This is a genomic window from Hoylesella pleuritidis, assembly GCF_963541955.1.
In the GTDB taxonomy this organism is placed as follows: Bacteria; Bacteroidota; Bacteroidia; order Bacteroidales; family Bacteroidaceae; genus Prevotella; species Prevotella pleuritidis.
On the sequence record NZ_CAUTUT010000011.1, the window covers coordinates 1 to 106,273 of the forward strand.

Here is a 106,273-nt window from a genome sequence, read left to right on the forward strand (position 1 = left end):
CGAAAGACAGTCTTGCTCTTGGAAGAAGAGGAGGAATTGCAATCCGTTGTCTTCGGGCACAAAGATAGAGATTTAAAATCTAACAACAAAGAGAAATGAAAGGGAATATCAGAAGATTAACGTGATTTAATGAAACGATACTATCATTTATTATCCCAAACTTGATAAGACTTTATCATTCAATAGATTTTTCTAAGACGATTGTAATCGGTACATCATTCCAGTTTTTGTATCGTTTTGTTACCTTTTTATAACCATTCTTTATAAAAGAAACGGACATTCCGGGATAACCGAACCAACCTCCAACAGTTACTCCTGTTATGTTAAATTTACCAAGACTATCTGTATAGATGTATTGGTTCATTTTATTTCTAATGATTATCACAGAATCTATTGGTTGTTGGGTATCTTGATCAATAACAATACCCTCAATATGTTGTCCGCAGTCACAAGATGAAGTAATTAATCCAAATGCTAAAAGTCCAATAGTAATTTTTTTCATTCTCTTTATTATATCGTGATTATTGATAGTTGAAGTCTAATATTCTACTTCTACAAATATTTACATTCCTTTATTTTGTATTTAGAACACCAAAATAGGATAAATTAATTAGTCTCCTGTATAGATAATTGTTTGATCATTTTCGGCAAGGTCATCATAAGTAAAACAAAATCTCTTGTCTACAATCATCTTTTCTTTAAGTTCTTTTTCTGTATGAGTATTTAACGTACTGCTTTTAAGAATAATGATTTGAAATGTACTATTGTATGTTTTAAGTCCATCTAAATTACTTTGAACATAGGTAGTGTCTCCTGGTTCTGTCAGAAAGTATTCCATTGACAAATTCTTTAATGACAGGGAATCTCCTGCCTCTAATAGTTGGCTGGCACCTACAAATATAGTTTCATTTGACTTATTTACAATATACACTGTACCGATTGGATCAGTCCGGACAAGCTTGAAGTACCAGACACACAGTCATCAATAATATACTGTGAATAAACGTTTTAATTCCTCTTTTCATATTATTCAATATGTTATTACTATGTTTGACCATATTCTCATAAATCTATATTTATCTCATTTATAACGGCAAATACAACTTTTAATGCGCGAGTATCAGAGGAACATAACCGTACTGATCTTTTCGTTTGAATCTGATAACCGGAATCTCCACATGATCTCCATTCATTTTCAACGACTCTATACGGAGATCAAACCATTTGACTCTTGAAGACTTCTTATTTAAAGTCAACCGAAAGGTTACAGGCTCTGTTGTCTGAAAGTTTGGATTCATATATGTATCAAGACTATCTCGCCCCCAGATACCTCTGTTATATACCCGTTCTACCAATGCCTTTGTAATTTTCTTTCCTTTATGATCTACTATACTGACAGAATCGAAGTTAATGTTACAGAGTTGATTCGTATTGAGGAATAAATCAATCTTTATCCTCCTATCAGGTTTTTCCCATACCTGAATAGCTGTCGGAATGATTGGGAATAGCGGAGGACCGAAAAATATGGCGACGTCTCTTGACATATCAGTACCCCACGCCCATATCCCAATGCTGTCGGTATTGTTAGTGTACATATAATAATATGATGGCGGATCCCGTTTCCAACGATCGGACTCTGATACAAAGTCTATTGAACGGTAAATTACCGAACAAGAAGTCAATACCGAAATTATATCTACTAATAATATCAATACAATACTCTTTTTCATAATTAAAAATCTTGCTACCATTTATAATTCTTCTGTTATCTCTCTCTTTCCATTTAGTTAATTCTATGATTCTGTGAACACTACAAATCAAGATTACAGTATCAACAATATCCTTTTGTCTAATCTCCTCTACGGAATACAAATCCAAAGTACTCTCTTTATACACTTTTAATTTTAAACCATTATCTGCCACAACTTTTTGACTTATCTCAATCTTTGTAATTGATGAAGGTGGTATATTCCTCATTTGCTTTGGTGCATCAGGGATAGAGATATTGTCACAAGCTCGTTGTCGCCATAAATCTATTTTTTCCCTTAGACAGATTTTTAATATAACAGAAGATCTCACTGCCATCTCTTCCAGGTTTGTAATAATAGACAGACTACCCCTAAAACTCCTATTCGAAAATATTCTTTATACCCATAATTTATAGACCTGTTGGTTGAATTAACTCAATGAATACGGTGCAAAATACGACTGCTATTTAGAGTATATCTTTGTCTTCTCAAATGAAATATCCTTGACAATCATATCTTTGGTTCGCTCTTGAATGGCTTGCATCCAAGTGTCATCATCCGGGAGACTATTCCAAAATTTTCTATCGTCAATCCATACACCCAAGTCTATATATACAACAAAAACGTCCTCCTTTGCATCCATTTCTTCCGGGGTTTTGTTATATAGAATGACACCTGTCATATACTCTTTCCCGTCCGGTTGACTCCACGGTCCTACCGACATTGTAGACATATGCTTGATTTTGAAACAACTGTGTGCAAACCTATAATATAATTTTGACATTCGGTTTCCTATATAATACTGCCCCTCTCCTTTAATCTTGGAAAGATCTGTCAAGAACTCCTGAATACATTCCTCTTCAGTCTCTTTCATAGTACGAGTTGATTGCTTACTTGCTTGTGCGCAAATGGGTATTACATTTATAAGCAAGAATCCCCAAATAAATATGACTTTTTTCATCATTATGGATAGTATAATCTAGATTAAACAATGATTTTAATTATTTAATATAGTGTATACTTGGCTTTGTTAATTCAACAACATATTTAGTATTTTCATTCATAACGAGTGCCAATATTTAATTATTTAGAAAGATTATATCATTCGTGTGGGTTATTATTCATTATAATATAATGGTTATAGAGATTTTTGCGAACTTGTAAGCGAAAAAACTCCCAGTGAAAATTAGTCTCGTCTGCTATAGCTACACGCTAGTATGATACTGCTTATATACGGATAGATATTGGTGCAATCAATATAGACTCAATATTATTATCCTGCTGACATCCAATACAGAGTAGACGAACCACAAATCACGTTCTCATCCAACGGATATAAGGCGAATAAATGTAACATCGTTTTCATATAAAATTGTTTAAATTATTTTTTACAAATATAGATTTTATTTCTATAAGATGCAACTTTTACACAATTATTTTTGTCTAAAATGCAAAAAAATGAGATTTTCAAAACAGTTTTAGAGAAAATACAACTAAAAATGACAGGATATACAACCGAGATTATTCAAGAGCCATCTTGGCTCCAATTGTTTGTCGTTTAATTTTAGTGTTAATGAGTTAAAATATGTATCCGAAATGTTTCTGAGAGTATTTGGGTATGTGTGTCGTTAAGGAGGAGATAGTATGCAGTAAGAAAGTGTTTTCGATGGCTGTAAAGGTAAGATATGTACAGTGAAGTTTGTTCCTGATTTCCCGACAACGACTCATATTCAACAAGTCAGGTAGTCCATCCTGAGAAGTATACGACTTGTGGGGCAGTGCTATACGAGTGCTACCCCAGAGGTATACGACTTCTCAGAGTGGCGTATGCTACTGCTGGCTTTAATGATCGAATGGTGATTCCGGCTACCTCACTGTCAGCTCACAGGTGTCTGTGATCTTCTTGCCGTCGCCGATACCTGTGGCGGTGAGGATATTGTGCCCGGGATGCAGCGTGACGCGGAAGGTGCAGAGGCGGATGTCGTTGGGGGCGAGCGTCTGAATAGGGGTGCCGTTGAGGGAGAGACGCACTTGCCGGCAGTTGGAAAACACTTGGATCTCGGTCTCCCGACGACGGCGCTCGGTGCACCTCTTACCGGCGATGTAGACCATCGGCTGCGGATTCCAGTTGGCCTTGTAGAAGTAATAGGCATCCTTCTTCACCTTACGGTCGTGCGTCACCAAACCTTTATCGTTGATCCCGGGACGGTCGCCCTCGGTGCGATGCGCTGCGCCGAAGTCGAACATGTTCCACACGAACGTGCCCCATACATAAGGACGATGGGAAAGAATATCCCAATTACGGATGTGGTAATAGGTCTGCCAGTTTTCGGGATGCCACCAGCCTGTGGGTGTCGGCTGAGTCAATGAGTCCTGCTGCTGATAGACACTGGCACCGGCTCCGTATTCGCTGATACCGATACACAGATTGGGATGCTCGGCGTGGGTCTTATCGAGATAAGTGGCCAAAGAGTTGGGCGTTGACCCGTACCAACCGTCGTAACGGTTCCAGGCTATGACATCGGTGACGAAATTCATTTCGCCCTGCTGATTGCTGGCACAGGTGGTGGGGCGTGTGGGATCTTCTCGGTGGGCAAGGGCATTCAGCTCCTTGATATATTCCAAGGGGTTGTCGCCGTCGTATTTAAGTTCGTTGAAAAGGCCCCATACACAGATACTCGGATGATTATAGTTCTGTCGAATCAGCTCACGAAGTTGCTGCTTGCCGTTATCGCGGAAACGCTCTGTATCAACGAAACCTTTATCGGCATAACCGCCGGGGCCCACGAAAGGAATCTCCGCCCAAGTTACGATTCCCGTTCGATCCATCTGCTTGTGGGTATAATCTGAGTGCGGATAGTGTGCCAGTCGGACGGCATTCACACCCATTTCACGCATCAATCGGATATCTTCGTCGATGTGTGCATGCCGCAGGGCGTTGCCCACTTCTGCGCGTTCCTGATGGCGACAAACACCGTGCAGGGGTAGATGACGACCGTTGAGGAAGAATCCCTTGGCAGAATCGAAGTGATAATAGCGTAGTCCGAGAGGTTGCGTCACCTCATCTATGAGCGTTTGCCCGCGCCATATGGATACCTTAACCGTATACATAAATGGGTCTTCGGTTGCATTCCATAGATGAGGACGAGCGATGGAGAAAGGAATGTCAATAGTTTGAGCGGTTGTTCGGGGCCGAACTTTCACGCTTTTAGTCCGTTCCGTAATAACGGATGAGCCGTCAAGGACCTGCACACGGATATCAATAGTCTGTGTTGTCGCTGTGCTGTTAGATAACACAATGCCGGTTTCGACTGTAGCCGATCTATCGTTTACTTCTTTTTGACGCAGATAGATGCCGGGTGAAGCGTAGTCGAGTGGAGAGATGCACACATTGTCCGTAAGTAACAAAGCTACGTCTCGATAGATTCCGCCATAGAAATTGAAGTCGCCCACGAGAGGCATTACGTCTAATTGCTCGCCGTTGTTGACTCGTACTAACAAGATATTGTCTTTGCCGTAATCCACTTTATTTGTCAGTTCAAGTACGAAAGCCGTATAGCCGCCGCGGTGCTCGCCGATGTGACGACCATTGATGAAGACATCGGCAATGCTGTTGGCTCCCTCAAAACGAATGAAGAGCCGATGCTGACGCCAACTTTCGGGCACGAAGAATGTTTTGGTGTAGTTGCCGATGCCGCGTTTGTAGTCCTGTTTTCCGCTCTGCGCGTCGACGGCATTCCACGTGTGGGGCAAGTCTACCCGTTGCCCGCTACTTTTTTGCACCTGATGAGAGAATCGAAACCACCAGTTGTCATTAAACGTTATCGTGCGTCGCTGTGCTTGCAACGAAAGTACTATGGACAACAGTGCGAGGAGTATAGAGGTTCGCCTCCATATTTTCCCCTCTTTTGAAGAGACGGAGAGAGGTATATGAGCCCCTTTTCGTACTGCCAAATAGCCAATTTCTACATACATTGGATTTATAATAAAAAAATCCTATATTGGTACAAACTCGGTAATATCTTTCTCTACCATTTTATAGTCTTATCGATTCTGACACGCTTTCTGAAAGTATAATTCCTGGCGAGCCTTGCGTACCAATGCCTCTAAGTAATAATAGTCGGCATAGTTGAGCGGCTTGTCAATCTCATTGTTGTGCGGGATACTGCCCACGGAGTGCATCAGGATGAAGTTGCCGTTCTGTCCCGCCGGAGCTGTGTATTTTTCCGAAGCCAAGCTGCGCATTATCTTATCGGCATAGCTCTTGTATTCCTCTGCATTTTTGAGGTCGACGGTGCACAGCTCATACAGTGCAGAAGCGATGACAGCTGCGGAAGATGCGTCGCGCGGTTCGGCGGGAATCTTGGGGGCACTCATATCCCAGTAAGGAATGCCGTCGGCAGGTATTGCCGGGTGATTTTTCATCATTCGGAATGTTTTGATGGCCTGGTCGAGGTAACGCTGATAACCGGTGAATCGATAGCACATCGTATAGCCGTAGATGGCCCACGCCTGTCCGCGGCTCCAAATCGACTCGTCGGCATAGCCCTGGGCCGTTTGGCGATGACGCACGTGACCGTCGGCAAGACTGTAATCTACCACGTGATAGCAACTACCATCGGGACGGAACTGGTTTTGCAACGTGCGGTCTGCGTGGCTGACAGCAGCTTTGAAGAAAGTGGAATCGCCCGACAAACGTGTGGCGTTGAACATCATTTCAAGATTCATCATATTGTCTATGATCACGGGACACTCCCAGCCTCTCTGAGACTGCCATCCACGGTCGACATTCCACGACTGGATGATACCGGCAGAGGGACGGAAGCGGGTGAGCAACGACCGTGCCGCCGTAACGATTACGTCCTTATCAGCTTGGTTGCCAGTTAATCGTAGGCTATTGCCGAAACTGCTGTTGATGATAAAACCCACGTCGTGATGACTTGTGAGGTGCTGTGCCTGCTTGATGGATTGGGTGAAAGCATTTGCCTTGCCGGCCCAGAAGTCGTCGCCGGTCAGTTCGTACATATACCACAACGAGCCGGGAAAGAATCCGCTGCGCCAGTCTTCATAATTGCAATAGAAGACCTTGCCGTCTTTTGTCAGCGTGACAGGGTTCAGAATCTTTCCGCTGCGATCGATAACTTTCAATTCATTGCCGAGTTGTACCTTGGCATTAGCGATGATTCTTTTGATCAGGTTTATATCCGAGTCGCTGCCGAGTCGGGCCGAAGCTGCCGTCAGGAGCGACAGGAATAACAGGGTAAGAACAGATCTTCTCATTCTTTTACTTTGTCTTTTTAACGATTACATAATTATAAATTCCTTTCAGGGCGGTCGTGCGGGCCGTGAGCGTTATGCGGTAAATCTCACTGCCCCAGACCTTCGACAGACGAGGGTCTGTCAGGCTCACCTTCTCGATACTTGGTTCGAAGGTTGCTGCGTCATAGCTCAGCGCAGCGGTAATACCTTTGACATTGATTACCACGAGTCCCTTTTTACTGATATCCACGTTGCCCCACGTCAGGAAATTCACTTTGTTGGGTGCCTTGGCTTCTTTCAGGATGAAGTTGTCCGAGATGAGCAGGCGGTTTTTCTTAAGCTGGTAGGAACGCGTCCAATGCTCTACGGCAGCTTCGGTCGGGTAGGCCCCTGCAATGTCGGCGGAAAACGACAGACTCTTGGCATCGGCTTTCACGTTGCGGGCCTTGTATTGAGCGCCGAACTGCTCGGACACACCGTTGATCATCGGCAGATTGTGATAATCGCTCTGCATTGTCCAGATGGTGTAGCGCTCTTTACTGAAAGTCTTTCGGGTATAGGTTCCTACGCCGGCATCGATCATTACCGGCACATTGTCAAAAGCGAGAATGAAAGTTCCCACATCGTTGTGGTTATGACTCTCGTTATTGAATCCGCCCTTGGCGGCCAAAAATGCACCGCCGCTGCGCATATAGCAGAACTCTGTCTGCGGATACCACGTGAAGTCGGGATACTTGAACTCGCTCTTTTCCTTGTTCAGCAGAGGCCGAAAGCGGAGCGTTTCGAGGCCGATATATAAATCCATCCAACTGCTCGGCAGTTTCGAGGGATACAGCTTTTCGCGCATTGCGGCCATCGATTTCATCATCTTACTGTTCACAGCGACGCCGTAGCGGTAAATGAGCGAAGTGTTTACTTCGCCGGCACGGGCCGATGCATCTGCGAAATTGGCTACCCATTCGTCGCCGATATACGAGCGGGCAATGTATTCGCCCATCTTTCGAATCTGCTCGTTGCCGAACAGGTTGATCTTTCCACCCGTGATGAGCGATAACTCCGATAGGTAATCGTAGAGCTTGCCCGAGGCGTGCCCCCAGTAAGAAGGTCCTTCTTCGCAAGCTCCGTCGCTCTTGACGTAGTTGAGAAACTTGTCGACAGACTCCATCGATTTGTATACGGCCTTGGCCAGCGTGTCGGGATTGTCTTCCAACAGCATAAAGCAAAGCAGCGCATTGGCGTTACACCACGGTGTCCAGTTATTGAGCAGAGCACCCTCTTTGTAGTTGCGCCCCATCCACCAAAAGTCGTCGCGCTGCATAAACGGGTCGAGCTCGCGCTTCTGCAACTCGTGACGCAGGCGCAGGGCAATCATCGGATCGATCTTGTCGAAGCTGTCTTTCAGGAAATAATAAGTCCACGACAGCATTTGTGCCATACCACCCTGATGTAGTTCGAGAACGTCTTCCCGAAAGTCGGGCATCGCGCGGCGCGTCTTCTGGAAGACGGCCAGATGGGCCGATTCTGCCCACGACGTCATCTCGCTGAAAAACAGTACTCCGTTCATCAGGTCGTTGACGAATCGCCCCTTGCCCTCGGCCAGTTCTGCCATCAGCAGGATGCTGAACACACGAGCGTTCTGGTTGTTCGGGTTCTGCATCGTATTGCGGTTGCCCGACTTCTCATATTCTAAATAGTCAGTAGCCCTGACCACCGTCCAATGATAGTCTAAATACTGCTGTCCGGCCTTGATGATGTCTTCTTTGCTGTCGCCGATGAGCCGATCCCAGCCGGCTCTGTCGTCGTAAGCAGGATAGGGCACCCACTTGCGGTCTGTCACCAGATATTGCCGTACCTGTGCTTCGGTGGCGGCATTCTCTAACAGGTTCCGCTTCTCGTAGGCCTGCGCCGGTAGCCATACCACAGCGAGCAAGGCTGCTGCCGTGAAAAGTTTTTTTATCATCATTCTCATCTTATGTTGATTTCCTACAATGCCTCCGACATCCCCTCGGCAGATACCCTTAGGATTAGTCTCCGTTATTCCCCAAGGGGTTGTGGTTGTCTACCCCTGGGGAACATCGGGGTCTACTCCTGGGGAACACTGAGGTCTACCCCAGGGGAACGCGACAGTCTACCCCAGGGGGAGACGCTCGTCTACCCTAAGAGCGCCTTCTGAGGGTCCTTCAAGGTGTTTACCAATTGGGATTCTGCGTGAGCTTATCGTTTTTCTCGATTTCGTCGGCAGGAATAGGCCAGAGATAGTCGCGTGCGGTAACGACGCGAGTGTAACGGAACCTGCCCGTAATGTCTTTTTCTGTTCGCCCGTTGAGCGTTTCCAAGAGCTTCCAGCGCTTCATATCGCTGAAGCTGTGACCCTCGCCGGCCAATTCTACGGCACGCTCGTGGCGTATGCGCTCAAAGACTTCCGCTTTGGTCGTGGCTTTCAGATAATCAGGACCGCTGTTGATGCCCGGCATCTCCACGCTCTTGCGGGCGCGTACTTGGTTGATCAGCTTCACGGCACCCTCTTGGTCGCCCAATTCGTTCTGGCATTCGGCCAGCATCAACAGCACGTCGGCGTAACGGATGAGTGGGAAGTTGATGGGCGTATGGGCACGGTTGTTGAGTGCTCCGCCCATATTTCCTTCGGGTACGAATTTGCGCCACAGGTAGATCTCATAGTTGCCGTTGACACGCACATAGCCTTTTCCGCTGGTGATAGAGGGGGCGATGACGAATTCGCAGTCTTCCTGCGCGTTGGCATACCAGCCGATGTATTTGGTGTAAGGCAGCAGTACGGTGGCATTCATTCGCGGATCGCGCTGTGCATACATTTCCAGAAGTTTACCTTTGGCAGCGGGATAGGCCTTTACTTTTCCTTTTTCCATCGTTGCGCGGAATGTCTTCACCTTGATCTTGTCGTCTGTCTTGATGCCGGGGAACCAATCGTCCCAATCGAACGGGCGGCCATCTTTATACTCGTAGGTGTCTACGAAATGTGGAGAGACCATTACGTTGTTCCAGCAACTGCCGTAAGACTCGCGCGAGCCCATATAGAAACACATCGGCATGCCCAGATCGGTTCCGACACCGCCCATATTCTGAATGGCGAAAATCATCTCCGAACTCTCGTCGCCGCCCGGTTTGAAGAGATTGGCATAGTTGTCATACAAGGCATACAGGCCGCTGCCGATTACTTGTTTGAAGCAGTCGGTGGCTTTCTGGTAATCGCGGTTGTATAGATGCACCTTGCCTTTAAATGCAAGGGCGGCATACTTGGTAGCTCGTCCGTAATCGGCCTTACCCCATTTCTCAGGCAATCCGGCAACGGCTGCATCTAAGTCTTTCAGTATGAAGGTGCGTACCGAGTCGGCAGTACTGCGCGGGTTGGTCATCTTGTTGTAACTGTCGTTTACCACAAGCGTTTCGTCATAGAGAGGAACGCCTCCCCAGAAATCCATCAATGCGAAATAATACAGTGCGCGCATAAACTTGGCCTCGGCCTTGTACTGTGCTTTCAGCTGGTCGCTCATTTCGCATTTGTCTACATTCTGAAGCACGCCGTTAGCCCTGGCCACGCCTTCGTACAGGTGCTTCCACTTGCTCAGCACCTTATCGTTCTTCACATCGTAGGTTCCTCGCTGGAAAGTCTGGTACGAGGGGTTATCGTAACCCATTGCGATGCCGCCGAGCCCGTCCATCGAGAATTGAAGCCCGAACGTATCTTCATATTTCATTGCACTGTAAACCGCCATCATCGCTTCTTTGGCGTGCTCTTCATTCTTATAGAATTTGCTGGAACTCAGCTGGTCGGCAGGCACGCGATTGAGGTCGTAACAGCCGGAGAGCAATAGCGTTACCGCGGTTGTGGCTGCGATTAAATATTTCTTTTTCATCTTAGGATTCTGTTATTAAAATGATACATTAACGCCGATAACGGCCTGTTTCATCGAAGGATAATCTATACCGCTGACTTCGGGGTCGAAGCCTTTATAGCCCGTAAAAGTAAAGAAGTTTTCCAAGCTGCCATAGAGGCGGACACGCTCTACACCTGTCTTTACTATCAGAGACTTAGGAAGGGTGTAGCCTAATTGGATGTTGCGGATCTTTACGAAACTTTTATCCTGTAAATAGAAGTCGCTCAACTGGGTGTTGATTTTGTCCTGGTAGTCGAGCAGGCGGGGATAAGTGGCATCTGTTCGGCCTTCATACCAACGACCGTCGGCAATCTCTTTGTTGATCTGATAGCCGTGACGAACGGTTGGCGTGTTGTAAGCAGCGTGTTGCCAATATACTTTTGCTCCGAAAGCTCCTTGTATGAGCGCCGATATGTCGAATCCTTTCCACGCCGCATTCAGACTGATACCCATCAGGAACTTGGGGTTAGGACCGTCGCTCACGATCTCTTTATCGTTGTTGTCGATGATACCGTCGTTATTGACGTCTTTGTAAAGCAGGTCGCCTTTCTTCGGTGTACCGAATGCTGCAAACGGATTCACCTTCTTTCCGTCGGGTCCCACAGGTGCATTGTCAATCATCTTTTGTACTAACTTCATATCTTCATCGGTCTGCAACAGTCTTTCCACACGCAGCAGATACTGCGAATTGATGCTGTGCCCTTCCCATATCAGATTGGGGCCGTTAATGGCCATACCACCTTTATCTCTGCCTTTAAACTTGTTCACTTTGTTAGTCACGTACGTAAAATTGGCCGTTGCACCATAAGAGAAGTCTGCGGTTTTGTCTTGCCAGCCCACGGTGAATTCTACACCGCTATTGGTTACCGTTGCGCTGTTGACTTTCGGAATCGATGTGATGCCATGAACGCCGGGTGCAGGAAGGTTAATCAGAATATCGGTGGTGCGCTTGTTGAAGTAGTCGAAAGTTCCGGTCAGGCGGTTGTTGAAGAATCCGAAGTCGAATCCTAAATCGAAAACCTTGGTCGTTTCCCACGTCAGCAGCGGATTGGCGAGTGCAGCCTGTGCCATACCTGTCACCATAACATTGCTCAAAACGTAGTTGTATTTACCTTTGTTACTGGTGTACAGCGATTGTGAATCATAATTCCCGACAGAGTTGTTACCCAAAGAACCGTATGAAGCGCGCAGTTTTAGATTGCTCAATTGGTTGTTGAAGGCTCTTTCCATAAACTTCTCTTGGTTGATACGCCAAGCTGCCGATGCTGACGGGAAGTATCCCCAACGTTTGTTAGATTTAAATCTTGAAGAACCGTCGGCACGCAGATTGAACTCAAACAGATATTTGTCTTCCCAGTTCAGGTTAAGTCGGCTGAAATAGGAACGCATTACCCACTCGGTCTTGTTACCGTTGGCACTGGCTTGGCCGGTAGCTCCGTCGAGAGAGTTCATGCTCAGATCGATCAAGTCTTGTTTGGTTACGCCGAAACTCTTGAATCTGTACAGCTCCTGACTGGAACCTAACATCAGATTGAATGTAAGCTTGTTCTTGAGCAGTTTATTTTCATAGCGCAGTACGGCGTCGTTGAAATAACGTTCCGTCTTGCCGTCATAATTATAGAAAGTAGACTTCGTTTTCGTCGTATATGTAGCCTGTTCAGTCAGGAAATTCCATCCTTCGTGTAATACCGGTTTGCGAGTGATTTCCTGATCCAGCAGCTCATATGAGTAGCTTAACGTGAGTGAAAGTCCTTTCATCGGCTTCAACGTAGCTAAAAAACGTGGGTGGAAATTGTTTTTTCGATTCTCTCCGGTCCATTTGTAGGCGCGTAACAGCGGATTGTTGGCCGAACTCTGTGCAGCATCTTCTTCATTATTAACGGCACCGAAACGACCATCGGGTGCACGGAAAACCATTCCCGGTGTCGTGGCCGAAGCATAAGTGAAAACATTATCTATCTCGTGGTTTCCCGGTTGTATATCCGAGACATAACCGCTCATCTGCATTCCGATGTTCAACCACTTGGCAACGTCGACATCCATATTCAACCGACCATTATATTTCGTAAATCCGGCATTGTACATTACACCTGGATTGTTCAGGTAACCGAATGACCCGTAGAAACGGATTCGGTCTGAACCGCCTGAAACAGACACGACATGGTTCGTGGAAACAGAGTTCTTAAATGTCTCATCTATCCAATCGGTATTGGGATATTTCAAAGGATTCCGCCCAGCATCATTTCTCCAAGTGTCAATGGAATTCTGACTGAACAAAGGTTTTTTGCCGCTGTTGACATAACCTTCATTGATCAGCTCCATATATCTTGCATAATCGGACACGGGTGTCAATGTCTTTCGGATGGATTCAAACGAGATATAGCCGTTATAATCTACTTTGATCTTACCTTTCTTTCCGCTTTTCGTGGTAATCAGAATAACGCCATTGGCGGCGCGAGAACCGTAGATGGCCGACGAAGCTGCATCTTTCAGAACTGATACAGACTCAATATCCTGTGGATTTACGGTGTTAATGCCGCCTTCCGAACCGTCGATGATGACGAGCGGAGCCGAAGAGTTGAGTGTACCTTGCCCACGCACAAGAATGGAGGAATTGTCATTACCCGGTTGGTTATGATTGGATGTCACCGATACACCTGCGGCCATACCGGCCAAAGCTTGTGAGACATTGGTAATAGGCCGACTCTCAGACAACTTCGATACATTGATGGCCGATACGGAGCCTGTCATATTCACCTTTTTCTGTGTTCCGTAACCTACCACGACAACTTCATTCAGCGCCTGATTGTCTTCGCGCATCATTACAACAATGTTTTTTCGCGCGTTTACTTTCACTTCTTGCGTGGTATATCCGATGCTTGAGATAACCAGAACAGCATCAGGTGATGATACTTTAATCGTAAAATGACCGTTCAGATCAGATACGGTTCCGTTTGTAGTACCCTTTTCCATAATGCTTGCTCCAACCATCGGCCCCATTGCGTCAGCAATATTGCCGGTCACGGTAAAAGCATCTTGCACGGCAGCAACAGACGAAACTCTGTCCGCATTCATACCGGTGTTAGATGCATCTGCATACGCAGTCAGTGCAACCAAGGACATCGCTGTCCCGAGAAATAGTTTTCTCCAATGCACATTGCATTCGTTATTCTTCATAAGTTAAATATATAAGTTAATAAATTATCTGTTAATCGTACGTCTTTAGTTTTTTACGGCTATGATATTAATAAGGAATCATATTAGACAGGATGCGTTTTTTATACCACGGATCATCGATTTCTTTAAGCATCTGTCCCATTTGGGCATACAAGTGCTTCACAATGTCGGGATGATCTTCGGGTTTCAAGTTATGCATTTGATAAGGATCGTTCTTGTCATCGAAGAATAAGACCTCCTTTATTTGATGCTTTTTATTGATATAAATAGCTAAGGTGTAGTCGGCCGTCTTGATACCACGGGCCGACGGGAAATAAGACACGATTTTACCTTCTGCATTTTTGTCGCCATTAACGTTTTGAATATATAACGCACCGCCCGGTCTCTGCACTCGAGCATTCTTATCGAAGAACAGTGCTGAGTAGTCTTTGCCCTGCACTTCGGTAGGAATACGTTTGCCGAGTCCTACCATTCCAAGAATGGTAGGCATAATATCAGGCGACGATAACAGCAGGTTGTCTACACGAGGAGCCATCTTACCCGGATAACGCACGATGAAAGGTACGTTCATCGACTCAGCATAGGGCGAATTCTTAGGGTCTTCGGTATTCTGACTGCACATTGTTTCACCGTGATCCGATGAGAATATTACGATGGTATTCTTATCCAATCCGGCTTCTTTAAGGGCCGCTAAAATCTGTCCGAACGCCCGATCGACTCCTGAAACCGATGCAAAATAAAAGCGGGCTGATGCTGCCTTTTCCAATGTTTTGTCAACATTGGGCCGAATAAGCAGGCTATCGATAGGTTTGTCCCGGTAAAGCGCATAATCTTCTTCCATACAATCGCTCATCGACCGGTAAGGACTGTGAGGCGGATTCATTCCCACCATTAATAAGAAAGGTTTACGGGGATCGCGCACATTATCCTTATTACGAATATAGTCGATGGCCTTTTGGGCTTCGTGTAACGGAGACCACTCGTGTGGTTCGTGTTTCATACCGTTGGTATCCCAGTAATGCGGATTCTTGTGTACATCGAATGTCCCGTAAGAATACCAGTAATTAAATCCGTGACGACGCTCTTTGGGAGTATAGGCATCCCATGCAGGGATACGATTTTCTACGTAATGTCCCGGCCGTTGTGGGTCGTTGGGTGTAGGATAGTGTGCGTGCAGTTTGCCGATATACCCGCAATCATAGCCCGCTTTGCTCATAACGTCGCTGATACACTCGGCATCATCGCGTAGTGAACTGTTCGGGCGATTGGAATTGCAGTTCAGTGTGATACCACTTTTATTAGGATACATTCCCGTTAACAGCGATCCGCGATGCGGACTGCTTAACGGACAATTACTCATTGCCGATGAGAGCACCACAGCTTCACGGGCAAATCGGTCGAGATTGGGCGTAAGAACAGGATCTCCTGTCGTACGGAGTTGATCCCGGAAGCCCTCTTGGCGCCAGAATCCCATTGCAAAATTGCGAAACTGATCAGGAAAAACATAGATGACGTTAGGCCGTTGCAATGGTTGTGTCTTTACTTTTTTGGCCATTCCTATCTGCGGAATAATGGCCAAGCTACTTATAAGTAGATTGAACGTTTTCATCTCTGAGCTGTGCGTTTAAGGAGACTTATACTGTATTTGTAATAATACTTGATTAGCTTTGGTGCAAAATTATAAATGAAAAACAAAATCCGATAGCACATATTGTACAAAAAAAGTACAAAATTGTCCATTTCCTTGTTTTTATCTCTTTATTTATTGACTCTTGAATTGATCTCAATAATCGTACCGATGCACACGATTGCTATGTCAATGAACTATTCAGCAGTGTAGAATTCTATACTTTTCGCAGAATGTGGAAATCATATTATGCTCTCTGTTTTACAACGTTCGTTCGATTTTTATTCGTAACTTTGCACGCAAATAATGACAATGAAGAAACTATATATTGAGACTTATGGCTGTCAGATGAATGTGGCAGACAGCGAGGTTGTTGCTTCTGTGATGAAGATGGCAGGCTATGAGCTGTGCGAAAACGAGGCAGAGGCCGACGCAATATTTATGAATACGTGTAGCGTCAGGGAGAATGCGGAGAACAAGATATACAATCGGCTCGACACATTACACGCTGAACAGAAGAAAGGGCGACGCGTAATTTTGGGCGTATTGGGGTGTATGGCCGAACGAGTGAAAGATGATCTCATCGAGAATCACCACGCGCAGCTCGTTGCCGGTCCTGACTCGTATCTCAATCTGCCCGATATGATTGCGCAGGCAGAGACAGGTAATAAAGCTATTGACATCGATTTGTCGAAGACAGAAACTTACCGAGACATTGTTCCGCAACGTATCAGTTTAGCAAAGATAGGCGGTTTTGTGAGCATTATGCGTGGTTGTGACAACTTTTGTCATTATTGCATCGTGCCTTACACACGCGGTCGCGAGCGGTCTCGTGATGTTTCGAGTATTCTGAAAGAGGTAAAAGACCTGCAACAACAAGGTTATAAGGAGGTAACTTTGCTGGGACAGAATGTGAATAGCTATCAAGTCCGATCCGAGGGAGGTCTCTCTTTCCCTCAGCTTTTGCGTCTCGTGGCGGCCGAAGTGCCGCAAATGCGTGTACGATTCACCACTTCGCATCCTAAGGATATGAGTGATGAGACACTCAAAGTGATTGCAGAGATGCCCAATGTATGCAAACATATCCACCTGCCTGTGCAAAGCGGAAGTGATAAAATACTCAAACTGATGAATCGGAAATATACTGTTGAGTGGTATATGAATCGTGTTCGGGCCATCCGCAAGATGATTCCCGATTGCGGATTGTCCACTGACATCTTCGTGGGTTACCACGATGAAACCGAGGAAGATCATCGACTCTCGCTCGATTTGATGCGTACCGTGGGTTACGATAGTGCTTTTATGTTTAAGTATAGCGAGCGTCCCGGCACCTATGCGTCCAAGCATCTGCCCGATAATGTGCCCGAAGAGGTGAAGATTCGGCGGTTGAACGAACTTATCAAGTTACAGACCGAGATGTCGGCAGCAGCCAACAAACGTGATGAGGGCAGTGTTTTCGAAGTGTTGGTAGAGGGGCCCAGCAAGCGCAGTCGCGAGCAGTTATGCGGCCGGACAGAGCAAAACAAGATGGTAGTCTTCGATAAAGGCAAGCATCATATCGGCGAATTCGTCAAGGTCCGCATTACGGGCAGCACCTCAGCAACGCTTTTCGGTGAAGCGATAGGATAAAAGACAGGGCCTCTCCCCTGCCCCTTTAAGAAAAGGGAGATGATTATTAAAACAGGATAATAAAACAAAGGGTTATGAAAAGAATTATTTTGCGTTGTGCACTTGTATGTGCAGCGTGTATCACAAGCATTGAAATGCAAGCACAAGTTGATTTCAACAATGTGCTGAATCAGGTGAAAAATGCAGCCGCTTCGGTATCGTCAAGTGTGTCAGACGGTACGACTGCATCGGGATTAACGACTGTTTTCGCAGCTAATAAGGTGGCAACGAAAGACAAAGTCATCGGGAATTGGACGTATCAAGAGCCCGCTATTGTATTCAAAAGTCATAATTTCTTGAAGAATGCAGGCGGTAAAGTGGTATCGAATATCATTGAAAAGCGTTTGCAAAATAAGTTGGATGGCTACGGATTCAAGCGCGGCGAGGTGAAGATGACATTCGACAAGGACGGCAATTTTACACAATCGCTGAAAGGGAAAGCGCTCAAAGGCACTTATGCTATCAACGGCAGTAATCTCGTTTTGAAGTATGGTGGGCAGGTAAGTCAAGTTGTCGGCACTACGCAACTTGACGGAAAGAATCTTCTTATCGTGATGGATGCCAGTAAACTCCTCGCTTATATGAAAGTGGTCGGCGCTCTTTCCAATGATGCTACACTGAAAACCGCTTCTTCATTTATCGGCAGTATGGACGGAATGTTGTGTGGATTGCGACTCATCAAGTAGTAAAAAGATGAGCTTTTTTAGTTGATAAGTGAACGAGTGGACAAGTTAACAAGCTAATTTGTCCATTCGTTCTCTTAAAAAAATATCTTGTTTACTCGTCAATTTGTCTACTCGTCAATTTAAAAGACCAACTACTTATCTGTCAAATAATCATACCGAAAACACGCATTGATACTGCGCTATTTCCCATACGATGATGATTCGGTCGGAAATACACGATTTTTGATAGATTTATAATCGGTTGATTATTAGTCTTCTAAGATTTTTATAGGGTATCGGCAGCATTAAAATACCTTGTAAAAAGACCTTAATGAGCTACCGAAGAACTGTTTTTCGTGTGCTCACTAACAGCTTTTGGCCTTCCCAAAAGGTCTTAATCGCAACGATATCAGCCAAAAACAGATGAATGGAGAACATAAATCAGTATTCTCAGTCACATTTTCCGCGCCGGATGGCAACAGTGAATCGACACGCTTTTGTCCGTATTTTTCATAGAAAATCCATATCCCCGAACCAATTTTCACAGCCTAATGAAGATACCTGTCATTATTTTTCGTATCTTTACGGCGTATTATATGAAAGGAAATCAGAATGAAAATGCTCCACAGAATTTTGGCAGCAATGCTGTTGACGGTTGTTTACAGCAGCACGATGGCACAGTCGGCAGATCGTCGGGCGGGTGCTGCGATGAATGCATCCGACTGGTTTCGTCTGCGGAAAATATATCGGACAGAGAGCCACTTGATGTCGTCTTTCCTTAGGGATATGGCCAAGGCCCTGCTCGACGACGCTTTCAACCGTTCCGAGGAGGCCGCTATCTCGATTCGAAAGCTGCTGAAGGAGCATCGGAGCAAGATGGGATTATCTAACATCGAGTCGATGGTTTACCTGCTGGCAGCAAACGAGAGCAAGGCCGGTCATAACAAAAAGGCAGCCAACATACTACGCGATTTTCTGCAACAAGCGCAGAACAGGCTCGACAGTACATATGCTCGGATGTTTGTTTCACACGAAAGGCAGTTCCGTGAGATGGCTAAATATGCTGTCAATAAGGTTGAGGGAGATCTCAAAGCGTGTGACATTCCTTTCCGTATCGACTCGATCGGACCTGAGAAAAAGCGTAGTATACAGATGACAATACCCGCAGAGGTGAACGGAATAGGGTGTGATATCAACTTCGATACAGGTGCCGGTGTCAACATTATATCGCCGGAGCTGGCTCGAAAGTGCGGTATGCGGATGATCGATGCGCGTTCGTGGGTGGCCGGTGTGAATATGGTGATGGGAGGAGTGGCCCTTGCCGATCGAGTGAAATTGGGTAACTTAGTGTTGCGCAATGTGCCGTTCAATGTCATTAAAATCACGTCCGGTAATGCCGTTGCCGACCAATATCTGCGTCACATGGACTGTGTAATGGGTATTCCGCTGATGCGTGTGCTGCGAAAGGTGCAAATCGATTTTGCGGACAACCGTCTGCTTGTTTCCCGTGAAGTGCCCGCAAAGTCGGAACCGAATCTTTGTATGAACTCGTCTAACGGTTTGATGCAATTACAAATGGAGCACGACGGCGACACGCTGATTGTAAATCCCGATACAGGAGCAGGCCATTTGGCCACGCTCTACTATCGATATTTCAAACGCAATGCCGCCGCCGTTACTTATAAAGGTGCCCGAACGGTGAACAGTTCGGCCGGAGTAGGGGGCATCTCGGTTACCAAAGGCTATCTACTGAAAGACTTTTCGCTCGGTATCGGAGGCATAAGCTACCTACTTCCCGACGTTTTTATCAGTATGGAAGCGGAATCCGACCGCAATATTCCGGCATCATTCGATGGCAATGTAGGTCTTGAATACTTCCAGAAGTTCAAGTTCGTGACATTCGATTTGGATCATATGGCAGTTTCGCTGACGCCCTATTAAAGAGTTACTTTTCCCAATTTCGCTCTTGGGGCGGCAATGATTTTACCACGATATCGCGATGTTTGGTGCCCGTGAGTACCTTGGTTGCCACGGCTTTGACATCGTTTGGTGTTAGGAGACCGAATGGATTGTCTTCTTTCTCATTGTCGGCTACGGGCGGCACATTGCCTTTCTCGGCATAAAGATTGAGCATTCCCATCCACAAAAGTGCTTCGGGGCGCTGTGCGTCGTCGTTATCCGCTGTGTTTTCGTCCATTGCCAATGGTACCAAAGCATTCTTGAACTCATCTGTCGAGAAATTACCGCGGGCTATTTCTTCCAGCAATCGATAGGCCATCGACTTGGCTTCATCGGTTCGCGAACGCTCGGTGGTGAAATGAATGCCCAGTGTTTCGCTGACAGCAGGATGCTCCTGATAAGATGCGTTGACGGCAATGCTGTATGTAATATGTTCTTTTTCGCGCAACACGGTGAAGAAACGGTTTTCCAAAATACTGCGGAATACTTCCCAAGCAGCTTGTTCGCGTTCGGTAAGCGGTTTGTCGTTGCTGTACGATATTTCGATTTCGCCGACGTCGCCATCGATATCTGCTGTCAGTTCTCGATTGATTTCACGGGCCGGGGAAGCGTAATCCATCGGTCGGATCTGTACTTTCGGCGTACCGGGAACGCCCGGCAGCGAGGCGATATACCGCTCTATGAGTTGCCGAGCCTGCGTTTCGGGAATGCTGCCGACCAAACAGAACGTGAAGTTTGCAGCGTTTCCGAAATGGCGTTTGAACTCAGCCGCTACATCATCGAGCTTCATCCGATCGTAAAATGCCGTGTTAGCCTTGGGATTTTCAGCACTTGGCGGGAACAGAATATCGTGAATAGAATCCTGAACGGCTGCCATTCCCGTGCGGTTTCGTGTCTCATAGATATACTTGCTGCGCTGAACGTACTTATCGAAAATGTGTTGACGAAATGTTTGATGCGCCAAAACTAAGTGGAGATAAGCAAAAAAGTCGCCGGCATCATTGATAGATGAGTTACCGCCGATGGCATCCGAATAATCTTCCAATGACAACGTGAGTTCAAAATCCTTGTTTTTCACCCATTGATAAAGATCGTTACGGTTATACTTATATACGCCGCTCTGCATTGCAAGAGCTCTGATTGCTGCGTAAGCAGGCAAATTTGCAGGCTGAACAACAGATTTTCCGCCTGTCGCAGACCCCGCAAAGTAAAGTCGTTGCTTAGCTTCGGGCAGATATTTATACAGCACCCGTGCGCCGTTGCTTAGTTTCCACTCCTTCGCTCCGAGCTGTTCGATAGTCTGCTGGGCCGTAATCTTACCGGGCTTGATGTCGAAATCTACGATGCGTTCTATCTGCTGTGGCACTTTCTCTATTGAAACGGGCTGCGATTTCACGCTGTCTAACATCGCAACGAACTGCTCGAGTGAGACGTTCATTTCATCGGGTGTACGAGAATAGGTGATAAACGACAGATTGGTATCATCCATCCAAGAACGAATCCAGGTATTGAGATCGTCTGCTTCTAATTCTAACAAATGTTCCAACGACTCTCCGATGCGCTCCTTGAAAGGTGTGATCGGATCGCCGTAAAGGAAGTTTTGCTTGAACATATCCATTAGATTGTCGGGGGTTCCGAGTTCTTCTTTGCTCTCGACAACGGCTTTCATATCCTTATACATCGCTGCTTTGACCTCCTCGAACTCCTCTTTCGAGAAGCCGTTGCGGCGTATCGATTCACGCACTTCAAGCACCTGACGCAGTGCTTGGAGTGCATTGCCGCGATAAGGCACCACATCCCACGCATTCTGTACATAATTGCGCACAAGCGGACTGTAACTGACCGAAGCGGCAATAAAGTTCTCAGAGCCTTGGTTTCGCAGCATTGCGAAACGTCGGGGAGCCAATTTGTTGAACAGTTGGGTCAATAAATACGTGTCCGTTGCATCCTTTCGGGCAGTACTCTGAGATGCTTTCTTGCGCTGATACAAACCGAGTGATGCCGAAACGTTATCTTTATCGATAAACCGGAAATAAAGAGGTGCCGTGTTGTCGGGTATTATCCGTGCATCGCCGATTGTTGTGGGCTTGCCGGCAGATAACGAGCTGAATACCCGTTTCACCTCACTTTCGATCTTGGCAGGGTTTATGTCGCCGATAACGGCGATGCATTGCATCGACGGTCGATACCAAGTGTCATAGAATCGGCGTACGTCTGCTACTTTGAAAGACCGCAGAATCTCCTCTGTTCCGATAACGTTCCGAACGGCATATTTGGCTTTGTTGTAGATGGCCGGGGCAATGGCATCCGACAAACGATGATTGATATCGTTGCGTTGGCGCCATTCTTCGATGACGATTCCGCGCTCTTTATCCACGTCTTTGGGCAGAATCTTGATGCCGTGACACCAATCTCGGAGTAGCAACAGCATTTTCTCGTTGAGCTTTGGGTCGTTGACGGGTACATCGTGAACGGCATAACGTGTCTCATCCAAGCCTGTATGCGCTTCGAACGACTGCAAACCACTGCCTCGTAGGAATGTCATCACGCCGTCGGGGAAATGCTCTGTGGTGTTGAAAGCTAAATGTTCGAGCACGTGGGCAAGGCCTATCTGGCGCTCATCTTCTAAAATCGCTCCCACGTTTTGATACATATAATAGTGTACTTCACCCGGAGTGCCGGTGTTGCGGCAGATATAATAGGTGAGACCATTAGGCAGTTTGCCCTGTCGCAAACCGTCTGTTTGGGCGTGAACGCATAGTGTCGAAGCTGTGAAAAGCATCGCCACGGCTACGCGTTGCATACGTCTTGCAAGTCGATTGATGCCAAACATAATTGCGATTTTATTTTTCCAATAATTCCAAAGCAGAGAGTTTGCGCATCACAGCTACTTGAATCATCTGCTGAGCAGCTTCTTGTTTAGCCATTTGCAATGACTCTGCATAAGCCTGATTATAGTATTCGCGAGCCTTGGAGTAGTTTTTCAGCTCACGATAAGAGTCTCCGATCATCACAAGGAAGTTCACTCTGTCCATTACTGAGACCTCACTCTGCAAGGCTTTCTCGACCCATTGGATGGCCTGTCGGTGTTGATCGGCCGTCAACTTACTGCCGGCGGCATAGTAAAGATCCTGGGCTGCCTTGCCGAAATCAGTCGATGAAGCTTTGTCTCCTAATCGGTTGAACATCTCATTCATTGCTTTGATGTAGTTGCCGGCATCTTTGTGCTTATAAAGTTGATAGAGTGCGTCGCTGTAAAGCACTGTTTTATCATAGGGAGCAATGCCCGTTTGTGGAATCACGGCATATGCATCCTTATATTCTTTATTGATTTTGGCTACGCAATCTTTATATTTCAAGTCTCCGGCTTTGGCTAAGTCTTCTATCAAGGCATCGTTATGCTCAATGACGTAATAGGCTGCTGCATCGCCTACAACGGTTTTCCATTGGGGGAGATGGGCATTGATGAAGTCGGCCATAGCCGTCTTTTTGTCTTTATCTTCATTGCCGAGAGCTGATATAATGAGGTAATCCTGCTTGTTGATGAGCGCCGGACCCTTTTTGCCCTCAATATAAGTGTTATACAATTTGCGGATACGTGTAATCCATTTCTCGGCTTCCATCCCTTCTTGTGCACCCAAGAAGTTGGGGGCTTTCAACAATAACTGTTGTTGAATAGCCAAATCTGTGGGCGACTTTTTATACTGTTCGTATAGTTGTTCAAAGCCGATGGTCTCGCCGACAGCCATCCGTGCCGCTTCAAGCAGGGCTCCGGCGTCCATCGCACCGACGTTGACGGAAATGGCTTTACCGTCGTTTCCGATGAAGGCTAATGTGGGATAAGCATCCACTTTGTATTGTTTGGCGATGTCGACATTCTCTTTTTTCTCTGCATCTAACTGCAAACAAACGAACTTTTCATTGAAGAATGCACCCACAGAGTCTTGTGTAAATACTTCGCGAGCCATCCTTTTACACGGTCCGCACCACGTGGTGAAGAAGTCGACGAACACCGGTTTGTGTTGTTTTCGGGCTTCATCGAGTGCCTGACTGAATGTTCCGGTAAAGAATTTGATACCTTTCGCACTTCCCTGTGCATAGGAAGCAAGCGATGTAATCAGGCAGATCGATAATAGAAAATATTTGATAGGTTTCATCATTGATATGTTTTTTGTATTCGTTTTATGGAAAGATGAGAAGTGAGAAGTATTAAGGAACCAGGCCGGCGGCCTCTTTTCTCGGCGTTTGTAAAACTGTCTGAGAAGTAAACCGACGGCTTGATGCCTTAACTCCTCTGCTTCCTTAATCCCTGTTTAATTTGTGGGTGCATTGTCACTCACAACAAAAGTGAAGATGTCTTTCAATAATGCAGAATGATCTTCGTTGTAAACGCGGATGGTAAGTGTATATGTTCCGTTGGGAATCTCTTTGACTCCGGCTTGGAAAAGCTGAATAATCCCGCCTTGAATCAATACGTTTCCTTTTTTCACTTGCTCGTTGAAGCGTTGTGCATCACCTCCTTTGGCGGTTTTTACACTCACATATTCGTAGTTGATGGGTACCGTTCCGGCTACGCCTTGTATACGGACAGAAGTCCAGGGGGCGTTATTCTTAGCTCGTTCGCTTTTCGGATCGATATTGCGAAAAGCAAAAACGGTATCAGGATTGTATGACGCATTCGTCGTGTTGAGGTATCCCACCTTCATTCGGTCACACGATGAAAGTGCAAAAAGCACAGACAACAATACTAATATGCCTATGCTGCCGATTCGTTTATTCTTCATTCTAAAAGTCGTTAAGTGTGAAATTATAGTCTAATGAATGTACAACGCCTGTGAGAGTCTGTATATTGGACGACGCTACACGTGTAGACTTCTTACTGTCGGGCGATACCAAGAAGATATTCAACGGTCCGGCTTCGGGCACTCCGTTGTAAGATATCCGGAAAGAATATATCCACAGCTTCTTGCCCGACAACATTTCGTAAATCTTTCCGCCCGTACCGATAACGCGATCGGGGCTGCCCGAAGGACGACCCGGCGTAAACTCGTCGAGCATAATACGCTGATTGAGTACGCAATTGAGAATCATCCGCCTACAATCTTCTTTCGGAATGTCTTTGACTCTCTTGTAACTGTTTTGCAAAAGATAGCGCCGAATGCTGTGATTGGTGATTCCGAAGAACGTGATTTGTTTACCGTACTTACTCGTTCCGTCAAAAATCGGCTTCAATCCGGCATAGTCTGCCATTACTACTAACGAGTCCCAGTTATAGGAATCGCCCTTAAAATACTCCCACATTGTGGTTTGATGATTTCCATTTGCTTCGCCAGTGTCTACCAAATTGTAGTCGGTGCAACCGATACTGGCCATTGTCAGCAACACTACACCTATTATATATATAACCTTTTTCATATTCTTGTCTGTTTGATATTTTAAAATTCAAATTCTGATCACAGTCTATTTACATAAACGGTAACCAATAAGCTTTCTGTCGAATAACGGTATTGATCACCTTGCCGTCCTTTTCTTTCATTGCGCTTTGAGGCACAGGGAGTACCAATGCACCGTTGATGATATCCTGACGAGTGAGCATTCGGAATTTGCCTTGCAGTTCGGTGGAGATGTAGTTGTTACGAATAATATCGAAATATCTCGTATCTGTCTCTCCGATAAATTCCTTTTCACGTTCCCGGAAAATAACTTTCGCAAGATCATCGGTCTCTGTTGAGGCTCCGAATAATGGCGCCTGAGCGCGTGATCGGATGATATTCAGGTCTGCAATAGCTTGCGACTTGTTTCCTAATTTAGCGTTACACTCGGCGCGAAGAAGGTAAATATCGGCTAAGCGCCAGTATACATAGTCGGCATTTAAACTGCGAAAACTCTTACCGCTGGGTGCATATTGGTCGGCATCATACACGCTTTTACGGAACTTATAGAGTAAAGCGTAATCGTGATTATCCACAACGTGGAGGCTGTCTATCTTATAAAAGAACGCTTTTAGACGTAAGTCGTCAGACGAATACATTCCCTTTACAGTGCTCTTGTATATCCGAAAACCGGTTTCCGACACAATATCGCCGAGCAGAGAAGTCTCTTTCACAGGCCAACTGACAAATTGCGACGCAATGCGATTAGGCGTAACGGCATAAGTAGAACGGTTGATGTCATAGACGATTGTGAAGATTGCTTCAGGATTTACACGTGAAGGGTCGGACAGGTATGTACATAACTCCTCGGGATTGGCGCACAACTGATAGGGCCCTACTTGTCTGCTGATGATCATTGAGGCATATTCCACAGACTTACGATAAGCTTCTTGTGCATCACCTTTTAGTTTATAGAGGTCTATCACGCTGCCTTTCCACGCATAAAGATGGGCCAACAGCGCAGCACAAGCGCCTTTTGAAGCATATTGCTTATTAACAATGATATTACCGTTGATATCTTTCAACTGACCGTAAATGGGCAGAATGTCGAACGCTTTCTGTGCGTGCTCAATGGCAGTGTTGATGACTTGCATTTGGGGAGATGTTCCATAGGCTGCGATTGTTTTTGAATCGATGGGGATAGGCACGTCTCCATAACGCTGAACAAGTACTAAATAAGCCAATCCAAGGCCGAATTCGGCTTGTCCTACGTGAAAGTTGCGACGCTCCTGACTAAGTCCTGCTGTCCGATGGATATTATCAAGCAAGAGATTGCATTCAAATACCAAGTCGTAAAGGCCTTTCCAGTCTTGTACATCGATGACAGACTTCGGATTCCATTGTCTTACTTGTTCGCCTTCTTTAAGTTCGTCGGCTTTTACCCCGGCAGTAATAAAGACTTGATTTTCAGGTACTGCTGAGTTGATGAAGAACTGAATGGACGATGTTGTGGCGTTAAGTTCTGTCTCGGTATTGAACGAATTGGTGTAAGTCAGTCCGTTCTCGGGTTCTATATCGAGGTTGCACGATGTGCAAGCGATGCACAAGGCGCAGGCAATCAAATACTGTTTCATTTGTCTTAGAATTTAAAATTGACACCGAATGTTATCTTACGATTAAGCGGATACTGGTCGCCGAGGTCCTTTCCAGTATATGGATTGATGACCTCAGGGTCTACTCCGGAGTAGTTAGAGAGTAAAAACAGATTCTCACCAGACAAATATACGTTGATGTCTTTGATAAAGAAAGACTTCAGCCACTGCTTAGGCAAGGTATATCCGACGGTCAACTGTTTGAGGCGTAAGAAGCTGATGGTCTCGATATTACTGTCGATATCGCCGTCAAACTGCCCGATATAACCTTGATCTGCAAATTCCAAAGAAGGATAGTCAGCCTTATCGCCCGGACGAGTCCAGAACTTTTTCTTTCGATAATCATTCATCATAACACCGAATTCCTTTGTAAACGAGAAGGCAGAGTTCTTTACCATATTCATTACTTTGCGTTTCAAGGTGAATCCGAAGAGTGCATCTACTGTGAAACCGTTCCATTGTAATGAGCTGAAAATACCTCCGTAAGCCATCGGAAGCGTGCTTCCCGCATAGTATCTGTCCTCAGAATCGATCTTTCCATCCATATTTTGGTCCTTGATTCGGCGCCCGCCTACGCGTAATGGATAGTTCTCCGATCCGAAATAAAGCGGTGTCCGCTTGCCCTGCATATTATAATAATAAGGTATCTCGGACTCATTCTGCACGATGCCTTCATCTTTATAGGTATAGATTCCGTATATCGAACGCCCTAAAACCTTATCTGGCAGATCTTCATTACCGTAAGATTTGCGGAACATATTGCGGTTGTGGGAGATATTGAAGCCCAACGTCCACCTCAGTTTGTCGTTACGAATGATGTCGCCCTGCACCTCTAACTCGATACCTTCGTTGGAAAGAGCCGACGAATTATTCCAAACCTTATCAGTAAGGAAGAAGTTTCCGGGCAGCGGGGTCTGCATCAGAAGCGCGTAAGAGTATTTATAATAATAGTCAAGTTTTACTTTCAGCCGATAGTCTAATAGCTGAAGATCGAGTCCGATGTCGTATTGGTCACTCTTTTCCCATGTTAGTTTATTGTTCGCCATAAACGAAGGGATAAGTCCTAAACTGCCTAAGAAAGTGTTAGCTTCCGACATTACGCCTAAGGCTAAGTATGCTTCTTGAAACTTCTGACCAGATTTACCCCACGAAGCACGCAGCTTTCCAAAGCTCAACCACCATAGGTTCTTCATAAACGGTTCCTCACTGAATGCCCAACCGAGACCTACCGAGGGAAAGGTCCCCCATCGAACGTCGCTTCCGAAGACAGAAGAACCGTCTGAACGAACAGAGAACTCGCCCAGATAACGCTTCTTATAATTATATGCCAAACGGCCTAAATAACTCATCATAGCTTGCTCTTCCTTATTAGTCAGCAGCGATTGTAAGGCTTCTATCGTACCCGACGGATTTTTCCAAAGCTGCGGCCATCCTTCGCCTGCATAGCGGATGCGATTTGTAGGGCCACCTTTTGCAGATCCGGACATTGTTTGAAGCAGGTCGTGATTATAGGTAATACCGGTCATTGCTTCAAAGTTGTGCTGTCCGTTGATGTCGAATTTGTATGTAAGAAGATTCTCGGCTTGCAGCATTGTCATAGCAACATTAGAGGCATTAATCTCCGAGAGCCGATTCTGTGTGAGATAATTGGGCGTGAAAGTGTATGAACGCGTGAAATAATGATCCAATGCAACCGTGGAGGAAAACTTCAAACCTTTCAGAATCTGATAGTTCAGTCCGAGATTGATACGTATGTTATAATTGGAGTTCTCGCGATGAACGTCGCGCAGTCTTCTTAAAGCCTCTTGCTCGGCAATGGATCCTCGGCCCGGCAACAGCGTCGAAGTACTCTTCGGGTCGAATGTCAATCCTTGGATTTTACCTTGATCTGCCCCTGCATTTTTATTGGTATAGGCCATATTCAAACGCACGAACATATCGAGCGAAGGTGAGAGTCGCACGTCAAGATTAGATAAAAGACTGAGCCGACGGAAGCTGGAGCTGATCATAATACCCTTTTCATCGTACACACCTGCATTGACCAGATAACGCACATTGTCAGTTCCGCCCGACAGTTGGGCATCTGCTTTCGTGATGCGTCCTACTCGGAAAGCATACTTCCACCAGTTAGTGCGATTGTTATAAAAGGTATTCAGGGAGTCCTGCACAACGCCGGGAAGACCCGAATTGTTGTCAAGTACCTTACCGTTACGCCAAAAATAATCATAGGCTCCATCATAGTTAGAGTCCCATCCCCACGTATCATTGTGATTCCTGGGTATTACCAGTCGGTTAGTTGCCCAATCATAATGGCCTATTCGTTGGTGTTTAGCTAAGAGAGAAGCAAAGTCTCGCTCGCCCTTTCCTGATATTTGGAGAGGCGTAGCAGGCAACCACGACAGCGTTTGAGATACATCTATGCTTAACTTCGACTTACCATTGTGTCCCTTTTTGGTTGTAATCAGAATCACACCATTAGATGCCCGCGAGCCGTAAAGCGATGCCGAAGCGGCATCTTTAAGCACTTCCACCGACTCAATGGTCGACGGATCGAGACCTGCCAGCGTGTTGATACCGCCCGTTCGGGTAGAGGTGGTGGAGACGACAGGCACTCCGTCGACTACGAACAGCGGCGAACCGTCGTTTACTCCTTGCTGGTTGAGTGAGTTATAACCGCGAATGGTGATTTGCGAACCGCCTCCGCCCGGTGTTCCCGATAGGTTGGTAATCTCCACACCGGCCATTCGGCTTTGCAACAAAGTCTCGATGCTCGAGTTAGGCATCTTTTGCAGTTGGTCGGATTTTACCGAAGAGATAGCTCCGACAAGTTCTCTTGTATTACGTTTACCATAAGCAATCACTGAGACTTCACCCAAAGTATGGGCTGTTTCTGTCAAAACGATGTTCAAAGATTTATCCGCATTGAAAGCCACCGACTTCGTTGCGAAACCTATGCAAGATACCGTGAGCTCGCCGTTGCGTTTGTCCGTCTTCAACGTAAACCGCCCTTCGGCATCCGTCGTGATACCCGTCTTAGTGCCTTTAATCTGAATTGTGGCAAAAGGAATCGTCGTTCCGTTGCGTTCTTTCACGACACCGGTAATCTGATAGTTGCCCGACTGTCGGCTATCCAACTTGAAAACTTTGATTTCCTTACCGCTCACACTGTAAGTAAACGGCGTGTGCGAAAGCAACTGTTGGGTGGCTTGAATCACTGTAACATTGTCAAACGAGACTGTTAATGTCGTGGCATAGGTTTTCACTTCATCTGAACAGTTTACCGTATAACCGTCTTGGCGCGCAATAACATCCAAGATTTCGGTCACGGTTTTGTCCTTGAAAGAAAGCGATACGGTCTTGTTCGCCGTCTGCGCATTGACGTTGAGCGTGAACGCAAAGGTCAGGCAAAAGGCGAATTTCAAGATTTTGAGCGGCAACTCACGTGTAGTCGCAGCAGATCTCATTGATTTTCTCATATCTGTGTCATTAAGTTTTGTCCCATATTTCGTGGTATTGGGATGTGGCTCGGCATATTTTTTCTGCCCAATTACAACAAAATTATTTGGGATGTTATATTAAAGTCGGCGACAAAAATACAAATAAAATTTTAAAACGAGTACGTTTTGTATATATTTTGCGCATAAATTGTTCCTTATTTCTCCATAATTCGTCATCTCGTGACGAAAGGAAACTCTGAGGTTCACATAAACTGACCCTGCGTTTTGAATTAAAGAAAGGAAAATCTCTGTAAATAATAAAAATCATTAAGAAGCCGTTTGGTCTGTCGTTAAATACCTCTCACAGAACAGATTATTACCTCTTTGATACTACCGGTATCTCATTGAAAATCAATGGAAAACAACTCGTCTTATGGGGAGTATCGAATCGCTTGGCATTTAACCGTTAATCGTCGTGCGTTTAACTGTTAGTTAGCCGATGAAATGCCGTTAAACGCACGGCAATTAACAGTTAGTTACAACAGAAAGTGTAACGGTTTGTGAATCAGACCAATTCAAAAATATTCAGAAAATATTTTCTTTGTCTGAGCGTTTCGGTTGCAAATTGATATCCCTTAATAAAAGATTTACAAATTTTGAACGGTTAAATTTTAATCTTTTAGTCCTTGATGGAATCCGGAATTAAATTGTATCTTTGCTGAAAGAAAAACAAAACAATGATAAGAGGTAAAACGGCAAGAACCGGATCAGTATTCTTGGAAAGAGAGTTTGCAACTTTCTTCAAAGAAAACTACTCTCGTCTCTACTATTATGCACTTCATTTCATCCCCGATCCCGAGGTTTGCAAGGATATCGTCAGCGATTCTTTCCATTTTATGTGGGAACGAATCGCCGATTTCAAGAAAGAAACGGCATTGACTTATATGTATACTCATGTCTGTCATCTCTGTATCGACCATATAAGAAAAGCGAAAATCAGAAAGAATCATATTCATTCATATTTGTCTCTGATACAAGAACAGAACTCTGATGCGCATCAAGAGAGCGAAGAGCGAATAAAAATGATAATGGCTATTATCGATAAACTTCCTCCGCTCACACAGAAAGTAATGGAACTATGTTATATAGAGAAAAAGAGATATAGAGAAACCGCAGAGATTCTTGGGCTTTCTGAAAGCGGAGTCCGAAAACATATAATGAAAGGTTTAGATACGATTCGGAAACATTTTTCTGTCAGATACAAAAAAGGTGGGTATTAAAGTGGCAGTAAGTTCGTAGTAAATAAATAAAGATTGCTTTATGAACAAAGATTCAAATAAAAATAATCAACCAGTAGATTCGCACGTCGAACTTTTGCATTATGAGTGTGAGCAGGCCTTGTTGCGTCGTCGTTTTGAGGAGCCTTTGATAGAGGAAGAGTGGCGGAAATGGAAGAAGCAGAATTTGCAAAAGAAAAGAAAGAAGAGTCAAGTGGCTATGTTTGTCTTTCTTCTTTCTGCTGCAGCTGCTGCGATAGTATGTATTTTCTTGTTGTATCCGTTCTTGAAAATAAACGAATCGGTCGTGATGAAGACTATATATACAGCAAAAAAAGACATAAATACGATCTCAGTGGATGAATATACAGAAAACGGACACATTGACAAAAAGATAACTATTTATAAAGAGAAACAACAGACAAAATTAGAAAACGGTGCTATTTTATCATCACAGGTGGCAGATTATTCGAATCTACAAGTCGGAACAGCCAAAACAAATATAGTAACGATTCCGCGAGGACAGACTTATAAAATGTTATTGAATGACGGAACCGAAGTTTATATGAATGCAGATAGTCGTTTGGTATATCCGACTTATTTCTGTGGAAAAGAAAGAGTCGTGAGACTTCGAGGCGAGGCTTATTTTAAAGTCAGACCTGATAAAGATAGACCGTTTATTGTTTTTACGGATAAAACAAAGATTTCGGTATTGGGAACCGAATTTAATGTCAGATCTTATGAAGATTCAAGTGAACATATAACCTTAATTCGCGGATCAGTAAAAGTTCGGATCCCTGAAATAGAGAAAGAAATTCTGCTCACACCGGGTAAAGATATTGCTTATGCGGATAGAAAATATGAAATCAGAAATGTTGATACCGGCCTTTATACACAATGGAAAGATGGGTATTTTTATTTTGATGATGTTTATTTGGCCGATATTTTAAAAGAACTCGGTTATTGGTATAATGTGACGATTGAGATGGAAGAGGTGCCGTCTCTTCGGAAACTGAAACTGCATTTTGTGGCAGATAGAGGTGAAACAATCGGTCGGATTATTGATAATTTGAATGCTTTCAACAGTTTTATTATCTATTGGGATCGAGGAAAGAGAAAGTTAATTGTACGAAAAAAAAATAATAAATCATAGGGACTATATAGATACTGTCTTCGTAGTACAGACAATGATATCTAAAATTATACCTTATGGAGAACTTTTTAATGAAAAAGAGAAGAGTATTTCCCCAAATATTCCTATCTTTATTGATCTTCTTTGGAGGAGCGATTCCCGATGGCGTTTTTGCTCAAAATGCAAAAACTAAAATCAGTCTTTCGTGTGAGAATGAGCAAATGTCTTCTGTTTTGAAAAAAGTGGAGGATATCTCGAATTTCAAAATTTTGTTCATTTATAATGAGATACAAAATTTCAAAGTAACGATTAAGTTACAATCTAAGACGATTGAAGAAGTAATGCAGGCTATCGTCACCCCATTTCCGCTGGCCTTTACGATTAAAGGTAAGTATATTACCGTTTCACGTAAAAAAGAGCAAGGAACAAAAGCGATAACAGGAACAGTCTGTGATATATACGGTATTCCACTGTTGGGAGTCAACATTCAGACGAATGATAAAAGTATCAGCGGAATAACCGATAAAGATGGACATTTCAATATTCCTATTCCTGATGAAAAGCAAGTGACGGATGTTACTTTCTCGTATATAGGAATGAAGAAAGTTTCTGTGCACTTTACCGGAGAGCGGCTGTCGGTCACAATGAAAGACGATGCACAGAAAGTTGGCGAAGTGGTAATTACAGGTATCTTTGATCGGAAAGCGGAAAGTTTCACCGGAGCAGCCACGGTTATCAATCAAGAGGAACTGATGAAAAATGGCAGTCAAAATTTATTGCAGAATTTGAAAAACATCGATCCTGGTTTCAAAATTATTGAGAACATAAACTTTGGTTCAGATCCTAACCGTATGCCTGAAATACAATTACGTGGGCAGCAAGGGATTCCTGACATCAAGGGAACTTATGGTGATAATCCTAATCAGCCGTTATTTATTTTGGATGGTTTCGAAGCAGATATCACAACTGTATTTGATCTTGATATGAATCGTATTAAGACCGTCGTTTTACTAAAAGATGCCGCTGCAAAGGCCATTTATGGTGCCAGAGCAGCCAACGGTGTAGTGGTGATCGAAACGCATAAACCGCAAGAGGGAAAATTGAGATTTTCATATAAAGGTGACCTTAATATCAGTGCCCCGGACTTAACCGGTTATAATCTCTGTAATGCACGAGAGAAATATGAAGTGGAAAAAAATAATAGCACAGGACAGGGAAGTTATTTCAAAGAGAAATACCTCAATAGCGTGCTGGCTGATATTGAAAGAGGTGTAGATACATACTGGCTTTCTAAACCATTACATACAGGTGTGGGGCAAAGACACTCGCTGTATATGGAGGGGGGTGACCAACATATACGTTATGGTATTAATTTGCTGTACAATGATGTCAAAGGTGTGATGAGAAAATCGGGCCGTAAGACCTTTACGGGTGGATTTAATTTCTCTTATAGATACAAAAACTTGCTTTTCCGCAATCTGTTCAATGTCTCGCTGAACCGTGCCGACGATTCGCCCTACGGCTCTTTTTCTTTATATACTAGTTTGAATCCCTATTGGACTCCTTATGATGCAGATGGAAATTTGAAAAAGATAGCAGGTGTTATCGGGGGTGGTGGACTGATGGAAATCCCGATAGGGAATCCGTTATGGGATGCACAAATCGGTACTAAGAATTTTAGCAAATATACCGAATTGACAAATAACTTTTATATTGAGTGGAATATCTTGGAATATCTGAAATTAACTGGGCGTATTGGCATATCTCAACGGCAGAATCTTCGAGAAGATTTTTATCCGGCTTCGCACTCACGATTCGCCAGTTACAAGGAGGAACGTTTCTTTGAAAGGGGTACTTATGATAAAACTGACGGAAAAGCATCTTCTATTCGATCGGATTTGAACGCTAACTATTCATTCTCCTGGCATAAACATCAGTTTTTTCTGAATGCAGGTTTCAATCTACAACAAAATACGGCGGAAAGTGTAACACTTTCTGTTGTAGGCTTTCCCAATGAACTGATGAACCACATCACTGCGGGAAAAGAATACCGTCAAAATGCACGTCCTGGTGGTAGTGAAAGTATCAGTAGAGAACTCGGCTTTCTCACAGCAATGAACTATGCCTATGATGATCGATATTTAGCTGACCTTTCTTATCGTGCTACGGGTTCTTCGATGTTTGGGAAAAATAACCGATGGGGGCAATTTTGGTCGGCTGGAATAGGCTGGAATCTGCATAAAGAATCTTTTTTGGCTAAGGTAAAATGGCTGAAACTATTCAAATTACGATTGTCCAATGGTTATACAGGATCTCAAAGATTCAATCCTTATCAAGCATTGGCTACATTCGGCTACTATCAAACTCACGCGTATGATAATTGGGTGGGGTCTTATCTATTGGGATTACCTAATGATAATTTAAAATGGCAACGAACACAAGATTATAATATAGGATGTGATCTCAATCTGTTGGGGCATTTCAATTTACGTTGTGATTATTATATTCAAGAAACTAAAGATCAACTCTTAGATATGACTATACCTCCTTCGATGGGATTTGTTACTTATAAAGAGAATCTCGGAAGCACCCAAAATAAAGGTATGGAGATGAAAGTGAATACGCATATCTTGATGGATACGAAAAATAACCGCTATTTGAGTGCGTTTTTTTCAATTGCCCGAAACTCGAATAAAATCAAAAAAATATCGAAAGCTTTACAAAGTTATAACGATGCTAATGATAAGCAGCTTTCGGAAGGAAAATCTAATGAGGTAAAGCGACCACTTCCTCATTATATAGAGGGGCGGTCGATGACTGCTATCTGGGCTGTTCGTTCTTTGGGGATAGATCCGATCACAGGAGACGAGATCTTTCTAACAAGAGATGGAAAGACAACAACAGAATGGAATGTCTCTGACCAAGTTGTTTGCGGAGATGCAATGCCAAAATATACGGGAAATTTTGGCTTGAATATGGATTATGCGGGATGGTTTTTGAATTTATCGTTTCATTATCGATTAGGCGGACAGGTCTATAACCAAACTTTGGTAGACAGAGTAGAAAATGCCAACATCCTGTATAATGTAGATAAACGCATTAATAGTGCCATCTGGAAAAAGCCAGGTGATATAGTAAGCTATTCGTACAGCTTATATAAAATGACTAAACCAAGTTCGCGATTCATACAAGATGTGAACGAACTACAGCTCTCATCCTTGAACATTGGCTATGATTTCAAACATTGTACCTGGATTAAGAGAGTTGGTTTGAAGCGGCTAAAAGTGAGTTTTTATATGGATGATGTATTCCGGGCCTCAAGTGTGAAAGTCGAGCGGGGATTAGACTATCCCTTTGCACGTACTTATTCTTTTTCTTTACAAACAACTTTTTGAATAACTAAATTTTACTGACAAATGATATTATTACGAACGATAAGTAATTTTCTTGGTATTGTATTCTTTTTCCTGGTGGTAACAGCGTGTGAAGACTGGCTGTCAGTTAGTCCATCATCAGAAGTGAGATATGATGATCTTTTCAGTCATAAAAACGGATTTAAGGATCAACTGACAGGTATATATACTGCAATGTGTACAGAATCGCTTTACGGTGCTAATTTAACTTATGGAATGGTAGATGTTTTGGGACAACAATATGTTTGGACATTGGAAACGGGAAACTATTATCACTTAAATCGCTTCGAATATACTAATAAGACCAGTATATCTGTTATTGACAATACTTGGAATAAAATGTATAATGCGATTGTCAATACCAATATCCTGTTAAAAGGAATTCGCGAGTTTACGGGCGTTTTGTCTGCGGATGAGAGCCAGATTTATGAAGGTGAAGCTTTGGGATTGAGAGCTTTCCTCCATTTTGATATTCTACGTCTTTTTGGGAAAAGTTATACTACTGGACCCGATACTAAGGCAATCCCTTATGTGACAGAGGTTTCCAATAAAGTAATTCCATTGTCAACTGTCTCCGAAGTTCTGAATTCCATAGTTGCAGACTTGGAAAAAGCCAAAAGATTATTGAAAAACGATCCCGTTAAGGCAAGAGGTTTGGTAACTCCATTCCTTGGGAACCGCAATTTCCATTTCAACTATTATGCTGTTTGTGCCGCTTTGGCCCGCGTTTATCTGTACAAAAATGATAGAGAAAATGCTTTGACTAATGCGTTAGAAGTGATCAATGCGAATAAATATCCGTGGGTCAAGCAAGAAAATGTGACGACTCCAACAAGGGAGGCGCGTGACGGAATTTTTCTCACAGAAAGTATTTTTATGCTCAATAATACGGATTTGGACAATCTCACGGGGAAGTATCTTCGTGAAGGATTTACTTCGGATAAGAGTAACTTATTAACGATGAGTCAGGAGGTTATCGACCAAATTTTCGAAAAAGAGAAATATGGCAGTTTCGACTGGCGACTCAATTATTATTTCGAAGTTCAGAAAGAGACATTTTATGGGAGTTCTAAACTATGGCAATTTAGGACAATGCCAGCTGCATACAGAAATCAACAACCGTTGATCCGAATAAGTGAAATGTATCTGATTGCAGCAGAATGTGCAGCAAGTCGTACCGAGGCTATTAGCTATTTCAATACATTACGTCATCATAGAGGATTCGATGCTGGATCTGATTTGTCTGAAATCATTTCAGAGGAAATTTTGAGAAATGAGATTAGTAAAGAGTATCGGAAAGAGTTTATCGGTGAAGGGCAATGGTTCTTTTATTGCAAAAGGACCAATCGTAAGGAACTTCCCAATGCAATCGTTCCGTTTAATGAGAATTATTATGTATTGCCACTCCCGGATCAGGAAATAGAATATGGAAACAGATTTCAAAAAACAACAAAATGATGAAAAGAACGAAATTGCTCTATATAATAGTTGTCAATGCATTAGTATGTATCTTGTCAACAGCTTGTCGGAAGGAATATCCACAGTTTGACTCTGGTTTTGCATCAGTGCGTTTTGTTTATAATCAAGCACGGGAAGACAGTACAGTCTACTCTTTTGCATTACATCCGAATATAGGCGAAGGTATTGTGGAGATTCCGTTACGTATTATCGGTTTACCACAATCGGTATCCCGTGAGGTGGGAATAGAAATAGATAGAGAAAAGTCTACTGCTGCGACAGAGAATTTTTTCATCGAGAAATGCGAGATCGCGCAGGATATGTTAATGGGAACGCTACGAGTTATTGTAAGAAAGACAAAAGATTTGGACAATAAACCATCGATAATATCCCTAAGGTTATGTGAAAACAATTTTTTTTCCGCAGCTCCCATCAACGAATCTCACTTCCGGATTATCCTGACAAATAGCTTAGTACGTCCTGCTGACTGGCCCAAAGAATTCGGTATTTACAGTTCCGTAAAACATAAGTTTGTCATTCAAATAACACAAAAAGGTACTGACTATAAGGAATGGAATGCTCAGGAACTGATCTATTATATCGGATTATTGAATAAGGCACTCTATGAGTATAACAAAAATCATCCAGGAGAACCGTTGACAGATGAAAATGGTCTGGCAGTTACTTTCTGAAAGATGGTATTCTTTCATAATACTGTTGAATTATAATAGATACAATAATAAAAGAAGAATTATGAAACATATAATAAGAAGTCTTTTCGTTATATTGCTCTTACTCTTTGTTACAGTTTCTTGCTATCGAGATATAGGCAATTACGATTATACTCCGCTTCCGGAAATACGAATTTCATCCAAAGATACAATATATGTTAAACAATTTGATACATTGCATCTGGGTGTGGAAGTTGATTTTGACGGACAGCCGGCAAATGAATATGATTTTGAATGGCGTATCTGGGCGAATACCGTTGGAGGCGAAGATAAAAAGAAATCAATCGGAACAAATAAGGAACTTGTATATTATACGACAGAATCACCTGGTTCTTATACGCTTGTTTTGACGTGTCGGAATAAGAAAACAGATGTGAAAGTCTACAAGGAAATCACACTGTTAATTCAAGGAACAATATCTGAGGGTTGGATGGTATTGCAAGAGAAAAATGGGAAAACGGATTTCGACTTGATTATGACACCATTTATTTCCAAACGTATAGAGAAAGATGTTATTCTGTCTGATTTGTATGAATCTGTCAACGGAGAGCCATTGAAAGGAAAAGGCGTAAAGATTGGCAGTTATTATGCGTTGGGGCGCTACCAATATGTTACTATATTGACCGAAGACGGGGGTGTTAGGCTGTCAGCTGTCACAATGCAAAAAACGTATGATATTCCTACACTGATGTTGGATAAAAAGCCCTTAAAAGTGGAGAACTATTTCTATTTCCCATACTATTGGTGTCTGGGACGTGGAAGCGAAGTTATCATATCCGATGGGCGCTATTATATCAATGAAATGCTTGGGAAAGGTTTCACCGAACCGATTTTGAAAGGAGGTGAAACCTATAAGTCTTCACGCTGGGCACCCCGATGGCTATGGACTTATAAAGGAATGATTTATGACGAATTGAAAGGTCGTTTTCTCGGAATCAAGGCTCCGATGCTTACTGCTACTTCTTTACCCGAAGCGGTAGGGCGTATATGTGACTGGAATGATATGAAGGCATCGCTTCGATATATCGAAACAGGGTTCAAGCATTACGAATACGCATTAATGGAAGATTGGAATACCCATCAGCTTACGTTATATGTTTTTAACTTTGACGCAAAAAATAATTTTGACGTAGCGAAATATTCGGCGGATCATTGTCCTGAGCTTGATCAGGCTTTATATTATGCCGTGGGAGAACGCGGTAATATCTTTTATTACAGTACCGGAAAAGATATATACCTCTACGATTATATAGGTACCAATACGAGCAAGAAAGTCTATACTGTAAAAGACGGAGAGTTGATTACAAATATGAAGATTCTGAAACCAACACTACATAAAATCGTTCCCAATCATCCTTATGATAATAAGGTGCTCATTTTATCAACTCATAATGAGCGAACAGGAGAGGGAAAGGTCTACATGTATTACTTTAACGAAAGCAACGGAGAAATTGATTTTGGTTCGGAGAAAGTTTTTAGTGGATTCGGTAGGATTATAGATATGGATTATAACTTCCCCAAATACGGTACATAATGATGAGAAGAATAAGTTGCATCATCACAGAGATCGTTTTCTTTCTCTGCTGTTTGTGGGTAGATACTATAGCACAGATCAATATCCATTTTACGGAAAATGCTGGGAATAAGATCAAAATAAGTTTCTGTGACTCACTCTATGAATCTTTTTTGGATTCTTCCGGTGCGACTTCTGTGAGTCTGCCCCATGTCCTTACGCCTGGCTACGCTACGTTGTATGAAACAAATAGAATATGGTCACTATTTATTGATCCGCGAGAAGAATTGGAAATATGGAAAGATGTAAATGGGAAACTGAGATTTTCGGGATTGCTCGCTACTACCAACAGCTATCTGAATGACAATTTTCTTCGCTATTTGACATTGGATTATAGGAAATCAGAGATGGTATTTATCTCAGAATGGGAGAAATTACCTAAGAAATTGGAGGTTTATCTTGACTCGGCCAAAGTCCCAAATCGTTTTAAAGAATTGGAAAGAAAACGTTTGCATTGGCTTGTGTGCAATATGTTGTTGGCCTATCCTCTCCATCATTCGCGGGCTTTGAATCTGAAATCTTATCATCCCACAAGAAGTTATTACGAACGACTTGCCCGAATTATAAAAGAAGACGACAGTCTTGAAAGTCTAAATGAATATAGGCTTGCATTGAAAGAATGGATTTCTTCCATTGCATATAGAGACTGCAAGACAAATAATCCTTTCTGCCGTCTTCAAAAGGAATTGGAATACGTTGGTGATAGTATTAAGAATCCACGGCTTAAAGAACGTCTTGCAGATATCTTCATTACGAGGTATCTCAGATTTTCCGGTACAGCACATCTTAAAGAGGTTAAATCTCTGCACGATAAAATGGTCAGAGATTCTGGAATGAAAGCTCGTTTCGCACAGATTTACCGACAATATGCCTTACTGGTTAAGGGACAGGCTGCGCCATTATTTTGTTTGCCTGACATCAATGGAGTAGAAAAGAAACTCACCGATTATAAAGGCAGTTACGTTTATATTGATGTTTGGGCAAGCTGGTGTGTACCGTGTTGCAAAGAGTTTGAGGCACTCAAAAAACTGGAACAAGAATTCCAAGGCAAAAATATCCGATTTATAGGAATTTCTATCGACCGAGATAGCATTGTCTGGAAAAAGAAAGTGAAAGAAGAATCGTTAGGAGGAATCCAACTACACGCCTCTGAAAACAGTACATTCAAAGACGATTATAAAATTGTTTTGATTCCTCGCTTTGTTTTATTGGACCCACAAGGTAGGATTATCAATGCTGAAATGACTCGTCCGTCCGATCCGAAAACAAAGATTATCTTGCAGAACCTGTTTGAATTCTGATGTCAGTATTCTTTCTACATAAATTCTGTTCGGAAATAAAAAGTCACAACTTGTCGCCGTAACACAAGTCGCCGGCATCGCCAAAACCGGGAACGATGTACTTATGTTCGTTCATTCCGGGATCGATAGCAGCACACCAGATTGTGGTTCGGTCGTCAGGGAATACACGTTTGATGTGGTCGATACCCTCAGGATTAGCAATTACACATGCTACGTGAATGCGACGGGGCGTACCTTTGGTGAGAAATGCTTTGTACCCCAGCTCCATCGAACTTCCCGTTGCCAGCATCGGATCGGCTATGATGAGGGTTTTCGCATCAATGCTCGGTGTTGCCAAATATTCCACATGTATACCTACATTATGATGTTCGGCGTCGGTGTACTCGCGATAAGCCGAAACAAAGGCATTTCCTGCGTGATCGAAGATGTTGAGAAAGCCGTTGTGAAAGGGCAGACCAGCACGGAATATCGTTGCCAACACAATCTTGTCTGTGGGTACATTTACGTGAGAGATACCCAAAGGAGTTGCTACATCCTTAGCCTGATAGGTTAAAGTTTTGGATATCTCATAGGCTTCGAGCTCGCCGATACGTTGAATGTTATTGCGGAAAAGCAGTCGGTTTTTCTGATAATCGACGTCGCGCATCTCTGCCAAGTACTGATTGATGATAGAATTGCTGTCGCTGAAATTAATGATTTGCATTGTCGTGTCGTACGGTTTAATGTGAGTCGTTGGGCCACTCTTTTGCAATGGACTTGAGAGGGCCGTTTTAAATTGGATGCAAAAGTAGGAAAAATCTCTTTTCTTTGCAAAGTCTGAATTACAAATATATTCAAGTTATATCGCTTTTTAAATTCTTTAACCTAAAAACGCTTAGTGAGTTGTAATTTAATTAACTGAAACTTGGTGGGAAAACGCAATTTTACTAACTTTGCTCCCGGTTTAAATGAAACTGATTTTAAAGGTTATAATTCACACTTAAATACATTTACAAAATGGCAAAGTTTGATAAGTCAGTACTGGAAAAGTACGGAATCACAGGAACAACAGAGGTTCTTTACAACCCTACCTATGAGGTGTTGTTCAATGAAGAGACCAAAGCCGGCCTCGAAGGATTTGAAGTCGGTCAGGAAACGGAGCTTGGCGCAATCAACGTTATGACCGGAATCTACACCGGAAGGTCGCCTAAGGACAAGTTCATCGTTGATGATGAGAACTCACACGACACTGTTTGGTGGACGTCTGATGAATATAAGAACGATAACCATCGTGCAACCAAGGAGGCTTGGGCTGCCGTTAAGGATATTGCTAAGAAAGAGCTGTCTAACAAACGTTTGTTCGTTGTAGACGGTTTCTGCGGTACACATAAGGACACTCGTATGAAAATCCGCTTCATTATGGAAGTGGCTTGGCAGGCACATTTCGTTACCAATATGTTCATTCGTCCCAAGAGCGAGGCCGATTTCGAGCAGGAGCCCGACTTCATCGTATACAATGCGTCGAAGGCTAAGGTCGAGAATTATAAGGAATTAGGTCTGAACTCTGAAACAGCCGTTGTTTTCAACGTAACGAGTAAAGAGCAAGTAATTATCAATACGTGGTATGGCGGTGAGATGAAAAAGGGTATGTTCTCGATGATGAACTATTATTTGCCGCTGAAAGGCATTGCATCGATGCACTGTTCGGCCAACACTGACAAGAACGGAGAGAACACAGCTATTTTCTTCGGACTGTCAGGAACCGGCAAAACAACCCTTTCTACTGATCCGAAACGTCTCTTGATCGGCGATGACGAGCACGGATGGGACGACAAAGGTGTATTCAATTTCGAGGGCGGTTGTTATGCAAAGGTCATCAATCTTGATAAAGAAGCAGAGCCGGATATCTATGGCGCCATCACGCGCGACGCTCTTTTGGAGAACGTTACGGTTGACAAAGACGGTAAGATCGACTTTGCTGACAAGAGCGTAACCGAAAATACGCGTGTATCTTACCCGATTTATCATATCAAGAATATACAGCGCCCCGAGTCGGAAGGCCCCGCTGCTAAGCAGGTTATCTTCCTTTCGGCCGATGCATTCGGTGTTCTGCCTCCCGTATCTATCCTGAACGCAGAGCAAACGAAATATTACTTCCTTTCCGGTTTCACTGCTAAGCTGGCCGGAACAGAGCGTGGTATCACCGAACCGACACCTACTTTCTCAGCTTGTTTCGGTCAGGCATTCCTCGAATTGCACCCCACGAAGTATGCACACGAACTCGTTCGTCATATGGAGAAGAGCGGCGCAAAGGCTTACTTGGTAAATACTGGTTGGAACGGAACGGGCAAGCGTATTTCCATTCGCGACACCCGCGGTATCATCGACGCGATTCTCGACCACTCGATCGATAAGGCTCCGACGAAGACTATCCCTTACTTCAACTTCGTTGTGCCCACAGAACTCAATGGAGTAGACCCGAAAATCCTTGATCCTCGTGATACTTACGCAGATGCTTCGCAGTGGGATGCAAAGGCAAAAGACCTTGCAGAGCGGTTCATCAAGAACTTCAAGAAATATGAAGGAAATGCAGACGGTAAGGCACTTGTATCTGCCGGTCCGCAATTATAACTTTTCTTTGAGTTAAGTTTTAGTTAATAGAAAGCTCGTTTGCAGTAATGCAAACGAGCTTTTTCATATTATAGAGAAAAGCCGAATATACCGTTACACCCTCATTTTTATCCTTCTTTGAAAGAGAAAAATAAAACGGGTCTGCAAGATGCCGTTAATCACCTTGTGAAAAGCCGTTAAACGGCGTGTATTTAACGGTTAAATGCATGCCGTTTGACGGTTAATTAGAACGGTGTTTGTATCTCATTGAAAATCAATGATATCGAATCAAGGGCTATTACAGGTATAGATATCCTCCGTCTTTCTCCAAAAGGAGAGAGCGGAGGATGAAGTCTTCCTCTAAATGCGGCGATAGAGATCGAGATATTGTGCCGTATAGGTAGCGTAATTGAAACGTTGGGAGTAGCGATACATCTCTTCGTGACGACGTTGAAGCGTTTTTTGTGGAATGTCCAATGCTTTTTGCAGTACCGAAATCATATGTTCCGGCGTGAAATCAGCCCAATAAGAGATGTAGTCTTGGGCTATTTCAGGAATGCTGGTGAGCTGACTGGCAACGATGTTACAACGAAAGCGCATTGCCTCTACGATGGGAAGACCAAACCCCTCGAGCTTGCTGGGAAAAAGAAAAGCGGCACAATGAGCATAGAGCCAGTATTTTTCCGAGTGTTCGATTTGGCCTGTCAGAAACACTCTGTCAGCATATCGCGTCGCAATTTGCTCGCGAATATCGTCTGCATAAGAGCCGGGAGTTTCGCCGCAGATGTAGAGATGATGGTCTGGAAAGGCATCCATCAAAGGCAAAAGTGTCTTGAAATTCTTCTTGGGAATAACTTGTCCGATGGTGAAAAAGAACTTTGCAGATGGATCTTTGACAAAAGCGGGCTGTTCGCGGGGGGCTGATTCGATGTCGGGAACACCGTTGTAAACAATGGAAACGCCTTTATTCCCGAAGCCGATATGGGTAGAAATATCGTCTTTTACATATTGAGAAATAACCGAAATATAATCGCTTCGCATGATTTTTAGCTTCATTTTCAATATACGTTTCAACCGATGGATTCCCGTTTTCTCACCGATGAAGTTAATGTCGTGGATAGTCAGCAGTCGTTTTGCACCCGATTTGCGGGGCGAAAGATGCTGACGCTGATCGGTAGTATGCCACAAATCAGCGCTGAGACCGAGTCTTTGGAGGTCTTGCAGTTCGTTTCCGGTTGTGAGATAATCGATATTCTCACTTCTGACTCCCGTATAATCAGGCGGTACGATGGCGATGAAATGCAGGTCGGGAGCATCTACACGGCAGAGTTCGGCATAATATCTGCGGGCTACTTCACCGAATCCGGTATAGTCGTTGATACGTGAAAAGTCGATGACAACATTCTTTTTCATAACTCGATGGATTTGATTTGGAGAATGGAAAGATAATAATCGATGAACGCCCGGGCCGTTTTGTCCCAGTCGAATCGGCCTGCATTGGCTCGGATTGCAGCCTCGCGGTCGGATCGCTGACGGTCGAAATCGGCCAGGCCTGCCCTTACTGTTTGGGCCATTTGCGCCGGATGCAGTTCGTCGAAATAATAAGCGGCATCGCCACCAACTTCGGGCAGCGAGGTAAGTCGTGACAGAAAGGTGGGCTTTCCGAAGCACATCGCCTCGACAACAGGCAGCCCGAAGCCTTCGCTGAGCGATGGGAAGAGAAATGCTCGACAGTCTCTGAACAGTCGTGCTTTATCTTCTGTCGATACCGGACCAAGCATCGTGACGTTGCTCAGGCGGTGGCGCGCGATGAGATTGCGTAGCAGTTGGCCGTAGTTTCCCTGTTCTTTGCCTGCTAAAAAGAGGTGATATTCGGGCAGTTGAGCCATCATTTCGACTAAAAGATGCACGTTTTTCTTGTCTTGTAGATGTGAGATGTGGAGCAGACTGTTAGCCGGAATGCTGATGGTTCCGCGTTCGGCGAGAGGCGAAAGATTGGTTACGCCGTTATGAATGACGCGAAACGGCACGTCGACAGCGAAATGTGAGCGCACATCTTGGCTTGTAAACTGCGAGATAAACGATAAATGGGTGGCTCGTTGCAGACTTTTCGCGATGCGTTTGGCTTTCTTTTGTTCAACCGAAGCCGGTAAATGATTATGAAAGAAATTGATGTCGTGCACGGTGATGAGCGTCTGCGGTGAGAAAGTATGGTGCAGTTTGGGTAGCTGTTGGGTAAAATGTACGAGGTCGACACGAGGAAACAGCCATCGACGTAGGGCTTTCGCGGGTGCCCAATTGAGGAAAAACAGCCGCCAACGGTTCATTTTGATATACCGAACCGATGGTCCGTAATGGCCCGTCAAACGACTGGGCACAATAAAATAAAATACTACGTCACGCTCGGCCAGCAGCCTTTCAGCCACCGCCGCGATACGTTTGGCGAGGTTGTCTTCAAACTCTCCCAAGCCCACGAACATATTTCGCGTGTCGTATAAATAAACGGCTATGCGCTGGGTCATCGTCAGTGGCTTATGAATTTGAATATTCCCGATAAGGCGAATGCAGATCGAGGTAATGGAACCGATGCTGCCTGCGCTGCGCTTCGGGGGGTATTTGCATATAGTTTCCGTATTTCTGAGCCAAGTAACGATCAGCTTTGGCCACGCCGAATATCGTTTCTCCCTCAAAGGAATAGGGTAGAGGAGTACCTAAAACGTGTTTAGTCATTGCGCCGCGGGCACCGTCGTCGTAGTCGGCTACAAGTCGACTGCGGTCGAAACTGTATGCCGTGAGCAGACGTCGAATTTTGCGTTGTACCTCGCCTAACGTGTAAATGCGGCGGCAAAGACGTGGAATCCAACTCGAAGCACCCGTTCCGCGCTTGTAAGGATCGCGCCAAAGCAGATATAAAACGCGCTTATAATACTCGTAAGCCGCGAAATGTAGGCGTCTGATCGGGGCCAAACGGGGAGTCCCGTCGATAGGAAACACGTCGATATAGATGCCTCCTAAGTAGGGTAGATGGCGTCGCTCGATGAGTGTTGTGGTGCTGTCTTGAATCTTGGCAAAGGGCAATGGATAAGCCGGATCATTCTCAGCACACACCATTTCGTATGGACTCGGGAGCCACTCACAGCAGTTGGCGATGAGTTTCTCGTAATCCGGCCGCGGCATTGCTATGTCTACGTCGTCGTCCCAGGGGATAAATCCGTGGTGGCGAACGGCTCCAAGCATCGTGCCGGCCCATATATAATAGGTCAACTGATGCTCGCGGCACGTGGCGTCGACGGCTCGCAGAATGGCAAGCGTGCGCCGGTGAAGTTCGGTTATATCATAGTTGGCCATCGTGTTGCGGGTTATTGGTCGGCCGTCAGACGGCCGGCGAGTTCGAAATCGGCTACGGTGTCCAGCTCCATTGAGAAGTAATCGGTGGTATCAACGATATTGAATGTGTGTCCTTGGGCGATGAGTCGCTGGAAAGCTTGTTCGTAAAAGATGCCCGAAAGACCTTCGACGACGATCATTTTAGCTAATTCGCGGAAGAGCGCCGAGGTGTAATCGGCCGTCATTTTTTCTACACCCACTGACTCGCCAACCGCCTTTTGCGGGTCGCAAGTTTTGCTGATTTCGACCATCCGACCATCGGGAGCGGTCATGATTTTCATTTCTTCTTCACCCAATGTGTGCCGATTGAGGGCCAAAGCAGAGCCTTCGGCATTAAGAATGGCGCGAATCAGCGAGGCGTCTAACAAGATATCGCTGTCTAAAAGCAATGTTTCGCGCCCGTCGATGAAAGGTTTTGCCAACCAAAGCGAATAGATATTGTTAGTGGTTCGATAGTCGGCGTTGTCTATATAGTGCACATTCAGCGTGGGATAAGCAGCCTCGACGGCCTGGCGAATCATCTCACCGCGATAGCCGGTAACGATGACTAACTCGCTGATAGCATTCTCCACGAGGGCGTCGATAGTACGGGCGAGTAAGGTCTTTGTGCCCACTTGCAGCAGGCATTTAGGCCGATCGTCGGTCAAGGGACGCAGACGCGTGGCCATTCCGGCGGCTAAAATCACGGCGATCATTGTGCGGCAATCCTCTTAATGGTGTCGCATACGATGCGGTTTTGCTCCCGGCGGCCGATCGTTATGCGCATATGTGTGTTGATATCAGGCTCGTTCATAAACTTCACTTTATAGTTTTGGTCGGCGAAAGCGGCCTGAAGCGCTTCCTTCAAAGCCGTGGGATACTTAATGAGAATGAAGTTGGCAATAGAGCGATAGACTTTAAATCCGGACAGACTGCCGATTTCCGAGACGTACATTTGTCGTGCTTCGTCCATTACCCGAGCTATTTCGCGGTAGTGAACATCCGATTTCAGCGCAGCGATACCTATTTCTTCCGACAGTCGGTCGTAGCCTAAATACATATTGGCATACCTTAAAAAGCGGTCCATCTCATCGCCTTTGCCTACGAATCCATAGCCCAATCTAAGTCCGGGAAGCCCATAAAACTTAGACATTGTGCGACAAACGATGATGTTGTCGTGGTTTTCGATGAGTCCCTTGATATAATCTGCGCGGTTGGAAACAAACGAAGCGTAGGCCTCATCGACAACAACGATGGTCTCGCGAGGTACCATTTCCACTACACGTCGCAGCTCGTCGCCCGTCAGTCCGTTGCCCGTTGGATTATTGGGCGATGCCAACAGCAGAATTTTCGGTTTCACTTCGGATACCATTTGTTGTAATCCATCGAGGTCATAGCGGAAAGTGTCGCCGTCTTCCACCATCGGATACTGGCGGGTTACACCTTCTACCTCGTCGGCTATCGACTGATAATACCACCACGAGAACTTAGGAATAAGCAATGTCTTGTTTTCTCCGCGTGTGAGAAAATAATGAACGGTCTTTTTCAGCAGGTCTTCTGCACCGTAACCGATGATGATTTGGCGCTCGTCAATGTCATAAAGCTCAGAGAGAAACACCGAGAAGATGCTCTTTTTGCCCTGATCGTAGATGCGTGTATAGAAAGCCAACTTCTTAATATCAAACTTTCGGATGGCTTCTTCGACCTCGGCCGAGGGCTCAAAGTTGAACTCATTGCGATCGAGATAATTTAAATCCTGCTCCATTGTGTCATTATTTGCTTGCAAAGTTAGTACAACTTGCAGACATAGCCAAGAAATATGGTTCTTATTTTAAATAGGAGTGGGGAACAGCCTTACCATAAACGAATCACGGCATCTATCACATTGATTATCAATTAAATATAATCCACATTCTGATTAACTGTTAATTGCACTGCATTTAACAGTTAAATGCCTGCCATTTAACGGCTTTTCGCAGTGCGTTTAACTGTTAGTTACAACGCGATAAACGGTTAATTAAAACACCATTCATATTTCGTTGAAAATCAATAAAGTACAGGCCGGAATTTGATATGTAATCAATGAGCTAAAATTTCAATAACGTCTCTATTGCCATTTCACATCAATTCCCGATCGTTACCTTACAACTCAAAACACACCAGATAATTATCCGCTATGCGGATGAGCACGGAATGGCTCAATACCACAGCGTATTGGCACCGCCGTACGTCCCATTTTACTTCCTCTCACTCTTTCTTTTCCCTTCAAAATATCGTCCCACGACGGGCAAACTGCTCAAAGGGAAGTCGTGTTTTACGATATAAGCGAGGAAGAGCAGGATGAGAACAGTATTTAAAAACAGGGCAATGGAAGTAGTGCAAAGACTGTTCGTCCACGTCATTGCATAGAAAATGACGGCAGTAAGGAGTACATAAGTCGTGATTTCGCGCACCGGATAGGCAATCGGATATTTCTTTTGACCTACGATGTAACTCAATGTCATCGCCGTGGCATAGCCTATGAAGCCGGCCCAAGCACACGCAATGTAACCGAAACGAGGCACAAACACAACGTTGATCACGATGAGTACGGCGCAGCCAACGCCCGAAAAGTAAGCGCCCCAGATGGTTTTGTCGATCAGTTTATACCAAAATGAGAGGTTAAAGTATATTCCCATCATAATCTCCGCAGCCATAACGATGGGCACGACACGCAGTCCGGACCAGTAATCGTGGCCTATAATGTGTCTCAACACATTCAAATAGCCGATCACAACGAGGAAAGCGAGCAGTGTGAAGATGATGAAATATTTCATTGCTTGGGCATACGTGGCACGGTTGTCGCGGTCTTTGGCCTTGCCGAAAACAAACGGTTCGTAGGCGTAACGAAATGCCTGGGTAATCATTGCCATAATCATCGCCACCTTGCTGGCCGCTCCGTAGATACCCAATTGCGTGTGGGCGTTGGCTCCCCGATAGATATACGGGAAGAGAATCTTATCTGCCGTCTGGTTGAGTATGCCCGCAATACCGAGTACTAAGATAGGCCAGCTGTATGAAATCATACGTTTCAGCAGGGCCTTATCAAATGAATAGCGGAAGCCTTGCAGCTCTTTCGCTAAGAAGACGAACACAAATGCTGTACAGAAAAGATTGATATAGAAGACATATCCTACGTCGAGCGTGAAATGACTGTCATATATTCCGAAAGGATTCAGCTGCAGCGCGGGCAGCACGATGAGGTAAAGCACGTTGAGAAAAATATTCATCGAGATATTGACCAGCTTCAAGGCGGCAAACTTGATGGGGCGTTTCTTGTAGCGAAGATAGGCAAACGGGATGCACTGGAAGGCATCTAAGGCCACGCAGATGAACATCACCGCCACGTAAGACCGATGGTCTGCGTAGCCCATCAGCGATGAAATGGGATTCAGAAAAGCCAAGACGACAATGATAAACAGCAGCGATGTGAAGCCCACCGTCATTAATGTGGTGGCATAAACACGGTTAGGCTTCTCCTCACTTTTGTTGACATAGCGGAAGAATGTGGTCTCCATACCGTATGTGAGCAGCACAAGCAGCAGCGCTGTATAGGCATAAATGTTGGTCACAATGCCGTATTCGCCGCCCGAAGCAGCGAATTTGGCTGTCTGGATAGGCACCAGCAGGTAATTGATAAATCGTCCGATGATGCTGCTCAAACCGTAAATGGCAGTGTCTTTTGCTAAGTTTTTGAGTCCGTCCATATTGTTGTTGTTTTGTGGGGAGGTAGGTTTGGTAGGGGCAGTAGGTTTTGTAGGCCCCCTATCAAACCTACTGCCCCTACCAAATCTACCCTCACCTACCTCCTCTCCTATACTCCATCCGCGCGCGATAGCGCTGCTCTTTCACACCGCCTTCACGCAGAAACTTGCGATCTTGATAGTCAATGAGGCCGCGAATCAGCGCCAGCGCTTGGAAAATAACGATCAATGCGAGGTTGGCAATGTCTTCATCGCTGCGTCCTTTGATCTGTCTCATATACCAAGCCACATCGTTATGCTTCTTGCATAAGTCCCTGCTGGCAATATATTTATAATCTTTTGGCCCCCAAATCGCCAATTGATGGTTGCGCAAATAGTCTCTGAAATCTTCTTTCAGTTCCTCCAAACTTCCCTTGGCAATCGTTGTCAGGAAGTGCTCTGTATTGGAAGAGCCCTCTGCATCACTGTAACCCTCAACGATGTTTTGCTTGGCCGAGCGGGCGGCTTGCTGCATCTGGTCGGCCGTTCTGTCGTGCGCCCGATCCAGAAAGTGGTTAACAAAATAGATCGTCATATCGATTACACACTCGGTTTTCTGATAAGCAAACAGCGTTCGATAGCTGTCAATCTTCTTTTTCGCATCGTCCATAGATTCACCTTTACCCAAAGAACATATATGCCAGTGTTATTGCAGCTATTACTCCACACAAATCGGCAAGTAATCCGCAGGTTACTGCGTGGCGAGTATACTTGATGTTGATGCTCCCGAAATAAACGGCGAGAATGTAAAACGTGGTATCTGTCGAGCCTTGAAACAGGCAACTTAATCGCCCCACGAATGAATCGGCCCCGTAAGTGGTCATCGTGTCGACCATCATTCCGCGTGCCCCACTGCCCGAAAGGGGCTTCATCAGCGCTGTGGGGAGTGCTTCCACGAAGGCTGTATTGCCTCCACACGCTGCAACTAACCCCTTGATGCCGCCCACCAACATATCCATCGCGCCCGAAGCACGGAAAACACCGATGGCAACGAGTATCGCTACCAAGTAAGGAATGATACGAACAGCCGTCTGAAAACCTTCTTTTGCCCCCTCGATAAAGGCGTCGTACACATTGATTCGCTTGCGCACGCCCGCCAGAATGAATGCAATGATAATCGTCATCAGCACAATATTGGCTACGCTCGTACTCACTACGCTCATCTGTTCTTTGTTAAGCTGTCCGAATCCCCAAATGATTCCGCCTACGATGGCAAGCATTCCGCCGAGTGTGAGCAGCATTGTGCGGTTGAATAAGTTGATGCGTTGATAGACGGATGTGATGATAATGCCGGCCAATGTGGAGAAAAACGTGGCTAGAAGAATGGGGATAAACACATCCGTAGGCTGTTGTGCGCCCAGCTGTGAACGATAGACGAGGATGCTCACAGGTATCAATGTCAGCCCTGATGTGTTCAAAACGAGGAACATAATCATCGGATTCGAGGCCGTATCTTTTCTCGGATTCAATGTCTGTAATCGTTCCATCGCTTTCAAACCCAATGGAGTTGCGGCGTTGTCGAGTCCCAACATATTGGCGGCAATGTTCATAAAGATAGCGCCTGTGGCCGGATCGCCTTTCGGAATATCAGGAAACAGTCTGCTGAAAACAGGTGAGAGCACCCTTGCTAACGCGTTGATAAAGCCGCTGTGTTCGCCGATCTTCATCACACCGAGCCATAATGAGAGCACGCCTGTCAGTCCGAGACTGATCTCGAAAGCCGTTTTCGACGTGTCGAATGTGGCGTTCATCATTGCCGGAAACACCGATACGTCGCCTTCGAAGATGAGTTTCGCTAGCCCGATAACAAAGGCGATGACGAAGAAAGCAATCCAAATATAATTCAATACCATTCTGTTGCAAAAGTAAATGATTTCTTGCACCTGACAAAGTTTTTACCTATGATAGTGCCGAAAATCTTTATCTGTCGGGTTATTAACCGAAAAATTAGGGGCGATTATTTTGCAGTTAGGCGCAATTACGTTATTTTTGCACTTGAATCCGGTAAATGAATGAGAATGAAAAAGACTTTCACGCGCGTGTTTTCAATAGCTCTGCTCGTTGTGGCTGTATTGAATTTCACCGCCTGCAACAAGCAAAAATTTAATGTAAACGGTACAATTAGCGAGGCTAAAGACTCGATATTGTACTTTGAAAATATGAGTCTCAATGGCCCGGAAGTGGTCGATTCGGTTCGACTGAACGCCGACGGAGTCTTCCATTTCAGTGCAAAGGCCACGGGATCGCCTGAGTTTTACCGCCTGAGAATTGCCGGACAGATCATCAATGTGGCCGCAGACTCAACGGAAAACATTACCATCAAGGCCGTATTTCCTACGATGTCGGACGGTTATGAAGTGTCGGGCTCTGAGGAATGCAGCAAGATCAAGGAACTAGCTCTGATGCAGATGCGACTTCAAACGCAGATAGATGCCATTGCGAAGAGCCCCGATCTCGGCGTGGATGCTGTGGAAGACAGTGTCGCTAAGGTATTGGACGTGTATAAGAACAACGTCAAACTCAATTACATCTTCAAGCAACCGATGAAGGCTTACGCTTATTTTGCACTGTTTCAAACCGTTATTTTAGGCGACGCCAACGTTTTGATATTCAATCCCCGCAGCTCTTCGGCCGACGTGAAAGTGTTTGCCGCCGTGGCCACCAGCTGGGACACGTATTATCCCCAGTCGTTACGCGGCGAGAACTTACATAATATTGCCATCGCTGGAATGAAGAATGTGCGTATCATTCACAATGAAGCCGCACGGTCGATCGATGCCGATAAAGTGGATGTCTCGGGCTTGATAGACATCGCTTTGCGCGACAATAAGGGACGTTTGCGGCGTTTGAAGGAGTTGAAAGGCCGTGTCGTGATGCTCGATTTTCACCTATTCGCCGGCGAAGGATCGCTGAAACGCATTATGATGTTGCGCGATCTGTACAACAAATACCACGCAATGGGCTTCGAAATATACCAAGTTTCAGTCGATCCCGACGAACATTTTTGGAAGCAACAGACTGCTGCACTACCCTGGATCAGCGTTCGCGACGAGGCAGGTGTACGTTCGTCTAATCTCGTGAGCTATAATGTGCAGAGCCTTCCGACTTTCTTTCTCATCGATCGTAACAATGTTTTACAGAAGCGCGACGCCCAAATCAAAGACCTGGATGCCACTCTTCGCGCTATGTTGAAGTAAAGAGCGAAGCGGGGAATACTATTACGATCAATGCCGATAACCGTTTTTCGCGGGCGAATAAGATTAAAATGATGAATGTTTTAGAGAGATTCAAGTATTGTCCGGTGTGCGGGAGCTCGCATTTTGAGACAAACAGTGAGAAAAGTAAGTTATGCCGGAGTTGCGGATTCGAGTATTTCATCAATCCAAGTGCCGCTACGGCCGCATTTATTATGAATGAGCGGGGCGAGCTTTTGGTTGAACGTCGCAAGCGAGAACCGGCTAAGGGGATGCTCGATTTGCCCGGAGGGTTCTGCGATGTGGATGAAAACATCGTGCAGGGACTGCGTCGTGAGGTGCGCGAAGAGACTGGGTTAAAGGTCGTCAGCGAGCGTTTCGTGATGAGTTGCCCTAACGTTTACCTTTATTCCGGCGTGGAAATCCCTACGATGGATTTGTTTTTCGAATGCGAAGTAACAGCTGGCGAGGAGCCTGTTGCTATGGACGACGCGGCCGAATGTATGTGGATTCCGTTGCGTGAGATTCGTATCGAACAGTTCGGTCTGCGTTCCGTGCGCCAGGCTTTGTATGAGTTTATTGAACAGAAAAGTAAAAATTGACGAAAACTCCGCTCTATCCGTAAACGGATTGATACTTAAAAATCAACGATGGAAACACATAAGTAAATGAGATTTGTATGGTATTGATTCTCAATTAAATACGAACATAGTTCTGATTAGCAATTAATCGTACGATAACTAATGGTTAAATGCATTGCGAAAATCCGTTAAACGCACGCCATTTAACGGTTAATTGCAAGGTGATAAACGGTTATTTAAAAAGGGATTTGTATATACCTGATTTTCAGGTATATACAAATCCCTTTTCGTCTCTTTTCTTTTGTTCTTCTGTCTGAAATGTAATCAGTTGAAGTTTAATTATTAATTCTTTCGTCGGAGGATTCTGCCGGCACAGTCAGCCAGTACAACGATGGCGCCTGCCAATATCGCAGTGTCTTTGATTACGAGCCTTCCTGCACCCGTTAAAAGCGGGAATCCGTGCTCGCCACTGCCCAAATCGGGCACCCAAACCTCGGGAGTGGTGATGAGAAACGACAGTGTTCCGAAAGTCATTAAGATGACAAGACCGGCCCCGATGAAGCCCGGCTTGGGCCAAAAGATGCCCAATAAGGTCAGGATTCCGAATGACATAATCATTAAGCCCAATCCTTTGGAGAATGTGTAAGTATGATTGGTTTCGTGCCAAGCGTGTTTCTTTGCATCGAATTCACCCTCTTTGAGTTTGTAGTCTTTGTATTCGGGTGCATCCTTGGCATAGAAAAAACTCATAAACGGACTGTTGGCTACAAACGGTACGATGCCTTCGGCCTCATAATTCCAAAATTTCAGTCCGCCGATCCATATAAAAATGATGAATATGGCCACACGAATCAGATTCACTCCTGTTGCTTTTAGTGATGCCGACAGCTGTAAAATGACGGTCATCAATGTAGAAAATTTTCCCTTCATAATTGTTGTTTATTTAATTGTTAATCCTGTTTCCGTCTGCCTCTGTGGGCAGTTTCGGTCTTCTTTTCGGGCACAAAGATACGAAGAAAACGATGAATTGTATCACTAATTTGTATTTATTACAAAAACAATCTCCATTTATGACATATTCATCTACATCTGTTCGGCTTATTGTTAATCGTTTGCAGATTTGTTAAAAGAGTGAAAACATATGCTATATAATAAGGTATAAGTAAAAGTTTTAATTACTTTTGCACCCTATAAAAGTTATACACAGCTATTATGCAAGAGAATTTAGTCATTGTAGAGAGCCCTGCCAAGGCTAAAACCATAGAGAAATTTCTCGGTAAAGACTATAAGGTAATGTCCAGTTACGGGCATATCCGCGATCTGAAAAAGAAAGAGTTGAGTATCGACGAGAATACTTTGGAACCCACATACGAGATTCCCGACGAGAAGAAAAAGCTGGTGAGCGAACTCAAAAAGAATGCAACGGCTGCCCGGAAAGTGTGGTTGGCATCCGATGAGGACCGTGAGGGAGAGGCCATCTCGTGGCATCTGTGTGAGGTGTTGGGCTTGGATGAGGAGAAGACAAGCCGTATTGTGTTTCACGAAATCACGAAATCGGCCATTTTAGAAGCCATCGAAAAGCCTCGACATATCAATATGGACCTGGTCAATGCACAGCAAGCCAGACGCGTATTGGACCGTTTGGTGGGCTTCAAACTGTCTCCGGTGCTGTGGCGGAAGGTGAAACCCGCACTCTCGGCAGGCCGTGTTCAGAGTGTGGCTGTTCGTTTAATCGTGGAGCGCGAGCGTGAAATACAGGCTTTCAAGAGTGAACCTTATTACCGAGTGAATGCTATTTTCTCTGTCATTCACGCCGACGGAAGCGCGTCGGAAGTAAAAGCTGAGCTTGAGAAACGTTTCAAGACCCATCAGGAAGCTGTCGACTTTTTGGAGAAATGTAAGGATTCGACTTTCAAAGTGGGCTCCATCACTAAGAAACCGTTGAAGCGTACGCCTGCGCCTCCATTCACAACGTCGACGCTTCAGCAAGAAGCAGCTCGCAAGTTGGGATTTACGGTGAGTCAGACGATGATGGTTGCACAGCGACTTTATGAAAACGGGCGCATTACTTATATGCGAACGGACAGCGTGAATTTGTCGAAACTCTGCATAGGAGCGGCCAAAGAAGAAGTTGTTAAGCTCTGGGGCGAAGCGTATAGCAAGCCGCGTAATTTCCAAACACATTCAAAAGGTGCGCAGGAAGCACACGAAGCGATTCGTCCGACGTATATGAGCGATTCGCAGATAGAAGGCACACAGCAGGAGAAACGCCTCTATGACCTTATCTGGAAACGCACAGCAGCCAGCCAGATGACCGATGCACAGATCGAGAAAACAACCGTAACGATCGATGTCAGCGGTGCAAACGAGAAGTTTGTAGCTACGGGTGAGGTGATCGTTTTCGATGGATTCCTCAAAGTTTATCGTGAATCGACCGACGATGATGATGCTAACAATCAGGAAGACTCAACCCATTTGTTGCCTGTTTTGAAACGAGGCGATGAGTTGCAACGCAATGAAATCATCTCGACGGAGCGTTTCAGTCAAGGTCCTGCACGCTATACGGAGGCCAGTTTGGTGCATAAGTTAGAGGAGTTGGGTATCGGTCGTCCGTCTACTTACGCTCCGACGATCAGCACAATACAGCAACGCGAGTATGTACAAAAGGGTGATAAGAAGGGCGAAGAGCGCCAATACACCATCGATTCGCTGAAAGGCATCAAGATAACGACACGTAACAGGAAAGAGACCGCAGGCAATGAGAAAGGCAAATTGTTGCCAACGGATATTGGGATTGTAGTCAACGATTTTCTCATCAACAACTTTCCGGGTATTATGGACTATCATTTTACGGCCCGAGTAGAGCAGCAATTCGACCGTATTGCAGAAGGAAAGGAAGGCTGGAAGAAGATGATGAAAGCCTTCGACAAGGATTTTGAGCCGACGGTAGATAACGTAATCAAAACCCGTTCGGAGCATAAGGCCGGCGAACGAGAACTGGGAACGGATCCCGTTTCGGGCAAACCGGTATTCGTTAAGATAGGTCGCTTCGGCCCGGTTGTACAAATCGGTACGGCCGAAGATAAAGACAAGCCGCGCTTCTCGCAGTTGCCCGCAGACAAAAGTATGGAGACCATTACGCTTGATGAGGCTTTGGAGTTGTTTAAATTGCCCCGAACCATTGGCGAATTTGAGGGCAGCGCCGTGGTGATTGGTGCCGGACGATTCGGTCCTTACGTGTTGCACAACAAGAAATATGTATCGCTTCCCAAGACAGAAGACCCGATGACGGTGGGTTTGGAGACTGCAATCGACTTAATAAATCAAAAGCGTGAGCAGGAGAAAAAGCGTCATATCAAAGCCTTTGAACAAGATCCGAAGTTGGAAGTGTTGAACGGTCGCTACGGGCCTTATATCGTTTACGACGGCAAAAATTATCGAATGCCGAAGAATCTCCACGACTCTGCGGCCGAACTCAGCTATGAACAGTGTATGGAAATCGTCAAATCCGCACCCGGAAAAGCTGTTGCCAAGAAGAAATAAAGGATGCATCGGATCATCATCATCGGCTATATGGGTTCGGGAAAGACCACAGTCGGCCGAGCGCTTGCACATAATTTGGGGCTTTCTTTCTATGATCTCGACTGGTATATAGAAAGCAGAATGCACAAGACAGTCAAGCAATTGTTTGATGAAAAGGGTGAAGCTGGCTTTCGTTTGATTGAACGTAATCTGCTGCACGAGCTTGCCGAGTTTGAGAATATCGTCATTAGCTGTGGTGGAGGGACGCCTTGCTTCTTCGATAATATGGCTTATCTCAATGCGCAAGGCGATACAGTGTACCTCAAAGCTACGCCGGACGTATTGCATGGACACCTGAAAATGGGGAAGACTGTTCGTCCGTTATTGCTCGATAAGACCGAAGACGAAGTGCAAACTTTCATAAGTCGGCAACTTGCTGAGCGCGAAACTTACTATAACAAGGCCAAATACACATTGGATGTAAACCTTATGGACAATTACGAAAAGATTAAAATATCAGTGCAGAAACTGCGAGAACTACTTAAAATATAGACTTTTGAAATGAAGAAATGGACCATTGAAGACTCCAAAGAACTGTATAACATCAACGGTTGGGGAACTTCTTACTTCGGCATTAACGATAAGGGAGATGTCTATGTCACGCCTTGTAAGGATAATACAGAGATTGATCTGCGCGATGTTATGGATGAGTTGGCACTCAGAGATGTAACTCCGCCTGTGCTTCTGCGCTTTACCGACATTCTCGACAGCCGTATCGAGAAGACTGCAAGCTGCTTTCAGAAAGCCGCAAAGGAATACGATTACAAAGGCGAAAACTTCATTATCTATCCCATTAAGGTGAATCAGATGCAGCCGGTAGTGGAAGAAATCATCTCGCACGGCCGCAAATTCAATCTCGGTTTGGAAGCAGGCAGCAAGCCGGAGTTGCACGCTGTCATTGCGGTTCAGTGTCAAAGTGACTCTCTTATTGTGTGTAACGGCTACAAAGATCAATCTTATATCGAGCTGGCTTTGCTTGCTCAGAAGATGGGTAAGCGTATCTTCATTGTCGTCGAGAAGCTAAACGAACTCGAAATCATCGCTAAAATGGCCAAGAAACTTGATGTTAAGCCCAACTTAGGCATACGAATCAAGCTCGCTTCGAGCGGTTCCGGTAAGTGGGAAGAGAGCGGTGGCGATGCAAGTAAGTTCGGATTGACCAGCTCTGAACTGTTACAAGCCCTCGAATTATTGAACGAAAAGGGGCTGAATGACTGCTTACGGCTCATCCACTTTCATATAGGCTCGCAGATAACGAAGATTCGTCGTATTCAGACTGCATTGAGAGAAGCGGCCCAATTCTATGTTCAACTGCACAAAATGGGCTATAATGTCGACTTCGTTGACTGTGGAGGAGGACTCGGAGTAGACTATGACGGCACACGTTCGTCGAATAGTGAGAGTTCTGTTAACTATTCGATACAAGAGTATGTCAATGATTGCATCTACACGTTTGTTGATGCCGCCGACAAGAATGACATCTCCCACCCCAACATTATTACTGAAAGTGGACGTTCGTTGGTGGCTCATCACAGCGTGTTAGTTATCGATGTGCTCGAGACGGCATCGCTTCCAGAGATGCCCGAAGAGTTCGAAGCCACGGCCGAAGACCACCAGTTGGTGCGTGATTTGTATGATATCTGGTGTAAACTCAACCCTCGTTCGATGATGGAAGACTGGCACGATGCCGAGCAAATACGTGAAGAGGCGCTCGATTTGTTCTCACATGGGATGGTAGATTTGAAGACCCGCGCCGAGATCGAGAGTATGTATTGGAGCATTTGTCGTGAAATCAACAGCCTGGCTAAGTCTTTGAAGCACGTACCCGATGAATTAAAGAGTATGGATAAGCTGTTAGCCGACAAGTACTTTTGCAATTTCTCGCTCTTCCAAAGCCTTCCCGACAGTTGGGCCATCGATCAGTTGTTCCCCATTATGCCCGTACAGCGCCTCGATGAGCGGCCTACTCGCAACGCAACACTGCAAGACATCACGTGTGACAGCGATGGAAAGATTGCCAATTTCGTTACCAATCGCCACATCGGTCACGTGCTCCCCGTGCATCACTTGCGCCGAAACGAGCCTTATTATTTAGGTGTTTTCTTGGTTGGAGCATATCAAGAGATTCTCGGCGATATGCATAATCTCTTCGGAGATACCAATGCTGTGCATGTATCCGTTAAAGACGGACATTATCATATCGACCAGATCTTTGATGGAGAAACTGTTGAAGAAGTGCTCGATTACGTGCAATACAACCCTAAAAAGCTTGTTCGGCAACTCGAAATATGGGTGACCAAGAGTGTCAAACAGGGTAAAATATCGCTTGAAGAGGGCAAAGTATTCCTCTCGAATTATCGTTCCGGACTCTACGGATACACCTATTTGGAATAAGAAACGCTGTGATTGGGCCGCCGAAAACATTGAATGCGCCGGCCCAATCGCAGTGTTTCTTATTCTAAATATTTATTAAAACCCTTTCCGATCGTGTAACTTTCCTCCCCCGCATTCGTCATTTCAACAGAGAGAAGATGAAGACTATCAATTTCCGTAACGACATTCTGCCGTTGAAAAACCAGCTTTATCGGCTGGCACTGCGGATTACTCTCAATGCCGCAGAGGCCGAAGATGTCGTTCAGGACACGTTGATTAAAGTCTGGAATAGGCGAGACAGTTGGGAGACTATTGGTTCAATAGAGGCTTTCTGTCTGACAATCTGCCGCAATTTGTCGCTTGATCGGCTCCGCAAACAGGACAAACAAAATTACTCTTTGGATGCAGATGCTACGATACAACAGCCCGACGGTACGGCAAATCCTTATGAGACGACAAGCCAAAGAGACCGAGTCGAACTGATACGTCAACTCATCGATGCTCTCCCCGAGAAACAACGGAGTTGCATCCAGCTGCGAGACTTCGAGGGAAAAGCCTACAAGGAAATAGCCGAAGTGCTCGAAATAAGCGAAGAACAAGTGAAAGTCAATATCTTTCGAGCGCGTCAGGCCATCAAAACCAAGTTCAAACAATTAGACGATTATGGACTATAAATACATCAGACAACTGTTAGATCGCTACTGGAAGTGCGAGACCTCGCTTGCAGAAGAGGATATCCTGCGCACGTTTTTCAGTCAATCGACCGTCCCCTCGGAGCTTTTACGCTACCGAGAGTTGTTCACTTACGGGCAACTCAACAAAGAGACGGACGTTTTAAGCGACGACTTCGATGAGCGAGTACTGTCTGTGATCGACGAACCAGCACCGGTCAAGGCCCGTACTATCACGATGACGCACCGGCTCAAACCGTTTTTCAAGGCAGCGGCAGTGGTTGCCATCTTCCTCACACTGGGCAATGCGGCCCAGGTTTCGTTCTCAGACGACAGCGATGTACGTACGAATGTGCCCGCAGGATATGATAAAGTGCATCGGGGAACATCCGTTGCAATGGGCGATTCTGCCGTTATCGATACGCTGCATCAGCATCTCTCGCAACCTGTGACACAGCCGGCCGCCAATCTGTTAAAATGAAATTTCTATGCTTTCTCTATAAAATAAATGTTTAGTAAAACAAAGTTGAGGCTGTGAAGTCTCGTTTCTCTCAAATTTTTCATAACATACTAACGTAGTAAAGGGACCGCTATTCCATCGGGAATAATGCGGTCCCTTTTATTGTTTGCAGATTGGATAAAGAATGACTTCATACAAAATTCTTTCAGTCTCACCCCCAATAGGCCACGGCCTCACCTCAACCCCTCTCCTTAGGGAGAGAAGAGCGTTATTGAACTGTATTTGATTGAATTCCAGAGGCTTATCTATTGTGTTGCAATTAACGGTTAAATTCATCGCAATCAATGGTTAAACGGCTTGTATTTAACCGTTAATCGCACTGTGTTTAATGGCTTTTCACGACACAATTAACCGTTAATTGAATTTCGCTTTGTATATATTTGATAATTAGGAACATATCGGAGCTTGTCCCTCTCCTCTCCTTTTGGAGAGGAGAGGGGAATGAGGCCGTGACTTATTGGGTATGAGGCCTTATCTCATTTTCAACCAATCATACCGGATCATTAAGTCGGATACGGTGTGAGCTTGCTTCAATCGCTTGATTTCTTGTGTCGAAACATTCTCTCCTGTCACCTCAACATTCATATTAGAGCCCACTGCTGCGGGTGCTTTCGACGGGTCGAGAATGCTTTGTCCGATGCCTTTCCACGCGTAATCATCTAAATGAAGCAGGTTGAGAAGCGTGGGATACATATCCACCTGACCCATTACCGCATCGTAACGAAGGCCGACGGGCGAATTAACCACAATAAATGGCGTGTACTGATGAGCTGAAACCATCTTGTGTCCGATGGTCGATCGCCGAATGTCTTCGCGGTCAGCGGCCAATCCCTCGTGGTCGCCTGTGATAACAATCATCGTGTTTTGATAATCGGGGCGCGTCTTCAAGTAATTCAACAAGATGCCGAGTGCGTGGTCGGTATAGTTTGCCATCGTGATAAAATCGCGCATTTTGGTTGGATAATTGCCGCGAAGTTTGATGCGTTTCAGGGCGTCTGGCAGGATAAACGGGTTGTGTCCTGAGTATGTAACGAGTTGAAGATAAACGTGTTCGCCGCTTTTCCATATCTCGCCTCGCTGCATTTTCTCTACTGCTTGCTTCATAAACGATACGTCACCGAGCTTCTTTCGCGATCCCACTTTCTCGTCCAAACGCCAGCAAGGCTTAGCAAGCAGTGTGTCGATACCGAACGATCGCGCTACGATTGCTTGATTCCAAGTCACCGCTTTGTCCACAGTGAGCAGATAACTGCGAGATTTTTCACGTGCGTGCAGCGCCTTGGTCAGTGTCGGATAAGTGTCGTCGGGATAACGCATAGCATAACATCCGCTGTTGATGGGCAACATTCCCGCATTGATCAGCAATTGGCAGTCTATCGACCGACCGCCTTTCACCTGTGTCAAGACGTGCGGTGCATAAAGTGTTGACCGTTCACGCAATACGCGGTTGAGGTTGGGCGTAATCTCGATACCCTCTATCCGCTGTTCCAACACCCAACTTTCTAACGATTCACAGAGCACAACGACGAGATTATTGCGTCTTGATATGCTGTCGGGTAGCGGTCGATAAGCTGGCTTTTCGGCCATCCAATGCTCGATTTCACGTCTCATTTCGGGTGTAAAAGGCTTGTCTGTCTGTATCGCGTCATAGTAAAGATGACCGAAAACGGTATACATCGGGACGATGCAAGTATAGTAATTGGCCGATTGCAGATGGTCGAAGGCCTTGGTAAGACCGCCTCTCAGTGCGAGTTGTACGGTCGAAATACCGGCCACAACGAGTGTCAATACGGCATAAGGCATCATCACCCGCGGACGCTTCGATGGTGAACGGCGTCGGCGAAGCCGGTGAACGAGCAGAGCAATAGTGGACAATGGGAAAAGCATATCTATCCATCGGGCTGAGTCAATGACGCTGGGCAGGAAGTCACTCAGATTTCCTGCGAGCCCGTAACTGCTTAACGGAATGACCGAATTATAGGTTCGGCTGTACATTAGATTGCAGATGAGCAGCACATCTACTGCGAACAGCACTGCCAGTTGCACCCAATCGCGCCGCGTCACAATGTAAGGCAATAGCAAAAGAAGCGAGATGAGCGCCGTATTTACATAAAGTTCGGGTATCGAAAACGATGTAAAGGTAGTTTGGAGGCACCAAATGACATCGAAAAGAATGAATTTTAGGAACAGACACAGCGCATATTGTCGTGTCGGAGCATCCCACTGCTTGCGGGGGAAGATGCGTCTTAATAATCGTTTCATATCTATTGGTCTTTGCTTCGATCAAAATTTCGTATGCAAAAATACATAATTAAATTCATAATTCACAATGAACGATTCATAATCGGTCGTGATTATTCTTTAATCGGAAATCAAACGGGGAGAACGAATTATATTCATCGGTCAGTATTTCCTGCCTTTTGAAAAGAAGCTGGCAATGAGTCGACTTTATACTCATATCCAATTGAATGTCAGTTAGATATAAAGGTGCTTGCAATTAACTGTTAATCACCGTGCAATTAATGATTAAACGCATGCCGTTTAACGGCTTTTCGCTGTGCGATTAACGGTTAATTAAAAGCGGAAAAACGGAAACATAAAAAAGAGAATGAATGCGATGGGATAAAAAGTAAATTCTTATATAATATTCAACGACTGTCATTCGTTCTTTTCTTAGGTTTGTCCGGACTTATGTCGGAAACTTCGTTAATGAATTATCAACGGTTCATTACCAATCGTCAATTATAAAAACAGTATACGATTTATGAAATTTCACCCATCTAAACCGCTCTTTTGGGTACTCGTTCTCAGCATTATCGCTACACTGCCGTTTATCGGTCTGACTGATTTTTACTCCAAAGGAGAACCTCGCGAGGCTGTTGTGGCCCTCTCGATGCTCAAAAACGGCGACTGGATTCTGCCCGTTAACAATGGCGGCGACATACCTTATAAACCGCCGTTCTTTCATTGGTGCATCGCAATTTGTTCGCTCCTGCCGGGCTATGTCAGTGAGTTCACCGCTCGGTTGCCGTCGGCACTGTCGCTAATTGTACTGACCGGAATCAGTTATATGTTCTTTGCACGTCGCAAAAACGGGCAAATCGCCTTGCTGACAGCCTTTCTGTTACTGACGGCTTTTGAGGTTCACCGGGCCGGAATGGCGTGTCGCGTGGATATGATGCTTACTGTTTTCATCGTGGGTGCACTCTATTTGTTCTATCGTTGGTGGGAAAATGGGATGGAAGGACTGCCCGTCGGAGCCGTCCTTTGTATGAGTGGGGCTGTGCTTACCAAAGGTCCTGTGGGCTTTTTGTTGCCTTGTCTTGTGATGGTTGCATTCTTGTGGCTGCGTGGTAAATCATTTTTCGATACGCTGTTTCGTTTTATCGGCTTCGCAATCTTGTCCGGTCTATTGCCTGCCTTGTGGTATATCGCGGCTTATTGGGAGGGCGGAAGCACCTTTTTCGACCTTGTGATGGAAGAGAACTTCGGTCGTTTTCTCGGGCGAATGAGTTATGAATCTCACCGACATTCGTTCATTTATAATTTCATTACGCTGCTTACGGGATGGTTCCCGTGGACTTTGCTGTTGCTTTTTTCATCATTAACATTGCCGTGGAAGCGTTATCTGCATCGGTTGAAATGGCCGAAGCCTCGGTCGATCAGGCGCGGATGGTTTGTGCTTACTGGCAAATGCAGAGACGCCGCACCGTTACAGCTTTTCGTGTGGATTGCTTTTCTGTCCATCCTTTTGTTCTATTGCATCCCTTCGAGCAAGCGAAGTACGTATTTGTTGCCCTGTTATCCCTTTATGGCTTACCTCATTGCAGAATACGTCGTGTGGCTGATCGCGTCCGGAAGGGGCCGTATCGTACGTCTCTATACAGGCTTCTTGGCCGTTTTGGGATTTGTTCTTACGGGGCTGTTTGTCACTGTTCGGACGGGAGTAGTACCCCATTCGATTTTCCACGGCAAGCACGCAGCAGATAATCAGGCGATGCTCTCGGCCTTGGAACATGCGGATCTCATCAGTTTCAATGGCTTGTTTCTTGCCCTGTTGCTGTTTGTGACCGTATCAACGGTGGTTTTTCTCGTCGGTAAAAGCGGTCAACTGCGTAACCGTCGCCTGTTGACGACTACGGCAGCAATGGTTTTGGCGCTGTTTTTTGCCGTTGATGGTGTGATTCAACCTATCGTTTTAAACACCAAGTCAGACCGGCCTGTCGCAGCATTCATCACGAAGAGGTTCCCGAACGACTGTATTTACAGTTACATTAAGGCGCCGAAAATGCACTTCTTTGCTACCAATTTCTATACCGGAGATCGCATCAAGCAGCTGGATTTGTCGAAACCCACCGCGGGAATATTGATGATCGGTGCGCGCGATACGACCGAGTATTTTGCTGAGAAACGCCGGTTCTTCGACTTCAAATACGTTACCCATATTTCGAAAGAGGTGACAGAGATTCGCGATCAAATCTTTTTCTATCGGTTGGAACGCAGTAAAAGACTCTATAACGAACGCTGAGAGAAGAGTATCTACGGTATTTTTCTACTCTAATTGCGGTGATTTGAACAATTTCTTATAGTTAAAAAAAAAGAAAAAGAGGCTCGTGAAGTAACATTTTCACCTTATCGACGTATTATATAATAACGAAGTAATCAAGCCTCAAATACAATTATATATGAAAAAAATGATGACTCTGGCGACGCTTTTACTCATTGCGTTGTTCGCCAATGCTCAAATGCTGAACCCTGTGAAGTTCTCCACGCAGCTGAAAACCAATGGAACGGCCGAAGCCGAGATTGTTTTCAGTGGGAAAATCGATGCTGGGTGGCATGTGTATTCAACTAACTTGGGAAGTGACGGGCCCATTTCCGCCACGTTTAATGTGACGAAGCTCGATGGTGTTGAACTTGTCGGGAAGCTTACTCCGCGTGGAAAGGAGATAGCACAGTATGATAAGCTGTTTGAAATGAAACTCCGTTATTTCGAGGGTAGCGTGCAATTCGTGCAGAAAGTGAAATTCACGAAACCCAATTATACCATTGATGCTTATTTGGAATACGGTGCTTGCAATGATCAAAACTGTATGCCGCCGACGTCGGTCAGTATCAAACAGAGCGGGAAATCGCCTGCCGTGGCTACTGGTAACATAAAAAAAAACGAACCGCAAGGCACTGACGAACAAATAGATCCGAGCACCTCTGCTGCGGTAAAAGCTGATTCGGCTGTGTCAATGACTGAGAATGCCGCCGGAGCTCGCGTCGATTCAGCTGCCAATGTACAGTTGTCGGCGGGAGAAGAACAGGCACTTTGGAATCCCGTCGTTCAACAGTTACAGGCTTTCGGCGGTACAAATGATATTGCGAACCATTCATTACTCTACATCTTTTTAATGGGGCTGGTGGGCGGTTTGTTGGCTTTGGTAATGCCGTGTATATGGCCTATCATCCCGATGACGGTCAGTTTCTTCCTCAAACGGTCCAAGGACGACAAACGTAAAGGTATCCGCGACGCCGTTACTTACGGTATCTCGATTATCGTTATTTATTTAGGTTTGGGCTTAGTCATCACTGCCCTCTTCGGTCCCAGCAAGCTTAATGAACTCTCTACGAATGCAGTCTTCAACATCTTTTTATTTGCATTGCTCGTTGCTTTTGCCTTTTCGTTTTTCGGTTGGTTTGAAATCAAGTTGCCGGATAGCTGGGCTAACTCCGTAGATTCTAAGGCTTCGCAGGCCACCGGTCTCATTTCGATATTCTTAATGGCGTTTACGCTGGTGCTGGTATCATTTTCTTGTACCGCACCTATCATCGGATTGCTGCTTGTTCAGACCGTAACGTCGGGCAATTGGGTCGGACCTGCGGTCGGAATGTTCGGTTTTGCAGTGGCATTGGCACTTCCTTTCACCCTGTTTGCATTGTTCCCGTCGCTCTTGAAACAAGCGCCGAAGTCCGGTTCGTGGATGAACACGGTGAAAGTCGTGCTCGGTTTTATAGAACTTGCATTCGCTTTGAAGTTCCTTTCAGTAGCCGATCTCGCCTATGGATGGCACATTCTCGACCGTGAAGTGTTCCTTTCGCTGTGGATTGTGATATTCGGCGCACTGGGACTCTATCTTATCGGCTCGCTGAAATTCCAAAGCGACACTATCGGCGGAGAGTTAAATAAGCCGATGCCAGTGGCTTGTATTATGCTCGGATTGTGTTCGTTGGCTTTCACGATTTATATGATTCCCGGGCTTTGGGGGGCTCCTTGCAAGGCTGTCAGCGCCTTTGCACCGCCTATCAACACGCAAGACTTCAATCTGAATACCAAGACCGTGGAAGCGAAATATACCAATTATGAGGAAGGAATGGCTGTAGCCAAAGCACAAGGAAAGCCGGTTCTGATCGACTTCACTGGTTTCGGCTGTGTGAATTGTCGTAAGATGGAGGCCGCCGTGTGGACAGACGCGCGCGTCTCGGATAAACTTACCAAGGATTATGTGCTCATCTCGTTGTTTGTCGATGATAAAACGCCGCTCGCTCAACCGATGGAAATCGAACTGAACGGGCAGAAGCGTACACTAAGAACTATCGGAGACAAATGGAGTTATCTGCAAAGTAGCAAGTTCGGAGCCAACGCTCAGCCTTTCTATGTGGCTGTCGACAATCAAGGAAACCCACTAACAGGATCGTATTCTTATAAAGAAGATATTCCCGCTTACTTGGAATTCTTAGACAAAGGATTAGAAAACTATCGCCGCTAAAATGCTGACCAAAGACACACGAGATAAGATTCTCACCTTAATTAATAAAGAGGTAGTCCCCGCCGTAGGCTGTACGGAGCCTATGGCGGTGGCTCTCTGCACGGCTCGAGCGACTGAAACGCTTGGTCGGAAACCTGAAAAGATCACGGCACTATTGAGTGCCAATATCCTGAAAAACGCAATGGGAGTAGGTATTCCAGGTACGGGAATGATCGGATTACCTATTGCTATCGCCCTTGGAGCTATCGTAGGAAAGTCTGAATATCAATTAGAGGTTATTAAAGATCTTACTCCCGAGACGCTTGAAGAAGGTAAAACGCTTACCAAAGAAAACCGAATCAGCATCCAACTGAAACAAAACATCACGGAGAAACTTTATATAGAGATTGTCTGCGAAGCCCAAAATCATAGCGCGACAGCTGTTATTGCTGGCGGACATACAGACTTCGTATACATTGAGTCGGATGGAAATGTTTTGTTGGACAAACGTAGTGAGACTTCAACTGCAATCGAAGAGGGAGGCATCCAACTCAATATGCGATTGGTATACGACTTTGCTACAACTGCGCCGGTTGATGAACTCCGTTTCATTTTGAAGACACGCGACTACAATATCAAGGCTGCTGAGGAGTCGCTCAAAGGCAATTACGGCCACTGTTTAGGAAAAACGATGAGCCGTCCACTAAGTCACGGCATCTTCGGCGACAGCATTTACTCGCACATTATATCGCGAACGGCCTCAGCCTGCGATGCTCGTATGGGTGGCGCAATGATTCCTGTGATGAGCAATTCGGGGTCAGGTAACCAAGGAATATGCGCTACCAACCCTGTCGTTGTTTATGCGCAAGAGAATAAGAACACCGAAGAAGAACTTATTCGGGCATTGGTGTTAAGCCATCTCACAGCCATTTACATCAAGCAGAGCCTCGGCAAGCTTTCCGCTTTGTGCGGTTGTGTGGTGGCGTCTACGGGCAGCAGCTGTGGCATTACGTATCTAATGGGTGGTAACTACGAGCAAATCTGCCACTCAATAAAGAATATGATCGCCAATTTAGCAGGTATGTTGTGTGACGGAGCCAAGCCAAGCTGTTCTCTGAAAGTTTCTTCCGGTGTGTCGACAGCCCTTCTTTCGGCCCTTCTTTCGATGGAAGGCAGATGCGTAACGTCGGCCGAAGGCATCATCGATGACGATGTTGACCGCTCTATTCGGAATCTGACAAGTATCGGAGCAGATGCAATGTGCACCACCGACGAAATGGTTTTAGATATTATGACACACAAAGGTAACTGCTGATTGACACATTAACCTTTAACGATTCCTTTTCCAAACGGAAAAATTGAATTATCAATTGTCAGGTCTCAATTATCATTCGGAATCACTATCTTTGCAGAGAATTTCGATAACCAATGATAATAAGGAAACAAAACACAATGCTTTCGCGACATCAACGTTTAGAAATGCGAAAGCTATTCATATTGATTTGTATTGCAACGGCCCTTTTCTCGGCCGTGCCGATATGTGCTCGGAGCATTCACTTGTTGCCTGTTCCGCAACAGATGAGATGGGATCCAGCAGGGAAATGCTTTGTCCTGGGGCGACCGGTGAGCGTTTCCGACCCGACGAATTGTGCACTTTTACAAGACTTTCTCAATGAAAACAAATGTCTTCCGGTGCGGAAGGCCAAGCAGCGGATTGTAGTCTGCTTAGTCGATTCTATCCCGGGAGCTTGCGATGTACCGTTGGCCGGCTACGAAAGCGAGACGTATGCACTATCGGTCACGCCGAATGAGATCCGTATTCAGGCTGTTTCGCCCACGGGAGTGATTCGAGCCGTGCAGACTTTACGGCAACTGGCTGAAGGATATGTCACGACGACGGCCGTGGAATGCGGTGAAATCCGAGACTGGCCCGCGTTTCGGCTGCGCGGATTTATGCACGATGCGGGGCGCTCTTTTATCCCCGTGGAGGAGCTGAAACGTGAAATTCGACTGCTTTCGCGTTTTAAAGTCAATACGTTTCACTGGCATCTCACCGACAATCAAGCGTGGCGTTTCGAGGTGAAAGCCTTTCCCCGACTCACTTCCGCACGTTCGATGACTCGCCATCAGGGACTTTTTTATAATCAAGAAGAGTGTCGTGAGCTGTCGGCGTATGCCCGTCGTTACGGCATCAGCATCATTCCTGAGCTCGATATGCCCGGACACAGTGCCGCTTTTACGCGTGCAATGGGCTTTCCGATGCAAAGCGAGCAGGGCATTGACTGTTTAAAGCAGGCACTCAACGAGCTGTGCGCCGTCTTTCCCGATGCTCCTTATATCCATATCGGAGGCGATGAGGCTGACAATATGCCGCCCGGTTTCCTACGTGTGATGATCGAACACATACACGGTTTGGGTCGGCGAGCCGTAGTTTGGGTACCGACAAAGGGCGATTTTACGGGTGTTGATATGGTGCAACTGTGGAGTTCGGCAGGTCATCTCGTGCCAGGCATCCCCAATATAGATTGTCGTTATAATTATGTTAACCACTTCGACACGTTCGCAGACATTGTAGGTATCTATCGAAGCAATATCTACGGTCGGCCGAAAGGCTCACAGGAGTTGGCCGGAGAGATATCGGCCGTGTGGAATGATCATCGTTTGCACAGTGCGCGCGATATCCTCCTGCAAAATAATTTCTATGCAGCCGTCGTCGCTTCGGCCTCTCGTGCGTGGACAAGCGGCGGTCGGCAGTATATTGAACAGGGCGGAGTAATGCTTCCGAACGACGGCGATGAGTTTCTGGATTACCGTGATTGGGAGGCTCGTTTTCTATTTCACAAAACACATTCTTTGCGCGATGAGCCCATCGCTTATGTGAAGCAGACCGATGTCCGATGGCGGATTACCGACCCGATGCCCAACGGCGGCAAAGCCGATAGCATTCTTCCGCCCGACACTTTGGGCCCACAAGCGTCGTATTCCATTGCTGATAGCATTTACCGAACACATCTCGCGACAGGTGCCGGCATCTATCTCAGACACACGTGGGGCGCCCTTGTGCCGGCATTTTATCCCGACCGATACCTCAATCACACGGTATATGCGTGGACATTTGTGCATTCTCCGCGGGCGCAAAAGGTCGGAGCGCTGATCGAATTGCAGAATTACAGCCGGTCGGAGCAAGATTGCGGGCCTCTCCCCGGGCATTGGGATCGCAAGGGTTCACGGCTGTGGATCAACGATGTAGAGATTATTCCGCCCGTATGGAAGCATTTCGGGGCCCGCATAGATAATGAAACACCCCTTGAAGACGAGAACTTTGCAGGGCGAAATCCTGTCATTATTCATCTTAAAAAGGGGTGGAACAAGATTTTTTTCAAGCTCCCCTACGTGCCTGCCGACGGCATTCGTCTCAATAAATGGATGTTCACTTTTGTTCTGACCGATGTCACCGGTCGTATGGCTCTGCGCGAAATCGAGTACGACCCGAATCTTTCCACACCCTGATTTCTCCTGTTTCCTTGTTTATTTTGATAAATGCTGAATCTCAATCAGCGTTGAAACGCCTGACTTCTGGCGCAACGCGTTATATATATGCTGATTCAGTATCATAGGATAGAATAAAAGACATGATATCACTTTCTTCCAAATATGACGTCTCTTTTGTTCAAATATGACGTCATTTTCTCCCAAATATGACGTCATTTTTGCTCGAATATGATGTCATATTTCTCCAAATATGACGTCATATTTACCCGAGGGCCTGAAAAGTTGATTCAAACACCTTATAATGTGTTTTCTCTGCGCCTGGCCTTTAACCGTGATCGTTTGGATTCATCCATAAAAAAAGCGGCGTAACCCATCGCGAGTCCGCCACTTTTTAAAGATAAATTGTTCGCTATAATGTTATTTATCGTCTGAGTCGGGGTGGTTTGTGAGGAAAGAGGTAATCATCCAAACAAGTTTCTCCTGCCCTGTAAGGAAGTCGTCCATCAATGCAACCGTCACCTCATCATTGGCTTCTCCGGCCAACTCTACTGTCTTGCGTTCCTCTGCAATGAGCACTTTCAGGGCCTCGAGAACCTTTTCCAAACCGGCGTGTCCGGTCGGAATGAAACCGTCTTCTTGCAGAGTTGCCACGCGAAGATAGGCACTGAAGCGATTCTCGGGCGTGCTTCCCAATTGCAACAAACGCTCGGCAATTACGTCGACTTTGGCTGCTGCGTCGTTATAAAGCTCCTCATACTTAGCGTGCAGTGTAAAGAAGCCCTTGCCTTTTACATTCCAGTGCAAGCCGCGGAGGTTCATATAATATACTTGAAAGTCTGCAAGCAACTGATTCAAAGCGCTTACTACGCCGTTGACTTTCTTCTCGTCCAATCCTAAAACATCAAGTGTCTTCATCTTCTTTGTTCCTTTCTATTTATTATTTATTCGTTTCTGATTTCTGATGCAAAGATAGTTCTCTTTTTCGTTCCGCACAACAGATAATGGCAATAGGTGTATAGATAATATCTATAAACTGCCAATAAATGCCCTGTTTATCGTGTGTCGTGGAGTGTTGAGAAATCTTTCGGCTCGTGAAAAATTATTGAACGGGATGGTTCGAAAACTTAATGGCCGGCCGGTTTAGCCGGTTCGATCAGTTTGATATAAGCTCCGTAACCTTCTTTCTGCATCTCGGCTTTGGGAATAAAACGCAGAGATGCACTGTTTATGCAATATCTCAGTCCGCCGCTTTCTTTCGGACCGTCGTTGAAAACGTGCCCCAAGTGTGCACCTCCGATGGCGCTGCGCACCTCGGTACGGTCCATTCCGTGAGATGTGTCGTGCTTTTCTGCCAGCAGATGGTTATCAATCGGCTTGGAGAAAGCAGGCCACCCGCAGCCCGATTCAAACTTATCCGTAGACAGGAAAAGCGGTTCGCCGGTGGTTATGTCGACGTAAATACCCTCACGAAACTCATCGTAATACTCGTTCTGATAGGGTCGCTCGGTGGCTGCATTCTGTGTAACTTCATACTGCAAGGGGGTGAGTTTCGCTTTCAACTGCTGCGGGTCGGCCTTGGCATACGTCTGTTTGTCGGCTTGTTGCTTGTTAGCCGTGCGCGCCATATCGAAAAGTGCCTGCGGAATATGGCAATATCCGCTTGGATTCTTCGTCAGATAGTCTTGGTGATAATCCTCTGCCGCATAGAAGTTCTTCAACGGAAGTACCTCAACGGCTAACCTTTTGTGGTGCAATGCAGCCTGTTTTGCCATTTCGGCCTGTATCAACGGTCGGTCGGTTTGGTCCGTATAATAGATTCCTGTACGGTATTGCGTCCCTCGGTCGTTGCCTTGTCGATTGACGCTTGTGGGATCAATGGTCTGGAAGTAGAGCTGAATAAGCAACGAAAGCGGTAGTTTCCGCGGGTCGTAAGTTACGTGAACGGCTTCTGCAAAGCCTGTCTTATCAGTGCAAACTTGCTGATACGAGGGGTCTTTTCCATTCCCGTTGGCATACCCCACTTCTGTATTGAGCACACCGTCAATTTGTTTCAGGAAGTGTTCCGTACCCCAGAAGCATCCTCCTGCCAAATAAATCTCTGCTTTTGTAGTCATCTTTTGATTCTCCTTTTGTTTGTTTTGACCGTTGCTTGTGCAGCTCATACACAGTAGGGCCACAAGCAACAATGTTGTTTTACGCATCCATTTTCTCATAATCCTGAACTTAAAAGTGAGCTACAAAGCTACATAAAAATCTTTCTTCGACGTCGATTCGTCTTCTTAATAATTCAAAAATGCCGTATTTCCGGGCCGTATTCGTCTGATTAAAGCAGATGTATTGCCGCTCTGTTTTATAGTTTTTGTCTCAGCTTCGTATGCTTTTATTTCGCCGCAGTTCGCAACCAACAGTATGTGAGCCATCTGCGCACAGGCTCGTCATAGGTTTTCAGGCACAACCAAGCCAACAAAATGCAGCCCACGATCAAAGCGATCGCACTGGGAAGTGAGGCTGCGAACGTGAGATTTTCATTCTTAACCCACGCGTAATACCAGTAAATGAAAGGATAATGAACAATGTAAAGCGGATAAGAAATATCTCCCATAAACTTGCAAATGTGTGTAGTGAGCGGGGCTGTGGTCTGTCTCGATGAGCGTTTCCACCACAACCATTGGGTGTAGACAACTGTCAATGCTGCCACGCCTCGCAGTCTGTCGAGGATGTGATAATGAGGTTTGGTATCGGTAAAAACAGCCGATGGAGCGCCAGATATTGATAAAGGTACTGTCCTTTTATCCATTTCCGTTTGTCTCTTTTTGATGGGGCGGTTGTCGGATTGGGTCCGGCCGTCATCGTTTTAACCTTTTATTTAAAGATACAAAGATGCGGAAAGTTTCTCGAATGAATTATTTCTATGGTAAGAAATCATTTGATTGGTTAGTAAGAATCCCATTATCTGGAAAGCGAATAGTAGGACATTGTAATGCGACTCATCCTTGAAAACTCCTTTTTTGATAAATAACAGTAGAATGACGAGATAATGATGGCTTTTCTTTTGTATTTGTTTGATTATCAAAGATATATGAAAGAGTTTGCGATTAACGGCTAATCGCCTTGCAACTAACCGTTAAACGCCTTGCAACTAACGGTCAATCATCGTGCAAAAAGCCGTTAAACGCAAAACGATTAACCGTTAGTCATAAGGAGATTTGTATGTTGTTGATTTCCAATCATATACAGGCGATTTTTATTTTGGATTCTCTTCTGCTCTGGAGGGGGATGGATTGAGGGCCTCGTTCAATATCCGTTGCGCGTTGTCTACACGTTCTTGCGTGGGCGGTTCGGCGTCGCGAAGGGTATAAGGAATGCCGAGTTCGTCCCATTTATACACGCCAAGGGCGTGGTAAGGGAGCACTTCAATGCGTTCGATGTTGTGCAATGTTTTGAGAAAATCGCGCAAACGGTAAAGGAGTTTGTCGTCGTCGGTGACGCCGGGAACCAAGACGTGGCGGATCCAAATGGGCTTTCCGATGTCAGACAGATAGCGGGCACAGTCTAAAATGTTGCGATTGGTCCAGCCGGTAAGCTGCTTATGGCCTTCGTCGTCGATGTGTTTGATGTCTAAAAGTACAAGATCGGTGTACTTCATCAGCTCTTGAAATTTCCCGAAAAACGGTTCGCGACGGGTAAACGGGCGTGCAGCCGTGTCGAGACAAGTGTTGACTCCCTGTGCTTTTGCCTTGCGAAAGAGGTCTGTAAGGAAATCGATCTGCAAGAGAGCTTCGCCTCCGCTCGCCGTGATTCCGCCTTTCCGGCCCCAATAAGAGCGATAATGGAGTGCCTGTTCGAGCACTTCGTCGGCTGTACGAAGGTCGTCTGACTGCGGATCCCACGTGTCTGGATTGTGGCAGTAGCGGCATCTCATCGCGCAACCTTTTAAAAATACGATGAAGCGAATGCCCGGACCGTCTACTGATCCGAATGTTTCGACGGAGTGGATGCGCCCGAAAGGAACTCTCTTCGACTGTTCGGGAGAAGGCAAAGAGGAATCAACCGGGTTTTCTTTTGAAGTTAAATCACTGTAAATCATAATGCTATTTGTTTTCGGAAAGAAAAAAGTCCTCCTGTAAGAGGAGGACTTCTAAACAATTACTAACTTTAAACTGTCCTCCGAAAAATAATGACGGAGAATGTGGCCTCTCGTCACCGAGAAGCTGGCTGAAAACAATCTTACATCCGTTGGTGAGCTTGACGTGCAATGACATCGAGTTGTTGTTCTTTCGTCAAGTCGATGAATTTCACGGCATAACCGCTTACCCGAATGGTGAAATTAGCGTATTCCTCCTTTTCAGGATGGTTCATCGCATCGATTAACTTGTCAACTCCGAAGACGTTCACGTTCAAATGATGTGCACCTCGGTCAAAATAGCCGTCCAATATGCCAACTAACGTGTCTACTTGTTCGGCTTCTGAGTGGCCGAGAGCAGACGGGCTGATGGTCTGAGTATTTGAAATGCCGTCGAGAGCGTATTCATACGGCAGCTTTGCAACAGAGTTAAGAGAAGCCAATAGGCCATTCTTCTCTGCCCCATAAGATGGATTTGCACCCGGTGCAAGCGGTGCTCCGGCGGGCCGTCCATCAGGCATCATACCCGTATATTTACCGTATACCACGTTGGAAGTTATCGTCAGGATACTCGTTGTGGGCTCAGAATTACGATAGGTGTGGTGCTTTCGGATCATCTTCATAAACGTTTTGAGCAACCAAACGGCAATTTCGTCGGCGCGATCGTCATCATTTCCATAACGAGGGAAGTCTCCTTCGGTCTTAAATTCGACAGGGAAACCGGTCTCATCACGCACGATCTGCACCTTTGCATACTTGATTGCGCAGATGGAATCAACCACATGGCTGAATCCGGCGATACCGGTTGCAAAGGTTCTACGCACATCCGTGTCAATGAGTGCAAGTTCGGCAGCCTCGTAGAAGTACTTATCGTGCATATAATGGATAAGGTTCAGCGTGTTGACATAGATGTCGGCGAGCCACTCCATCATATCTTTGAAACGTGGCATAAACTCTTCGTAGGTCACGATATCACCCTCGATAGGACGTAAAGCAGGGCCGCACTGCTCGCGAGTACGGGCATCTACGCCACCACTGATAGCATAAGTGAGGCACTTTGCTAAGTTAGCGCGGGCTCCGAAGAACTGCATCTCCTTGCCGGTTTGCGTTGCGGACACGCAACAACATATCGAATAGTCATCTCCCCATACCGGACGCATCACGTCATCATTCTCATATTGAATGGAACTCGTGGTGACAGAGATCTTCGAAGCATAGTGTTTGAAGCCTTCCGGAAGGCGAGAGCAATAGAGAACGGTAAGGTTCGGCTCAGGCGACGGCCCCATATTCTCAAGCGTATGGAGGAATCTGAAATCGTTTTTCGTTACCATCGAGCGGCCGTCTTGTCCCATTCCGGCCACTTCGAGAGTAGCCCATACGGGATCGCCAGAGAACAATTGATTGTAAGAAGGTATACGAGCGAACTTCACCATACGGAATTTCATCACGAGATGATCGATGAGTTCTTGTGCTTCCAACTCCGTTAGCGTGCCTTCTTCGAGGTCTCTCTGAATGTAAATATCAAGGAATGTAGACACGCGACCTACCGACATAGCGGCTCCGTTTTGTGTTTTGATGGCTGCAAGATAACCGAAATAGAGCCACTGTACAGCCTCTTTAGCATTCGATGCAGGCTCGGAGATGTCGTAACCGTAAATCTTTGCCATCTCTTTCATTTGCTGCAAAGAGCGGATTTGCATTGAAACCTCTTCACGAAGACGGATAATATCCTCAGTCATTACACCGCAACCGACGTGCGCCAAGTCGTCTTTCTTCTCCTCGATAAGGAAATCTACACCATAAAGAGCTACCCGACGATAGTCTCCTACGATGCGACCGCGACCGTAAGTATCAGGTAATCCCGTGAGGATATGATTGTGACGGACCAACTTCATTTCGTCCGTGTAAGCGTCAAAGACACCGTCATTATGGGTCTTATGATACTCACTGAAGATCTTGTGCAACTCTTTCGAAGGTTCATAACCATATGTTGTGCACGCCTGTTCGGCCATCTTGATGCCTCCGTAAGGCATAAACGCACGCTTCAGAGGCTTATCTGTCTGCAAGCCTACGACTCGTTCGAGCTCCTTAGTGCCCTCACCAATATATCCCGGGCCATAAGCCGTGAGACCAGAAACCACTTCCGTCTCCATATCGAGCACTCCGCCTTTGGCGCGTTCTTCCTTTTGGAGTCCTTTCAAGATAGTCCACAGTTTGTCGGTGGCTGCTGTCGGACCTGTAAGAAAGTCTTCGTTGCCATCGTAAGCGGTGTAGTTGTTTTGAATAAAGTCACGGACATTCACCTCATCTGTCCATTTGGTTCCTTTGAACCCTCTCCATTGCTGTTTCATAGAGATACTTTTTGTTTAATGATTAAAAGTGCCTTGCGACACCCGTTGTCTGTATTGAATTTGAATTTCGCTGCAAAGATACTACTGTTTTTTCATAATTGCAATACTTATAAGTGATGATTTTGCAATGTAGAGATTGCAAAACGGAAAATGAACGTGAATTGGAAAGGAAACTGGAAGTGTAGTCTCGGTCACTGGAAAATAATTTGTCAGGGGTAGAATCTGTACGATTTATCCGATCTGTGCAATCTTTTTGGATACCCCTTTGTACGTATTCTCCCTTTATATTAGGCCTTTTCCGCATATGAATAAGTGCTTACTCATTATAAGTGAGTATAGGCGCACAGGTCCGACGATTGTTTACGTTACCGAATTTTCGGTTGCTCTTCGATAAGTTTTCTGTCAGTTGAAAACTGATTAGATGTATTGCAAAATTAGGAAATATATATGATACAATCTATAAAACAAGTGTTAAAAAAAGGATTTACCATTAAGTCGTTTCTGATTAACGGTTAAATGGTGTGTGTTTAACCGTTAAATGCACGCCGTTTAACGGCTTTTCGCAAGGCGATTAACCACATCTTCCGCAATGCCTTTATATAAAGGCGTTGCGGAATGGTCGTAACCCAAGTCTCGGTAAGAACTATATGCGATTCCGACAGTCGTCAATCGCCCTTGTTCAAATCACCACTTTTCGGTATTGTTACAATGAATGAAACGTCTTAAATTTGCAAACAAAAATTCATTTTTATACAATGGAACAGAACAACAATAGAAAACCGGATTACGGCAATTGGATTCCGATGCCGTTTATGCGTATTCTTTACAGTGTATCTGCTGTACTTTTGCTGTTTACGGCGGTTTCCGTCCTTGCACATTGGAGCTTTATCATAACTCTTGTTGCAGGCGTTTTGCTGCTTGCGTCGCTCACCGTGACCATCTATATGCAAGTGTGTCGCAACGCATTTTCATTTGAAAGAGGTGGTCTGATGGGCGAGATCCATCAGTTTCTTATAGATCATCTCGACTGGGATGGACACGGTCGGTTGCTCGATATCGGGTGTGGTGCCGGCGCACTCACCATCCGATGTGCCCGCAAATTTACCGAAGCATCGCTCATCGGAATAGATTACTGGGGCTTTGGATGGGACTATGCCAAGGAGCAATGTGAACGAAACGCCGACATCGAGGGTGTTTCTGGGCGAACGGAGTTTTGTAAAGGCGATGCGTCGAAGCTCGATTTCGCGGACGGTGAGTTTGATGCTGCTGTCAGCAATTTTGTTTTTCACGAGGTGAGAACGCAGCCCGACAAACGTCAGTTGGTGCGCGAGGCATTGCGGGTGGTGCGCAAAGGCGGCTTGTTTGCATTCCAAGACCTTTTCGGAAGCAAGTCGATTTATGGCGATATCCACACACTTATCGACGAGTTGAAAGCTGAAGGTGTCAGCGAAATACATTATGTTAGTGCCGTGGGACAAATGAATTTCATTCCCGGTTACATCCGAACACCGTGGATGTTGCGCACAGTAGGCTTGCTTTACGGCCGTAAATAGGAACGAGTAGGAATTAAGAGGGAAAAGCCTTGCAGCAAAGCGCTGTCGGTCTCACTTACAACAGCACCCGACTTCATTTCTTTTCCGATAAAGAAAAGGGACGAAGTCGGGTGCTGTTCGGGTAAAACAAATCAATCAAGGGTGGGGGAATGAATTCTTATTAGGTATAAAGGCTGGTACTCATTCACGCCCGACCCTTGCTCCCTGACGCCCGAGGCGCCAAGGTTTTGGTCTTGATGTTATCCCCATCGGTCCATTTTTACCAACCTTTCTGCACATACGAAGGGAACGTATGTGCCCTGTGGGGATATCAGAGTGTGCATAGGTGCGGCGGCAATTGCGGCATAGCACCGTTCTGTGTGCACACATATGCGCTGACCTCAACGGCCAAACGGTGTGCTTCTGCTACGGGCTGACCTTTCAATACGGCTGCACAGAAAGCCGCAGTGAATGAATCGCCGGCGCCGACAGTATCTGCTACGTTTACCTTCGGCGTCTCCCGGAACGACATTGTGCCCGGAGTAAAGACGTAACTGCCGTTGATTCCGCAGGTGAGTACGAGCATATCAAGGTCGTATTTACCGAGAATGAGCCAGCATTTATTCTGAATATCTAAGCCGGGATAGCCGTATAAGCGGCCGATAGCAACTAATTCCTCGTCGTTTATTTTAAGAACGTTGCACAGTTTCAATGATTCCTGAATGATTTCTTTGGTATAAAAAGTCTGCCTTAAATTGATATCGAAGATTCGGAGACAATCGCTTGGGGTTGCTTTCACTAACTGTCGAATCGTGTTTCGCGATACAACGTTGCGTTGGGCGAGTGATCCCCAGCAGATGGCACGGGCATTTCGGGCAGCGGCAAGCATCTCGTCGGTAAGCGGAATGTTATCCCACGCCACGTTTTCACGGATGTCATAGGTGGGAACTCCTTCGTTATCGAGCGTCACTTGCACGGTTCCGGTGGGATAAGGCACACTGGGCATTACGTATTTGAGCCCTTTGTCGTCGAGCTGTGCAATGGTTTCCTCGGCCAATTTATCCTTGCCAAGGGCACTGACGGCGATCGATTTCTCGCCGAATTGACTAATATGATAAGCGAAGTTGGCCGGTGCACCGCCCAATTTTTTACCTTCGGGCAACACGTCCCATAGTGCTTCGCCCACGCCGATGGCGTATTGAGGTTGTTGATACTTTGTGTTCATTGTCGTATTTGGTTGTTTAAAGTTTTATTTGTGGTATGTAAATAGAGGAGATAAGTCACACCGATAACCATCACTAAGACGCCTCCCGCTTGGCGAAAAGCAGTAATGTGGTGACGACTCCGATTAATGTATAGCTCAAAAAGGGTGCTTGCCATTGCAGATCGAATGTGGGCAGCGATGCAATCGTTACGAGAAGACTGAGCAAAACGGTGTTTTGCATCCTCGTGTTGTTTTGAGTGCGGACAACACCGACGAACAAAAGTAAAGCAAAAGCCACTGTCTGCCGTCTGTTGAGGTGTAGATTGAAATGCATCATAGTTGTATGTTTAGATGTGATAGACCGTAGATTTCTGTTGCAAAAATAGTAAAATTTTTCTTCAATCGATGTCAAAAATCGTTCAGAAATGATCATATTTGTTGTAGCGTAACATTTTTATGATAAACCGCCCGATATTTTGCATCCGACTGAACGATAGGAAAAGAAATTAAAAAACTTGTTTGTCAAGCATCAATATCTATCTTTGTATTGGCAAATAATAGCTGTTCACAGCGCAATGTGTAATGAAATGATTTCGGCTCGTTGTGTTTCTCATCATTATTTATCACATAGAATCCAGGGCGATTGTATATTGCTGATAATCAGATGAATGTAAATCTTTCGGCGATTAATCGTTAATCGTCGTGCGTTTAACCGTTCGTTGTCTTACAAAAGACCGTTAAACGGCGTGCATTTAACGGTTAGTTGTACTGCGAAAAGTCGTTACTTGAAAAGTGATTCGTATTTTATTGATTCACAATAAGATATGGATGATGTGCCATCGAAATTCAATCATTCTCATTATTTACACTCGACGGATATGCGTATGACGTGCTGTAAAATTAAGAAAAATACCTATTTATAGGTAATCCGATAGTTTGGAAGAATATGAATCGTTATTTTTAGGTATTGTTTAAATATCTAATTTCTCTTAATTTTGCATACCTATCAAGAGAGTTACTAAATGAGTAAAGTAAGGATAGGATTTCTATTCGTATGCTGTTTATATGTGTGTTCGGGCTTGGCACAAACAAAACTCAGTGCAACGGTTCTCGACCGGGAGAGTCGCGAGCCGATTGTCGGGGCCACCGTTACGGTTGACGGGCAGAAGAAAGGCAGTGCAGTGACTGATGTTTCGGGTCGGTTTGTCCTGAATGTTGCGGTCGGCAAGACACTCATTATTACTTATATCGGCTATCAGCGACTGTCAGTAAAAGCTGCCGAAGGGGCCGTTTATTATCTCACTCCTGATGTAAAGCGTCTTGGCGAAGTCGTTGTCACGGCGCAAGAGTCGCGTGGTTTGGCCGGCGCTTCTGTTATTCAGCGCCATGCAATGGAGCATCTTCAACCCTCATCGTTCGCCGATTTGCTCGAACTTTTACCCGGTGGACGGGCGCATGACCCGTTACTCACGGCGCCGAATACCATTCGCCTGCGCGAGGCTCTGCCTCTTGCAAGTTCCAATTACGCCACTTCGTCGCTCGGAACGAGCTTTATTCTCGATGGCGCTCCTATCAGCAACAATGCCAATATGCAGTTTCTTGCCAGCTCGTGGGAATCGAAAGCCACCACAAGAGACTTCACCAATCGTGGCGCGGATATGCGAACCATTCCCACAGACGACATCGAACGCGTGGAGATTATCCGCGGAATACCCTCTGTGGAATATGGAGATATGACCAGTGGAGTGGTTCGCATCGAGCGGAAAAGGGGTGGGCACGATCTTAATGCACGGTTAAAGGCCGATATGGGAAGCAAACTTTTCCACCTGGCCAAGGGCTTTGAGTGGGCTGATCGACGCACACTCAACCTCAGTATTGATTATCTTGATGCCCACGCTGACCCTCGAAACACGCTCCAAAACTATCAGCGCGTAACGCTTTCGGCCCGTTTCGGGAAGCTGTGGATGGGTCATTCGCATACCGTCCAACTGTCGACCAATCTGGATTACGGCGGCTCTTTCGATCGCGAAAAGGTCGATCCAGATCTCAATTATGGCAATGTCGACCGCTATCGGTCGGCCTATAACCGCGTTGCTGCACTCACTTCGGTAGAGTTGAAGCCTATGCGTGTCCTCTGGTTCAAGTCATTTCTCGCTTCCGTTTCGGCTTCTTACCAGCACGATTTGCTGTCGCGCACCCGCTTGGTGCAACTCCAACGCGAGACACCTGCGGCCACAACGCTCACCGAAGGCGAGTCGAACGCCGTGCTGTTGCCCTTTACTTACACGGCAAGCCAAGATGTAGACGGTAAGCCTTTGAATCTTTTCGCCAAGCTGAATGCGCGTTTTCAGGTACCTGCACGCCGTATTTCCAACACCCTTCTCATCGGAATCGATTGGAATATGGATAAGAATTACGGGCGTGGTCAGGTATTCAATCCGCTCCGTCCACTGTATCCTGGTACCTCGGCAAGGGCTCGTCGGCTGTCGGGCATCCGTGCGATGCATACCGTTTCGGCCTATGCCGAGGAGCGAATAGCAGTCTCTTTGGGCCGAAATACATTCGAGTTGGTGGGTGGATTGCGTGCAAGCGAGATGCTCAATCTGCCTGTTCATTATGCGATGCACGGCCAGGTATATTGCGATCCGCGCGTTAATGCGGGTTGGACATTCCCTAAATTCACCTTTGCTCACCGTCCTTCGTTTATCCGAATTGCTGCGGGTGTGGGCCGGCACACCAAGACTCCTACGATGGATCAGCTCTATCCGGGACCCGCTTATCTCGACATCACGCAGCTCAATTATTACCACAGCAACCCAGCTTACCGTTTAATCAATCAGCAAACCTATATCATTGACCCCACAAACGAGGCTCTTCGCCCTGCACGTAACCTGAAATGGGAGATCAGTGCAGATGTGAACGTCGGCGGAAACCGCCTTTCTGTCACACTGTTTCGCGAAGATATGCGTTCGGGTTTCAGGTCTTCTACCATCTATTCGCCCTTTATGTACAAGAAATACGATGCTTCGGGCGTAGATGCTTCCAAGTTAACGGCTCCGCCGTCTGTGGCCAATCTGCCCTATTCCACGATGAGCGAACTCTTCGGTCACAGTGAATACACCAATGGGAGCCGTACGTTGAAACGCGGAATAGAATATACTTTCGCGTCTGAACGTATCCGTCGGCTGCACACCCGATTGACAATTACAGGTGCGTGGTTTGTTACTCTCTATCATAACTCTATCACTTTGATGCAGCGCCCGAATGCAGTCGTAGGCGGAAAACAGATTCCTTATGCCGGAATTTACAAAGACAATGAGGGCGTCAAGCGCCAGATGGCCAACACAAACTTTACGTTTGACACCGATATTCCTAAACTTCGGTTGGCCTTCTCACTGTCAGCGCAATGCTTATGGTTTACTTCTTCGCAGCGCCAAAGGTTGAGTAACGAACCTGAACAGTATATGAGTGCTGACGGAACGGTGCACGACTGGAAGCCCGCTGACGCCCAAGACACGTATCTCCGATGGTTGGTGAGGAGATATACGGATGCTGATTATCGCAAAGATACGGTGCCTTTCAGTATGAATCTCAACCTAAAAGTAACGAAAAAGCTGTTTGGCGATCGCCTCAACATTGCGTTGTTCTGCAATAAGATATGGGATTATACGCCCGATTATGAGAATAATGGTACTACGATTCGCCGTCACGTAAATCCTTATTTTGGGTTGGAGATGAATGTGAAGATATGAACAGGGAGGCAGAAAAGAATGAAAAAGCTCTTTTATATGATATGTTTTGCGGTGGTAATAGCCGTTACTGCCTGCCACGAAGACAATGAAGAATACTTCGCCGAGGCCGATATTACTGTGAATGCAGGCGATACGCTCACGGTCGATCGCGTGCAGGCAACGGCTGTTCTGACCAATCTCAACACGCGACAGGTGACGACTTCGGCCGATTTCAACGGTCAGACACTCCGTATCTCGTTGCTGCGCGGAGCCTATATGGTCAGTATCGAGGGCTTGATACAATACAAAGACGTAACTCAAACGGTGCATACCCGACGCTTCCGGGCTTATACCGACTATGCCGAAATGGCTCAAACGAGCGGCAACCGACTTGTACTGAACTTGATATGGATGGACAGATGAAACGCTTCCTGTATGCAATCACGCTGGCATTGGCCTGTATTCCTGCAACGAAAATGAGTGCATCAGATCTCGATTCGGCCCGGACGGAACGCGCACGGATGTGGAATGACACGCGTCGTGCAGGTTGGACGAATCCCGCACTCTATGGAACGGCATTCCGAAAGACGCATTCCGCGCTCTTCTTTCAAAGCGATTGGGGGCACGAAAAAATACCCGTGGTGATGGAAAAAGGTTCCGGTCAGCTGTCGGGAGCGCTGAAAGCAGTTTCGTATATCCGTCTTTCAGACCGCACCACGGTGTGGGGAGCAGCCTCGTATACGACTGGCGAGACGCGAAACATCACTTGGAATAGCACCACTGATTATCATTTGTTGGCGCCTTATGTGTTGGCCGATACCGTGGGAGGTAACACCCGCAGTGAGCGTTACTGTTTCAGCGGGGGCTATTCGGCACGAATGGGCCAATGGACTGCGGCCGGCGAACTGCTGTTCAGGGCTGAACAGGAATACCGTAAGCGTGATCCGCGGATGCGAGGTATTGTCTCCGACCTTACGTTACGCGTCGGTGCGGCCCGCGATTGGGGCCTGGAGCGATGGGCACTGGCCGCAGAAGCCAACATCTATAAGCAGAATAACGACGTTGTTTTTCATCAAGAAGCAGGCGGTGTAACCGAATATCAGATGACAGGATTGGGCACTTACAATGCTCGTTTCACGGCTTCGGCCACCAGTATGTATTACAAAGGCGGCGGTATCGGCTTGCAAATAGATGCCCACCCGATATCGGCAGTGGGCTGGTTTGGCACCGTTGCGCTTTCGGCGCATCATTATGAGCGCATTTCCAACGAGTATAACTCGCTGCCGCTGACCACCCTTTATGTTGCGCGCGTAGGTCTTACGGCAGGTTGGAAACGCGAAGGCGCACGCTGTCTGGCCGTTTTCGGACACTTCGATCATACCCGGAAGAGCGGCGACGAACACGTGGCTGGTAACGCAGTAGGCGGCGAATACCCCGTGTTAGCAGACTTAACGATGTATAAACATCGGCTGACGGATGCTTCGCTCCACGCTGTTTACGGTGAGCAGAACCGCATTTGCTGGTATGTACGGGCTGCCGTGGGTTATCGAAACAGCCGCGAACGCTATGCATATCCATTACGACAGATGGACGACCGACGGCTTTACGGTCGGTTGGATACCCAATGGCTCATCCCCGTTACACGCCGTTTCACTTTCGAATGCGTGTTGGGCGGTAGTTATTCGGCCAACATCGACAAGGCCATTACAATGCCTTACGCCAATATGGAAGCATCGTTTATCCGAAAAGTCAATGCTACCTACCGACAACTGACGGCTAACTGCACGGCGATTAATGGCAAATTGCGAGGCGATTACACGTTGGCCGCACGGCGATTAACGGTGTATTGTGAGTTGGTTGGCAGTCAGTGGTTTAGCAACGTACAAAACAACGGACAGCAAGTAGGCCTCACGTTAGGGATCACTTATTAATAATTGTATAACAAATCAATAATAACAGAACAATGAACAACAAAATTTTGATGAGCTTTTTGATGCTCCTAACCGTGTGCACGACGCTTATTTCGTGTAAAGATAACGACGAACAGACGCCCACTGTGGCTCAATCGGTAACACTGCAAATGCCGTTGAACCTCACGGATGCCGTTCTCAGTAATGCCACAGCAACGTTTATGAACGTTCAGACGAGTCAAACCTTCACTATAACGGCCTTTACCAAGATGGGCAACGACTATGTGGCAACCACCAATTTGCCCGTAGGCACTTACAATGTGAGTGTTGCCGGAACCATTATTTACACCATTGCGGGTACCAAAACTACCAGCAACGTGAAGGCACAAACGCAAAACGTGACCATAAAAGAGAGTGGAACGAAGCCGGGTAATGTCTTGCTGACGCTCAATACCTATACGGCCAAAGAGGGATTCGTTATTTCCGAAATCTTTTTTTCAGGCAATCTGACACCCGAAGGCAAGCAATATAGCAACGGTCAATATATTAAAGTGACTAACAACACTAATGAAACGCTCTATGCAGATAGCTTAGCCTTTGTGGAATCGGCTTTCAATACGGCATTGAAACACGCCTATACACCCGATATTATGTCGCAAGCCATCAGTGTAGATGCCCTCTATATGATTCCCGGTAACGGCAAGTCGGTACCTGTTCAGCCTGGAAAGAGCTTGCTGTTAGCCATTGACGGCATTAATCATAAGGAAAAATGCACCACTGCTTACGACCTAAGTAAAGCAGATTTTGAGTTTTACGATGTAAGCAGTAACAATATAACGGATATCGATAACCCGTCAGTTACCAATTTAGATAAATGGTATTGCTACACCAAATCGATTTTTATGCTGCACAATCGAGGTTATAAAGGCTATGCATTGGTGAAGATGCAAGCATCGAAAGAGGACTTTTTAAAGAACAATTTCTACACGGCGACTTATCAATTCACCTTTGGTGGCTTCAACAAAACAATGAAAGAAGAGGCTTATAAGATACCTAACTCGTGGGTAGTAGATGCCGTTAATCTGGGTGCTAAGGGTAGATATGAATGGAGTGTGTTCTCAGCTGCCCTCGATGCAGGCTGGACTTACTGTTTGGAAAAGGATAACGACAAGACACGTTACGGTTTGTCGGTGATTCGGAAGATGGAAAACGGCAAGTATGTCGACACCAATAATTCTACCAACGACTTTATTCCGCGTAGCAAAGCGAGCTTAGGCAACTAACAAATCAGTGCGAATGAAGATACAAAAGGGCTTTTTGGCCTTTCTTCTTTACATCTTGTTGCCCGTCGTGTCAGCAGCACAGACGGTGCAACAAGATGATACTTATCGTATGGGTAAGTTAAAGAACGGCCTGACTTATTATATTCGGCATAACGGAAAAGAGCCGGGCATTGCCGATTTTTACATCGCCCAGCGCGTGGGTTCTATCTTGGAAGAGCCTCGCCAACGCGGATTGGCTCATTTCTTAGAGCATATGGCCTTCAACGGAACGGTAAATTATCCAGGCAAAGACGGTAGGTTGGGTATCGTTCCATGGTGTGAGACCGTGGGAATTAAGTTCGGAACCAATCTGAATGCTTATACCAGTGTCGACCAAACTGTTTATAACATCTCCTCGGTGCCCGTTAAACGTGAGGAAATCCTTGATTCTACGCTGCTCATTCTGCACGACTGGAGTCATTATTTGCTGTTAACAGATAAGGAAATAGACAAAGAACGTGGCGTGATTCACGAAGAATGGCGCACGCGAAGAGCCGGAAAAGCCACTCAAAGAATGTTGGAACGCGTGTTGCCGATAGTATACCAAGGTACGAAATATGCTGACTGTCTACCCATCGGGTCGATGGACATCGTCGATAAGTTCCCTTATAAGGACCTGAGAGACTATTATCAGAAATGGTATAGGCCCGATTTGCAGGCTATTATCGTTGTAGGTGACATCGATGTTGCCCGTATCGAGACTAAGATTAAGCAGCTTTTCGGGTCGATTCCGATGCCGAAGAATCCCGCAAAGCGTGTGTATTATCCTGTAACTGATAACGAGCGGATGATCGTTGCAGTAGACAAAGACCGCGAACAACCTATTATCCTGGCCAGTCTTTATATGAAACACGCCGCAACGAGCGATGATCAGAAGGTTACAGTGCGTTATTTGCGTGACGGATACATAGAAAACCTCGTCGCATCGATGCTTAATGAGCGACTCAGCGAGCTGCAACACCGTACTGATCCGCCTGTGTTGAGTGCCACAGCACGCACCGGACAGTTCTTGGTTTCGCGTACTAAGGATGCTTTTTCGTTGTCGTTCGGTTGCCGACAAGAGAACATTCGCGGCTCGTTCGATGCTGTTCTGACCGAGAGTGAGCGTGCCCGTCGTTACGGTTTTACGTCGGCCGAACTCCAACGAGCTAAAGCCATTCGCCTGAAAGCGGCCGAGCGCTTGTTCAAAGAGCGTGATATGCGCAAGAACGGATACTATGTGCGCACGGCATTAAGTCATTTCCTCGAAGCAGAACCGATGCTTTCGGCCGAAGAAAATCTGCGACTCATAACGCAGTTCGATTCACAAGTGACGCTCGCCGATGTCAATGCGGCTGCCAAAGCACTGATTTCCGACCGCAATCAAGTACTTACCGTCTATGCACCCGATAAAGAAGAGTTGCACTTTCCGACCGCTGCGGAGTTTGAAAAATACGTTCTTGATGCACAGGCCCGCACCTACACGTCTTATCAAGAGTCAGCTGTGCCCAAGGAACTGATGACCGAACGACCAACGCCAGGTCGCATTTTGTCGGAGCAAGACCATGGGAAGCACGGCGTGAAAGTGCTTAAACTAAGTAACGGAGTTGAAGTTTATGTCAAGCAAACGGACTATAACAAAGACCAAATTACGATGCATCTCTATGCTAACGGCGGTACTTCGCTTTATCCGGACAGTGATGTCGTCAATTTTCCGTTGATTACCAACGTTGTAAAAGATGCCGGAGTGGGGCGCTTCAATGCGTCGACGCTGCGCAAAATGTTGGCTTCCAAGGTTGTCAATGTTTGGCCTTCGATCGACGATCGTACACAAAGCATCGAAGGTTCATCGTCGGTCAGAGATCTGAAAACAATGATGGAGCTTACCTATCTCTACTTTACGCAACCTCGAAAAGACTCAATCGCTTTCCGATCTCTCATCAACCGCATGCGATCGTTTCTTACTAATCGCGAGGCTAATCCCCAAGTAGCATACAACGACTCGTTGCTGGCCATCCTATATGGCAATAGTCCACGTGTGCAATCGATGAAACGAGCCTCGCTCGAACGTGTGTCTTACGACCGAATGATGCAGATTTATCGTGAACGTTTTAGCGATGCATCGGGCTTCAAGATGCTTCTCATAGGCAATGTAGACCTTGACACGCTTCGGCCTTTGCTCTGTCGGTATATTGCTTCGCTGCCAGCCATGCATCGAAAAGAGACTGCTGCCGATACGTATCCGTCTTTCCGAAATGCCGACGAGACGCGACTCTTCCGCAAAAAGATGGAGACTCCCTCGGCACTTGTCAGTATTTTCTATCCTTTCTCAGTGCCTTTCACGGCCAAAAATGATCTGATTCTGGATGTATTAAAGCGTGTTTTGACCATCGCTTATACTGATTCGGTACGCGAAGAAAAGGGCGGAACCTATGGTGTTAGCGTCGGTTCGAGTCTTGAAAAAGATGCAAAGCCTACGGCAATGGTGCGTATTTCGTTCCGCACAGCCCCTGCCAAATATGCCGATCTCATCCCAATTGTCTATCGACAAGTAGAAAATCTCGCTCTGAAAGGTCCCAACCAAGCCAGCCTGAATAAAGTAAAGGCTTTCTTGCTAAAGGCTTATTCGCAGAATATTATTACCAATGAATACTGGTATTACATATTATATAACGAGCTTCGGAACGGTGTCGATTTCCACACGGACTATGAGTCGTTGCTGAAAAGCATCTCGCCTGCTGACATAAAACAAATGGCTCACACTCTGCTCAATGCTCACCGCCGCATCGAAATTACGATGATGGCAGAGTAAAAATATTCAAACGGAATAACATAAGGAATATAAATAATAAGGGATTTGTATGTAGTTGATTTTTAGATACATACAGATCCCTTTTTATTGAACGGTTATTTGTAATATGATTAGCGGTTAATTGCACGGCGATTAACGGTTAATCGTCGTACGTTTAACTGTTAGTTGCAATGTAATTAACGGTTAATCGCAACGCTGTTTGTATGTTGTTGATTAACAGAGAGATACTTGCTGATAGAAGTTCTACCTCTACTCCCTTCCACGTAGGGATGGGAGCGTTATGTTGTTGATGTATTGTAGCTTTTGTTTGCAATATATGTCAAAAACAGTTAGCTGTTAACTGTTAATTCTCGGGTAATATATTGTGCATTATGTATTATGAATTGAATTCTCGTACGGAGCTTCCTGACCTCTTAATTTAGGAGGCTTGGAAGGATTATCAATTAGGAAAGTGCTCTTCTGTTTAGGCTTTCCATTGCATTTTGTACGATATGTGAACTTTTTTGTATGGGTAAGACGCTTCTTTTTCTACTTTTCTGCTTACATTTGTCACACGTTTGAGACGACCGATATTGAATTGAATCAAATTCCCGGAAAAATGAAAATGAGAAACCTGATATGGACTTTGCTGTTTCCTATGGCATCTTATGCCGGCGAAATCAGCGTGAGTATCACGAATCCTACGGCTTTACAACGAAGTGAAGTTGTGGAGATTGATGCTAAACGGATATATGATAAGCTCGGAATCGGTTATGGGTCTGCGCTTATTATTCGGAATGCTTATCGGCAACAGATTGCTTATCAGCTGACAACAGACAGTCTGTTGCTTATCGACAGTAAGGTGCGACCGATGGGAACAGTGACTTATACGGTTGTTCCGGGGCAAGCAGTGCCGATGAAAAGTGCTGTTGACGGGCGACTTTACGCTTGGCGTGTAGACGATTTTACGTGGGAGAACGACCTGGGAGCGTATCGTGCTTATGGTCCGGCACTGCAACGCACGGGCGAAAAGGCTTTCGGCATAGATGTTTGGCTGAAATCCACTCCGCGCTTGGTGGTGGAGGAGCGTTATCGCAACGTGTTTGTGGCCAACAGTCAGGTAGATAAACTGCGTAAACAAGGGCGAAATGAGGAGGCCGACAGTGTGAAACGGGAAAACTCATTGCACTTGGATCACGGCAATGGACTTGATTGTTATAGCGTGGGTCCGTCTTTGGGGTGCGGTGCTCCTGGCGTATTGATCGGCGATAGCATCGTGATGCCCTATTGTTTTCAGCGCTATAAGGTGTTGGAAAACGGTCCGTTGCGTTTCACCGTGGAGTTTGTCTACGGTAAAACGACAATCGACGGGCAGAAAGATGTTGTGGAACACAGGCGCATCAGCCTTGACAAGGGCAGCTATTTCAATCGTACTACTGTTTGGTATGAGTATTTACGCCGTCCGATAAGGGTGTGTGCAGGTGTCGTCATTCATTCTGCCGATACGAAAAGCATACGTTTAGGCAAGGATTTTGTGCAATATGCGGATCCCACGGACAGTCCTGAACGGCATAGTTTTCAGATTTACGTGGCGGCAGTTTTCCCATATGGGATAGAGAAAACGCGTTTCGTACCGTGCTCCCGATTGCAAGGCGATATCGCAGGGCACGCTATCGGAGAGAAGATTTTGCGAGAGAATGAACGTTTCGTTTATTATTTCGGTGCAGGATGGACGGGTCGTGGTGTCGAGAATCAAGATGTTTGGCAACAGAAAATCGACCTGTTCAGACAGAATTTAGTCGCTCCACTGAAAGTGTCGATAGCTGTAAAGGGAGCCTGATCAATACATTAACTTGTTCGTTTGTCAGCTCGTTGATCATTGTTTAAAATATAAACTCATTATAAATGAAAATCGTAACATTAGGAGAAATTATGCTTCGGCTTTCTCCGGAAGGTAACGGTCGCTTCGTTCAAGCCGATTGTTTTCGTATCATTCCGGGAGGAGGTGAAGCCAATGTGGCTGTCAGTCTGGCCAATTATGGGCATCAGAGTTGTTTCGTCAGCAAGTTACCCGAGCACGAAATCGGGCAAATTGCCGTGAATGCACTGCGTCGTTACGGTGTAGATACACAGTACATTGTCCGTGGCGGGGCACGTGTCGGGCTTTATTATGCAGAGACTGGCGCGTCGATGCGGCCGAGTAAGGTGATTTATGACCGCGCTCACGCGGCCATTGCAGAGTGTGATCCACAGGAATTCGACTTTGATGAAATAATGGATGGAGCTCAGTGGTTTCATTGGAGTGGCATAACGCCTGCACTGAGCAATCAAGCTGCACTGTTGACAAGGCTTGCTTGCGAGGCCGCCCATCGTCATCACGTAACTGTAAGTTGTGACTTGAACTATCGTAAAAAACTTTGGACTTCTGAGAAAGCAATCTCTGTGATGTCTCCTTTAATGCAATACGTGGATGTATGTATCGGTAATGAAGAGGATGCTCAGCTCTGTTTGGGATTCCGTCCTGATGCCGATGTAGAAGGAGGAAAGACAGATGCCGATGGATATCATCGTATTTTTGAACAGATGATACGGCAATTCGGGTTTCAATATGTTGTTTCAACGCTTCGTGAATCTTATTCTGCGACTTGTAATGGATGGAAAGCGCTTATCTTTAATGGTAAAGAATTTTATGAGAGTAAGCGTTATGAGATTAATCCGATCATTGATAGAGTAGGGGGAGGAGACGCTTTTTCCGCCGGACTTATTCACGGTTTGCTGACTAAGAAGACTCAAGGCGAGGCGTTGGAGTTTGCCGTTGCGGCTTCGGCTTTGAAACATACGATCGGCGGAGACTTTAATCTTGTTAGTGAAGATGAAGTAGAGTCGCTTGTTAAAGGGAATGCAAACGGTCGAGTACAACGATAAAGAGAAATATAGGAAATATAATGGCAAAGTTTGATAAGATAGAAGTCTTGCAGAAGATAGGTGCAACTGGTATGGTGCCTGTCTTCTATCACAAAGACGTTGAATTGGCAAAGCAGGTGGTGAAAGCTTGCTATGACGGCGGCGTACGTGCTTTTGAGTTTACGAATCGAGGCGATTTCGCCCACGAAGTATTTGGAAATTTGGTGAAATGGGCTGATAATGAGTGTCCTGAATTGGCTCTTGGAGTAGGCTCTGTCATTGATCCTGCAACGGCGGCATTATATATTCAGCTCGGTGCCAACTTCATTGTGGGGCCGCTCTTTAATCCGGATATTGCCCCGATTTGTAATAGACGTCTGATACCTTATTGTCCGGGATGCGGCAGTGTCAGTGAGATTGGCAAGGCACAAGAGTTGGGTTCCGACCTGACGAAACTCTTTCCCGGTGACGTTTTGACGCCGAAGATGGTGAAAAATATTATGGCTCCGTGTCCGTGGACAAAGATTATGGCGACGGGAGGCGTCGAACCTTCGCGCGAAAACTTGGCAGAATGGTTTAAGGCAGGTGTTTTTTGTGTGGGAATGGGGTCTAAGTTATTTCCCAAAGAGCGGATTGCTGCTGGTGATTGGGCGTATATCACGGAACTGTGCAGGGCGTGTCTTACCATTATTAGTAGCTTGAAATCATAAGATAAGTAAGTTTTATGAATGTATTCAGTTATATAATTCAGTTAGGAGCGAGTGTAATGATGCCGATTCTCTTTACTTTAATCGGTCTCATTATCGGTATGAAGTTCGGTAAATCACTAAAATCCGGTCTGTATGTCGGTGTCGGTTTCGTTGGATTAGGCATCGTGACGTCTTTGCTGACGACTAATTTTAATGCTCCTTTAAGTAATATCTCCGAGCTTTATCAGCTGCAACTCAACATCTTTGATATGGGATGGCCGGCTGCGGCAGCCGTTGCTTACAACACAGCTGTCGGTGCTCTTGTCATTCCTGTGTGCTTAGGTGTCAATCTCTTGATGTTACTCACCAAGACAACACGCACTGTTAACATTGACCTTTGGAATTACTGGCACTTTGCTTTTATTGGTGCTGTAGCTTATTTTGTGATGGGAGAAAGTCTCTTTTGGGGATATTTTGCAGCCATCATCTGCTATATTATAACGTTAGTCAGTGCAGATCTGATTGCAGGAAAGTTTCATCGCTATTATGAGAATTTAGATACCATCTCTATTCCGCAACCTTTCTGTCTGAGTTTTGTTCCTTTTGCCATTGTCATCGACAAGGTATTGAATCTTATTCCGGGTTTCAACAAGTTGGATATAGATGCCGAAGGCTTAAAGAAAAAGTTCGGAGTGCTTGGCGAACCACTTGTATTGGGCGTTATAGTGGGGCTTCTCATCGGTGTCTTTGCACATCAAAATCTGAAAGGAATACTCTTTTTGGGAATCACGATGGGGGCTGTAATGGAATTGATTCCGCGCATAACGAAACTCTTTATAGATGGATTGATGCCTATTTCAGAGAAAACCAAGGAGTTGATTGACAAACGTTTTCACGGACGTAAGATATTTATTGGAATGAGTCCGGCCCTTGTTATTGGTCATCCTACAACGTTGGTAGTGTCTCTTTTACTTATTCCGACTGCTCTTGTCGTAGCTGTTATCCTGCCCGGAAACCAGTTCTTGCCTTTGGCTTCATTGGCAGGAATGTTCTATCTTTTCCCTTTGGTGCTTCCGATTACTAATGGAAATGTTGTCAAGACCTACCTGATAGGACTTGTTGCAATTGTCATCGGCTTATATTTCGTTACGGATATGGCACCCGATTTCACAATGGCGGCCAATGAAGTATATAAAGCTACGGGCGATTCAGCAGCTAAAATACCCGAAGGGTTTGATGGTGGAGCGCTGGATTTTGCCTCTTCGCTTTTCGGATGGACGATATATAAACTCACATGTTACGTGAAATACGTCGGTCCGACAGTGCTTGTGGTTCTTACACTTGGTATGATGCTTTATAATCGCAGACAGATTATTGCAGACGAAAGTCAATCTCTTTAAATCCATTTAATTAATAAATCAAGAAACGATAATGAAAAAACTGACGACTTCTATTGCTCTCCTGCTTTTCGTTTTAAGCAGTATTGCTCAGACAACAAATTATAATGTCCGTTGGGCGAACCATCCCGCAGATGTAAAAAACTATGATACGCAACGCCTTCGCAAAGAGTTTCTCATTGATAAGGTGTTTGCGCCTAACGAAATCAACTGGACTTACACGATGTATGACCGCTTCTTGATTGGCGGTGCAGAGCCTGTCGGGATGCCGTTAGAACTGAATCCCATCGAACCATTGAAAGCTAAGACGCTATTAGAGAACCGAGAGCTTGGCATTATCAATGTCGGCGGCGAGGGAACGGTTACAATAGACGGAAAGGTTTATAACCTCGGATTCCAAGAAGGAATCTATATCGGTCGCTCCACAGCGGAACATCCCAATCGCATTGTACTTTCGAGCAAAGACAGTTCGCGGCCGGCTAAATTCTATATGAATAGTGCCGTTGCCCACAAAAGCTATCCGACGAAACTTGTAACACTGAAAGATGCCAAGAATATCAAGGCTGGAAGTCTTGCCGGAAGTAATGACCGTGTCATTCATCAATTGATTATCAACGGCGTTGCAGGCGTTCAAACCTGTCAGTTACAGATGGGAATAACAGAGCTCAAGACAGGTTCCGTTTGGAATACGATGCCTGCTCATACGCACCTTCGCCGTATGGAGACTTACCTTTACTTTAATGTTCCCGGCGATCAGATGATCTGTCATTTGATGGGAGAACCCCAAGAAACCCGTCATATTTGGATGAAGAACGAGCAAGCCGTTATTGCTCCTCAATGGTCTGTCCACTGTGCGGCAGGTACAAGCAACTATACCTTTATTTGGGGAATGGCCGGTGAGAATCTTGATTATGGTGATATGCAAGTCGTCAAGATAACGGATCTGAGATAAATGAGTAAATGAGTGAACTCGTTGGTAAGTAAACGAGTTGGCAAGTGGGTAACAGACAAGTTAACAAATTGACGAATTAACAAGCAAACGAGTTATCCGGAACCTTGTTTACTCGTCGGCTTGTCAACTCGTCAACTATAAAATAAATAACAATGGATACTTTTTCAAAAAACTTTTCCTTAGAAGGTAAAGTCGCATTAGTCACAGGTGCGGCTTACGGAATCGGTTTCGCCATAGCAGAATCTTTTGCTTTGGCAGGAGCAAAAATTGCTTTCAACTGTCGTGATCAGAAACATTTGGATCAGGCTTTGGCCGATTATGCAGCCAAAGGTATTGCCGTTAAGGGTTACATCGCAGATGTTACGGACGAAGAGCAAGTAAAAAATCTGGTGGATCAAATCACTCGTGAGCTTGGCACTATCGACATTCTTGTCAATAATGCGGGTATAATCAAACGCATCCCGATGGAAGAAATGAGTGTGGAAGACTTCCGCAAAGTCGTGGATGTAGATTTAAATGCACCGTTTATTGTGTCTAAAGCCGTCATTCCCGGTATGAAAAAGAAAGGTCGCGGGAAGATTATCAACATCTGTTCGATGATGAGCGAGTTGGGACGTGAGACCGTTTCAGCTTATGCTGCGGCCAAAGGAGGCTTGAAAATGCTTACACGTAACATCTGTTCTGAGTTCGGTAGCTATAACATTCAGTGTAACGGAATCGGTCCGGGATATATAGCGACACCTCAAACAGCCCCGTTACGTGAGCTCCAATCTGACGGAAGTCGTCATCCTTTCGACCGTTTTATTCTGTCGAAAACGCCTGCCGGTCGTTGGGGAACGCCCGAAGACCTGATGGGACCTGCCGTATTCCTTGCCAGTGAGGCTTCCGACTTTGTCAATGGACACATCCTTTATGTAGACGGTGGCATCTTGGCCTATATCGGAAAACAGCCATAGACGCTTTTGCTTTATTGAAACGGCGGGCGTGTTGTTGGCTGATCGCCCGATGAGGTTAATCAAAGTTAAAGTCTGATTTGCATATCCTGTATAGGCAGTTAATTCCTACCGAAAGGTAACTGTATTACGGCTGTGTAACTGCTTGCCTGATTTACGGAAAAGAACTATCTTTGTACACAAATTCATTTTAAACGAAACAGAAAGATTATGAGTAAAAAAGTAGCAGTATTGGCAGTCAATCCGGTAAATGGTTTGGGACTTTTCACGTATTTGGAAAACTTCTTCGAGAACAAAATAGAATATCGTTTGTTTGCCGTTTCTGACTCGACGGATATCAAAACTAATTCAGGTGTCGCGTTGAGAACAGATGATGTTATCGAGGGTTTAGTCGGCCACGCAGCTGATTACGATGCTTTGGTTTTCTCGTGCGGTGATGCTGTGCCGGTGTTTGCACAGAATGCGGACAAGCCTTACAATCAATTGCTGATTCAAGTCATTAAAGAATTCGGGGCTGCCGATAAATTATTGATTGGCCATTGCGGTGCAGGCGTATTCTTCGATATCGCCGGTGTGGATTCCGGAAAGCAGATCGCGTGCCATCCTTATGTGAAAGATACGATTAAAAACGGTTCATATACTGCTGCGCCTTGTATTGTCGACGGCAATATTTACACTGCAGCTGAAGAGAAAGAACTGCATTTGCTGATGCCGGAAGTGATCGATGCGCTGAAATAAAGAAGCTAAGAGGAGAAAAGGGGCTGTTAGGACGAAGCCTCATCCTAACCCTCTCCCAAGAGAGGGGGAACCGGAGCGCTGATTTGTTTGTATCTGCTTGATCTTCAAACCGATGGAGAATGTATAATGATTAACCGTTAGTTGCATTCCAACTAACGGTTAATCATTATGCGAAAAGCCGTTAAACGCAATGCGTTTAATCGTTAGTTACAATGCGTTCAGCCGTTACTTGGAATGCGATTTGATGCTTTCCGGAAAGCGACCGACGATTCTCCCGAAATTCAACAATGATTTCTTAATGGTTAATGTCCGATTACTTTCGAGAGAAATCGTTCTCTGTCGACGATAAAACGCAGGTGAGTACCCTCGCCGATCACCGTTGTTCCCTCGCGTGCAACGACGGAAAAATAGAGCTTTTTACCATCAATCCGTGTCACCGTAGCCGTGGCCTCCACCTCCGCTCCTATTTTCGAAGGTTTCAAATGCGACGACTCGATGTGCCCGCCGACGGTCGTTGTCCCCTCATCCAACTCCTCTGCAACGGCCAGCATTGCCGCATTCTCCATCAATGCCAGCATCGCCGGCGTACCTAATACAGGCATATCGCCCGATCCGAGGGTAATAGCACTATTGTCATTACACACCGTCAGCCGACTGGTGTGGCTTAATCCTTCTCGTAACATATTGTTTTCTTTTATCTGATTTTAACCGTAATCACTGCGGGGAATATAAAACTTAAGTCGCCTCTGTCAGCCAATGTCTTGCGCAGATTGGCCTCGGTGCGGGGCACACGCTTATTAAATACTTTCTTACCTTGATATTTTACCACCACGGGACGGTCTAAATCGACCATCTCGTCATTCAACATCAGCGTGAGCGAAGAATAATCACACCGACTGATATCAATTTCATTGCCGCGAATTTCGGCTCTGACGGTCATTCCCCGACGCATCTGTTTGGCAGGAATCTCCATCCAATAAAAACTCGGTCGACGAACTTCTTCCTGCTGCCAGACAATTTTTCGAGGATAAGGATTGCGCTTGAAACGCGGCAACCAATGCACGGCCGCAGAGTCTTGCCGATGCATCCAGTGACCTTTATCAGCCAAAATGTGTGTCTCGTGGATATAACCCTCAGGATCATCGCGCTGCAACGAGTCTAATTGCAGCCCCCGTTCAGTATCCAACCGATTGCGGTCGTAAGCCGCATCAAGCCCTCCACACCAAATCATAAACGGCGTGTTGCGCAGATTCAGCAGTGAAACGTCGCCCGGATGGCCTGCCATCATCGAGGCAGCAGCCCATCTGTCAGCCATTCGAGGTGCCATTCGCCATACTCCGTCACCGCCAGCCGAATAGCCCATAATATATACTTTGTTGGGATTTACATCGAGATAAGCCTCGCACATTTGTATAACGGTCTCGTAAAGCGTATCAATGCCGCGCCGACACCACATATTCCAAATGTTCCACGGTGCCCGTGGCGCCACGTAAACACAATCGGCAGGACGATAAAGGAGCTTCTGATTCTCCCATTGTTGGTCATTGTCGGCTGCCGGAACGCCTCCGCCGCCGTGCAACGAGATATAAAGACTGTAACCGTCTGCGGGTTTCTGTCCGTAGACTCGCCACCAAAGAGGCATCGTGAGCGTATCGCTCTTGGCCACCTTATTATTATATACCGATGCCAGTCGTACTTTGGTATCTGCCAGCCACTGTGCTTTTATCTGCTCGGCCACGGCTTTTGCCTCTGTTTTCGACAGTTTCTTCTCTGCTGTCTTACTGCCGGCCGCTACACCGGTGGGGCACAATACGCACACGATTGCAAGTACAAGAATGAGCTTGACGAATCTCTTCATCTTATTCAAAATATTATTTTAATGTTAATAATGCCGCAAAGATACGGTTTTCCGACCAAATTCTGCTATAAAATCGGCAGTTTATCTCATCTGTCAACATCGCAAGTCGGGAAATATTAAGTGTGAAATTACTCTTTCCTTATGCCTTTCCAGTCTTCTTTCCAAGGAATAATTATACTGTCAAAATGCTGTTATTTGTAAATAAATTCATAGTTTTGCAGTCGAAAATCGTATAAAAATACAGAAATGGATACCAGAAATCGCAGAATAGAACTATTGAAAATGCTCCTTGCTCAGCAGGAATTGGGTAGTCAGGAAGAGATTTTGCGGGCACTCGCCAAACGAGGATTTAAGATGACGCAAGCCTCAATGAGCCGCGACTTGAAGCAGATGAAAGCGGTGAAAATCACCGGAAAGGATGGGAGAAAAGTTTATGCACTGCCCAACGAGACAGCCTACAAGCGTATCTCACAATCATATTCGGTACAAGGAGTGCCTCTCACATCGGGATTTCAGTCCATTCATTTCTCTGAAAATATCGCAGTCATCAAGACAAAACCTGGTTATGCCGGTTCGATTGCATATAACATCGACAACGGTGGAATAGTAGAGGTTCTCGGAACGATAGCCGGTAACGACACGGTTTTCATCTTGCTCAAAGCTGGCACGATGCCTTCGGAAGTGCTCAAAGCCCTGAATCGGATTATTCCTGATATCAGGTGAAGAAAAAAATGATGTCCCGTGCAACTTTCGGGGTTGTATTTTCGTCTAACGAATAAATATCTAAAAAAGCAAGAATTATGGCAAGAGGAAAGACATTATATCGTTCCAGAGATCGCATTATTGCAGGAGTCTGCGGAGGAATAGCTGATTATTTCGACTTCGATCCGACGATTTTCCGCATTATTTACGCTATTCTCACGATATGTACGGCATTTAGCGGTTTACTCATTTATTTGATTTGTTGGATCGTAATGCCCGAAGAAAGATAATACCCTGCTCTTTACGACTTTCTCCGAAAGTGGAATCTACGACATCGATTAGGGTTGTCTACAATTTTGTTTGCCCGTATCTGCTTTGCGATTTCGGCGAACAGGTGTTTAAAGTCAGGCTTTTTAATAAACGATTATACATTTTTAGTTAGGTTATCAGTGGGAAAGCTCTCGCCTGGCGAGAGCTTTCTTCGTTTCTATCCTCTTCATTTCGACGGGTAAATTTTCTTCTTCCATTCTCTTGTTTTTATCTTTCACTGTTTGAAGAAAGAGTTGTCCATTTTTTCACATATCCTTTTCAAGTGTGCAATTATGAAGCATTCTACTTATAAAATGTGTAAAAGAAATGTCGAAAAACTATCTTTCCGAAAAATAATTCGTAATTTTGGAACGTACAAATAACCAAAATATGGAAGAATCAATACGACAAATAGGAGAGCGATTGAAAGGCCTTCGCGAGGTCTTCAACATCCCAGCAGAAGAAGTTGCAGAGCTTTGCGACATTTCATTAGAACATTATTTGAAGATAGAAGCAGGTGAGGCAGATCCTTCTCTCTATCGACTCTCCAAAATAGCCAAGCGTTATGGCATCGGCATTGACGTGCTGTTGTTCGGTGAAGAACCGCGAATGAGTACTTATTTCCTTACCCGTCGGCAGCAGGGAATGAGTGTAGAGCGTACCAAAGGCTATGCTTACGAGAGTCTGGCAAGCGGCTTTCGCGGTCGTAAAGTTGATCCGTTTATGGTCACGGTAGAGCCTTTGCCGGGCGAAAAGAGGCATAATAAGAACTCGCATGCAGGTCAGGAATACGACTATGTGCTTGAAGGTGATCTTGAAATTACCATCGGCGAGAAAGTGATGACGCTTCATCCGGGTGATAGCATCTATTTTGATGCGGGTCAGAAACATTGTATGCGCGCACTCGGAGACTGCGCTGTGCGGTTTCTTTGCGTTGTAATCTAACGGAGGATAACACGATGATAGAACGTTTTTTGAAGCAAATACATTTCTCTTCCGTTGAAGATTATAAGAAAAATCTACACTTCATTGTTCCCGAAAACTTTAATTTCGCTTACGATGTAATGGATGTTTGGGCTGCCGAAAAGCCCGATAAGACGGCAATGATATGGACGAACGATGCGGGTCAGGAGATTATCTTCACTTTTAAAGATCTTAAAACCCTGAGCGATCAGGCTGCGAGTTATTTCCAAACGCTGGATATCGGATATGGAGATAGGGTAATGCTCATTCTGAAACGTCATTACGAGTGGTGGATTTCGATGCTGGCGTTGCACAAACTCGGTGCTGTCGCCATTCCCGCTACACATATGCTGACTACCAATGATATTGTTTACCGAAACAATCGAGCTGGTGTCAAGGCTATCGTTTGTGTGGGCGAAGACTATGTTTTAACACAAGTGAGCGAGGCAATGAGTGCGAGTCCTACGGTAAAAACATTAGTCTCGATAGGTCCGGGGGTACCCGATGGATTCCACGATTGGCATAAAGAGATAAATAATGTACCTGCTTTCGTTCGTCCGAAACACGTGAATGACAATAGCGATACGCTTCTTATGTACTTCACAAGTGGCACAAGCGGCGAGCCGAAAATGGTTGCCCACGATCACCTCTATGCGCTCGGGCATATCACGACAGGTGTATTCTGGCACAATCTGCGTGAAGACAGCATTCATCTCACCGTTGCTGACACAGGCTGGGGTAAGGCCGTGTGGGGAAAACTGTATGGACAGTGGTTTGCAGGAGCCGTTGTTTTCGTGTTCGATCACGAGAAATTCACGGCCGATAAACTATTAAGACAGATGGAGAAGTTTCATATCACATCGTTCTGTGCACCTCCGACGGTCTATCGTTTTATGATTCGCGAAGACTTTTCACAATATGATCTCTCCTCGCTTCGTTACTGCTGCACAGCTGGTGAAGCACTGAATCCAGCCGTTTTTGATAAATTCAAACAACTCACAGGTATTTCTTTAATGGAGGGATTTGGGCAAACTGAGACTACGATGACACTCGGCACGATGCCGTGGATGCGTCCGAAGCCGGGTTCGATGGGTATGCCCAACCCGCAATACGATATCGATATCCTTCGTCCTGACGGTTCTTCGTGCGAAGACGGAGAAAAAGGCGAGATCGTAGTACGTATTGGCGAGCATAAACCTATCGGTCTTTTCAAGGGCTATTATCGTGATGCCGAACTGACAAAGCAAGTTTGGCACGATGGCGTTTACTATACTGGAGATATGGCTTGGCGCGACCAAGACGGTTATTACTGGTTCGAGGGTCGCATCGATGATGTTATCAAGAGTAGCGGTTATCGCATCGGACCATTTGAAGTGGAGTCGGCACTGATGACACATCCTGCTGTTGTGGAGTGTGCCATCACTGGAATTCCCGACGAGGTGCGCGGAATGGTGGTGAAAGCAACCGTTGTTCTCGGTGCAGAATGGAAGGAGCGGGCTGGCGACGAACTGGTCAAAGATTTGCAAAATCACGTCAAACACCAGACGGCACCGTACAAGTATCCTCGCATCATCGAGTTTGTCGATGAGCTTCCAAAGACCATCAGTGGCAAGATTCGTCGTGTAGAAATTCGCGAAAGAGATCACCAGAAGTGATACCTCACTAATTGAAAATCGATGATTGATAGCTGATCATCCTCTTAGCCCTCTAAATGAGGAGATTGATAGCCCTGAACAAAGGATAGCTTAATTTTAGACAGAAGATTAAAGGGTACAAGCAAGGGATTATCTTATTTCTATCTCCTTTCCAAAGGGAGAGGAGAGATGATTATCTTGATATCGTATGAAAATCAATTATTGTATGATTTGTATTGTGATTAATGGTCAAACGCAATATAATTAGCGGCTAAATAATATACGATTGATCGTTAATCAAAAAGTTATTTGTATCTTATTGTTATTCAATAAGATACAAATGCTTAGGCTCTTAAACTTCAATAGCTCTTTTTCAATTACCTATCTCTTCCAAAGATTCGCAATAGATAGAGGAATAGATTGATGAAATCGAGATATAAAGAGAGAGCTCCCATCAATGCGATTTTCTGTGCACTCTCATCTATATTGTCGCATTGGGCCAGCATAAGTTTGATTTTTTGCGAGTCCCAAGCGGTGAGTCCGATGAAGATTGCAACACCTGCGTAACTCAGAATCATGTCGAATCCCGAACTGTGCAGGAACAGATTGACCACTGTTGCAATGATAAGTCCAATGAGTGACATATAAAGTATGCGCCCTATTGAGGATAAGTCGCGTTTAGTGAAGTATCCGACGGCTGCCATTGCGGCAAAAGTTCCTGCCGTGATGAAGAACACCTGGGTGATGACCGTTGTAGAATAGACAGCGAAGATTGCGGAAAGCATTGCGCCGTTAAGTACCGAATAAAGTATAAAGAGTAGGGTGGCTGAGGTAAGGGAGAGCCGGTCGATAGCCCTTGTTACGCCTATCACTAATGCCAATTGTGCGATAATTAGTATCCAGAAAGTCATTCTGCTGGAATAAATCGCCGTCATCAGGCTCGGAGAATTGGCCACACCATAAGCCGTAACACCTGTAATGACGAGTGCTAAACTCATCCATACATACACTTTGCGCATCAATGCGGGAAATGCCAACGATATGACATTTTCTTTCTCACGTATCATTCTTTCTAAGTCTTGTACTTCCATAATTTTGGTGGATATTGTTTTGTTTATTGCCGCAAAGTTAGTCGTTTTCGGGAATATTCCCAAATAAAATCCATATTCTTATCGTTTATTGTCAGTTTTGTACTTTTCTGTTTTTCTGGAATGCTGCGGAATGGTACACTAAATTCACAGGTGCTCGTAACAATTTATTGAAATAAAAGTAGTCTTGTATATGTCGAGATATTAGAGCTTTCAAGAGAGTGTTTTAAGGTCAATTATAAATAGACTGAAATCTTGGGCCGATATGCTTATACTGCATCTTTATACCTTTTTATTAAGGTTTACAAGGAGATCGCTATGTTTATGAGAGGGTAAAATAGATAGTATTATCTCGTGCAGTGCTCTTTTATTTTGTTGCTTTTGGTTGCCGATTTGTGAGAAATGAGAAGTATAGGAGGAGACGACGAGTGGTATAGGACTTCCGGACGTCTCCTCCCATACTTCTCGTTATCAAGTATAAGATTCAAAATTGATATATAGGTTTTATTCAAGCTTGGAAGTAATAAATAGATTGAATATTTAAAATCGAAGTACAGAATCTTTGGTGTGTGGTGCTGCGTTGTTCATTTAGGTAACTTTTCCTACACTTTTCTATTGAAAAATGCTTGCGTTTGGAATAAAAGTACTAACTTTGCACCTGCAAATCGGGATGTAGCGCAGTTGGTAGCGCACTACGTTCGGGACGTAGGGGTCGGGCGTTCGAGTCGCCTCATCCCGACAGCGGAGCGACAAACAGGAAAATTCTGTTTGTCGCTTTTTATTTGCTATTAATTGATGCTATATAATATATAATAAGGTATAACTAAGAGTCTTGCCTCTATTTTGTAATGATTTTAGAATTTTTTCTTTTTATATTATGATTTTTCTTTATAATC

At 45.4% G+C, this 106,273-nt stretch carries 76 protein-coding genes, 1 tRNA gene and 1 pseudogene; 40 read left to right on the forward strand and 38 right to left on the reverse strand.

Annotated elements, in window-relative coordinates:
• Positions 1 to 175: 175 nt before the first annotated feature.
• From RWY97_RS05940 to RWY97_RS05990, 11 genes are all read right to left on the reverse strand, one after another.
• Positions 176 to 502, reverse strand: a complete 327-nt coding sequence (locus RWY97_RS05940) for a hypothetical protein (RefSeq protein ID WP_315566090.1) — start codon at positions 500 to 502, stop codon at positions 176 to 178.
• 108 nt (positions 503 to 610) lie between these two features.
• Positions 611 to 931, reverse strand: a complete 321-nt coding sequence (locus tag RWY97_RS05945; protein WP_315566091.1) for a hypothetical protein — start codon at positions 929 to 931, stop codon at positions 611 to 613.
• Between the two features lie 175 nt (positions 932 to 1,106).
• Complete coding sequence (locus tag RWY97_RS05950) at positions 1,107 to 1,595, reverse strand: hypothetical protein (protein ID WP_024992105.1); 489 nt, start codon at positions 1,593 to 1,595, stop codon at positions 1,107 to 1,109.
• Positions 1,585 to 2,085, reverse strand: coding sequence for a hypothetical protein (locus RWY97_RS05955; protein WP_315566093.1), 501 nt, complete (start codon positions 2,083 to 2,085; stop codon positions 1,585 to 1,587). The genes RWY97_RS05950 and RWY97_RS05955 overlap by 11 nt, the downstream gene beginning before the upstream one ends.
• A 126-nt stretch (positions 2,086 to 2,211) precedes the next feature.
• Positions 2,212 to 2,622, reverse strand: a complete 411-nt coding sequence (locus RWY97_RS05960) for a hypothetical protein (RefSeq protein WP_273177899.1) — start codon at positions 2,620 to 2,622, stop codon at positions 2,212 to 2,214.
• A gap of 992 nt (positions 2,623 to 3,614) precedes the next feature.
• A complete protein-coding gene (gene lacZ4 / locus RWY97_RS05965; RefSeq protein WP_315566095.1) occupies positions 3,615 to 5,723 on the reverse strand; it encodes a beta-glucuronidase LacZ4 in 2,109 nt (702 codons plus the stop codon).
• 69 nt (positions 5,724 to 5,792) lie between these two features.
• Positions 5,793 to 7,028 carry a glycoside hydrolase family 88 protein gene (locus RWY97_RS05970; RefSeq protein ID WP_314078961.1) on the reverse strand — a complete coding sequence of 412 codons (1,236 nt, stop codon included), beginning with the start codon at positions 7,026 to 7,028 and terminating at the stop codon, positions 5,793 to 5,795.
• A gap of 4 nt (positions 7,029 to 7,032) precedes the next feature.
• Complete coding sequence (locus tag RWY97_RS05975; protein ID WP_314740035.1) at positions 7,033 to 8,967, reverse strand: heparinase II/III family protein; 1,935 nt, start codon at positions 8,965 to 8,967, stop codon at positions 7,033 to 7,035.
• Between the two features lie 229 nt (positions 8,968 to 9,196).
• Positions 9,197 to 10,900 (reverse strand): RagB/SusD family nutrient uptake outer membrane protein, encoded by a 1,704-nt coding sequence (locus tag RWY97_RS05980; protein WP_315566097.1) that lies wholly within the window; start codon positions 10,898 to 10,900, stop codon positions 9,197 to 9,199.
• Positions 10,901 to 10,915: 15 nt separating this feature from the next.
• Positions 10,916 to 13,996, reverse strand: a complete 3,081-nt coding sequence (locus RWY97_RS05985) for a SusC/RagA family TonB-linked outer membrane protein (RefSeq protein WP_390883268.1) — start codon at positions 13,994 to 13,996, stop codon at positions 10,916 to 10,918.
• A 169-nt stretch (positions 13,997 to 14,165) separates the two neighbouring features.
• Complete coding sequence (locus RWY97_RS05990) at positions 14,166 to 15,653, reverse strand: sulfatase family protein (protein ID WP_231371340.1); 1,488 nt, start codon at positions 15,651 to 15,653, stop codon at positions 14,166 to 14,168.
• Between the two features lie 384 nt (positions 15,654 to 16,037).
• Between RWY97_RS05990 and miaB the strand changes: the two genes are divergently transcribed.
• From miaB to RWY97_RS06005, 3 genes are all read left to right on the forward strand, one after another.
• Positions 16,038 to 17,354: a tRNA (N6-isopentenyl adenosine(37)-C2)-methylthiotransferase MiaB gene (miaB, locus tag RWY97_RS05995; protein ID WP_315566100.1), complete on the forward strand. Its 1,317-nt coding sequence runs from the start codon at positions 16,038 to 16,040 to the stop codon at positions 17,352 to 17,354.
• A gap of 74 nt (positions 17,355 to 17,428) precedes the next feature.
• Positions 17,429 to 18,079 (forward strand): lipocalin-like domain-containing protein, encoded by a 651-nt coding sequence (locus RWY97_RS06000; protein WP_315566101.1) that lies wholly within the window; start codon positions 17,429 to 17,431, stop codon positions 18,077 to 18,079.
• A 597-nt stretch (positions 18,080 to 18,676) separates the two neighbouring features.
• Positions 18,677 to 19,999 carry a retropepsin-like aspartic protease gene (locus tag RWY97_RS06005; protein WP_315566103.1) on the forward strand — a complete coding sequence of 441 codons (1,323 nt, stop codon included), beginning with the start codon at positions 18,677 to 18,679 and terminating at the stop codon, positions 19,997 to 19,999.
• 4 nt (positions 20,000 to 20,003) lie between these two features.
• On the opposite strand, the gene RWY97_RS06010 is transcribed toward RWY97_RS06005, so the two are convergent.
• From RWY97_RS06010 to RWY97_RS06035, 6 genes are all read right to left on the reverse strand, one after another.
• Positions 20,004 to 22,850, reverse strand: coding sequence for a M16 family metallopeptidase (locus RWY97_RS06010; protein ID WP_315566104.1), 2,847 nt, complete (start codon positions 22,848 to 22,850; stop codon positions 20,004 to 20,006).
• Positions 22,851 to 22,860: 10 nt separating this feature from the next.
• Positions 22,861 to 24,174: a thioredoxin family protein gene (locus RWY97_RS06015; protein ID WP_315566162.1), complete on the reverse strand. Its 1,314-nt coding sequence runs from the start codon at positions 24,172 to 24,174 to the stop codon at positions 22,861 to 22,863.
• 156 nt (positions 24,175 to 24,330) lie between these two features.
• Positions 24,331 to 24,801, reverse strand: a complete 471-nt coding sequence (locus RWY97_RS06020) for a hypothetical protein (protein ID WP_021584173.1) — start codon at positions 24,799 to 24,801, stop codon at positions 24,331 to 24,333.
• Between the two features lies 1 nt (position 24,802).
• Positions 24,803 to 25,432, reverse strand: a complete 630-nt coding sequence (locus tag RWY97_RS06025; RefSeq protein ID WP_021584180.1) for a hypothetical protein — start codon at positions 25,430 to 25,432, stop codon at positions 24,803 to 24,805.
• Between the two features lie 49 nt (positions 25,433 to 25,481).
• Positions 25,482 to 27,023 (reverse strand): RagB/SusD family nutrient uptake outer membrane protein, encoded by a 1,542-nt coding sequence (locus RWY97_RS06030; RefSeq protein WP_315566107.1) that lies wholly within the window; start codon positions 27,021 to 27,023, stop codon positions 25,482 to 25,484.
• A 5-nt stretch (positions 27,024 to 27,028) separates the two neighbouring features.
• Positions 27,029 to 30,517, reverse strand: coding sequence for a SusC/RagA family TonB-linked outer membrane protein (locus tag RWY97_RS06035; RefSeq protein ID WP_021584208.1), 3,489 nt, complete (start codon positions 30,515 to 30,517; stop codon positions 27,029 to 27,031).
• Positions 30,518 to 31,215: 698 nt separating this feature from the next.
• On the opposite strand from RWY97_RS06035, the gene RWY97_RS06040 reads away from it, so the two are divergent.
• The 7 genes from RWY97_RS06040 (at position 31,216) to RWY97_RS06070 (ending at position 41,363) form a co-directional block, all read left to right on the forward strand.
• Positions 31,216 to 31,758 carry an RNA polymerase sigma factor gene (locus RWY97_RS06040; protein WP_024992119.1) on the forward strand — a complete coding sequence of 181 codons (543 nt, stop codon included), beginning with the start codon at positions 31,216 to 31,218 and terminating at the stop codon, positions 31,756 to 31,758.
• A 40-nt stretch (positions 31,759 to 31,798) separates the two neighbouring features.
• Complete coding sequence (locus tag RWY97_RS06045; RefSeq protein WP_314078975.1) at positions 31,799 to 32,908, forward strand: FecR family protein; 1,110 nt, start codon at positions 31,799 to 31,801, stop codon at positions 32,906 to 32,908.
• A gap of 71 nt (positions 32,909 to 32,979) precedes the next feature.
• Complete coding sequence (locus RWY97_RS06050; protein WP_315566108.1) at positions 32,980 to 36,282, forward strand: SusC/RagA family TonB-linked outer membrane protein; 3,303 nt, start codon at positions 32,980 to 32,982, stop codon at positions 36,280 to 36,282.
• A 21-nt stretch (positions 36,283 to 36,303) separates the two neighbouring features.
• On the forward strand, positions 36,304 to 37,758 hold the full coding sequence (locus tag RWY97_RS06055) for a RagB/SusD family nutrient uptake outer membrane protein (RefSeq protein ID WP_315566109.1): 1,455 nt from the start codon (positions 36,304 to 36,306) through the stop codon (positions 37,756 to 37,758).
• The gene (locus RWY97_RS06060; RefSeq protein ID WP_315566111.1) at positions 37,755 to 38,450 is read left to right on the forward strand and encodes a DUF4843 domain-containing protein; all 696 of its coding nucleotides are present in this window, start codon (positions 37,755 to 37,757) and stop codon (positions 38,448 to 38,450) included. The genes RWY97_RS06055 and RWY97_RS06060 overlap by 4 nt, the downstream gene beginning before the upstream one ends.
• Before the next feature lie 61 nt (positions 38,451 to 38,511).
• A complete protein-coding gene (locus RWY97_RS06065) occupies positions 38,512 to 40,023 on the forward strand; it encodes a PKD-like family lipoprotein (protein ID WP_315566113.1) in 1,512 nt (503 codons plus the stop codon).
• Positions 40,023 to 41,363 (forward strand): TlpA family protein disulfide reductase, encoded by a 1,341-nt coding sequence (locus RWY97_RS06070; protein WP_315566115.1) that lies wholly within the window; start codon positions 40,023 to 40,025, stop codon positions 41,361 to 41,363. Before RWY97_RS06065 ends, RWY97_RS06070 begins: the two co-directional genes overlap by 1 nt.
• A 43-nt stretch (positions 41,364 to 41,406) precedes the next feature.
• Here RWY97_RS06070 and upp read toward each other — a convergent pair whose 3' ends face one another.
• Complete coding sequence (gene upp, locus RWY97_RS06075) at positions 41,407 to 42,066, reverse strand: uracil phosphoribosyltransferase (protein ID WP_021584100.1); 660 nt, start codon at positions 42,064 to 42,066, stop codon at positions 41,407 to 41,409.
• A 293-nt stretch (positions 42,067 to 42,359) separates the two neighbouring features.
• On the opposite strand from upp, the gene pckA reads away from it, so the two are divergent.
• A complete protein-coding gene (gene pckA / locus RWY97_RS06080; protein ID WP_021584186.1) occupies positions 42,360 to 43,973 on the forward strand; it encodes a phosphoenolpyruvate carboxykinase (ATP) in 1,614 nt (537 codons plus the stop codon).
• A gap of 339 nt (positions 43,974 to 44,312) precedes the next feature.
• On the opposite strand, the gene RWY97_RS06085 is transcribed toward pckA, so the two are convergent.
• From RWY97_RS06085 to RWY97_RS06120, 8 genes are all read right to left on the reverse strand, one after another.
• A complete protein-coding gene (locus RWY97_RS06085) occupies positions 44,313 to 45,365 on the reverse strand; it encodes a glycosyltransferase family 4 protein (RefSeq protein ID WP_315566116.1) in 1,053 nt (350 codons plus the stop codon).
• Positions 45,362 to 46,474, reverse strand: coding sequence for a glycosyltransferase family 4 protein (locus RWY97_RS06090; RefSeq protein WP_314739996.1), 1,113 nt, complete (start codon positions 46,472 to 46,474; stop codon positions 45,362 to 45,364). Before RWY97_RS06090 ends, RWY97_RS06085 begins: the two co-directional genes overlap by 4 nt.
• A 10-nt stretch (positions 46,475 to 46,484) precedes the next feature.
• On the reverse strand, positions 46,485 to 47,300 hold the full coding sequence (locus RWY97_RS06095) for a LicD family protein (protein ID WP_273176227.1): 816 nt from the start codon (positions 47,298 to 47,300) through the stop codon (positions 46,485 to 46,487).
• Positions 47,301 to 47,311: 11 nt separating this feature from the next.
• Positions 47,312 to 48,034 (reverse strand): phosphocholine cytidylyltransferase family protein, encoded by a 723-nt coding sequence (locus RWY97_RS06100; protein ID WP_315566118.1) that lies wholly within the window; start codon positions 48,032 to 48,034, stop codon positions 47,312 to 47,314.
• Positions 48,031 to 49,083: a pyridoxal phosphate-dependent aminotransferase gene (locus RWY97_RS06105; RefSeq protein WP_024992130.1), complete on the reverse strand. Its 1,053-nt coding sequence runs from the start codon at positions 49,081 to 49,083 to the stop codon at positions 48,031 to 48,033. Before RWY97_RS06105 ends, RWY97_RS06100 begins: the two co-directional genes overlap by 4 nt.
• A gap of 472 nt (positions 49,084 to 49,555) precedes the next feature.
• On the reverse strand, positions 49,556 to 51,064 hold the full coding sequence (locus RWY97_RS06110) for a lipopolysaccharide biosynthesis protein (protein WP_315566121.1): 1,509 nt from the start codon (positions 51,062 to 51,064) through the stop codon (positions 49,556 to 49,558).
• A 91-nt stretch (positions 51,065 to 51,155) separates the two neighbouring features.
• Positions 51,156 to 51,710 carry a four helix bundle suffix domain-containing protein gene (locus RWY97_RS06115; RefSeq protein WP_315566122.1) on the reverse strand — a complete coding sequence of 185 codons (555 nt, stop codon included), beginning with the start codon at positions 51,708 to 51,710 and terminating at the stop codon, positions 51,156 to 51,158.
• Between the two features lie 10 nt (positions 51,711 to 51,720).
• Positions 51,721 to 52,953, reverse strand: a complete 1,233-nt coding sequence (locus RWY97_RS06120; RefSeq protein ID WP_315566123.1) for a spore maturation protein — start codon at positions 52,951 to 52,953, stop codon at positions 51,721 to 51,723.
• A 159-nt stretch (positions 52,954 to 53,112) separates the two neighbouring features.
• On the opposite strand from RWY97_RS06120, the gene RWY97_RS06125 reads away from it, so the two are divergent.
• Both RWY97_RS06125 and RWY97_RS06130 read left to right on the forward strand, forming a co-directional pair.
• Positions 53,113 to 54,297: a thioredoxin-like domain-containing protein gene (locus RWY97_RS06125; protein ID WP_021584245.1), complete on the forward strand. Its 1,185-nt coding sequence runs from the start codon at positions 53,113 to 53,115 to the stop codon at positions 54,295 to 54,297.
• 71 nt (positions 54,298 to 54,368) lie between these two features.
• Positions 54,369 to 54,896 carry an NUDIX hydrolase gene (locus tag RWY97_RS06130; RefSeq protein WP_273176253.1) on the forward strand — a complete coding sequence of 176 codons (528 nt, stop codon included), beginning with the start codon at positions 54,369 to 54,371 and terminating at the stop codon, positions 54,894 to 54,896.
• Between the two features lie 321 nt (positions 54,897 to 55,217).
• On the opposite strand, the gene RWY97_RS06135 is transcribed toward RWY97_RS06130, so the two are convergent.
• Positions 55,218 to 55,805, reverse strand: a complete 588-nt coding sequence (locus RWY97_RS06135; RefSeq protein ID WP_314078995.1) for a DUF417 family protein — start codon at positions 55,803 to 55,805, stop codon at positions 55,218 to 55,220.
• A gap of 282 nt (positions 55,806 to 56,087) precedes the next feature.
• On the opposite strand from RWY97_RS06135, the gene topA reads away from it, so the two are divergent.
• The 5 genes from topA to RWY97_RS06160 all read left to right on the forward strand — a co-directional run bounded on the left by topA (position 56,088) and on the right by RWY97_RS06160 (position 61,982).
• Positions 56,088 to 58,418 (forward strand): type I DNA topoisomerase, encoded by a 2,331-nt coding sequence (topA, locus tag RWY97_RS06140; RefSeq protein ID WP_315566126.1) that lies wholly within the window; start codon positions 56,088 to 56,090, stop codon positions 58,416 to 58,418.
• Between the two features lie 3 nt (positions 58,419 to 58,421).
• Positions 58,422 to 58,949, forward strand: coding sequence for a shikimate kinase (locus RWY97_RS06145; RefSeq protein WP_315566127.1), 528 nt, complete (start codon positions 58,422 to 58,424; stop codon positions 58,947 to 58,949).
• A 9-nt stretch (positions 58,950 to 58,958) separates the two neighbouring features.
• Entirely contained in the window at positions 58,959 to 60,851 is a 1,893-nt protein-coding gene (gene speA, locus RWY97_RS06150) for a biosynthetic arginine decarboxylase (RefSeq protein WP_021584222.1), read from the forward strand.
• A 137-nt stretch (positions 60,852 to 60,988) separates the two neighbouring features.
• Complete coding sequence (locus RWY97_RS06155) at positions 60,989 to 61,504, forward strand: GFO_1088 family ECF-type sigma factor (protein ID WP_315566128.1); 516 nt, start codon at positions 60,989 to 60,991, stop codon at positions 61,502 to 61,504.
• The gene (locus tag RWY97_RS06160) at positions 61,494 to 61,982 is read left to right on the forward strand and encodes a PG0215 family putative anti-sigma factor (RefSeq protein WP_315566129.1); all 489 of its coding nucleotides are present in this window, start codon (positions 61,494 to 61,496) and stop codon (positions 61,980 to 61,982) included. Before RWY97_RS06155 ends, RWY97_RS06160 begins: the two co-directional genes overlap by 11 nt.
• A gap of 510 nt (positions 61,983 to 62,492) precedes the next feature.
• On the opposite strand, the gene RWY97_RS06165 is transcribed toward RWY97_RS06160, so the two are convergent.
• Positions 62,493 to 64,283: an LTA synthase family protein gene (locus RWY97_RS06165; RefSeq protein WP_315566130.1), complete on the reverse strand. Its 1,791-nt coding sequence runs from the start codon at positions 64,281 to 64,283 to the stop codon at positions 62,493 to 62,495.
• A gap of 502 nt (positions 64,284 to 64,785) precedes the next feature.
• Here RWY97_RS06165 and RWY97_RS06170 point away from each other — a divergent pair.
• The 4 genes from RWY97_RS06170 (at position 64,786) to RWY97_RS06185 (ending at position 72,265) form a co-directional block, all read left to right on the forward strand.
• Positions 64,786 to 66,549 (forward strand): ArnT family glycosyltransferase, encoded by a 1,764-nt coding sequence (locus RWY97_RS06170; RefSeq protein ID WP_315566132.1) that lies wholly within the window; start codon positions 64,786 to 64,788, stop codon positions 66,547 to 66,549.
• Positions 66,550 to 66,706: 157 nt separating this feature from the next.
• A complete protein-coding gene (locus RWY97_RS06175) occupies positions 66,707 to 68,776 on the forward strand; it encodes a protein-disulfide reductase DsbD family protein (protein WP_315566134.1) in 2,070 nt (689 codons plus the stop codon).
• A 1-nt stretch (position 68,777) separates the two neighbouring features.
• The gene (locus tag RWY97_RS06180) at positions 68,778 to 70,070 is read left to right on the forward strand and encodes an L-cysteine desulfidase family protein (protein WP_273176197.1); all 1,293 of its coding nucleotides are present in this window, start codon (positions 68,778 to 68,780) and stop codon (positions 70,068 to 70,070) included.
• Positions 70,071 to 70,234: 164 nt separating this feature from the next.
• Positions 70,235 to 72,265, forward strand: a complete 2,031-nt coding sequence (locus RWY97_RS06185; RefSeq protein WP_315566136.1) for a family 20 glycosylhydrolase — start codon at positions 70,235 to 70,237, stop codon at positions 72,263 to 72,265.
• 399 nt (positions 72,266 to 72,664) lie between these two features.
• Here the strand turns inward: RWY97_RS06185 and RWY97_RS06190 are convergent, their stop codons facing one another.
• From RWY97_RS06190 to pflB, 5 genes and pseudogenes are all read right to left on the reverse strand, one after another.
• On the reverse strand, positions 72,665 to 73,162 hold the full coding sequence (locus RWY97_RS06190) for a Dps family protein (protein ID WP_021584175.1): 498 nt from the start codon (positions 73,160 to 73,162) through the stop codon (positions 72,665 to 72,667).
• Between the two features lie 209 nt (positions 73,163 to 73,371).
• The gene (gene msrB, locus RWY97_RS06195; RefSeq protein WP_024992141.1) at positions 73,372 to 74,448 is read right to left on the reverse strand and encodes a peptide-methionine (R)-S-oxide reductase MsrB; all 1,077 of its coding nucleotides are present in this window, start codon (positions 74,446 to 74,448) and stop codon (positions 73,372 to 73,374) included.
• Between the two features lie 179 nt (positions 74,449 to 74,627).
• Positions 74,628 to 74,885, reverse strand: a pseudogene (locus tag RWY97_RS06200) (acyltransferase family protein); the annotation flags it as partial.
• A gap of 606 nt (positions 74,886 to 75,491) precedes the next feature.
• Complete coding sequence (gene pflA, locus RWY97_RS06205) at positions 75,492 to 76,334, reverse strand: pyruvate formate-lyase-activating protein (RefSeq protein WP_315566138.1); 843 nt, start codon at positions 76,332 to 76,334, stop codon at positions 75,492 to 75,494.
• A gap of 140 nt (positions 76,335 to 76,474) precedes the next feature.
• Entirely contained in the window at positions 76,475 to 78,721 is a 2,247-nt protein-coding gene (gene pflB, locus RWY97_RS06210) for a formate C-acetyltransferase (protein ID WP_315566140.1), read from the reverse strand.
• Between the two features lie 755 nt (positions 78,722 to 79,476).
• On the opposite strand from pflB, the gene RWY97_RS06215 reads away from it, so the two are divergent.
• A complete protein-coding gene (locus RWY97_RS06215; protein ID WP_024992144.1) occupies positions 79,477 to 80,274 on the forward strand; it encodes a class I SAM-dependent methyltransferase in 798 nt (265 codons plus the stop codon).
• Between the two features lie 310 nt (positions 80,275 to 80,584).
• On the opposite strand, the gene RWY97_RS06220 is transcribed toward RWY97_RS06215, so the two are convergent.
• Both RWY97_RS06220 and RWY97_RS06225 read right to left on the reverse strand, forming a co-directional pair.
• A complete protein-coding gene (locus tag RWY97_RS06220) occupies positions 80,585 to 81,478 on the reverse strand; it encodes a carbohydrate kinase family protein (protein ID WP_021584176.1) in 894 nt (297 codons plus the stop codon).
• Between the two features lie 73 nt (positions 81,479 to 81,551).
• Complete coding sequence (locus tag RWY97_RS06225) at positions 81,552 to 81,794, reverse strand: hypothetical protein (RefSeq protein ID WP_315566143.1); 243 nt, start codon at positions 81,792 to 81,794, stop codon at positions 81,552 to 81,554.
• A 685-nt stretch (positions 81,795 to 82,479) separates the two neighbouring features.
• Here RWY97_RS06225 and RWY97_RS06230 point away from each other — a divergent pair.
• From RWY97_RS06230 to RWY97_RS06285, 12 genes are all read left to right on the forward strand, one after another.
• The gene (locus RWY97_RS06230) at positions 82,480 to 85,209 is read left to right on the forward strand and encodes a TonB-dependent receptor (protein ID WP_315566144.1); all 2,730 of its coding nucleotides are present in this window, start codon (positions 82,480 to 82,482) and stop codon (positions 85,207 to 85,209) included.
• An 18-nt stretch (positions 85,210 to 85,227) separates the two neighbouring features.
• On the forward strand, positions 85,228 to 85,611 hold the full coding sequence (locus RWY97_RS06235; protein ID WP_315566146.1) for a hypothetical protein: 384 nt from the start codon (positions 85,228 to 85,230) through the stop codon (positions 85,609 to 85,611).
• Positions 85,596 to 87,119, forward strand: a complete 1,524-nt coding sequence (locus tag RWY97_RS06240) for a DUF6850 family outer membrane beta-barrel protein (protein WP_315566147.1) — start codon at positions 85,596 to 85,598, stop codon at positions 87,117 to 87,119. The genes RWY97_RS06235 and RWY97_RS06240 overlap by 16 nt, the downstream gene beginning before the upstream one ends.
• Before the next feature lie 32 nt (positions 87,120 to 87,151).
• Complete coding sequence (locus RWY97_RS06245) at positions 87,152 to 88,381, forward strand: DUF4876 domain-containing protein (RefSeq protein ID WP_315566149.1); 1,230 nt, start codon at positions 87,152 to 87,154, stop codon at positions 88,379 to 88,381.
• Positions 88,382 to 88,400: 19 nt separating this feature from the next.
• Positions 88,401 to 91,211, forward strand: a complete 2,811-nt coding sequence (locus RWY97_RS06250; protein WP_390883269.1) for a M16 family metallopeptidase — start codon at positions 88,401 to 88,403, stop codon at positions 91,209 to 91,211.
• Between the two features lie 604 nt (positions 91,212 to 91,815).
• A complete protein-coding gene (locus RWY97_RS06255) occupies positions 91,816 to 93,030 on the forward strand; it encodes a BT3233 family polysaccharide utilization protein (RefSeq protein WP_315566151.1) in 1,215 nt (404 codons plus the stop codon).
• 65 nt (positions 93,031 to 93,095) lie between these two features.
• Positions 93,096 to 94,115: a sugar kinase gene (locus RWY97_RS06260; protein ID WP_021584231.1), complete on the forward strand. Its 1,020-nt coding sequence runs from the start codon at positions 93,096 to 93,098 to the stop codon at positions 94,113 to 94,115.
• A 20-nt stretch (positions 94,116 to 94,135) separates the two neighbouring features.
• Positions 94,136 to 94,804, forward strand: a complete 669-nt coding sequence (locus RWY97_RS06265) for a bifunctional 4-hydroxy-2-oxoglutarate aldolase/2-dehydro-3-deoxy-phosphogluconate aldolase (RefSeq protein ID WP_315566154.1) — start codon at positions 94,136 to 94,138, stop codon at positions 94,802 to 94,804.
• 14 nt (positions 94,805 to 94,818) lie between these two features.
• Complete coding sequence (locus RWY97_RS06270; RefSeq protein WP_021584213.1) at positions 94,819 to 96,183, forward strand: PTS galactitol transporter subunit IIC; 1,365 nt, start codon at positions 94,819 to 94,821, stop codon at positions 96,181 to 96,183.
• Positions 96,184 to 96,214: 31 nt separating this feature from the next.
• A complete protein-coding gene (gene kduI, locus RWY97_RS06275; protein ID WP_315566156.1) occupies positions 96,215 to 97,132 on the forward strand; it encodes a 5-dehydro-4-deoxy-D-glucuronate isomerase in 918 nt (305 codons plus the stop codon).
• Between the two features lie 152 nt (positions 97,133 to 97,284).
• Positions 97,285 to 98,088: a gluconate 5-dehydrogenase gene (locus RWY97_RS06280; RefSeq protein ID WP_315566157.1), complete on the forward strand. Its 804-nt coding sequence runs from the start codon at positions 97,285 to 97,287 to the stop codon at positions 98,086 to 98,088.
• Positions 98,089 to 98,295: 207 nt separating this feature from the next.
• Positions 98,296 to 98,823: a DJ-1/PfpI family protein gene (locus RWY97_RS06285; protein ID WP_024992152.1), complete on the forward strand. Its 528-nt coding sequence runs from the start codon at positions 98,296 to 98,298 to the stop codon at positions 98,821 to 98,823.
• Between the two features lie 302 nt (positions 98,824 to 99,125).
• Here RWY97_RS06285 and RWY97_RS06290 read toward each other — a convergent pair whose 3' ends face one another.
• The gene (locus RWY97_RS06290) at positions 99,126 to 99,506 is read right to left on the reverse strand and encodes a thioesterase family protein (RefSeq protein WP_273177857.1); all 381 of its coding nucleotides are present in this window, start codon (positions 99,504 to 99,506) and stop codon (positions 99,126 to 99,128) included.
• 11 nt (positions 99,507 to 99,517) lie between these two features.
• A complete protein-coding gene (locus RWY97_RS06295) occupies positions 99,518 to 100,681 on the reverse strand; it encodes an alpha/beta hydrolase (RefSeq protein WP_315566158.1) in 1,164 nt (387 codons plus the stop codon).
• Positions 100,682 to 100,927: 246 nt separating this feature from the next.
• On the opposite strand from RWY97_RS06295, the gene RWY97_RS06300 reads away from it, so the two are divergent.
• The 4 genes from RWY97_RS06300 (at position 100,928) to RWY97_RS06315 (ending at position 104,310) form a co-directional block, all read left to right on the forward strand.
• Positions 100,928 to 101,404: an arginine repressor gene (locus tag RWY97_RS06300; protein ID WP_314079030.1), complete on the forward strand. Its 477-nt coding sequence runs from the start codon at positions 100,928 to 100,930 to the stop codon at positions 101,402 to 101,404.
• Positions 101,405 to 101,481: 77 nt separating this feature from the next.
• A complete protein-coding gene (locus tag RWY97_RS06305) occupies positions 101,482 to 101,673 on the forward strand; it encodes a PspC domain-containing protein (RefSeq protein WP_021584191.1) in 192 nt (63 codons plus the stop codon).
• A gap of 409 nt (positions 101,674 to 102,082) precedes the next feature.
• Positions 102,083 to 102,637: a helix-turn-helix domain-containing protein gene (locus tag RWY97_RS06310; protein WP_021584097.1), complete on the forward strand. Its 555-nt coding sequence runs from the start codon at positions 102,083 to 102,085 to the stop codon at positions 102,635 to 102,637.
• A 14-nt stretch (positions 102,638 to 102,651) separates the two neighbouring features.
• The gene (locus tag RWY97_RS06315) at positions 102,652 to 104,310 is read left to right on the forward strand and encodes an AMP-binding protein (protein WP_021584185.1); all 1,659 of its coding nucleotides are present in this window, start codon (positions 102,652 to 102,654) and stop codon (positions 104,308 to 104,310) included.
• A gap of 356 nt (positions 104,311 to 104,666) precedes the next feature.
• Here the strand turns inward: RWY97_RS06315 and RWY97_RS06320 are convergent, their stop codons facing one another.
• A complete protein-coding gene (locus RWY97_RS06320) occupies positions 104,667 to 105,380 on the reverse strand; it encodes a Bax inhibitor-1/YccA family protein (protein ID WP_021584230.1) in 714 nt (237 codons plus the stop codon).
• Positions 105,381 to 106,043: 663 nt separating this feature from the next.
• On the opposite strand from RWY97_RS06320, the gene RWY97_RS06325 reads away from it, so the two are divergent.
• A tRNA-Pro gene (locus RWY97_RS06325) sits at positions 106,044 to 106,116 on the forward strand.
• Positions 106,117 to 106,273 lie beyond the last annotated feature (157 nt).

Coding starts and splice junctions, on each gene's coding strand:
- RWY97_RS05940 (WP_315566090.1), bottom strand. CDS start 502: ATGAAAAAAATTACTATTGGACTTTTAGCATTTGGATTAATTACTTCA.
- RWY97_RS05950 (WP_024992105.1), bottom strand. CDS start 1,595: ATGTACACTAACAATACCGACAGCATTGGGATATGGGCGTGGGGTACT.
- RWY97_RS05955 (WP_315566093.1), bottom strand. CDS start 2,085: ATGGCAGTGAGATCTTCTGTTATATTAAAAATCTGTCTAAGGGAAAAA.
- RWY97_RS05960 (WP_273177899.1), bottom strand. CDS start 2,622: ATGAAAGAGACTGAAGAGGAATGTATTCAGGAGTTCTTGACAGATCTT.
- lacZ4 (WP_315566095.1), bottom strand. CDS start 5,723: ATGTATGTAGAAATTGGCTATTTGGCAGTACGAAAAGGGGCTCATATA.
- RWY97_RS05970 (WP_314078961.1), bottom strand. CDS start 7,028: ATGAGAAGATCTGTTCTTACCCTGTTATTCCTGTCGCTCCTGACGGCA.
- RWY97_RS05975 (WP_314740035.1), bottom strand. CDS start 8,967: ATGATAAAAAAACTTTTCACGGCAGCAGCCTTGCTCGCTGTGGTATGG.
- RWY97_RS05980 (WP_315566097.1), bottom strand. CDS start 10,900: ATGAAAAAGAAATATTTAATCGCAGCCACAACCGCGGTAACGCTATTG.
- RWY97_RS05985 (WP_390883268.1), bottom strand. CDS start 13,996: ATGAATGCGGACAGAGTTTCGTCTGTTGCTGCCGTGCAAGATGCTTTT.
- RWY97_RS05990 (WP_231371340.1), bottom strand. CDS start 15,653: ATGGCCAAAAAAGTAAAGACACAACCATTGCAACGGCCTAACGTCATC.
- miaB (WP_315566100.1), top strand. CDS start 16,038: ATGAAGAAACTATATATTGAGACTTATGGCTGTCAGATGAATGTGGCA.
- RWY97_RS06000 (WP_315566101.1), top strand. CDS start 17,429: ATGAAAAGAATTATTTTGCGTTGTGCACTTGTATGTGCAGCGTGTATC.
- RWY97_RS06005 (WP_315566103.1), top strand. CDS start 18,677: ATGCTCCACAGAATTTTGGCAGCAATGCTGTTGACGGTTGTTTACAGC.
- RWY97_RS06010 (WP_315566104.1), bottom strand. CDS start 22,850: ATGTTTGGCATCAATCGACTTGCAAGACGTATGCAACGCGTAGCCGTG.
- RWY97_RS06015 (WP_315566162.1), bottom strand. CDS start 24,174: ATGAAACCTATCAAATATTTTCTATTATCGATCTGCCTGATTACATCG.
- RWY97_RS06020 (WP_021584173.1), bottom strand. CDS start 24,801: ATGAAGAATAAACGAATCGGCAGCATAGGCATATTAGTATTGTTGTCT.
- RWY97_RS06025 (WP_021584180.1), bottom strand. CDS start 25,432: ATGAAAAAGGTTATATATATAATAGGTGTAGTGTTGCTGACAATGGCC.
- RWY97_RS06030 (WP_315566107.1), bottom strand. CDS start 27,023: ATGAAACAGTATTTGATTGCCTGCGCCTTGTGCATCGCTTGCACATCG.
- RWY97_RS06035 (WP_021584208.1), bottom strand. CDS start 30,517: ATGAGAAAATCAATGAGATCTGCTGCGACTACACGTGAGTTGCCGCTC.
- RWY97_RS06040 (WP_024992119.1), top strand. CDS start 31,216: ATGATAAGAGGTAAAACGGCAAGAACCGGATCAGTATTCTTGGAAAGA.
- RWY97_RS06045 (WP_314078975.1), top strand. CDS start 31,799: ATGAACAAAGATTCAAATAAAAATAATCAACCAGTAGATTCGCACGTC.
- RWY97_RS06050 (WP_315566108.1), top strand. CDS start 32,980: ATGAAAAAGAGAAGAGTATTTCCCCAAATATTCCTATCTTTATTGATC.
- RWY97_RS06055 (WP_315566109.1), top strand. CDS start 36,304: ATGATATTATTACGAACGATAAGTAATTTTCTTGGTATTGTATTCTTT.
- RWY97_RS06060 (WP_315566111.1), top strand. CDS start 37,755: ATGATGAAAAGAACGAAATTGCTCTATATAATAGTTGTCAATGCATTA.
- RWY97_RS06065 (WP_315566113.1), top strand. CDS start 38,512: ATGAAACATATAATAAGAAGTCTTTTCGTTATATTGCTCTTACTCTTT.
- RWY97_RS06070 (WP_315566115.1), top strand. CDS start 40,023: ATGATGAGAAGAATAAGTTGCATCATCACAGAGATCGTTTTCTTTCTC.
- upp (WP_021584100.1), bottom strand. CDS start 42,066: ATGCAAATCATTAATTTCAGCGACAGCAATTCTATCATCAATCAGTAC.
- pckA (WP_021584186.1), top strand. CDS start 42,360: ATGGCAAAGTTTGATAAGTCAGTACTGGAAAAGTACGGAATCACAGGA.
- RWY97_RS06085 (WP_315566116.1), bottom strand. CDS start 45,365: ATGAAAAAGAATGTTGTCATCGACTTTTCACGTATCAACGACTATACC.
- RWY97_RS06090 (WP_314739996.1), bottom strand. CDS start 46,474: ATGACCCAGCGCATAGCCGTTTATTTATACGACACGCGAAATATGTTC.
- RWY97_RS06095 (WP_273176227.1), bottom strand. CDS start 47,300: ATGGCCAACTATGATATAACCGAACTTCACCGGCGCACGCTTGCCATT.
- RWY97_RS06100 (WP_315566118.1), bottom strand. CDS start 48,034: ATGATCGCCGTGATTTTAGCCGCCGGAATGGCCACGCGTCTGCGTCCC.
- RWY97_RS06105 (WP_024992130.1), bottom strand. CDS start 49,083: ATGGAGCAGGATTTAAATTATCTCGATCGCAATGAGTTCAACTTTGAG.
- RWY97_RS06110 (WP_315566121.1), bottom strand. CDS start 51,064: ATGGACGGACTCAAAAACTTAGCAAAAGACACTGCCATTTACGGTTTG.
- RWY97_RS06115 (WP_315566122.1), bottom strand. CDS start 51,710: ATGGACGATGCGAAAAAGAAGATTGACAGCTATCGAACGCTGTTTGCT.
- RWY97_RS06120 (WP_315566123.1), bottom strand. CDS start 52,953: ATGGTATTGAATTATATTTGGATTGCTTTCTTCGTCATCGCCTTTGTT.
- RWY97_RS06125 (WP_021584245.1), top strand. CDS start 53,113: ATGAGAATGAAAAAGACTTTCACGCGCGTGTTTTCAATAGCTCTGCTC.
- RWY97_RS06130 (WP_273176253.1), top strand. CDS start 54,369: ATGAATGTTTTAGAGAGATTCAAGTATTGTCCGGTGTGCGGGAGCTCG.
- RWY97_RS06135 (WP_314078995.1), bottom strand. CDS start 55,805: ATGAAGGGAAAATTTTCTACATTGATGACCGTCATTTTACAGCTGTCG.
- topA (WP_315566126.1), top strand. CDS start 56,088: ATGCAAGAGAATTTAGTCATTGTAGAGAGCCCTGCCAAGGCTAAAACC.
- RWY97_RS06145 (WP_315566127.1), top strand. CDS start 58,422: ATGCATCGGATCATCATCATCGGCTATATGGGTTCGGGAAAGACCACA.
- speA (WP_021584222.1), top strand. CDS start 58,959: ATGAAGAAATGGACCATTGAAGACTCCAAAGAACTGTATAACATCAAC.
- RWY97_RS06155 (WP_315566128.1), top strand. CDS start 60,989: ATGAAGACTATCAATTTCCGTAACGACATTCTGCCGTTGAAAAACCAG.
- RWY97_RS06160 (WP_315566129.1), top strand. CDS start 61,494: ATGGACTATAAATACATCAGACAACTGTTAGATCGCTACTGGAAGTGC.
- RWY97_RS06165 (WP_315566130.1), bottom strand. CDS start 64,283: ATGAAACGATTATTAAGACGCATCTTCCCCCGCAAGCAGTGGGATGCT.
- RWY97_RS06170 (WP_315566132.1), top strand. CDS start 64,786: ATGAAATTTCACCCATCTAAACCGCTCTTTTGGGTACTCGTTCTCAGC.
- RWY97_RS06175 (WP_315566134.1), top strand. CDS start 66,707: ATGAAAAAAATGATGACTCTGGCGACGCTTTTACTCATTGCGTTGTTC.
- RWY97_RS06180 (WP_273176197.1), top strand. CDS start 68,778: ATGCTGACCAAAGACACACGAGATAAGATTCTCACCTTAATTAATAAA.
- RWY97_RS06185 (WP_315566136.1), top strand. CDS start 70,235: ATGCGAAAGCTATTCATATTGATTTGTATTGCAACGGCCCTTTTCTCG.
- RWY97_RS06190 (WP_021584175.1), bottom strand. CDS start 73,162: ATGAAGACACTTGATGTTTTAGGATTGGACGAGAAGAAAGTCAACGGC.
- msrB (WP_024992141.1), bottom strand. CDS start 74,448: ATGCGTAAAACAACATTGTTGCTTGTGGCCCTACTGTGTATGAGCTGC.
- pflA (WP_315566138.1), bottom strand. CDS start 76,334: ATGATTTACAGTGATTTAACTTCAAAAGAAAACCCGGTTGATTCCTCT.
- pflB (WP_315566140.1), bottom strand. CDS start 78,721: ATGAAACAGCAATGGAGAGGGTTCAAAGGAACCAAATGGACAGATGAG.
- RWY97_RS06215 (WP_024992144.1), top strand. CDS start 79,477: ATGGAACAGAACAACAATAGAAAACCGGATTACGGCAATTGGATTCCG.
- RWY97_RS06220 (WP_021584176.1), bottom strand. CDS start 81,478: ATGAACACAAAGTATCAACAACCTCAATACGCCATCGGCGTGGGCGAA.
- RWY97_RS06225 (WP_315566143.1), bottom strand. CDS start 81,794: ATGATGCATTTCAATCTACACCTCAACAGACGGCAGACAGTGGCTTTT.
- RWY97_RS06230 (WP_315566144.1), top strand. CDS start 82,480: ATGAGTAAAGTAAGGATAGGATTTCTATTCGTATGCTGTTTATATGTG.
- RWY97_RS06235 (WP_315566146.1), top strand. CDS start 85,228: ATGAAAAAGCTCTTTTATATGATATGTTTTGCGGTGGTAATAGCCGTT.
- RWY97_RS06240 (WP_315566147.1), top strand. CDS start 85,596: ATGGATGGACAGATGAAACGCTTCCTGTATGCAATCACGCTGGCATTG.
- RWY97_RS06245 (WP_315566149.1), top strand. CDS start 87,152: ATGAACAACAAAATTTTGATGAGCTTTTTGATGCTCCTAACCGTGTGC.
- RWY97_RS06255 (WP_315566151.1), top strand. CDS start 91,816: ATGAGAAACCTGATATGGACTTTGCTGTTTCCTATGGCATCTTATGCC.
- RWY97_RS06260 (WP_021584231.1), top strand. CDS start 93,096: ATGAAAATCGTAACATTAGGAGAAATTATGCTTCGGCTTTCTCCGGAA.
- RWY97_RS06265 (WP_315566154.1), top strand. CDS start 94,136: ATGGCAAAGTTTGATAAGATAGAAGTCTTGCAGAAGATAGGTGCAACT.
- RWY97_RS06270 (WP_021584213.1), top strand. CDS start 94,819: ATGAATGTATTCAGTTATATAATTCAGTTAGGAGCGAGTGTAATGATG.
- kduI (WP_315566156.1), top strand. CDS start 96,215: ATGAAAAAACTGACGACTTCTATTGCTCTCCTGCTTTTCGTTTTAAGC.
- RWY97_RS06280 (WP_315566157.1), top strand. CDS start 97,285: ATGGATACTTTTTCAAAAAACTTTTCCTTAGAAGGTAAAGTCGCATTA.
- RWY97_RS06285 (WP_024992152.1), top strand. CDS start 98,296: ATGAGTAAAAAAGTAGCAGTATTGGCAGTCAATCCGGTAAATGGTTTG.
- RWY97_RS06290 (WP_273177857.1), bottom strand. CDS start 99,506: ATGTTACGAGAAGGATTAAGCCACACCAGTCGGCTGACGGTGTGTAAT.
- RWY97_RS06295 (WP_315566158.1), bottom strand. CDS start 100,681: ATGAAGAGATTCGTCAAGCTCATTCTTGTACTTGCAATCGTGTGCGTA.
- RWY97_RS06300 (WP_314079030.1), top strand. CDS start 100,928: ATGGATACCAGAAATCGCAGAATAGAACTATTGAAAATGCTCCTTGCT.
- RWY97_RS06305 (WP_021584191.1), top strand. CDS start 101,482: ATGGCAAGAGGAAAGACATTATATCGTTCCAGAGATCGCATTATTGCA.
- RWY97_RS06310 (WP_021584097.1), top strand. CDS start 102,083: ATGGAAGAATCAATACGACAAATAGGAGAGCGATTGAAAGGCCTTCGC.
- RWY97_RS06315 (WP_021584185.1), top strand. CDS start 102,652: ATGATAGAACGTTTTTTGAAGCAAATACATTTCTCTTCCGTTGAAGAT.
- RWY97_RS06320 (WP_021584230.1), bottom strand. CDS start 105,380: ATGGAAGTACAAGACTTAGAAAGAATGATACGTGAGAAAGAAAATGTC.